Source organism: Microbulbifer mixtoriginis (SeqCode) (assembly GCF_052467705.1).
This window is the reverse complement of sequence record NZ_CP174322.1, coordinates 3,277,683-3,393,025: the sequence shown is the minus strand read 5'-3', so window position 1 is coordinate 3,393,025 and position 115,343 is coordinate 3,277,683. Positions and strand designations below refer to the sequence as shown.

The following is a 115,343-nucleotide window of genomic DNA, read 5'->3' as shown; positions in this document are numbered from 1 at the left end:
GGTGGCAGCCCTGGAACAACCTATTAGCATCTTGGTGGCCGGCATCGGCGGCAGCGGTGTACTCACTGTGGCGGCACTTTTGGGTATGGCCGCGCATCTGGAAGACAAGGGCAGTACCACGCTGTATTTCACCGGCCTATCACAGAAAAATGGTGCGGTGGTCGCCCACGTAAAAGTGGGTGCACGCCCGGAAGCCATCACTACTGCGCGTATCCGCGATGGCGCCGCTGAGCTGCTGCTCGGTTGCGATATGGTCACCGCTGCGGGCCAGCGCCCGAAATTTGCCACGGGCAAAATGCGTGCGCTGGTGAATACGGCTGAGGTGCCGGTGGCGGCCTTCGTACGAGACAACGAATTAGCTTTCCCGGCGGATGCCACCCAACAGAGCATTGAGTCCCTCTGTGCCGAGTATTTCGCCTTCGATGCGAATAAGTACGCACAGGCTTTGTTTGGCGATACGGTTGCCAGCAACCTGATGATTATGGGCTTCGCCTGTCAGATGGGACTGCTGCCAATTGGTGAGGCGGCACTGGAGCGGGCCATCGAACTGAATGGTGTGGCAGTGGAAAATAACCTGCGCGCATTCCGTGCGGGGCGCTTGTTGGCGACGGACCCGAGGGCGATAGAAAAGCTGGCGGTACCGGCGCAGCCCGTAAAAATGATCGAGCCGCAGGAATCTGTGGAGCAACTGATCGCGCGTTTGAGCCGCGAGCTGGTTGAATATCAAAATGCCGCTTACGCTCACCAGTTCACACAGGGTATCGAGCATTTATACCGAGCGGAGCTGGCTCTTGCCGGCACGACGGGGGAATTGACCCGCACTGCAGCCAACAGCTTGTTCAAAGCCATGGCCTATAAGGATGAGTACGAGGTAGCGCGCCTGTACAGCGGCGAGGATTTCCAGCGTCAGTTGCGCGAGACTTTTAGCGGTAATTATTCCCTCAAATTCCATATGGCCCCGCCATTGCTGGCACGCCCCGATGCCAGTGGCCGGGTGCGTAAGATGCAGTTTGGCCCTTGGATGGGCCGCTTAATGCCATTGTTGGCGCGTGGTAAAGCGTTGCGTGGTTCCGTGCTGGATGTGTTTGGCTACACCGAAGAGCGCCGCGCCGAACGGGACTGGGCGCGCCAGGTGGCACAGGCGGTGAAGTCGGTGGCGGCTCAGCTAAGCGCTGACAATCTTGCCGAAGCCCAGGAATTGCTGGCAATTCCTATGCAAGTGCGCGGTTACGGGCATGTGCGTGAGCAGAAATTTGCCCAGGTACAGGAGCGCTGGCAGCAGTTATTCACCCAGTTTACCGCGGGGAACAAGGAGCAGGCGCCGGTGGCGGTTTCCTGAGCCCCTGGGTAAGCAACGGAAAGAGTGCATCGGAAATAAGTAAGGAATGGATGTATGGCAGGGACGCCAGCGATATTTCTTACCGTGTGCCTGGAGGCAAAATCTATCGGGTCTAACCCGGCCGAAAGGGGATCAGCGGATTGAGAAACAGACCGCGGACTCCAGTGAGTGAAACCGGAGCTTCTACTGCGGAAAAGCACAGGCAGTCCATGTCCTGAGTGGCGATGGGCCTGTGTACCTGCCCCGGTTCACGCAGAACAAAATCCCCCCGTCCATAGATACCGTTGTGATCGGAAAAGCTGCCGTGCAGTACCAGGGCAAATTCCCGCCCGCGGTGATCGTGTTTCGGTAGTCCGCTGCCGCTGCGCAGGCTGTGAAAAGCCACTTCATACTCTCTCTGTCCAGACTTGAGCCGGCATATTTGCAGGTTGCGAGTCAGGGTCTTCCAGCGCCTGTTTGGATTGCTGGCCAATAATTTATTTAACACTTTGGGTAAGTGGTCCATAGCCGGTTCCCTACTGACCGGGGCCGGGGTGGAGCTTTCTTCACTTTTTTGGAGGATTTTCTCCGGGATCTGGCTGATGCGTTCCATCAGGCGCTCGAAGGCGTTGGCTTGCAATGGCTGCGCCGGGCTCCCATTTAGGAGGGAGCCACCGAGATTGTTCAGGGTATGCAACTGGGATCGGCAATCAGCACACATCTGCACATGGGCTGCAACAACCAGGCTGGGGCCCCTGGCCAAGCTGCCTGAGGCGTATTCCAACAGAAGGTTTTCATCCGGGTGATGGCGAATCATTGGACGTTTACCTGACGAACCGAGCTTGCAATTTCTTCATGGCCAGGCGCACCCTGGATTTGACCGTGCCCAAGGGGAGGCGTAATTCTTCGGAGATCTCGCTGTGGGATTTTCCCTCCATATAAGCCTTTTCCAAAATGTGGCACTGCTCAGCGGGTAGGGCGCTGAGGCCATCGGCAATATCGCGCTCGTTGCGCTTGTGTTGTAAGAACAGCAGCGGCTGGCTTTCCAGGTTCTCATCCCAAATATCGGCCACATCAACATCGTTGTCGCGATTTTGATGGCGCTGGTTGCGGCGCAGCATGTCAATACGGCAATTGCGCATAATAGTGAATATCCAAGTGCTGGCCGAGGCCTTGCCCTGGTCAAAGCGGGGGGCTTTGTGCCATACCTTGAGCATAACTTCCTGCACCAGTTCATCGGCCGCTTCGGCGTTGAGGGCCTGGGTACTGCGGCTGTGGTGGAAGCCCTTAATGAGCGGGGCAAAATGTCGGAAAACACGCTCAAACGCCTGGCGGTCGCGCTGGGCGCCAACCTGCGTTAGCAGCCTGCTCCAGTCATCCTTGTAGTCCTGGGAAGCTTTCACCGCAATTCCATTGCCGTTTTGTCTTTGCCTATGCGCCATATTAGCGCTCTCTAATGTTGTGTCGATCCTTACTACGCATCTGCGCACTAAATGGATTGGGTTATTTTTATTTTGGCGCTGTGATCTGCCATTGGCAGGCTAACGTAAATCAGAGGGGTAGCGCCGCGGAATACAGTGGAAGGGAAAATGAGCAGCCGCACATTGGTAAAAGAAGTCCAGTCTTATTATCGGGATTTTTTGGTTAGAGACCCGGCGGAACTGTCAAATATGTACAGTGACAAAATTGTGTTTCGCGATCCTCTGCACCGAATCGAGGGGCTCTCCGCCCTCAAGGCCTATTTCTCTGATATGAGTCACGGCCTTACCCAGTGTCGCTTTCGCTTTGAGGAGGCTTCCATTACCCGTGATAGTGCCTGCCTGCCCTGGTATATGCACTATGCACACCAGTCTTTGAAGGGCGGCAGGCCGCTGCGTTTACGCGGTTGTAGTTTGGTGCGCTTTTCCGACAAAGTGTTTTATCACGAAGATTTCTATGACATGGGGGCAATGGTGTACGAGCAGGTGCCCCTGCTGGGCTCCCTGTTGCGCAGGATTAAGTTGCGTCTGGAGCGGGGCTGACTGGTGACGGAGATTCGCAACAGGACACTATGGGTTACCGGAGCCAGTTCCGGCATTGGCCGCGCCTTGGTCTTGCGCCTTGCCGAGCATAATAACTTTGTAATTGCCAGTGGGCGCCGGCGTGAAGCGCTAGAAGAGCTGCAACAGCTCGCTCCCACACATATTCGCATACTCGACTGCGATGTGGCCGATGACAGCGGTATGGCCTCTACCTTCGAGCGCCTCAAGGATTTAACCGATCATCTGGATACGGTGATTGCCTGTGCTGGCACTTGTGAGTACGACGATGATTTACAGCTTGATACCACAATGTACCGGCGGGTTTTTGATGCCAATTTCTTTGGTGTAGTGAATACATTGCATTGTGCTTTACCGCTGCTGGCTGTCAGTGCTTCTCCGGTTTTTGCCGCATTGGGCAGCTTATCTTCGCTAGTGCCATTTCCCAGGGCAGAGGCTTATGGCAGCTCCAAAGCCGCGCTGGATTATTTCCTGGCATCGGTACGTGGGGATGTCTGTCATACCAACCTCAAGGTCGTGTTGATCCGTCCTGGTTTTGTTGACACCCCGCTTACCGCGCAGAACGACTTTGACATGCCTTTTTTGATTAGCGCGGAGCAAGCAGCGGAGTATATTGAGGTGGGGTTGGCTCGCAGAAAATCCATAATCGATTTTCCTCTGCGCTTGAGCCTGCCACTGCGTTTTCTCGGATTTTTCCGTTCTCTTTGGTTTCGTTTTTGCACACCAAAAATAAGTAGGATTCGTACCTTAAGGAAGAGTTGATGCGTATTGCCATCGTCGGGAGTGGAATTGCCGGCATGACGGCGGCTTATCTTTTGAGTCGCAAGCACGAGATTACCTTGTTTGAATCACAGGACCGCCTGGGGGGGCATACGGCGACTATTGATGTAGAGGAAGAAGGCAAGCGAACCCTGGCTATTGATACCGGCTTTATCGTGTATAACGACTGGACCTACCCGAACTTTATTCGTTTACTCAATGAGCTGGGTGTCGAATCCCAGCCAACCTCTATGGGTTTCAGTGTGCGCTGTGATCGGGAGGGCTATGAGTATGCCGGCAACAATCTCAATACATTATTTTCCCAGCGCTCCAATCTTCTCAGTGCCGGCCACTGGCGCATGTTATGGGATATAGTGCGGTTTAATCGCACTGCTATGCGAGATTGGCGCGAAGGGCGTCTTCATGAGGGCCTGACCCTGGGTGAGTATTTACCGGCAAATGGCTATTCTGCCGAATTTGCCAACCGTTATCTGGTGCCCATGGGTTCGGCAATTTGGTCGGCCAGTGTGTCGCAGATGCTGGAATTCTCGGTAAGTTTTTTTGTGCGCTTCTTTTTCAATCACGGGCTGCTCAATCTGCTGTGGCGGCCACAGTGGCGCGTGATTAAAGGGGGCTCTCGCTCTTATATTCCTGCGCTGAGTGCGCCCTATGCCGACAGGATTCGGCTCTCCACTAAAGTGAAATCCCTCTGGCGCAATGAGCAAAGCGTAGAGCTAGTGACCAGTAAGGGCGAGCAGCTGACGTTTGATCAGGTAATCCTTGCCTGCCACTCGGATCAAGCGCTGGAATGCCTTAAAGATGCCTCTAATTTGGAGCGACAACTGCTCAGTGCCATCCCCTACGCGTGCAATAGTGTGGCTCTACATACCGATTCCACTTTATTACCACAGCACAGGCGCAGTTGGTCCAGCTGGAATTACCGCTTGCGTGCCGAAAGCGATGAGCTGCCGGTACTCACTTACAACATGAATATCCTGCAGGGATTGGCAACGGATAAAACCTATTGTGTCACCCTGAATGCTGAGGAGCGTATCAACCCCAAAAAAATTCTCGCTCGCTTTGAATACGCGCATCCCCAGTTTTCTGTGGCGGGTAATCGTGCCCAACAGCAGTGGGAGAGGATAAACGGAGTGAATCGTACCTGGTTTTGTGGCGCTTATTGGGCCAACGGCTTTCATGAAGATGGGGTATGTAGCGCGCTGCGGGTTGCCAAAGGGCTTGGGGTTGATTGGTGAAGGAAAAGCCAAAGGCTATCGTTGCGGGCGCGGCCATGAAGAGCGCTATTTATACTGGCTGGGTTCAGCATCGTCGTTTTGCACCCCGCCAAAATCAGTTCCGCTACAAAGTGTTTATGGTTTATTTAGACTTGGCGGAGCTGGATGACTTTTGCTCGTTATCGCGCTGGTGGTCCAAAAAGCCCTGGGCACCGGCTCGATTTCGTCGCGAGGATTTTTTTGGCGATCCGGAACTCAGTGTCGAAGAGGCTGTATGTCTCAGGGTTGAGGGGGTTGCGGGAGAGCGCCCGCAAGGGCCCATACGCGTGCTCGCTAATTGGCGCTACTTTGGCTATAACATGAATCCCATCAGTATTTATTACTGTTTTGATGCCGAGGGCAGGGAAGTGCATTGGCTATTACTGGATGTTCATAATACTCCCTGGAAGGAGCGTCATAGCTATGTACTCGATTGCCGCTCTGGGGCTCGTGTACAGAAAGTAGCTTTTGCAAAGACTTTTCACGTCTCCCCATTTATGCCGATTTCCCAGGGTTATCGCTGGAGAAGTATTACTCCCGGCGATCGCCTAACTGCTTATTTGCAGAATTTTGATTTAAGCGATGAGGAGCAGGAAGAGCGCCCCTTATTTGATGCCATTCTCAGCCTGCGCCGCAGTGAGCTGAGTGGTGACCTGCTCAATCGTATCCTGATCCAGTATCCATTTATGACCGTAAAAGTGATTGCCACAATTTATTGGCAGGCGCTGAAATTATGGTTCAAGCGCACACCTGTCTATGCCCATCCCGGTGGCAGGGGTGAAGTCCAGGGAGGGGAGAAGCGTTTATGAATGCAAAAGAATCTTCACAGGTTATTGTTGAAGGAGAGAGCCAGTCCTGGTTGATCAGGCTCGCCCGCAAGCTGGTTTTGGGCAAGATGCAAGTGATAGAGCGCGGCCATCTATTGATTGAAGAAGGGGATAGCCATTACCGTTTTGGTCAACCAATTGAACAGGCAAAAGTTCGGGCGCATATTCGTGTGCGGGATCCCATTGCCTATGTACAGGTATTGTTAAACGGCACTATTGGTTCCGGTGAAGCCTATATGGAAAAGGTTTGGAACTCCCCGTGCTTATTGGATGTCATTCGCCTGATGGTTGACAATATGTCCCTGATTGAAAGTATGGATAGCCGCTGGAGTAAATTGCCCCGTGTGCTGCTGCGTGTCCTGCATCGTCTCAACAGTAACAACCGCAGTGGCTCACGCAAAAACATTGCTGCACATTACGATCAGGGAAATGATTTTTTTCAGTTATTCCTCGATAAAACCATGCTCTACTCCTCGGCGATATTTCCCTCAGAGCAGACAACCTTGTACCAGGCTTCCATCCATAAAATAGAGCATATTTGCCAAAAACTGCAATTAAAGCCCGGAGACCACTTGCTAGAAATAGGCACTGGTTGGGGGGGCATGGCCATTTATGCGGCAAAACACTACGGCTGCCAGGTAACCACTGCGACTATTTCTGAAAAACAATATCAATACGCTCGCCAATGGGTGGAGCGTGAAGGACTGCAAGATAAAGTACACGTGCTGCTACAGGACTACCGGGATTTAGAGGGACGCTTTGATAAACTGGTCTCTATTGAAATGGTTGAGGCAGTAGGGCACGAATACCACCACAAATTTTTCTCAATTTGTGGGCGCCTGCTTAAAGAGGATGGCCTGATGTTGATGCAGGCCATTACCATTTCGGATCAACGCTACCATCAATATCGCAAAGACATTGATTTTATCCAGCACTATATTTTTCCCGGCGGCTGTCTGCCATCCAATCAAGTGATTGCTCAGCAGATTGCCACGGCTACCGATATGCAGATTGTGGGGTTAGAGGATATTACTGCAGACTATGCGCGTACCTTGCAACATTGGCGCAAAGCATTTTTGAATCAGCTGCCGCAAGTGCGCAATTTGGGCTTTGACGATCGCTTTATCCGCATGTGGGAATTCTATTTGTGTTACTGCGAGGGTGGCTTTATGCAGCGGGTGATCAGTACTGCTCAGTTCGTCTTCGCCAAGCCACGCGCTCTTATCGGCTGATATGTGGCGGTTGATAGTCAACGCTTTATTATTTGATATTGCCTGGCCTCTCTGTGTGATTGTCGCACGCCCCTGGATTGTTGTGCCCTTCACCTTGACCAATTTGCTCATCCACTTAACTTTTGTGGTAAATCTGCGTAGGGAGCCTTTGTGGTTGGGGGGTGTTTTTTTATTTGGTGTGGGGGTGGATTCCGTTCTCTTCCATTTAGGTATCTTGCAAAATCTCAGCGGTATTTCTTGGCCACCCATTTGGCTGGTGTGTTTATGGTTAAACTTTGCGATGACGTTGCGTTACAGCTTGGTGTTTTTGCAGCGTAATTTGTGGTTGGCAGTGTTACTGGGTGGTTTTTTTGGTCCTTTTAGCTATTACACCGGCGCTTTTCTGAATGGCACCGTAGAGCTGGGTCAGCCCCTGTGGCAATCACTGATGATCCTGTCTCTAATTTGGGCATTGATATTGCCGGGATTTAGTTACCTGGCTCGCGCTATTAATCCCGCTTACCGGTAAAGAGTTTTAGCTCTGTTCATGGGTGAATTTTTATGTGAGAGCTTGTTTTTAGGCTTTTGCTTGGCAGGTAGGCCCCTTTCCTTGAAGGCTCCTTGAAGACCTCTTAACTTTTTCCTCCAGGCAATCACAATGGCTTTAGCAAGTTCGCAAGCCATATCAAATTCCGATTGTTAGGCTATCTGGTCACTCTTTTCTTCGCTTTTCCTCACTGTCGACTGGCGCCATCTTCAACCAGCAGCTAAACCTAAAGATGAAAAGCGTGACATATACGCAATCTCTAGGCTCAGGCTGTAAGAGGTGTCCGATGAAAACTGGTATTAGCGCAACTGCAGGATTTTGCATAGCTCTATTAGCTGGCTGTGCTGCTCAACCGGAACAGGTACCTGGTGCCGGTGGCATTGTGATTGATACCTGGGGCGTCAATATGAACCAGTATCAAATCGACCTCTCTGAGTGTAAGGGGATTGCTTATTCCACCTACAGCGACCAGGGGCGCCGGGGGTTAACCGGTGCTGCGGGCGGAGCTGTAGTGGGCGGCGCGCTGGGCGCTATTGTTGGTGATAGCAGTCGCGCAGCGGCGGCAGGTGCTGGAGCGGGCGCTCTGGTGGGTGGCCTCTCTGGTGCTGGCAGTGCCGGTGCAGAAGCCCAGCAGATTATCAAGAACTGTCTGCGCGGGCGCGGATATCGCGTGCTCAATTAATTCCCCTCACAGGAGTTAGCCAGGTTTTCTCGTGGGTCCTCTGATATTCGGCAACCTCACAGGACTTGGCTTGGGCCGGGAAACCCCCGGCTCTTTTTTTTCACTCTTCTTAGCCGCGGCTTTTTAGGCCGAATGCACAGGGTTGATCTTCAGTGAATACCACGGGAGTAGGTTATGACCAGTGGGACTACCATCAATGCCTATGGGGTTATGCAAGCCGGCGGGCCCTTTAAACCGTATCAGGTAGAAGTGGGGGATCTGGGAGCAACAGAGGTGGAGTTGGAGGTGCTCTACTGTGGTATTTGCCACAGTGATCTCAGCATGATTGAGGATGAGTGGGGGGTGTCCAAGTTCCCCATAGTTGCGGGTCATGAAGTGATTGGACGGGTGTTGGCTGCGGGAGAGCAGGCCGGGCACTTTAAGCCCGGTACGGTTGTCGGCCTGGGTTGGAATTCCGGCTATTGTGAGACCTGCCACTACTGCCGGCGGGGCGATCAAAATTTGTGTGCCGAAGCTCGCTTTACCACTCTTACCGGCGGGGGCTTTGCCGATAAAGTTCGTGCAGATATGGGTAGCCTGGTGGTTATTCCAGAGGGAGTAGACCTAGTTTCGGCTGGGCCTCTCCTGTGTGGCGGCATTACGGTATTTAACCCTCTGATACAGTTTGATATTCAACCGACGGCTAAAGTGGGGGTGATTGGTATAGGAGGCCTGGGGCATTTGGCCTTGATGTTTTTGAATGCCTGGGGTTGTGAGGTAACGGCATTTACTTCCAGTGAGCATAAGCGCACCGAAGCTTTGTCTCTCGGTGCTCACAAGACATTGAATTCACGTGATCCGGAGGAAATTAAATCAGCCTCCATGAGTTTCGATTTCATAATCTCCACGGTCAATGTCAATCTGGATTGGGATTTATATATTCAGGCTTTAAAACCAAAAGGGCGCCTGCATTTTGTCGGTGCTGTTGTGGATCCAATCCAGTTTACCCTCTTCCCCATGATATTTGGCCAGCGTGATATCTCCGCTTCTCCAGTGGGTAGCCCTGCAGCCATTGAAACGATGCTCGACTTTGTCGCACACCATCAGATCAGGCCGCAGGTGGAAATTTATCCTATGAGCCAGATAGAAGAAGCTTTTAAGCATTTGAAATCGGGCAATCCGAAGTATCGTATCGTGCTGTCCAGGGAGTAATAGGAGGGATTGGGGTGCTATTAGGGTCAACAGCAGGGTATTGCGGTCAATGGCGACCTTCTCAAACCTTTCGATACGCGGGATCTGATTTTATTTTCTTTATTTGTTCTTAGTGAGCTGTAAATAAACCGCTTAATCTTGATGGCACTTAAGGTGCCTTTTTCTGGTTGTTATTCCTCTCTGTGAACATTTTCGAAATGCAGGTAGGCATGCATGTACCATTTATTTGAATGCTCAATGAGAGTGAATCATTTTCTAGTGAATTTTTAACTGTGGGTGCAGTCGTATAAATTTCTTTGGCAATAAAAAATAAATATAAGGTGATTATAGTAAGGTTGAGCTGCAGGGTTGCGAGGGAAGGGGTTTAGGTGCTTGTTTATGAAATTTTTCCCTGAAAGATAACTAAACAATTTACTTGCTAGAGCTTTTGTCTACGTAGCGTTTGTTTATTGGTTTAGAGTTCTTTGAGGTACTTATTTAAAAGATGAAGCTTTGGTGTAAGCTAAAAGTTTCTCTAAATAGAGAATTTAGTATCAGTTTGAGTGTTACACTTTTTGTAAGGTTTAAATAAATATTTGTACTTGCGTGTTTGGTTTTAAATTTAGGGGAGCTCTAAAAAGTAAGAAACTTGACCAAGTTTGAAAGACATTAATTTGCATTGAAAGTTAATTTCCAGATCTTTAATAAAGATAAAAGGTAAGATTCTGTGAGTAGTCCAGTTAAAAACTCCAAAATAAGATCCCAGTTCAATATTTCAATCTGTCACTTGATTGCACAGCAAATGAAAGCAGCTCCTCATCGCATAGCGATTATTGATGGAGAGGTCAGAGTGAGCTACGAGTGCCTGCTGCAGCGGGCCGGCGCGATTGCGGCGGAGCTTGAGCGCCGGGATATTCAACCCGGCGCCTTGGTGGGGGTATGCATGAAGCGCTCCTGGGAGCTTGTGGCAGCTTTAATTGGCGTAATGCGAGCAGGGTGTGCCTATGTACCTTTGGACCCAGCTTACCCTCAAGATCGTGTGGGTTACATGCTGGAACATTCAGGTGCTGTGGCAGCTATCGTGGATAGTGATAGCTCTGCGGACCTATGTCGCGAAGTGGGTGAGTTAATCTGGCTCAACAGAGTGAGTGATCAAGGCAAAGAATTTTCAGCTGATTCAGCGGGGCCATCAGCCAGTGACTTGGCCTATGTGATCTATACCTCTGGCTCTACCGGCAAGCCAAAAGGTGTTGCGGTTGAGCATCGGTGTATTGTGGCCATGTGCCACTCTATGGATGAATTGTTCAGTGAGGAAGAACTCCGGGGGGTCTTTGCAGGGGCCTCAATCTGTTTCGATACTTCTGTAATGGAAATCTTCGGGACCTTGTCACTTGGGGGCACAGTAATACTGGGTAAGAATATACTGGAATTACCAAACCATCTGGCAGCAGATCAAGTCAGAACCTGCGTATCTGTCGCCTCCGCAATGCAGACATTATTAGCTTCCGAGAAGTTGCCAGCTGGACTTCAGTGTCTTGTATTTGGTGGAGAGGCATTAAAGCGGTCTCTGGTTGATCAAGTTTATACCTTGAGGCCAGGGCTACGGTTGTTTAACGCCTATGGTCCTACCGAAGATACCGTGTACTCGACCATTGCCGAAATTAAGCCTGGCACTAAGTCGATCACAATTGGAAAATCAGTACCAGGCTCCCGTGCCTATATTTTAAATGAGTCCATGCAACCCGTTTCTTCAGGAGAAGCCGGTGAGTTGTATCTTGCAGGAGGTAAGCTGGCAAGAGGTTATTTATATGACGAAGCCCTCACTAAAGAGCGTTTCATCGAAATAGAATCTAGTGACCTTATCCAAGATAGCCGCTTATATAAAACTGGGGACCTGTGTCAGTGGGCGGAAAATGGAGAGATCGAATTTCTTGGCCGAATAGACCAGCAGGTTAAGGTCAGGGGGTTCCGCATTGAGCTTGGGGAGATAGAGTCGACGCTTGAGACTATGCCGGGTATTGATGCTGCTGCAGCGGCCGCTGTAGATGGTGGTATTGGCCAGAAAATGCTCGCGGTCTATATTGTTAACCAGGATAAAACGGTAACAGATACAGCCGTTAAAGAGTTCCTGGCGCAGCGACTTCCAAAATATATGGTTCCGCAAATTGTGAGGCACCTTGAAGTATTACCTATGCTCCCCAACGATAAGCTCGATCGCAAAAAGCTTATGGAGCTAGAGGAGGGCTATGCTGGTTTGGAATTAAGTGTTGATACAGAGAATAATTCCAGTGACTTGATGCAACGCCTGATTGGTTCCAGCTCAGAGCAGCAAAGCATCTTATTATCGATTATTCAAAGAGAGGTGGCCGTTCTCCTGAATTTTCCTGATCCGAAAGAAGTATCTCCAGAACAGTCCTTCTCTGGTCTCGGCCTCGATTCCCTCACAACTCTGGAATTGGCCAGACGTTTGAGCAACAACTTGGGTCGCTCGGTTGCTTCCCAGGCGATTATTAATTACGCCACTCCTAATGCCCTAGCGAACTACATCCTCGGTACTTTGAGTGATGGCGAAGCCAAGGGTTCGGATGAAAAAGTGAACCGCACTGCATCGGATTCACTTGCCAGCTTCCAATCGCATATCCAGTCCAGTCATCCTACATTCCAGGCTGCAAAAGCGCCGTCCTGGTCTGCACTGGATAAGAGTAAGCTGGTGCAGGAAGTCATGTATATGGTGAACGACCAGCGCAGAAATCCCTACAGCAAAGTCCTGCGCACAGGTAGCGCCACTTATGGCACGGTGAGTGATGTTTACAACGATGAAGAACAGGAAGCAATAATCTGGACCACCAATCTATATCTTGGCCTGAACCGAGATAAGAAAGTTATGCAGGAGGCCGCTTCCGCAGTAGCGAAATTTGGTACTGGTATGGGGACCTCTGCGGCAGCATCAGGCCTTACAGATCTTCACCTGGAGTTCGAGACTGAGTTTGCACAGCTGGTCGGAAAGCCGAGCGCTTGCCTGTTCCCAACAGGTTATACCGCTAATGTTGGAGTGGTTGCAGGGCTTCTTGGTAAAGACGATGTAGTGGTTATCGATCAGCTTTGTCATGCATCTATTGTGGATGGTGCTCGTCTTTGTGGTGCCACGATAAGGACCTTCAAACATAATGATGTGGCCGACCTGGAGTCTGTGCTTGAGTCGGAAGTATCCCCATACCGAACGGTCCTGGTTGTTCTGGAGGGCGTATACAGCATGGGAGAGGGCGCCGCACCGGTAGCCAAAATTGTCCGCGCGGCCAAGAAATATGACGCGCTTGTCTTGGTAGATGAGGCACATTCTTTCGGTTTTTATGGTGAAGGTGGCGCGGGCATTTGTGCCGCTCAGGGAGTTACCGATCAAGTAGACTTTATTATGACAACGCTCAGTAAGGCACTTGGTAGCCTCGGTGGCGTTATTGCGGCGAAGGAAGAATATGTAGATCTTTTGAGATCATCATCCAGAGCTTACATTTTCCAGGCTTCGATCAGTCCTGCAGATATTGCCGCGGCATTGACTGCTTTGCGCAGGCTCAGTACTGATGATGGTTTACGGGAGCGGCTCTGGGATACGACACGCTATATGCGGCAGCGCTTCGAACAAGCTGGCTACGATTTGGGAACAGGGGATGGGCCTATTGTCACGCCGCACTTTAGTAGCAAAGACAAGCTGTTTGCGATAGTACAGGAATTATATAAACGTGGTGTTCAGACATCAGCGGTTACCTATCCCATAGTGGAGAGTGGGCGTGGCCGACTCCGACTGATTTGCTCGGCAGCCCACACGAAAGAGGATGTCGATAAAACTGTTGAAGCTTTGATTGAGGCGGAGCGGGAAGTTGATAGCTCATTGGTGGCTAGTAAAGAGCAATCGATGGATTCAAACTCTGCACAGTCTGAAGTAGAAGCTTGGGCTCATAGTTTTTCCAGCTATCTTAAACGATCACTGGCCAAGCGCTCTGGTCCAACGCCAAACTTGTCTTTATCCATTCGTGTTTCTGACCAGTCAGAGCCAGTAAGGATTTTGTATTACGATGGCAATATCACTTTGAGCGATCATGAAATTTCCGGTCTGCCCACGTGTTCAATGCTTCTTAAAAGCAGCGGGGCTGTTTCCGCCTTGCACTCCTCCGATGTACAAAGTCTGCTTAAGAGTATCTGCGAAGGAGGCTGTGTGTTAAATGGCCAAGTGGAAGCGTTTATTTGGTTTATCGCGCGCATGGTTGATCTGCGGCGAGGCTCTAAAGAGTCGGTGGGCAGTGAGTTGCGCCGCGAGCAAGCCGTTTGCTAGTTGAGGTGAAGAAATAACTTAGCGCCAAATAGGCTCTAGATGTTTGGCCCCTAGGCAAATGTTGCGGGGCCTCTATCCAAATTAAGATAGCAGCTGGGAAGCTCAGATAAGGGTATCTACAGAAGCAGAGGAGTTACAGCATTTCTACAGTTGTGCTTCTCCTCTGTAGAGCCGCGCTCCTTGCAGACTTTACTATTTTGCTTATCTATCAGCAGAGTTCCCGAAGGTTTTGACTGATTTCGACTGTCCAGCTTTCAGAAACCCCAGCGCGTTCAGCAAAGCCCTGCCACTGCTTCACGGCTGCTGCTACCTCTTCAATAATATCCATGGGCCGTTTAATACTGATTGCTCTTCCCACGGCAAGCAAATCCTCAAGTTGGAAGTGGTCGCGTTTGCCGTTGATACTCATCTGATGCTGGCTGGTCCAGGCGCCGCCCGGATTGTGGGCATAGGTTACATCGAATGCTGGCGATAGAGACCATTCGCCTTCGGGGTTCATCAGGAACGCAATATTCTTTGTATGATCATCCTGGTTTCTGGCTAATACATTGAATACCATTCGGCGATATTGCTGAATCGCCTCATTCTTGGGCAGGTAAAGTTCACGCATAACGCTAAAGGCTTGTTCGTATGAATGGGCACCAGCCATGTTGAAATCCAGGTGCGCGATGCCGCAGAGAGACTGCATATGTAGTTTCTTGCCATTCACCCGATCGAAGCGCCGCGTCATAAAGTGCGCTCTGCCATTTTCTTGCAAGAGCTGGCAGTCTGCCATGTTAATACCGGCTTCGATGGCCATCAGATGATAAGCATATTCAATGCGTCCATACCCATCGGTTGTACCGAGCTCAAGGTCTCCGGCACCATCGAATTTAAGTAGCCAATAATCGTAATCACGGGATGTAGGAACTTGGCCTGAACGTATATCTCCTTTGTTATTGATGGCAATAACTGCTTTTGCTCTGGCGCCCCCAGCGCTAGTGCCCACTCTTAATATGTCCAGCAGGGCACCGGATTTCTCCGCATCGCTGTTGCCAAGTTGGGCGTTAAGGTCCGTCTGCTTATGAGTGATTGTTGCTGCTAGTTTTACCAGTTCTTCAATATTGAGATCGACGGAATCCCTAAAACTACCATCTACTGCAGGCTGAAATTCCAGTGCGCCCATTCCACGGGTACCGGTATAGCAAAGTCGTTCAATAGGGTTAAAGCTTTCCGGAGTTCTCCCCTGCCGGGCGAGCCAGGCATCAATAACGGCATTACCGAATTTGTCCGGCAGGCAGTCTGCAAGGAGCCCCGGTAAGCCCTTAAAGGTGTCCCGACTGAGAGTGCGGAACGTATAGGGCTCCTTTGAAGCTTCGATAGGCATAGTAATTGGAGCAATATCCAATCCACTCTGCAGAAATTCCGGTGCGTACTCAAAGGCTCCATACCCAGTACTATCCCAGTGGACGGCCCCAACTATCTCTCCCCATAATTGCACCACTGCAGTATTTGTTTGGCTTACCATTCTGGTTTACCTCTCTTTTTAATTTTGCTTGCGCGTGTCTTGGAGGGGCTTTCTGCAGAGGTCTCTTTAAGCGCTTTCTCAGCGTTAGAGGCTCTGGCTCTTTTTCGCTGTTTGCCGTGAAGAGCAAGTTGCATAGGGCTGACTGTTGGGGCCGGGAGAAAAGCTTCCAGTGCGTCCAATCGGCGTAGGACTCTCAGTGCGGCGACCAGGCTGTCTAGCCTGCCGCGACCAGCCTCTAAACCTTTGATGGTGGAGGTGGATAAGCCGGCACGTTCAGCCATATCATCCTGGGTGAGATTCATGCGCAAGCGATACTCTCTAAGCCGGTCGCCCAGTGTCGCAAGTATCTGCTTATCGGATTGTCCATGGAAGTTCATAATAGCTGTTTTTCAATCTCTTATGAGTGGATACCTACTTTAATAGGTGATTTTTTGTCTATTATAGCAAGATTATATAATATGTCATTAATAGGTACATTTATACCTTTTAAGCTTATTATTGCCTTTTATTGGGTAGAAAAGCACCTTTTAGAATAGTGTAGGGAGTCGCTAATTAAACTGTGAAGCGGATATCCCTCCCTCGCGGCAGGGATGAAATGGGTAGGTAGGGATATCCAGTTGGCCGGGAAGAGAGTTGCCGACAATGGTAAAGAGAGGCGAAATCTAATAGCTCACATTGCATTTCTTTGCGTAGAGTTTTCAGTATTGTTTCTAGGTTTTGATAAGTTCTGGATTTCCTTCACTTTTGATCCACCAAGATCCAATGTTCCACTTGAGGGTATGACTGGCAGTGAAGATAGTGGAAGTCCGCTTCTTATCAAAGAACAGTAGGAAGGGCAGTTCTCTGGTTTTGTTACTTGGAATTCCAGTGACAGAGATCTGCGCACCTGTCATCGTGAGCATTATGACAATGAGGAAATTATGTCTACATTTCTCATTATTTAGATTGAATCGAAACTCCTCTATCTGCAGAACATTAGAAGCTGAACTTAGGATTAGTAGGAGGCTAATGGTGAGTTGCTGAGGTGAACTATTGTGCGGCATATTTACACTACGCCGATACTATTACAAAAATGCCATGCTTAGTAAGCCGCTGGCGAACTTGGTAAGCGGTGCATGAACCACATTACTCAACTTGCTTTGGCAGGCTGCCAAGATGCCCACTTCATCAACTTCGGAGGAAGCCCCATTAATCTGCGGCTATGGCAAAATCACCTCAGGGCCTGTAAGAAAAGCTCTCATTCCAAACGCGGATTTACCCGTAACCACAGCCTAATCTACAACTAGTTCCTTTATTGATTCCGCAAACTATCTGAACAAACCCCTGTTCTGATATCCCTGTTTTTGTTCAAGTGGATATTAAGTCTTTCATAGCCACTACGGGAAATCTGGGCGTATTATATTTTCCAATGGCATAAACTTGGTGATGTATAGTCCGGTGTTGTTAGTGAAAACCGATGCTCTTATGTGTCTGCAAATACGATGTGGCTTCGTTTAACATCACAGCCTGGGTTTAACATTAGCCGATCGATTTTCGAGAGCAGGCTGATGGCTGATACATTACACAAAGGTGCGACATCCGTTCATCTTTTTATTATTCGTAATAAAAAGGTCGATAAAGTTCGCATGCTTTACTGGGAAGATGATGGATTCTGGTTCCTTTATAACTGAAATGAGAATTCGAGGCTTGTCTTTCCTGGTATTTAAAATTACGTAATATAGTTGTCGACTCCGCAGTTACAGTGGCTGTTTCCGGATTGGATTTTACTCAGTACTAAGAACCAAAAATAGTATATTTTTCATGATTTTGTTGATGCCTGTTGAGCCTGGGGAGTGGTTTTCCTTGGTATAACCCACGCATAAATTAACATAGGGAAACACAATGGCTGCCGGTGATACGTTACAGTTCCCGATTGAATAGTTTACATGTGAAGTAAAACTCTCGTATTCAACTATGCAAGCAATTTGAAAAGGCTTACCGTCAGCTATTGTTTCAATTCAAATAGCTGCAGCATTCTCTCTTTGGCCGGTGCTCTGAGTGCACGAAGACCCTGAGGATCTACTGGGGTTGCTATTCTAAAGTGCAGAATTTTTGGGTGAAGGTTCCGTAGAGGAAAATGATGCTGATCCAGTTTTCGCGTTGTTGTTTGAGCAGGAGGACGGACAGCCAAAGACAACCATCTCTTATCGAAAAAAGGCATAAATTATGGCAGCAATAATCCAAACTCATAATGGCCACCTTCACATTCTGTCTCGATTAGAGCCACCCGCAAGTGCCACCAAAATCTTCACTGGGTAAGGGAATAAAGTACTGTCTGAAATATTGGTATGAGTTTTGTGTAATCATCCAATGATGGTCGCTTAGAGATTGGCAGCAATTTGACCGAGCAGGAAATCAAATCCTTTGTTATGGTTCAGAAGAACGTCTTGTTTGCATCTTCGCTCAATGACGCTGAAGCGCTGTGCTCACACTACATTTTGATTTGCACAGCCAAGTTCCACTTTCAGGTATTACGCGGAGGTACTTGAAGTAATTCCTCTCTGCTAATCTGTTGTACTGCTATCTTTTAATATCCAGCTTGGGTGTCTCAAATAGAATCCTTACTCATGACCAGGCAAGATCGCTTACAAAGCTAGACTTCCACAAACGAATAGTATCTTTGAGCGCTTCCATAAAACCATTTCACAAGAATTTTTTCAGCTTTCATTGGATTGTAAGATCTATGAATCCATAGAAGAGCTACAAAAGGAACTGGTCCAATGACTGACATATTATAATAATAGCCGCACTAATCAGGCTAAAAAGTGTTGTGGCAGTATACCGATGACACCCCTTAGAAAGGATAAAAAGACCAGAAAGGAAAATATTCGTAAGCTAAACTTGACCTGATAGAGTACCTTCTGAAAAACTGGTAATTGTCAGGTCAAGTCTGAACTACTACGGCTTAGCCTAGTGCCATGTCTGATCAGACATCATTTATTAATTGAAAATCAGCGAAGGTCTGCTTCTCTTGTTATTGTCTCAACTATCACAATTTTTCGAGGAAACATTTTAAAGTGAAAAAAAATTGTATCACATTCAGATTCGCTAAAATTTTCTTGTGTCAATTGCTGGCATCTGCTTTTTTGTTTTGTCAAGTATCTCACGGCAGAGATTACACTGAGATAAATGTAAAAAATGGTACAGGAGTTCTGTTTCCAGTCTTTGATACTTATATACGCGGCGGAAACTATGCTAGCGACACCTACTACTCGGAACCTGTTCTGATGGCAAAGTGGGCATCATCTGATGAATTTCAAAGAGAAATATATTTAAAATTTAAATTTTCAGAGACTAATTATCCAGTAGAAAAAGCCGAACTGAAGATATATGTTTCTAGTGCAGGAGTCGGGACTGAAAAGTATATTGAACTCTACAAAAGTAACTTCGACAAGCTTGATGGAAATTCAAGCTGGGATAATCTAGGCAGAGAAGCCTCCTATTTTCGTAATAGATTACATGTAGATAAAGCAAAGAAGTGGTACTCCTTTGATGTGACCGAAGAAATAAATTGGCAAATTGAAAATACCAAAACAAACGAGGTCGTTCTTAGGCTTAAGCTAAATGAAATTAGTGGATCTACTGCGAACCATTGGGTGCATATAGCTTCACTGGAAGCTGGAACGAGTGAATTTAAACCTAAACTTAATATCAAGCTAGGTGATAATAATGTAATTCATGAATTAGTTACCCGCGATCAATCCAGTCTGAAGTTTAAAGAGGATTTAATTATACAGGACTTTTCATATGCCGGATATAAGCGGGGTTTAAATATTCCCACAAGAGTCGTGAAAGATCTAGACTCCGATGTTCTTAATGTAAATGATTATCGTGGCATTGGCGATGAGCAGGACGATACAATAGCCATTCAAAAAGCGATTGATCATGCAATTATTCTAGCACGTGCTACGGGTCAACAGCATTATGTCTATCTTCCCGCCAAGAGTAACAGTGAACCATATCAAGTGAGTCTTAAAGAGGCTCAAAAGTATTTTAAAAATGCGAGACATTTTTGGAATGAAAATGTAGTGACTAAAGACCCAGCCTGGATAAGTCACTATGAAAACTCCGGAGTAATATCTTTAAATCAAGTGATTTGGATATGGGGTGATGACATTGTATTAAAAGGAGATGGGGTAAATAAAACTAAGATTTTGGGCACTCAATCAGCTATTGGTAACCTAGAAGAAGACTACTCCATGAGAAGGAGAAGTATAATTGGTGTAAAGCCAAAAAATGGAAATCAATACTGGGCAAGCCTTAATCAACAGTTAGGTGAAGAAAGGATAATAGTCGATACTAGACCGATTCCACTAGCAAAAAGTGTTTTTGGAGTTAAAAACACAATCGAACTAGAAGGAACTTACAATCCAGATGATGGTTCCCTGAATTATAATGGAAACTCCTTGAAAAGGGGTGACTTTATCGTTGTTAGATCTTTTGCAACACGGGATTTCATAAACTCACATGCAGCTGCCTCTTGGTGGAGATTTTGGGGGGCAGATGAAAATGGAGACTACACACAATATCGGGCAAAAATAGAGTTGACACCACAAAGGTCATACGAATATCACTATTGGGTTCAAGGTGTCGGCTTTTTAAGGCGTATAGAAAATATACAGGGAAACTCCGTAACACTAGACAGTCCTATCCGCTATTCATTAGCTGTAAGTTCTGGTGCGATTGCATATAAAGCTAAGGCCCATGTTAAAAATATTGGAATTGAGGACCTATCAATTAGTAATATGCCATTACAAGACGATCAGGGGGTCAGTTATGTTTATCAAAAAAGTGAAGGATTTAAAAATGATGATTACAATACTAAGGGTAATCCAGCTTATTATGTTCACAATTCAAGCTTGATTAATTTAAATTATTTAATTGATGGATGGGTAAAATCAGTCAGTACATTTGACCCCGTGCTCGACGGAGAATCATTTAATTATCTTTCTAATGGGATAGTTATTAATAGTTCTAAAAACATAACTATTAAAGATGTGAAAATAAATAATTCTCAATATCTAGGAGAGGGTGGAAATGGCTATGCTTTCACTTTAATGAATGCTAATGATTGCTTGCTGAGTAATGTAGAGGCTAAAAATTATCGACATGGTTTTAGCATCTCAAAAAGTTTTAGTTCAGGCAATGTTATATATAACAGTAAATTCGGAGCAGTTGCTAGCGGAAGTTATTATAGGGATGGCTCTGAGATGCATGATTTCCAGTTGGGCAATGATTTTCATATGTGGTTTAGCCAGTCCAATTTGGTGGACTCTGTAAGTTTAACAAATGATTTTCTAATTTCGATAGCACGTTCTGCATCTGGAGGACCTGGCCGCGAAGCTGGAAGAACTTCTGTGCAATCAATCTTTTGGAATATTGAAGGCAAACAGTATAGGCAGGATACTTTTTGGTTTAATAAGGCGAGTAAAGATCCTTATCAAATGCGTTGGCAAAATTCACCTTGGATCGTGCTTTCAGATTCTTTAAATGGTTTGGGCGCGATTGTAGGAACAAGGGGAGAAGGAAACGTTGGCCGGTATAATAGTGAGAAATATTTCGGGAGTCACGAAGTTAAAGACCTTATTCTCATGGAGAATAGGGCAGATGAATTAGCGATAGATTCTTTATACCAATTTCAGCTTGAACGAAGACGTCACAATAATTAAAAAGCCTAGATTCAACTTGCAACTTCAATAAATCCAAGGAGCCTCTGGTAACTTTGCCTTTGGCTCTGAAGAATTTTCCATACAGTAAGAAAAGACTATATTTCAATTAAACGTTAAGGTTTTACTTGCTTTTGATCGGGCTGAGTATCGCCCGGTCTGTGGTGGAATTTTTAGTAATCATTGAAACAATTCCCTATGTATTGTGTTTTGGTCTTCGGGCTTGGAGGACTACCATTCTCTAAGTTCACGAATTTATATTAATTTATTTGTTTTCAATCTTGGCCGATAAGCTAGAATAAATATCGGCTGGGATTGTCTCTAATGAGAAAACTCTAGTTAGGATCCATCAATGGCCATTTGTACCGAACTTGACACACAACACTGATGAAAATCCGATTTCGAAATTTTAATCGTGGAGAGGAGCAGTATCCCTGGATTAAAAATATATCCGGTGAGCTGATACGGAAGCCGAGATATTTAGTAGCTTGGGAGTTTTTGCAGTTCTTACTTGCCGTACTAGGGAGCGCTATGGTGTATTTTTATGCGGCCTCGTGGGAGCATTGGGTGCTCATTGGCATACCTGCTAGTTATTTAGCGGCCGCTTTATTACTGGCTTTTGATAATCCTTTGTATAGAGCTGTATCACTTCTCTCTGTGCTGGTTAGTATAGTGTTTTTACTATATCTGGGGTCTCAGGAAGGGAATACCACCCTCTTATTAATTCCGGGGGGCTTTCTGGCTTGTTGGTGTAGTAGTATGTATTTGGGACGCAATGCGAAATCCTATTATGCTTGGTGTAAAGCGAAACGTTTATAATTTTGGTCTGGGGGAGAGGCTGGTTATCAATTAGCCAAGTTCCTAGGCAGAAATGTATCACCCAGAGAGTAATCGAAGGTTGGATTTGGAGTTCTGAAATGTATGAGATGCTAGTAGGTTTGGATGTCAGTAATGATGATGTCTACCAAGTATATCGTGACGCTATGAGGCCTATATTGGAGTCTTATGGTGGTTCGTTTGGCTATGATTTTAGGGTGTCAGAGGTGTTGAAATCTGAGAGTAATTTTAAAATAAATCGTGTGTTTACAATCAGGTTTCCATCTGAGCAGATAATGGATGACTTTTTCTCCAGCCCTAAATATACGGCTGTAAAGAAAAAGTATTTTGAGTTGTCGGTTCTTAGTACAACGATTATAGCTGGCTATGAAAAGCATACTTAGTGGAGTGCGAAGTATGGAATGCCTTATTGATTCCTGCCAGGATTCAGATTTTTGGCTCCCCAGCCTTTCTGGGCTTCTTTTACATTTTCAGTTTATATTTCCTGCATGTCAGCCGATAAATTTTGGAGGGTTGGCTTGGCCCATTTGATGATCCAGTATCAATAGTGATGCGGAGCTATATTTGTTAGCAATTTTCCACTTGGTAATCTTGTACTATTTGTGTTGCATAGACAAATGGTACTTGAGGATTTTGGTTTGTGCTTCTGAGATTTACCTGATCATAAATTTTATCAAAATCCACATGGCAGGCTTTAGGGAGAGAAGGGGTTCAATAGAAAAAAGTGTGAGCCTCTTCTAGTTGCCTAATAAAAATCATTAAGGATGTTGACATTCAAAGGTAAGCAAGTAATCTCGAGAAAGTCACATTTGTCAATTCTAGCATGTTGTGGCTATACCTGGCTCTTCACAAAAGTTACTGGCGTGGTGATTGGTCAGGGTAATGTTATTTGGTACTTGTGTTCAGGTTCTTGTGGCAGAACCCATATGAAAGGAATGGGCTCTTGCGGGGCGGGAAACTATTGGCCTTGGCATGTAATACATAAGGTGGTCGCACTGTCTGGAATTTTTCCCTTATAGATTTAAAGGAATATATATGTATATCGAAAGTGATTTCAAAAAAGAGATCGAGGGGCTTTTGGATCCGGCGGATCGTACCGCGCAACATATTGAAGCTTGCTGGCAGGTATACAATAATGCTGCCACCACTAAGGATGGAAAGATCGTCGCTGGTAGTATTGAAGATTTGCATGAGGCGTTAAAGGTTTTTGGGCCAACCAATTCAAGAGATAACGGCTCGGTGTTGAGAACAAAAACCTGGTCAATTATTTTGAACGACTCATGGATATTGGGAGCCGTGCACGCCAAAGCTGAGGTGGAGCTGGTTTCCCGGCCGACTTCCTCGACTATTGCTAATAAAGACTTTAAGAGTGGTGACCCTCTGGATCGTATTTTTAGGGTGACCGGTAGAGAGCTAATCGGACTGAAAAGTTTCGGTTATTCTGTGGTTCAGGGTCCCCTGATCTACAAGAGCCACACTGCTAAGGTTATTAATATAATGAGCTGTATAGATCATCGCTTGGCTGAAAGTGCCACCTTCAGCAAGTACAAAGAGACGATTATACGTCAGGCGGGGGTTATGGCTTATAAAGGTATTACAGCCATTAATAGCTTTCTGGATGCTTAGAGCGTTTTTAGGGAGGCTGATGTTTAATTATTAGCTTCCCGGCTTTATATTTTCTACCGTTCCGCTGTTAAAAATAGAGTTTTATTCTTTCTCTTATATCTGCACTAATAGCGCTGTAAAAATTGCTTTCCTTGCGGCCAGTTTGTTGGGTTGGGCAGGTAGTCTTGATTGCCGATTATATTTTTTATTGCTTCTTGATGAGGTTTAGCTTGTGAGTTTTGTTTTTCGTGAGGGGGCCAGTGGCAAAGAAAAAGTTTATACCCTGGTATCCATGACGATAGTGCTTTTATTGATGGGTTCTGCCAGCGTTGGTAGATACCAGTTCTATGAGAATCCAGGCTATGGTGGTGTAATTGTTGGGCTTTTGGCTGCGATTTGGGTTCTACCTGCTCTCCTGGATAAGCACCCCTCAAACAAGATAATCCGCTCGAATATTGTTATTCGGGGTATTTACTGGGTTCTGTGGTATTTAATTTCTTATGGGCTGACTTGGGGAACGGTGTATTATGCTATCCCCGCATACTATACAAATACGTTTGGCGAAGAGGCTAGCTTTGAGCAGGTTGTTACCCGTAAAGGGGTGAGGACAGGTCGCTTGGGGCATACTTGCTATAGTATTGATTATGGTCAGCCTTACTCTACATGTGTAAATCAACGTTTTTTTGACTCGGTTGAGGCGGGAGATACTATAAGGCTTAATGTGTTAGAAAGTCACTCTGGTTACTTTGTGCGCTCTGTCCAAAAGTTGAACTCTAAAAATGCTTCAGGAGAACTGATTGGAATATTGCAATTTTAAAGTGGTTTATTGCCTGGGTGTGCAGGGGCAGTGTAAGGCATCAGGGGTTTGAGAATGTTGGTTCTTTAATTTCTCTATTTAATCCCTCTTATCTCTATATCTTGAGATCTGCCCCAGAATCAATCATTAATACCAGCGGTTGCGCCTATGGAGTCGCTTTAGGTAGTCCCGCTCGCGATAATAGAGATCATCGTCATAGCAAATAAAATCACAGAATCTCTTGTCGCTAACACAGTCGGCTGGAATCTCCCGGTTATTTTTAAGGCACCGATAGTAAACATGCTTGCAGGTTCGCAGGCATCTTTTGCGGGCCTCCTGCTCATTGAGACTCCTCGCCAAGGAGAGTGAGGAGGCTCCTAAAAACACTAGGAGCATGCATATTACCAGCGTCAATTTTCCAGTTGCCATACTGATTGTCGCATCTGTGAATGTCTCACCGGGAAACAGTAATGTTGACCGTGATGAAAAGCAAACTATACCTGTGTGGAAGGTGTTTTAGAGTAATAATTACCCATTCTGCTTGAGGTTACTGATTACCTGATCAATCTCTACTTGGTTTTCACTGATCAGTCTATCGGCGAGAATTTTTAGTTTATCGATTGATTTGTAGTCAAATGGATCGACATATGGGTCGATAATTTCCACGTTTAAATAGTTATAACTGATTCTTCCTTTAGGACTTAGAGAGCTTGCAATCTCCAGAGTATATAGTTGTTGGTCATCCATGGACCTTTGCACACCGGATATAAGATCTTGAAGCCAGTTAATTTTCCCCCAACTTTTTAGGTTCCTGTAATTGGTCTCCATTGTGGCCAATGGTGATGTGCCGGATCCGAGAATCAACACATAGTAGTTTTTCCCCGGAAATTCTTTAATGATATCGCGTAATATAATACTGGTGGGGTTGTTTGCGTATATAGCGGCATCAGCGTAATAGCGGTGACGAATATCCCGCCCAGTAGTTATAAAATCGACAGGAGGGTATAGGGTCTCTGCGCTAGCTGCGGCGGTGACCAGTTGATACAGTGTGTCCGTTGGCAGTTTGTTAACCGTTTCGCCACGGTTTTTGAACAGATGTAACTGGCCTGTATGTATATTGAAAGAAGGTATAATGATGTAATTTTTTAGATCAGTGAAATTTATTTCATCGGTATAGTGTTTCTCGATGGTGTTGCGTAGGCGCTCTCCGCTAAAGCGAGGCGAGAAAAAACCATTCCCGCTCATTAATTTGTGATACCAGGGTGATGAAAATAGGTATCTGCTTTCATTTTTATAAATATCGATTACTTTCTCAGTTTTAGTTCTTGAGTCTATTTTTTCTGGGATACCTTCTTGATTTGGTATCTGGGTGACATTGAGCCCTGTGGCAATGATGGCGCCAGTTGATACTCCGCTAAAAACATCAAAGAGTTCATCAATAGGCTTGCCAGTCTGTTGTTCTATAAATTGGATAACATAGAGTGGTATTAACCCACGTATACCCCCTCCGTCTATAATCAGAATTTTAATAGTATCTTTGTCTTTGAGAGAGTCATTGCTATTAATAAACTCGTCTGTAACCGGGTAAGCGTTAAATTTAATGCTCTGGGTCAGACGATAATTGTAGATATACAATAGCCCCACAAAAGCAATGATAACAACGACCAGAATGGTCGATATGTGGCTGATTTTCATGGGGCGACCTGTGCTCTTTAATCCATATCATAGAGAGTGCAGTTGGTAGGATTAGTTTTATTATTTTGAGTGATTTATGGGGCGCTTCTTAGCTGCATATTTATTGTATTTTCTCAACCCTTACTGTTAGATATTTTCTTCTATGGGAAGAAATATATCTGTAATGATTTTACTCTCAGGTACTTCGGGAAAAAAATTTATCCGCTCAAAAAAGATCGGGAAATCACGAATTCCAAAATCTGAATGATCCAACCAATGAAAGTATAGGTACTGAACAGCCGCTCCAATGGTATCGTCACTGCCTAAGTGCCTTATGACTGCGCATTTCCCTGCCGGAATTACTTTGTTGACTATATTCCTTTCACTGGCACCAATGGGGTATTGCACGGTACAGCAGACATCAAATCTGTATTGGTCAGGGGGCGTGGTTACTGGGTCATCATAAACCAGGTTGAAAGTTCTGCTATTACGTGGTGAAAGCCCTTGAGCCTTCCGCCATTGGATAAACTGTTTGATAGTAGCGCCCAGGTGGTGGGCTGGGCCTCTATGTTCCATGGCGGCGAGTTGAGTCTCGGGGAATTCAACAATGGTTACTTCGTATTTCGCTGTATTTCTCATAAAGTGACTCCTAAGTGCTGTAACTGGTTCATAGTGCTTATGCCAAACTTCCCAGTCTGGAGCGCGGCGAAATTCTGAGGGGCTCTTGCCAAAGAGTTTCTTAAAGGCTCGTGCAAAGGCCTCGTGGCTGTCGTAGCCACTCTCCAGGGCGATATCCACCACCTTTTTGTCTCTATAGGTGAGTTGATAGGCTGCCCTTTTTAATCTCAATCGCCTGATTAGGGCTATTACCGGCATTCCAAAAAAGGCGGAGCATTGCCGGTGAAAATGATATTTAGACAAGTTGGTGTATTGGCAGAGTTTGTCGATATCGAGTTCGGAGTCGAGGTTTTCCTCAATATAGTGCAGTACCTGCACAAACCTATCCCTATACTCTGCCATAGCTGTCACCTCTTCTTATGAAAGTATTCTAGGACTTGTGTGTGTCTGGAACTTGACCAAAATTGCTGGATATCGTCTCAGGAGGGACTGTTGGGTTTGAGTGCGGGGAGTGGACGCGATGGAGGGGGCATAGGCCCCCAAATTTGCTACTAGGGGCTAACAGGGTGTAGAAGACCCTTTGAAGGTGTTCACCATGACTTTTGCCTCTTTGAGGCGTAATAGGTAGTCTTTTAGAGATTTAACTCCCGCCTTAACGCCAAGGGAAATCAGTTTCATCATGAGGGAAAATGCAAGTTCTGATTTCAGGTGGGGAGTAAATGCCAGGAAGGCTTTGAAAATGGAGCAGTGGATTCTTTTGAGCAGGTCTTGAATATCTTTGTTGCCGGTGGATATCTTCTCGGCTTTTTTCTCAAAGGCTTTGAGTTCATCCAGGTACTCGATAAACAGGCGGTAGTTAAAGACAACGGTTCTGTGTTCTTTGTAGCCGGCTATGATGCTGCTCAGCGCATCATTGATCTTCCTGAGGGCAATATAATCTGTTCTGGAGAGATTCTCATAGGAATTAGAGAGATACGAGATCGTATCTCTCCGCAGCTGACAAAACTCGAACAGGTGTTGGTCGTGCTTTCTTATCTCATGAAGCCGGTATAACTGAATTGCAATGAAGAGAAGAGCGATCGCGAGCAATATGGAGAGCACTACTCAAACTCCTTTTCATTAACTGGCTTTTTTGGGGCCACTTTTCTGGTGGGCGGAGAATAGGAAAAGGCATTATCCATCAGCTTGAGGAACCTATCCCGATACTCCTTATTATCTGCCGCTAGTCGATCAATTTCAACTTGACGATCTTTCAATCGCCCACTGTACATCCAGAACAATAAATAGTGTGCAAAGATGAAAAAAATGACAAACAAGCCATTTTTCAGGCCCATTTCCTGTACGAAGTGGAGTATATCTTTGAGGGTATCGGTCATGCAGTCCCTTAAAGCCAATTTCATTGAATCTTGCGCATTTTTAACTATTGAGACGGTTGAAGCAAATTACTTCGCTGGAGATGGGAAGTGGTAAGAACTTTTTTGTGCCTTTTGTAGAGATTTTGTGGGCCTGTTTTTTGTTATTTAGGTGTAGCCAGCCAGATGGCATGGTTTTCTGTATGGGAGAGAAGGGCGCGTTGGTACAAAAGTTCCAGAGAGGACTTGTCGCTTTCAGGTTTCCCGCCCTGAATTGAGGGCGGGAAGGTAGAGAGTTATTGCGCTTCAGTCTGGCCGGCTTCCGGCAGCTTTGCAGGTGCTTCAGTCGGCTGCTTGCTGGGGTTTTTGATTACGCCTTTTTGCAGAATTAAAGTGTTTGGGTAAGTAATTAATTCTTCGCCGCGCCTGATGAGAACATGGAATAGTGTGATCTCCTCAATAGTGCCGGAGATATCATCGTCTTTATCTATCACCCGAATCTGGTCGCCAACCCGGTAGGGAAAGCCAAAGAAAATAATCAGGCTGGCGGTAATATTACTCAGTATCGACCACTGAGCAAAAAGTGCTACGCCAATTACTGCGAACACGGAGGAGAGAAAAATGGAAACCTGGGTGTATTCAAACCCCAGGGCACTGATCAGCAGCACCAGATGGAATACCAAGACGGCAATACTGATAGTCTTGGAGATATATTTGAGGCGATAGGGCTTCACCGCCCTGGCCTGCCCGAACCGGTTGATAGCGGAGGAGCTAAGCCTCATGCAGATAAAATAGGAGGCCACGATCAGTGCCGCTATAGCCAAATTCATTTTTTGTCTCGTCTCCGTACTGTGTTCACTCGGGTGGGGGCTGTTGCCTTTTTAGGGCAGGCCTTGTCATCGATCATTACCCGCCTGTTGCGCGGATCATAATCCCAGGCAGCTATGCTGCCAAGCGGCCACTTGGAGGGAGATTGTGGTCCATTGCCTGGTTTTACCCAAGAGTGCACTGGGTTCACAACATATTCGAATAGCTCGTAGAAGGTATTTACACCTTGCGGGTCCCTGCTACAGGGTACCCGTTTTAGTGTGTGCTGTGCTTTTGTAGCCTTGCTATGGGCCTGTAACGAGCACGGCTGGCGGCTCGCTGGTCAGCCATCGTTCTTGCCGGAATTGGCGAACTCCCCCTAAACTGTATGTATATACAGTATCGAGTGAAATCCTATGAAACTAGCGACTCTCTACAGTCACGGTGTGGCCGCGGGCTTTCCATCCCCGGCGGATGACCACAAAGAGAAAAGCCTCAGCCTCGATCAGCATTTGATCACTCATCCGGCGGCCACGTTTATGGCTCGTGCCAATGGCGATTCCATGCAGGGCTTGGGGATCTTTGACCGCGACCTTTTGGTTGTTGACCGCTCACTAACGCCAGTACACGGCGATGTGGTGGTTGTGGCTTTGGATGGTCAACTTACCTGCAAAGTACTGGATCGCCACCATGGGCGGTTGTTGTCGGCCAACGATCGTTACCCGCCGATACCGGTTTGGGAAGGACAGGAACTGATTGTTGAAGGGGTGGTTAAAGCCTCTATTCGTTATCACCGTCCTCTCTGAATGCTGGCACTGGTGGATTGCAACAGCTGCTATGCCAGCTGTGAACAGATATTCCGGCCCGACTTAAGGGGGAGGCCGGTGGTGGTGCTCTCTAATAATGATGGTTTTGTGGTGGCGCGCTCAAAAGAGGCTAAGGCGCTGGGGATTGGCGATTTGCAGCCCTTCTTTAAGATTGAACATCTGTTGCGGCGGCACAATGTGGCCATCTTCTCCAGCAACTATCCACTGTACGGCGATATTTCCCACCGGGTTATGGAGACCCTGAAGGGCTTTAGCCCAGAGGTGGAGGTGTACAGTATCGATGAGATGTTTCTGAATCTGTACGGTTTACAGGAGGAGTGGTTGGATTACGGCCAGCGGATTCGCACAACCCTATGGCGCGATGTGCGTATGCCGGTGAGTGTGGGGATTGCTCCGAGTAAGACCCTGGCCAAGCTCGCCAATCGGGCAGCGAAAAAAATTGCCAAGTGCAACGGGGTTTGTGCCCTGGATACTCCACAGAAATGGCAATGGCTGCAGAAACGCATGGCGGTCGATAAAGTCTGGGGAGTCGGCAGGCGTCTTGCCAAGCGATTGGGGCGCTTGGGTATAGAGACCGCCTATGACCTGGCCCAGGCCAATCCTAAAATCTTGCGCCGACACACCAATATCAATATTGAACGAACCATTGAGGAATTAAATGGGGTGTCATGCCTGAATCTGGAGGAGCAGCCGCCGGCAAAAAAACAGATTTATTGCACGCGCTCTTTTGGCGAGAAATTGAGCGAACTACAGCCCATTCTGCAGGCAGTTAGTCTCTATGCCAGCCGGGCGGCAGAAAAGCTGCGCGGCCAGGAGTGCCTGGTGGCTTCGATACATGTCTTTCTGCACACCTCGCCCCACGAGCCTCACTATTACAGTCGCAGTACGCTGGTACAGTGCCCCTATGCCACCGATGACACCCGCTTGATTGCGAGCCTGGCCAAGGGGGCCATAACCGAGCTTTACCGCCCTGGTCATCGTTTTATGAAAGCCGGTGTGGGCCTGGTGGAGCTGGTGCCCAGCTCCCTGGGGCAGGGGGATATGTTTACCGCCGGCCAGCCGGCCCGTGCCGCGGAGATGATGCAGGCCCTCGATAGAGTCAACCAACGCTTTGGCCGTGGCACTCTTTTTCTAGGGGCTGAGGGGGTGCATAAGCACTGGAAGATGCGCCAAGCCTATCGCTCACCCGCCTACACCACACGCTGGGAGGCACTGCCATTAGTACATGTTTAAGAAGGTGTATTTTTAATAAGGGGCTCGCTGGCCCTGCTTCGGAATATCGAGATTTAGCGCTCCGCAGCTGCCGCAGTTTTTGAAGAGAATTGGAATATTGTCCAGCTGAGCATTGCAAAAGAAACAGTGGCCGCTCTTTAAGGTCTTGTGGCCTGCGAATTGCTTCACCGCCATCATGGGTAGGCCAATGGTAGGTTTTAAAGTTTTGATTAGCTTTGCGCTTATTCTGCTATCGGGAAAAGCGCGGAGGATTTCCTGTATTGAAATAAGCGCTGAATCCTCGATATTCCAGAGTTGGCCGCAATGATCACAATACAGTTGCATCGGGTGGTTAGGATTAGTTACCGATCGATAAAAACCAGTCTAGCTACAAGCAGAGAGTAAGGGGAGGGAGCGAGGGAGGGTAACGAGATAAGTAAATGTGGAGAGAGCAGGCCCCTCGGTGGGCCTTAACCCGCTGCCCTTTAGTATTTCAAATCCAGATCCAGCAAGGATACCGGCTTACCATCTTTACTCACCAAATCTATCTGAACAGGCTCTCCGGTTCTTTTATCAATCACACGGGACCAGCGCACATTGGCTTTCTCAGACCAGTGTGCGCTCCAGTCAATCAGAGAGACCAAAACGGGAACGAGCGCGAGACATTTTGGGGTAGGGCTGTACAGCATACGCCGTGCTCCGGGCTTAATGGGCGCCTTAACCAGAATGCCGGCTTCTTCCAGGTTGGAGAGTCTTTGTGTGAGGATATTTCGGGATATCTGCAAGCTGTCCTGAAGTGAGTCGAACCGATTAACGCCTCTCAGTACATCGCGGACAACAAGCAGGCTCCAGCGGTCGCCGATTACAGAAAGTGCCTCTTCGATCCCACATTGAACAGCGGGTTTACTCTCGCTCATAGCAGTCCCAGGGTTGCTCAAGGCGCCATGGTCTCACAAGCCAGTTCCAAAACAAAACTTCCTGGAAGCCGCTTCGGGCCGTCATATTGCCATAGGTTATTGAGAGATCGGCCGATAGTCTGTCAATTTTAGTTGTATTTTGGAACTTAATGGCATTAAATTAGTTCCAAAATAAAACTTATTTGGAGATGAAATGCATTTTAAACCTATCGTGTTATGCGCTCTGGTCGAGGGCTCGCAAGCAAGTTTCAACAAGGCTGCGTTGGAACAGGTGATACGGCGGGCTTACCGGGGTCACCTGGACCAGCCCGTCACTCCCAGAGTGGTGTGGATGGAGGTTCCGCCAGATCAGGCCTTTATGAAGGGAGAGAAATCTTCGGTGGCTACTCTGATGGCTCCCGTGCCTGATGGGACATCAAACAAACTGCGGCACCTGTTTTTATACGAACTGCTGGAGCAGTGGTGTGTCACCACTGGGATCAATAAAAACGAGGTCGTTATTACTGCACCTGACCTGTCTCTCAGCAGGAAATTTCTAAGTGCAAATCGCAAGCGTATGCCGCCGCTGCGGCAAATTGCCTACATAGCCAAAACACTGGTGCGTTTAGTGAGATCCAAAAGCACCACGGGGCACTTCAACACTCATATCAATTTATAAGAGGCCGCAAATGCCGCTTTACACGATTTCCACCCAGCGCCCACTATCCGGCTCCGAGCAGCAAGCTCTTGTCTCCGGGGTCACTGAAGCTCACTGCACAATAACTGGCGCGCCCGCGCAATTTGTACAGGTTGTATTTAGTCGAGGCATTCATTTGCGTTCAAAGAGTAGTCTTCATATTCTGGGTTCCATTCGCTCAGGCCGTAGCGATAAAATCAAGTCAGCTCTAGCTAATAGCTTTATAAAAATGGCCTCTCAGCTTTTGGGTTGTTCATCAGCTCGTTGTGAGGTGGATCTTATTGATGTTCCCGCCAGTTGGGTGATTGAGGGCGGGGCAGTTATGCCGGAGCCCGGAGACGAGCAGGAGTGGCTCGCACAGCAATCCAGCTAGGTTCGCTTTGCTTTCTATATATCAAAATAAAAAATAATTTAATACAGCCACATTCTGATTGGCTATCAGGGAGTAATATTATGTCCACTTCAACTTTGAAAGATATTGAGGCTTTGGAAAATTACTTGCTAACGGGCAAGCAACCAGAGGGGGAAGATTTCTCCAACCTTAAAGCGCTTACTGAAAAATTCAGCGGCAACACTTTTGAAGCAATAATGGCTGCGTGCAAGTGTTACTCCCAGCAAACAGCGATTTCTTTTTTTCTCTCAGGCAAAGATTATAGAAAGCCAGTAAAGATCAGCTATCAAACACTGGCTGAACGTATTATTCAAACTGCTAATTTATTGAATAGTGTTGGCATTCAAGAACATGACACGGTTGCATTTGTACTGCCAAATTTACCAGAAACGCACTATGTACTCTGGGGGGCAGAGGCGGCCGCTAAAGTATTGGCCATTAATCCACTACTGGAGGCCAGGCAGATAGAAGAGCTGATTCGGCATAGCCAAGCAAAGGCTATCGTTACCTTGAGCCCTTTCCCTGGTACCGATATCTGTGAAAAAATTGAAAGTATCTTGCCAAATTTGCCTGAGGTTAAAAATATCTTCCATGTGGACCCAGCTTATCATGCAGGGGGGTTTAAAGGTATTGCGGCTAGTGCGATACAGTATCAATACCGCAAACGGCTGCCCCCCTTGCAAGGTAAAAAGCGGATAGCCTACCAGTCGGCACTTAATCAGCAACCGTCTAGCCATTTGAATTTCAAACGCAGTATCCACAGTGATGATACCGCCTCTCTATTTTGTACCGGGGGCACAACAGGTCTACCAAAAATTGCTACCCATACACACGGGAATGAACTGGCTAATGCAAAAAGTATAGGTCTGGTAGCTGGCGACATTATGGGGCCAGGAAAAGTTATCTTGTGTGGCCTGCCACTTTTTCATGTGAATGCGGCAATTGTGACGGGGCTAGCAGCCTTTATTAATGGTTGCGAAGTGGTATTAATGACCCCTCAAGGTTACCGAGGTGAGGGTGTTTTCAGTAATTTCTGGAAAATTATTGAGTTCTACCGCGTGAACAGCTTCAGCGCTGTGCCCACAGTGTATTCCACTTTGCTGCAGCAGCCAGTAAATCAGTGCGATATCTCCTCCCTACAAATGGCTTTGTGCGGCGCGGCGCCTATGCCGGTTGAGGTTTTTAATGCTTTTGAGCGTATAACCGGTGTGCAAATCGTAGAGGGATATGGTTTAACGGAAGGTACTTGCGCTAGTAGTCTCACGCCACCACATGGCGTGAAGAAGGTGGGCTCTATCGGACTGCGTTTACCGCTGCAAGAGATGAGAAGTGCCCAACTGGATGAGCAAGGCAATTTCATTCGGTATAGCCAGACCAATGAAATCGGTAATCTGCTGATTCATGGGAATAATGTATTTAATGGTTACCTTAACCCTGAGCATAACCAGGGGATATGGGTAGAAGATGCTCAAGGACGGCGCTGGTTTAACACCGGGGATTTGGGCAGGCAGGATGAAGATGGCTATTTTTGGCTCACAGGCCGAAAAAAAGAGTTGATAGTACGTGGAGGGCATAATATTGAGCCCAAATTGATAGAAGAGGTGCTTTGCCAGCATCCTTCCGTTGCCATGGCCGCAGCGATAGGTACACCAGATGCCCACGCGGGAGAGGTTCCTGTCGCCTACGTCAAGTTATCAGAGGAAGCGATTAGTCCCCTGATAATCAAAGGGCATGAGGTTGTAATGGATGATTTTGCCAAAGCCCTGCTTGAAGCAATTACTACCTATGCCAAAGAAAATATTACTGAGCGAGCAGCCATTCCCAGAAGAATTGTGCTCCGTGCCGAACTCCCTACTACAGCGGTTGGCAAAATTTTCAAGCCCGCTTTGGAAATGGAAGAGATCCGTTTGTGTGTTCAGGGGATTATTGATCAGTTGGTGAGGAGAACAGACATGGCCACTGCCAGCAACCAGGTAAAGGTGGAGCAGGATAAGGTACTTGGCACTATTGCCAGGGTTACCACAGGAGGGAACCCTAGCTTGGAGGGCGCCCTTGCGGAACAGCTTGCGCCCTACACCTTTAAATATGAAATTGTTTAATCTTTCTCTGAGGGTGCTCTCTTTGAGAGCATCGAGATCAAGTCTACTCAATCTTTGGGAGCCTGAACGGTTTGCCCAGGGGCTTTTCCGGCCCTAATAATCTACCATATAAGGAGTTGCATATAAGCCCAGCCATAATCAGCGCAAAGCCTATAATTTCTATGGTCTGTAACTTTTCGTCCAGGCTAATACTAGAAGTGATAATACCTACTACTGGAATCAATAGAGCAAAAGGGGTAACCGCTACAGCGGGATGTGATCTAAGGAGCCTGCCCCAAATTGCGAAAGCAATTAGGGTGGAGATGTAACTGACAAAGGCAAGGGATAGCCAGGTTTTCTGATTGGCACTAATAATTAGAGTTAACGGCTCTTGGCTCTCCAGGAAATAGGAGAGAACAAAAAGTGGTATGGGAGGTACCAGGCATACCCAGATCATAAAGTGCAGCAGATTGACGCCCTGGATACGTTTCATATCTAGTAGGAATTGCCTGGGAAACTGCTCCTGCATGGTAAAGTGAAATTAAATAGTCAATCAAATAGTATTGATCTTGTGGAGCCGGGAGAGTTGGATTTGTCGGGGTGCCTTGTCTAAAAACTTAACAATACAACCTAGGATTATCTTTATCTGCCCGATAAGTCTAACAGTGAGACATTTCAAGGGGCAATGGCGTTGATGGTCGAGGAGGTCAACAAAAGGACAGGTAATATCATCATCGAGATAATCGTATTCTGTACAGTTTTTCTGAGTAACTAGGTGATCTTCAGGGCATAAAAACTGCAGGTGAACTATCGAAAGTTAAGGGCAGGGGAAAATATTTAGTAATCAGCGAAAATATAGATGCTCAAGTATTCGAACTTATAATGAGCTTCTATTGAGAAGATGTTCCATCTGGCTGGCTGAGCCGCTCGATAATTCTTTGTATGTCCTGTTGATTTTCTTCAATCAAGCGGTCGGCATAAATTTTTAAATGGTGTAGGGAATCGTAGTCAAAGATATCGACGAATGGATCAGCAATTTCGATATTGAGATAATCGTATTCTAGGCGGTCGCTATCGGAGAAATGTTGGGCGAGATCAAGAGCGTATAATTGTTGAAGGTCCATATATCTCTGGATATTAGAAAAAGCATCTCGTATCCAGCGAATGCGCCCCCAGTTTTTTAGCTCACTATAATCTACCTCGCTACTGGCCAATGGTGGTGAACCTGCCCCCAATATTAGAACGTAGTAGTTTTTATTTGGGAACTCTTTAAGGATATCAAGTAGCACCAGACTGGTGGGGTTATTCATGGCTAGACCTGCATCGGCAAAGTAACGGTGCACTCTGGTTTGCTCTGGTGTTTTGAAGACTACAGGGGGAAAGGCGGTCTCGGCACTGACTGCTGCCGTGATAAGTTGGTATAAGCTGTCGGTAGGTAATTGTTTGATTGCATCCCCACGATTTTTGAAAAGGTGTATTTCACCACTGTGAATGTCCAGTGCAGGAATAAGAACAAAGTTATTTAAGTCTGTAAAAGAAAGCGACTTTGTATAGTGGTTTTCCAGTACACGGTGGAGTCGTTCCCCCATGAAGGAGGGGGAAAAAAGCCCCCAGCCTGTCAATAGATCATGATACCAGGGTGAGGAAAACAAATGGTCACTTTCTTCTTTATAGAGTTGTATTAAGTACTCTGTGGCAGAATCATGCCCGGTGTAGTTTTTGGGAATAAATTTTTCAGGGATGTTGATGCCGCTGGCTACAATAGCACCGCTGGATACACCACTATAAACATCAAAAACTTCGCTAATAGGTTTGTTTAGTTTGTTCTCGATATAGTTGAGCACATATAAGGGGATGAGCCCCCGGACACCGCCGCCATCTACAATCAAGATTTTGATGGTGTCTTTTTCTTTGAGGTAATCCAGGCTTTCAGATCGTTCGGGCTCGGAGGGGGAGCTTTTGAAGGTGGCAGACTGAGTAAAGTGCTTGTTGTAGACGTAAGCGGCAACAATATAAATTACAAGGATACAGAGCAGGGCTAAAATCGCACGCTTAAGCATAAGACTGCAGGCCACTCTTACTTAAAGAGTTAGTGAATGCTGCCGGGCCGAAGCCGAGATGACCTTAGGCTAATGAGAAGTGTATGGTCGTATGCCTGCAATCACTACTTGTGAATCTATCTACTGAAGAAATAAAAAAAGGGCTTGCATCCGGAGATGCAAGCCCTTTTGAAATGGCGCGCTCGGGAGGATTCGAACCTCCGACCGCCTGGTTCGTAGCCAGGTACTCTATCCAGCTGAGCTACGAGCGCGTCGTTGAGGGTGCGCACAATATAGACTTCTCCATGGAGCGTCAAGTACTTTTATGAAAAAGAGTACTTGAGGTTAAATATTGACCATCATGCAAAGGAGAGTAGTGGTCAGCTCCTACTCCGGTTGACCAAGAAGCGGGGTGGTTTAGCTATGGCATTACTTGGCATCAATACATTAGTAGCCTTGAGCTGTTTGAGGGGTCGTTAGCCGCTTAGTGGCGTGTCCGTTGTTGTTGGATAGGATCATGCTGGTAGTTTTATTCTTGCCATGGGTGTTTAGTGTTTAATCTCGGAGAGAAGCTTGGGGTTCTGGATCAGATTCCTTACACCGTGAGCATGATCTTCATTAAAGATATTGTCCTTGCACCAGTTGCCCACAGAAGTAATGTTGACCTTGGCAACGTTGGGGCGGACACTCCAGGTGACTTGATAAGGGGAGCCTTGTTCATTGTAATCTGGACCGGTGGTGGAACCTGAATACTGAATTGGCTTTCCAGTATTGCTGGGAATGCCCAAGGCTTGTTGAAAACCACTTTTTTCATCATGGGCAGTTAGCTTTACAAAGTCTAAAGCAGTGGAATCATTCACCAAGACATAAACTTGCGTTTCTACACGCAATTGTGGATTCTTAATCTCTTCATTAAAGCAGGAACCCAAGGTTGGGCCCGGCTTGATTTTGGCGGATGAGTGGACGTAATGGACTTCAATGGTATCTCCCGGATAAAGACTCCCATGATCGCTTGGGCACACTTCTTGATTAAGTGGGGCTAACTCGGCCGCGGTAAGAGTGCCGGAATATTTATAGCCTGACAGAAAGCCACGTCCATCACCATTGCCCGCATACTGGGTAAATTCTCCACCTTTATGCTCAGCATTTTTATGAAAATGGATGTTGCACAAATTCATAACTGTATGAGCTGGTGCGGCAGCGAAGAAAATCGTATGGTTTCCGGAAATTGATTCAATATCTCGTGGAGATTGTGGGCCAAAGCTTTTCCCAGTGGTGCTTTTCTCTAAATTCGCTCGTTGATTTGCGATGGTCTCATCGGATACCGCGTCATTACTTTCTTGCGCAGAAGCGTTGACGGCTATAGTTGTCGTTGCAGCTAGAACAAAAAGAGATTTTATTTTCACGGTGATAACCTTCTGCGGTTTGTTGTGGTTGAGAGGTTGGTTGTATTTATGTGGGTATGTTGCTCTGGTAATTAATTTCGGTACGCTGCAGGAGTAACTTTAGATTATATCCAATAGGGCATCTGTTACTCTATCCGGCTTATATACACAGCTGCTAAATTGCTGTTGCCATCCGCAATAATAAAGTCACTTTTACCGTCTTTGTTTAAATCTAAAAGTGCGACCCCCCATGGGTTGGGAGTGTTCAAATTCTTAAATTTGATTGACTTGATCGTCGGGCCTCCAATCAAAATAAGAACTTCACCTGACCAACTACTGACTAAAGCATCGTCAATATCATCGCCATTGAGATCTCCCGTTGCAATCTGTTTGGCGCCATTAGATGCCTGGATTTCGATTTGTTTCTTTTTTAGAAAACTACCGCTACCGTCTCCTGGGATTATAGTAATGATATTGCGATTTTTCGCTACAAGTAAATCCATGTTTCCGTCTCCGTTCATGTCTGCTGCCTCAACGCTAAATGGCATTTCGGATTGCGCAAGACGACTTAAGCTGAAAGAACCCTTGCCCGATTTATTATTTATTAATATGCCTATGTCATTCTGATTTGGAGTTACCAAATCGGAGTGTCCGTCTTTATTTAAGTCTTTGATGGCAAACCCCCGGTAGGGGTCTCCTCCCACTTTGATAGTCTTTCCTGGCAGTTTAAAATCACCATTCCCGTGTCCTTTGAGAACGAGTAAACCTTCGTGATTACGGTTGTCTACAATCAGATCAACTTTGTTATCGCCATCAAGGTCATTTAATCGGACGGCATGTGGGTGAGGTGTTACGTGCACGTTTAATGGTGAATTCGGTGCGGGGTTAAAACCTCCTTTGCCATTTCCTAATAGCATGGTGACGTATGAGGTTTCGTGGTTGGCTATAACAACATCAACGTTCCCATCGCCATTGATGTCAGAGGTCGATAGGCCTGAAGGGCTGTCACCGGCGGGGAAATCTCCCGCTAGTGTCAAAGTCCCATTGCCATTGGAAAGATAGGTTACTATGTTGTTGTCCGAATTGTTTGCAATAATTACATCTTGATTTCCGTCTGAATTAAGGTCAGTTACTGCAATTGCAGGTTGGCCGGCACCAACTTTAAGTATGGAAGCAGAGTAAGATATATTTTCTACTTTAATTGTGTCTGCGGAACATAAAGCGCTAGACATAAAGCAGAGTGTTAGATGAATATATTTAACTAAGTTCATTTTCTTATGATTCTCTAAGGTTTATGTGATTGCATAACAAGTTTTAAGGGGATGCTCTGGTCTAGAGTTGACTAAGTTTAATTATCTCCGGCTTAGAACTTTATCTGGCTCTAGGCAATTAATCGAGACTGATTTGTTAACCTCTGGTTGATTTGGCAGCATCTGAATTTTGTGTGGGGCTAAATGGATGTTGTCATAACTTAATAACTTATCAATATTATGTGCAGTGCAAAATACCCGTGATCGACCTTAAGCGTTATTCTGCCTTTTCAGGGAAAATTCTTTTTTTGATGTCAGAGCTCTAAGCTGGAGGGTTCTTCAAGCTGTTCTTGATTGTGCTTGTGCAGTTAAAATAAAGCCTTGGGTTTTCCTGTATTATGGCTGCTTAAAAGAATCAGGCTGCTCTTTGTTGGCGCTTGAAAATATCTTTTGGTCCCTAGTAGTCACTATTAACCATGCATTGTCAAAATCTATTTAAATGCAGACTCAGTGTGTCAGGGTAGCTGCTGGTAAAGACTCCATACAGGTTGCGCGGCTCTTTTGTAAAAGAGATTTAAAGTTATATTGTATTCATGTCTCCATTATGCCCACAATTTTATGCCTGGATTGTTATAACAAATACTACCCTTGGCAATAGTAAAGGGGCCCATTGGTTGCAGGCTAGTTATTTTCAACACGGGTAAGCTGGGAATCTTACGGGAGCTGATGCCAACCAGTCGCCCTGAAAGAACGACATTAGATGGAAGTACTCAATGGGCAGAACGAAAACACTAATTGTCTACTGAGGTACTTCCTCTTGAAAGAATTGTAAGCCGGCAAGATGCCTAAAAGTCGGGGGCGTTTATGTGTTTTTTCTGGTAGGAGATCATCCCCTTACCTATAGATTGGCATGACCTAGGTTGCTAAAGCGGGCGGAAGCGGAGAGACGCAAAGCCCTAGAGCCTGCTATGGTAATACCCACTATATATGTTTAACCGGCATTAACCCGTTTTCCGTGTAAGTCACTCCGGCCTATTCAACAAATCAAACACCAGCCGGGAAAACTGCTTGATTTTTTCTGGATCAGATAGAAGCTGCATCATCTGATTCTGGTGGGCATCATTGCTTTCCAGGATGGCGTCGTCCACGGCTTTGCTAAAGCCCCCTAGCAGGGCCTGCTCGGCAGTGTTATTCGCCAGCTGCTCCATCACCTGCTGGTTCTCACTGACTTTGTCTCTCACGGTATAGGCATAATTCACCAGATCACCATCGGTGAGCTGATCGGTGATAAATAATTCATTGAGCCTTTCGATCAGCTGGGAGAGAAACTCTTCCTTGGGATCTTTGGGTTTGGCGGTGCCCAATCCATCGCCGGGTACCAGCTTGTATTCGGGGCTATCCTGTTTTAGCTCCAGGTGTTGTTGGCGGATTTTGGAGAGTCGATAGTGGCTGAGAGCAATATTGCTGAGGTCAATGTCATCTTCTTCGATAACCGCTTCGCGCAACATGGGGCGCAGATTGCGGGCGTAGAGACTGAGCTTTTCCAGGTCTTTATCATCGTAATCGACAATCTGTGACATAAACTCGTAGAAGCGTACGAAGCTGCCCAGGTCCTTCTTAAAAATCTCCAGTGCATCCTTTTCCTGCTTGCACGCCTTAAAGCTGTTTTCCATATTGGCGATGAGTACCGCATCACCCGCACGTTTGCTGCGCTCAAACATTTCCTTGGCCTGTTTATAGGCGGCTAAGGCGGACTTGTAGCGGCTCTGCCAGCGCTCAACCGCCGGCTTGCAGATATTGGCAATCGCTGCGTTGCTCTTACTCTTGATAAAAAAGGCCGTGCAGAACTGTTCTACTTCCGGCCAGGTAAAGATGCCCGCAGCCCGCAGCTTGTCGAACAGATCAAAAATCAGGTCTGGGTCGGTGACATTAGCCAGTTCGGCGGTCTGGTAGTAGGGCTGGAAAGCGGTGAGAATATCTTCGGGATCGTTGTAGAAATCCAGCACATAGGTGCCGCTCTCCACCTTGCCGGGGAAGGTACGGTTGAGCCGAGACAGGGTCTGCACGCACTCCACCCCGCCCAACTTCTTGTCCACATACATGGCGCAGAGCTTGGGCTGGTCAAAACCAGTCTGGAATTTATTCGCCACTATCATCAGCTGATAGTCATCGCTATCGAAAGCCTTGCGCATATCGCGGCCTTTGAGGCCCGGATTCATGGTGTGCTCGGTGAATTTCTCCCCGATAATGCCGGCCGAACCGGGATCGGTTTCGCTAAACTCCACCTCGCCGGAAAAGGCTACCATAGCGCGGATTTTCTGGTAGCCCCTATCGGCAATATACTTGTCAAAGGCCAGCTTATAGCGCACCGCCTCCTTGCGCGAGCCGGTTACTACCATGGCTTTGGCCTGGCCGCCCAGCAGCCCCATAATATTGTCTTTAAAATGCTCAACGATAACCTGCACTTTCTGGCTGATATTGTAATCGTGCAGCCGCACCCACTGGTTGAGCTTCACCTTGGCTTTCTTACTTTCGACCTCCTGATCACCGCCTTCAATTTTCATGGCCAGGTTATAGGCCACCTTGTAGTTGGTGTAGTTTTTCAGTACGTCGAGGATAAAGCCCTCCTCAATAGCCTGGCGCATGCTGTAGACATGGTAGGCCTCGGGCTTATTGGTTTTGGACGGCGCCTCATTGGGGCGGGGCAGGCGGCCAAATATCTCCAGGGTTTTGGTCTTGGGGGTTGCGGTAAAGGCCAGATAGCTCAGATTTTTCGACGCGCGGCGGGAGGCTACGGCGGCGTCGAGGAGGTCATCGCTGCTCAGCGCCTCTTCCCCGTCCTCCTTGGCATCGATCATCAGTACTTCTTTTAACTGGCGCGCGGTGGCGCCGGTTTGGGAGCTGTGGGCTTCATCGGCGATAATGGCATAGTTGCGCGTTTTCAGGCTGACACTGTTTTCGATTGCCTTTAGCACATAGGGGAAGGTCTGGATGGTCACGATAATAATCGGCTGGGAACCCTCCAGGGCAGCTGCCAGTTTTTCCGACTTACTGCCGTCGCCCTCCTTGTTATTGATCCGCCCCACCACGCCATCGGTGTGTTCAAACTGGTAGATAGTGTCCTGTAGCTGGGCATCCAGCACGGTGCGATCGGTAACCACAATTACTGAATCGAACTGCTTGTGGCCCTGATCGTCGTGCAGCGATGACAACTGGTGGGCGCACCAGGCAATAGAGTTGGATTTGCCGGAGCCGGCGCTGTGTTGGATCAGGTACTTGTGGCCGGGGCCCTCCTCGCGGGCCGCAGCCACCAGTTTGCTCACCACATCCCATTGGTGGTAGCGGGGGAAGATCATGGTTTCTTTCTTGTACTTGCGCCCCTCCCAGTCTTCCTTCTCCTCAATTTGCAGGTGAACAAAGCGCGCGAGAATATTCAGTAAATTATCCGGCTGCAGTACCTGGTTCCACAGGTAATCGGTGGCGTAGCGGTTGATATCTGCGGGTACATCGTTGCCGGCGCCGCCGGCTTTGGTGCCCTTATTGAAAGGCAGGAAGATGGTGTTCTGCCCCTCCAGCCGTGTGGCCATATAGACCTCGTACTGGCTCACGGCAAAGTGCACCAGGGCACCGCGCTTAAAGCTCAGCAGGGGTTCCGGCTTTTTGGTATCGGGATCTATGGCCAGGCGGGTGGTCTTGTACTGTTTTATGGCATTTTGCACCGCCTGCTTAAACTCGGATTTAAGTTCCAGGGTGGCGATGGGCAGGCCGTTGACGAACAGTACCAGGTCGATACGCCAGCGCTTAGCGCGAGCGCCGCTGTCGTTTTCATATTCATTGCTCGCCCAAGGGCTGTACACCAGCTCGGGCACCAGGCGCAGGCGATTTTTCTGGTAGCGGGCCAGGGTATCCGGATTTAGGTTGTGATCGGGCTTGAACTGGCACAGGCTAAAGCGAGTGCCGCGATCGCGCAGTTCGTGGCGCAGTACGCCCAGGGTGCCGAAGGTGCGCAGTTCTTTATTGGCGGCATTGGGGTCGGCTTTGTTGAGCTGCGAGGCGACGCGGGCCAGGAACTTTTCCTCCGTATCATTCGGGTACAAGTCGCAGTACTTCTGCCACTGCTGTGGCTGGGTCTCCTGCACAAACGCCAGCAGATCCTGCGGATAGAGGGCCAGCTCGCGGTTGTAGTGCTCCGAATGGCCCAGCAACCAGCCGTTGGCCAGCAGTTGTTGAATGATGTCGTTTTGAAAGGTGTGTTCGTTGGCTTTTTCCACAGCGGTATTTCTCTACTGTCCATTGTGCGACTGAATCCGGTCAATCGCGATCCATTGTGAATATTGTTTTTTTTAGAGGAGGGCGGAAAGAATACACGGCCCAAGCGTAATTAGTTGCGCGCATAGCTGAGCGCGATCAGCTCCTTGGCCTTATCCAGTTCGCTGGGTTGACGCACATTCAGCTCCAGATCCCCCGTGCCCCAGTGGCCGATATTGCTGACATCGCGGCAGAGTTCCGCCCCCTCCGCCATGCTGCCCGGCAGTTTTAAGTAAATCTGCAATTTGGGATCTTTTTTACCGGGCATAATCACGATAGAGGCGAAGTTTTTAATGCGCTTAAAGGCGGTGTAGAGTTTTAACTCCTTGCGCTGCACCTCGTCCCCCAGCTGATCGGCAAAGTGGCACAGCTCCTCAAACAGGGCGGTGAGTTCCGCAGAGGCATCGGCCAAGCGCTCCTGCTGGGATTTATCGCCAGAGCTTTTTCTATCTTTAGCGGCTGCGCTTGCCGGCACTGGGTTGTGTTGCTCTTGAAGGCTCTGTGCAACGGCTCGATCAGTCTTAAACTGGCTGTTGGCGCTTTGGGCATTGACCAGTTCCAGCAACAGTAGCTCTTCACCGAAATAGCGATAACGCATCAGTTCAATATTGCGGTTGATCTGCTGTACCGCGTGCTCATCGTACTTATTAAAATCGGCGGCGATACAGATTAGGCGGGTGCCGCCCCACTCAATATTCTCTGCCGTTTCGACCCCCAGTACCTTCATTACCAGCAGTTGAAATTCTGCCTGGTGATCCAGCAGCCAATCCAGATAGAACAGGCCCTGGTTAATCACATTTTCATTCTGGGCGCGCTTGTACTCGATAATCACCGGGCAGCCGTTTTCATCCAGGCCGAGGGAATCGATACGCCCCTTGTGGGTTTTGCCGGTACTGTATTCACTGGCCAGAAAGCGCACACCGAGAAAAGTGGGCATATGGGCTTCGATCTGCTGTTGCAGTTTGCGCTCCAGCACCGCTATAGCGCCGCTCAGTTCATCAACCCGGTTATCCCTAAAAGAAAATAGTTTGATATCACTCATGCGGCGGCTTCCCGATCGGCGGCTTTAGGGGCCTGCCAGTTTCTGACATCGATTTTTCCGGTAACGGCGGCGGAGATTAGGGCGGTGCGGCGTTCTTTTTGAAGGTTAATTAATTTATTAGCTTGTTTCTCCAGCTCATCATAATAAGAAAGGCTTTTAATAAGATGTGCTGAAATTTGATCTTGCTCAGCAACTGGTGGAAACGTACCAAAAACTTTTAGCAGATTTTGGATTGACAAGCGTCGTAATGCAGCACCTTTAATAAAGCTTTCTACTTGCTCTATAACTACTCTGCTTTGCAGTAGGAAATTCAAATATTGAGGTCTTACCTTACCCTTCTCTGGTCGGATAATTATTAGTGATGAAGCTACTACAAAGTCAATTCCTTTGGGAACTATAGCCGTCTGCCCGATAGTTCCGTCCTTGCTGAAAAGGATATCTCCAGGGAAAGGCATGCAGCCAGTATTAACCAAATATTGGTAGTTTGCAGGTGATGTCAATAGAGAGTTATCAAAATCAATCACGCCTTTCTTTATATCTGTGATTGAAATGAAGTGGTGTTCTCCACCCTCAGTTTCTGGTGAAATATGCGCTCCATCAGTGATTTCAAAGCATTTGTATTTAATTAAGCAAACTTCCCAATGCTCCGGCACCTCACCCAGCCATTCGACACCGGAGTCGCGCATGGGGGCATCGGGGTTGAGGCCCTTGGTAACAGCATGACTGATCACCGCCTGGCGCTTCTCTTTTAGCAGCCGGATCAGCTGTTGCTGCTTTTCGATTAGGGTGTCGATTTTTGCGGTTTCGTGGTCGAGGAAGTTGGCGATTTTTTCTTGTTCTTCATATGGAGGAAAACATACCGCTAAGTTTTCCAGTGTATTCATTCCAATATTTTGTTGCGTTCCAAAGCTCCAGCTCAACTGTACTGATTTTTGAAATGAGTCAGAGCGGAGGTAGTTTAATAAGAAGTATGGATTGTATGTTTTTTTGCATCGCATTACGGCAAGTGGCGACCAGATATTAAAGCGCTGATCTGTTTCTACGATAGCTGTGATTCCTGTAGTAGCTCCAGATTTAATCATGTAAACATCACCTCTACGAGGTTGATATTTCTTGGAGAAAATCTCATCGTCCGCTTCAGAAATGTACCCTCTAATTTTATTGAAGTCTATGCGCCCTCCAGATACTGCTTCCGCAGAAATAAAGGGCACGCCTTCGTCTAAAAAATCTGGAGTTGAGTGCGGACCATCGGTTATAGGAATTGACAAAATATGCTTTAGTGAAATGACCTCCCAGTTTGTGGGTAGTTCATCGATCCACTTGCAACCCGGTTTTTTATATTTTGGGTAAGGTTGGTATTTCCCGTCCATCACGAATGCACCTCTTGCAAAAGCTGCATAATTTCCGCCGATACTGCATCCAAATCTGCATCAATCGCTTCCAGTGCTCGCGGCGGTTGGTACTGGTAGAAGTGGCGGTTAAAGGGGATTTCATAGCCCACGATACCCACTTCGCCGTCCTGGGGATCGCGCTTGCTGCCATCGATCCAGGCATCGGGCACATGGGGTTTGACCTCGCGCTGGAAATACGCCTCGTTGATCGTATTCACCGAGCGGCTGGGGTCGAGATCCACATTCTCAAGGTCGCGCAGGTCGCCATCGGTTTTATATTCCATCGCCTTATTGGCGTCGTCTTCGATTGCGAACAGGCCGTAGTCGGGGTTGGGGGGGGTATTTTTGTGAACTTTTTTAATCACCTTCTCGGCGGCGGGGTTTTTCCAGCTGACCGCCGCTTCCAGCGCCTTCTTGGCCTTGGTGTCCAGACTGATACCCAGGGTTTTACAGGCCGCCTTTAACCGGGGCTCGTAGGTGTTTTTATCGTCGCACTGCTCGGTGCCAAATACCGTTTGCAGCTGGCGGGCCTGCTTTAGCAGTTGCTTCTGTGCCAGCCAGGTGTTGGGGTTGAGCAGGTCTTTAATGTGCTTTTCTTTAAGCTCGGCAAAATGGCTCTTAATATGCTTGCGAATCGCCGGCTCGTAGGGGGCCAGGTTGCCGTAGTTTTCGCAGCCCTCGTCGTCACACCAGGGGCTTTCGCTGGAACTGCCAAAATGTGCGTAAGCCCATTGCATCGCGGCCTTGAGGGGCTTATTGGCAAAGCGCAGTTCATCGATGCGCTCATCGCTGAATTGGTAGGACTCCCGCAGGGGGCGCTCGATGGTAATGCGGCGGTAGCCAAACTGGTGGGTGGCAAAAATTTTGCTGGCGAAAGTCTTGGGCGCTTCGGCCTTGGGGTTGGCGGCCTGGCGCCCACGGCTGCTCTTGGCCTCGGTGGGCTTGTTGAGCTCTACGGCCTCCACCGCAGCAAAATTGCCGAAGCAGCGGGTAATCGTGGCGATATCCTCAGCGCTCATTATATTGCGCTTGCTACCCAGGGATTTGCGCATCTTGCCAAACAGGTTTACCCCGTTGATCAGCTGCACCTTGCCCCGGCGTTTGGGTTGGCCCTGGCGCTCGGCCTCCTCGTCGGAGAGCTTGTGGTTCGACAGTATCCAGATATAAGTGGCAATACCGGTGTTGTAAAACATATCCGTGGGCAGGGCGACAATGGCTTCGAGCAGGTCGGCCTCCAGGATATAGCGGCGGATCTCCGATTCACCGGAGCCGGCACCGCCGGTAAACAGCGGTGAGCCATTCAGAATAATGCCGATACGGCCACCGCCGTCGCTACTATCTCTCAGCTTGCTGAGCAGGTGCAGCAAAAACAGCAGCGAGCCATCGGAAACCCGCGGCAGGCCGGGGCCAAAACGGCCATCGAAACCTTTCAGGGTGTGTTCGCCTTTGATGGTCTCTTCGATTTTTTTCCAGTCCACGCCAAAGGGCGGGTTGGACAGCATATAGTCAAATTTATCAGCATAGAGCTGGTCGTTGGAAAGGGTGTTACCTAGCTTGATATTGCTGACATCCTGGCCTTTGATCAGCATATCCGCCTTACAGATGGCGTAGCTCTCTGGATTCAGCTCCTGGCCAAAGGCGCGCAATACCGCTGCGGGATTTAGCTCGTGCACATACTCCATCCCCGAAGACAGAAAGCCGCCGGTACCGGCGGTGGGGTCGTAGATGGTGCGGATAATGCCGGGTTTGGTGAGGGCGTCGTTGTCCTCCATAAACGCCAGGGAGGTGGTCAGTTCGACGATATCGCGGGGCGTAAAGTGTTCACCGGCGGTCTCGTTGCTGCCCTCGGCAAAGCGGCGGATCAGCTCTTCAAACACCAGGCCCATATCGTGGTTGCTGATGGCTTTGGGGCTTAGGTCCGTCTTGCGGACCTTCTTGATCACCTTAAACAGCAGGTTGGCATCGTTGAGCTGGGCGATAAACTCGGCAAACTTGAAGTGCTCAAAGATCTCGCGGGCATCTCTGCTGAAGCCTTGGATATAGCTTTCCAGGTTGGCTTTGATATTAGTCTCGCCCAACTTAAAGAGATCCATCTTGCTGGTATTAAAAAAGCTCAGACCGCCGGTTGCCCGCAGTAGCAGTTTTTCCTGGGCCTCCTCAGGCAGGTTCATCGCCTGAATTTCTTCGTACTTTGCCAGCACCGCCGGCTTGGTCTCCTCCAATACCGCTTCCAGGCGGCGCAGCAGGGTAAAAGGCAAGATAATACGGCCGTACTGGGACTGCTTAAAATCACCGCGCAAAAGGTCGGCAATGGACCAGCAATAGGCGGCGAGATTGTTGGGTGTTTTTTGCTCGGGAAGTTGGGGCTCAGCTCGGCTCATGCAGAGGGTTCCGTGTAGAAATCTATCGCTAATAATGACGCTATACTACACGATCCAGTAGGGTTTTTATGCTTGCGGTCTGCTCCGAAACTTGTGGCTTTAAGTTCTGGTTTCTATCAGTGTGATTTTCAAATTAATTATTTTAAGGCTCGGTTATTTAAGGTCTTCTTTTGGCGTAAGTGGTGATTTTTCTTGGCTGGGGAAAACTACTATTTGGAGCAAATACTTTTTGCATTCCCAAGAGGAGGACTTGTTACCGTGAGGAGGGAGCTTCTCGGGTATTGGCTGATTGCGTAGGGGCGTTTGCGGGTAGAAGGGGCCGCTGTTTGGCTTGGTAGGGGAAGGGGGTCTATGAAGAGCAATCTCCAGAAACGACAAAGGGGCTGTAGTTTCCTACAGCCCCTTTGCTTTGTATGGCGCGCTCGGGAGGATTCGAACCTCCGACCGCCTGGTTCGTAGCCAGGTACTCTATCCAGCTGAGCTACGAGCGCGTTACGGGTGCGGATATTATAGAGACGCTTTACCCAAGTCAACTGTTTTCTTAAAAAAATCGTTACAAATCATTGTCTTACCCCGTACATGCAACATTTGCCAAGTCAACAGATGAGGGGTCCTTTCTTTGAGGGCGCTGTAGGTCCTCAGGGCTACAAAAAGAGCTACACCAAATAGCGGGCTAGGGTGTCCCAGTCGAAGCGCCGTGTTTTACCATCGCTGAATTGCACTTCCACACGCTGATCCTCCCATTTTAAAACCCGCCCCTGGCCGAGCTTGTTGTGGCGTAAGGCTTCGCCTTGGGTGGGCTTGCGTATGGGGGCGGCGGGTGCGCTGAGTGTTGGGTTGTAGTCGCAGGCCTCTAGGTAGCGCAGGGCTTGGCGGGAGACCGGGATATCGGTATGGATATGCTCGGGGCGCTCGCGTAGGCATTGCGCCATCAGCTGGCTGAGGGGCAATTGCATTTCGTTGATAAACAGCGAGGGCTGTGCGGCCTCGGGGTCTTTGCGTTTGGCCTCCTCGGTGGGGGCCAGCAGAAACAGCTTGGACTTTGCCCGTGTCATGGCCACGTACATTAGGCGGCGCTCACTTTCCTGGGAGGCGGGAGTACTGAAATCCCGCTGGGACTGGTAAGGCATATTGTGCTGGGTGAGGGTGGGAATAATGACCTGATCCCACTCCAGCCCTTTGGCCTGGTGCATGGTGGTAATTTGGATAGCCTCCGCCGCAGTCTGCTCGCCCTCGCGGTGCTGTCGTTGTAGTTCCTGTAGGTGCGCTAAGGCTTGTGCTGGAGGTTGCTTGAGGGTATCCAGATATTGGCAGAAAGCCAGAATGGTCTGCTGCCTCTCCTCACCCTGCTGGCGGGTGAAGGCGTCTTCGGCAATACCGCTGAGAAGTTCCAGCTCGCCGATATGCCGGCGCAGTAGCTCGCCGGCGTGGCCACGCCAGCTCTCTATTTGTATCAAAAGCTCCGCTCTTTGGCGCAGGCGTTTGGCCTGCGGTTTGCTCAGGGTCTCTGGCAGTTGCGCAAGCAGCTGTTTGCCCCAGCCTTTCTCTTGTGTGGCGAGGGTGGCACAGAGGGGTTCAAGCACTTTGCGTGGGATGCGCACATGCGGAGCGGTGAGCCATTCGTACAACCCCTGCTGGCGCCGCTTGGGTGGCAGCTCACTAAAACGGCCCGAGGCGATATTCAGGCTCCAGAACAGTGGCCGCAGTTCGCGGCGCGACAGCACCGTGTTGCGGCTGGCGGAATGGTAGGGGATGCTGTTGGCCAGCAGCGCCAGTTCCAGCGGTGCGGCAATGGACCAGAGGCGCACCAATATAGCGATACCCGCTAAAGATTGGCCCTGCTGTTGGCAGCGGTGCAGGTGTTCTACCAGCCAGTGACCTTCCTTGTCGGTGTTTACCTGTTCAATTGGAGTTTGCCGCTCGCCATCGGCGGAAACACAAAAAATCTCGGCGCGGTCGCGGTTGTTCTCAATAAAGTGGTTGGCGGCCAGGGACAGCTGATGCCCGTAGCGAAAAGTACGGCTCAGGTGGTAAATGTGAGACGGTGGAAAATCCTGGTCGAATAATTTGAGCAGGAATTCCGGCTTGGAGCCGCGCCACTCATAGATGGTCTGGTCGGGATCGCCAATGGCGATCACATTGCCATTGCCGCCGTGCAGCACTCGCAACAGAAAGTGCTGTATCTCATTGATGTCCTGGTACTCGTCCACCAGGATGTCTTCAAAATTTCCGCCGTATTGTTGTGCCAGCTCCGGTTTTTTTTGGAGCAATTTTGCCGGGTCGTAAATTAAGTCGGCGTAGGTCACGGCCGCTTGGCCGCGGCGCCAATCTTCAAAGGTGCGAAATACCTGTAAAAAATAACCGTATTCGTCGCCGAGTTTTAGTTCCTTGAGCGCGCTGTGTTCGCCGCAGAGAAGGGTTTTGCTGTAGTCGATAAAAAATTCTGCGGCCTCGATTTCCGACTGCTTTCGTTCGCGAATTTCTTCCAGCTCATGGGTGGGAGCACACTCCTCGATGGCCTTCCAAATTTGTAGCTGTACACTGGATTGTGACAGGGGGCTGAGATTCGCTGTGGCGATATGGCCGCTGGCAATCATGCGCTGGTAGAGGCGGTAGCCGATGCTGTGAAAGGTGTGCACTGCCGGGGTATGGTTGCAGGCCAGCTGGCCCATACGGCGTTCGAAATCTTCCCGCGCGCTGCGGTTGTACATCAATACCAGCAGCTGGGCGGCAGGCGTGCCGGCATCCAGGCGATTTTTTACGTAGTGCAGCAGGGCGGTGGTTTTTCCGGAGCCGGCTACGGCAATAATTTTGGCATGGCCACCGGAGTGATCCGCAATGGCCTGCTGTTCCTGTGTCAGTGTATCGCCAGCCATGGTGTCCTTCGCCCAAATACTGGATATTTTGCCAGTGATTAGTGGTGGCAGACAAGTTTACCAAATGATGGATCAAGTGGGGTCGGCGGGGGAGGACGGTGTGTTGGCTTGGCCGTCGTCATGGATATTGTGATGGCGCAGGGCCAGCTCGGCGATATAGGCGGAGAGAAAAACCCGGCCGGTTAATTCCTGTAGCAGCTTGGAGCGCCCCAACCGGTCCAGAACAGGGCCCTTCACCTCTGCCAGGTGCAGGCGGATATTGCGCTCGAGCAAATCTTGGTTGACCTGTTGCAAGCGCTCAATGGCGGTGCTGTCGATACGGTTGACCGAAGAAAGGATCAATACCAGGTCGTGCAGGCTTTTCTGCCGCTGAACTTCCGCAAACAGGCGGTCTTCAATCGCGCTGATATTGCTGAAAAACAAGTTTTCATCGATGCGCAGGAAGAGGATATCTGGTTGGGTTTTTACCGTGTAACGCAGCACATTGCGAAAGTGCTCGGTGCCGGGAACGCGCCCCACCACGGCGATATGGGGGCGGCTGGCTCGCCAGATTAGGGTGGCGAAAGAGAGCCCCACGCCCAAGCCGATACCGGCCTCAACACCAAATAATATAACGCCCAGCAGGGTGCCACCCATGGCCAGGCCATCGGTGCGGTCGTAGTGCCAGTGGTGCGCCAGCGCACGCAAATCGATCAGATTGGCTGCCGCGACAATAATCGTTGCAGCCAAAACGCACACCGGCAGTTCGGTGAATACCTTGGTGGCGTAAAGCAGTACCAGGGCAATAAATATTGCGGCGATAACGCCACTCAGTGGTGATCTCGCCCCAGCCTCATCGTTCACTGCGGTGCGCGCAAAGCTGCCAGTTACCGCAAATCCACCGGAAAAAGCGCTGAGGAGATTGGCGGTGCCGAGGCCACGTAACTCTGCATTGGCGTCGAGCTTCTCCCCCCGCCGCAGGGCGATGGTATGGGCTACCGAGAGGCTTTCGACAAAGCCGATCAGGGCGATAATCAGGGCTGGCAGCAGCAGCTGATAAATCATGGTGGGGTTAAAAACCGGCAGCGTGAAGTCCGGTAGCCCCGCGGGAATTTCGCCTACCACGGGTAAATCCTGCTCCCAGTGAAAGATGGCGGTAAGGGCGATGGAGAGCAGTACAACCAGCATGGGCGCCAGGCGCGATAGCAGCTTTGCCCGTGTGCGCTCAACGCCCAGTGTACGCAGTAACAGGGGGAGCCCGAGGCGGGCGATAACCAGGCTGAACAGAGCGATCAACCCCATTAATGCCGCATCCGGGTCGCTCATGGGGCTGTTGTCTATGGTGCTCAATAGTATCTCCAGGGCCGTGTGGCCCTCACTCTTGGTGCCGAGCAGGGGAGCTATTTGCCCTGCAATGATCAGCACCGCGGCGCCGGAGACGAAGCCGTTGACTACAGGCAGGCTCAGCAGGTTGGAGAGGCTGCCGAGGCCGAGAAAGCCCATCAGTAGCAGCATGATCCCGCTGAGCAGGGCCAGCAGTATGGCCCCGTTGATATATTCGGCACTGCCGGGTGTGGCGATGGGAGTGAGGGCGGATGCGGTCATCAGGGCCAGTATTGCTACGGGCCCTACAGAGAGTACCGAGCTGGAGCCAAACAGGGCATAGCCCACCAGAGGCAACAGGCCCGCATAGAGGCCCAGGTAGGGGGGCAGGCCGGCCAGGGCAGCATAGGCCAGTGCCTGGGGAACCAGCATCATGCTGGCGAGGATTGCGGCAACGGCATCCCCTATCAGCCACTTGGGCCGGTAGTTTTTCAGCCAGGAGGGGATCAGCTGGTGCGCACGCATACCTTTATCTTTTGGGTATCGGCACCCGCTGTGCGAGCGCCCTGAAACAACAAGATAGACCGCTGCGGCGGCGTGGGTTATTCGTAGCAGTCGCCGCCCACAGTCTTTGGCCTTAACCTTGCGCCGGGACCATCTTGCGGGCACTGAGCCTGAAAATCCCCATACCGGCCAGCATGGCCAGGGTGAATATCAGAGCCTTTTCCTGCCCGGCACCACTCGCCACAATGGCCGGGCCGGGGCAGAAGCCCGCCAGCCCCCAGCCGGCACCAAACATCAGGCCGCCAATCAGCAGGCGGCGATCAATATGATTATTTGTCGGCAGCTGTAAGGTTTGCTTCAACAGGGATTGGCTGCGGCCTTTAAATAATTGGAAGGCGGGCAGGCTCACGGCGATAGCACCAGCCATCACCAAAGCCAGGGAGGGGTCCCAAGCGCCGGCAATATCCAAAAATCCGAGGACTTTTGCCGGATTGGCCATGCCGGATAACAGTAGCCCCAAGCCAAAGACCAAACCCGCCAGCAATGCCGTCACAGTGGTTTTCATGATTCGATCCTCGCTTAAGCGGCCAGCAGGTGGCGTACAACGTAAACAGTGACAAAGCCCGCCGCCATAAATACCAATGTGGCGACTAGGGAGCGGGGGGAGAGACGGGAAAGACCACAAACTCCGTGGCCGCTGGTGCAGCCGGACCCCAAGCGGGTGCCAAAGCCCACCAGTAGACCGGCGGCGATCAGGGTGGGGTAGCCGGCTTCAATTTCTATGGGCGGCAGGGTGGAAAATACTTGCCAGGCCAGTGGCGCAGCCAACAATCCGATAACAAAAGCCAGGCGCCAGCCGATACCGGGGTTGCCCTCCAGCAGGCCGCCCAAAACGCCAGAGATACCGGCGATGCGGCCGTTAAAAATCAGTAACAGGACACTGGCGAGCCCTATAAGAATACCGCCGGCGAGTGCCGAGGCAGGGGTGAAAGCGGTCCAGTCGATGCTCATGGCATTACTCCGCGCAGTAGAGTTGATAGAGGGTTTGTAAAAGGGCCAGTACCCGTGGGTCGGCTACCCGGTAATAGACGTGTTTGCCCTCCCGGCGGGTATCCACTAGCCCTTCGCGGCGCAGAACGCCTAGCTGCTGGGAAAGGCTGGGCTGACGAAGCCCAAGACGTTCCTCAAGTTCGCCTACATTTAGTTCTTCCTGGCTGAGCTGGCATAGCAGCAGCAAACGGTCTTGGTTGGCCAGGGAGCGCAGCATGGCCGCAGCCTGGCCAGCGGAGTCGCGCATCTTGTCTATATCGAGGTTTGTGGTATCGGGCATAAACTTGGCCTGGAGACAATTTACAAGTTAATAATATATTGTTTTATATATTATCAAAATGTATATTGATTCGGTAGTGAAATTTGGAGGGCACAAAATGCCGCAGGTAGAGCAAGGTACTCAGGTGCAGCCGTTCCTAGACAGGGAAACCGAAACCTGGAGCTATGTGGTGTACGACAGGGACGGCGGCTCGGCTGCAGTGGTGGATGCCGTGCTGAATTTTAATGTGGCATCTGGGCGCACCAGCAATAAGGGTGCTCAGGCGATAGTGTCGTTTATCCGTGAAAAGAACCTCACCCTGGAGTGGATACTGGAAACCCACGCCCATGCCGACCACCTCTCTGCGGCGCCTTTTCTGCGAGAGCAATTGGGCGGGCGCATCGCCATTGGTGAGCAGATTTGCCAGGTACAGAAGATTTTTCGTGAGGTCTTTAATCTGGAGCGGGAGTTCCTTGCCGATGGCAGTCAGTTCGATCACCTATTCAAAGATGGTGAAACTTTTCAGGTGGGGACACTAGAGGCGCAGGTAATTTATAGCCCCGGCCATACGCCGGCGGATATGGCCTGGCTGATCGGCGATGCCCTGTTTGTGGGGGATACCCTGTTTATGCCCGACGTGGGCAGTGCCCGTTGCGATTTTCCCGGTGGCGATGCCGCGCAGTTGTATTTGTCGGTGAAAAAAATATTATCCCTGCCGGACGAAACCCGCATGTTCATGTGTCACGATTATCCGCCGCAAGACGAGCGAGACTATCAGTGTGAAACCACGGTGGGTGCCCAGCGCCGCGAGAATATCCACCTGCGCGACGGCATTAGCGAAAGCGAATTTGTGGCAATCCGTAAAAAGCGCGATGCCAGTCTGCCTATGCCGCGGCTGATTATTCCCTCGGTGCAGGTCAACATCCGTGCAGGGCAACTTCCCCCGGCGGAATCCAATGGCACTGTTTATTTAAAGGTTCCGCTGAATCAGCTGTAAAAAACCAGTTAATCCCAGCGCTGTAGTTCTATTTTAATGAGGACTGCTGTCATTTCGAGACGACTATGAATATTAAAAAGTTAGATGAACAGGTGAGTGTTTCTGAACATATTACCTGTGAGGCAATGGCACCGTTGGCACAGAGTGGTGTACAGGTGGTGGTTTGCAATTGCCCGGAGGGGGAGAGTGAAGTACATCCTAGTTACAAAGCTATGGAGCGGGCCGCCCAGGACGCCGGCTTGCGTTTTATTGCGATCCCTTTTACCCGTGGGCGAATGACGCGGGAACACTGTGAGGCCTTTCGTGATGTATTGCAGGGCGGTGAAAAAATCCATGCATTTTGTCTTACCGGCAATCGTTCCAGCCAGGTGTGGGCTGGCGCCAAAGTTTTAATGGGCGCAGATAAAAAACATTTGTTCGGCCAAGCGCAGATGGCCGGTTTCGATGTCAGTGCCGCGCTGGTTGCTATTGAGCCCTAATAAAGACATAAAGACATTTCAATGGCCAGTTAGGTCATACCCAGAATTGCGGCACAGTTGTGAAAGTGTGCCGCAGTTAAATACCCGTGATGTGCCGTGATAAAGCGGGAGGTACCCGCGTGGTTAAACAATAGAGTGAAAGGTGAGCCAAGGTTATGCAGCAACTCTCCCGATGGTTTCCCATCCTCACTACTTTTCAATCCTATAACCGCCGCACCTTAAACCGCGATCTGCTCGCCGCCGCAATTGTTACAGTGCTACTGATTCCTCAATCTCTTGCCTATGCCCTGCTGGCGGGACTGCCGGCGGAAGTTGGCCTCTATGCGAGCATGGTACCGCTGGTGGTTTACGGTATTTTTGGTTCCAGTAGTACGTTGTCTGTGGGGCCGGTCGCGGTGATCTCACTGATGAGCGCCGCCGCGCTGGGAGAGGTCACCGCCACGGGCGAGATGGACTACCTGAGCGCTGCCGCCGCGCTGGCACTGCTTTCCGGGGGAATACTTTTTCTGCTGGGTACATTACGCCTTGGTATGCTGGCGAACTTTCTCTCTCACCCGGTGATCTCTGGTTTTATTACTGCTTCGGCATTACTGATAGCCCTCAGCCAGTTGCGGCATTTATTGGGGGTGGCCGCCCAGGGTGATACCGCACCGGAGCTGCTGCTATCACTATGGCAGAACCTGAACAGTATCAATAGCCTTGCTTTGATCACCGGAGTAGGGGTGCTGATTTTTCTCTACTGGAGTAGGGCCCTTGCTGCAAAATGGCTGGAGAAAATGGGCTTGTCTAGCAGCAATGCCGAACTGTTTGCCAAGGCGGCCCCGGTAGTGGGTGTACTGGTAACCATTGCCTTATCCGTCGCCATAAATTTTGAAGCGCAACAAGTGGCTTTGGTAGGCGCTATTCCTGCCGGTTTGCCGCCCCTATCACTGCCGCACCTCTCACTGCCGCTGCTGCAATCTTTATTTGTGCCCGCACTAATGATTGCCATTATTGGCTATGTAGAATCCATATCGGTGGCCAAAACCTTGGCCGCCAAGCGCAGGCAAAGAATTGATAGCAACCAGGAATTGGTTGCCCTAGGGATGGCCAATATAAGCTCAGGCATTTCTGGCGGTTTCCCGGTGAGCGGTGGTTTCTCCCGCTCGGTGGTGAATGATTCAGCGGGGGCGCAGACACAATTTGCCAGCCTGTTTACCGCATTGGGTATCGCTCTGGCTGCACTCTTTTTAACTCCTTTTCTATATTACTTACCGAAAACCACACTAGCCGCCACCATTATTGTTGCGGTTCTCTCCTTGGTGGATTTCTCCATCCTGCGTAAAACCTGGCACTTTGCTAAAGCAGACTTTATTGCCGTTACCCTGACCATCGCCGTTACCCTGCTAATGGGCGTCGAACCCGGTGTGGCCTGTGGTGTTGGCGCATCCTTATTATTATTTATTTATCGTGCTTCCAAGCCCCATATCGCCGAAGTGGGCCTGGTGGAGGGTACCGAGCACTTCCGTAATATTCACCGGCACCAGGTAAAAACCGTTCCCGAGATTCTCACCTTCCGCGTAGATGGTCGCTTAATCTTCTCCAATATCGGCGTATTGGAAGAGCGCATTTATACCGGCCTTGCCAATAACTCACAGGTAAAACATGTCATTCTGATGTGCAGCGCAGTGAATGAAATAGATTGGAGTGCCTTGGAGGTACTTGAGTCTATTAATGGCAATCTATTGGATAGAGAAATTCAACTGCATCTATCGGAAGTTAAGGGGCCGGTGATGGATTGCCTGGAGAGAAGTAGTTTTCTGCAGAAGTTATCTGGAGGTATATTCTTAAGTCAGTACCAAGCGTTTTCTTCTGTTACGGAGTATTAACTACTCGGAATCCACTTAGATTGTTGTTCATTAAAAATGGAGAGCAAGGCTCTCCATTTTTAAGTTATTAGTGATTTCTCTATAGATGAATTAGTTAACACTGTTTGAATGGTAAATCATCGCTTGCCAAACATTTTGCTTGCCGCCACCGTAATTATCATAGGTGGGGTTCTTGATGTATGACCAAGCTACTTTACCGTTGCCAAGGAAAATGGGTTCATCCAAGCCACCCCAACCAAACTTGGTTAGTTTTACTGGCCCTTCTAATACATTGAGGTCTGCGTCAATCTCCATAACATAATAGGCCTTGGGGACCAGCATACGCATTGCGCCATTCTTCGCTGAACTTCGGTTGTACGACAGGTTATCGGAGATGCACTGAAATTGTGCGTAGCCAAATAGGTAGCGACCATTTTTCAAATCAATAAGTTGAGGATCACTGATTTGACAGTCGGGCTCTTCTACCAGCCATTTAAAGCCTTGCCCCTCGATACTGCCGTTACCATCGACTTTGCCGATACCAATACGGGTTAAAGAAGAGGCGTCCAAGGCATCGCCTCCGCGTAGGCCCTGCCTGGAAATGGTTGGGTTGCTGCTGCTTGACATATAGGAGAAGAAGCAATTCGTACTATCTGAACACTGCTCATCAAAGGGGCCGCCACTACTTGTATCAATGCCGTATTCGCTTTGTAGGAAGCGATTCATTTCCTCGTCATCAATATACTTGGGGGAGACGATAAGCGATAGATTTGTGTCTTTATCAACCGGCACTACCGTGTGCCCACCGCCATTGGAGAAGAATGCATTGTCGGAGGGAACAAGGTAATTGTAACTTCCTTCAAATCTACTGGTAGAGGAAGTATCCTCCATCTTGATCGCAATAGTGTTTAACCCGCGAGACTGATTATATTTTCCGCCATCGCTGGTACAAATTGCTCCATACTTTTCATTACCTGGATTATAGAAGGCGCGAATATTTAATACGTGGCCATAGCCACAAAGCCAATACCAACCTCTATTATTACTTCCACTCATGTTTAGGGACCAGTTATCTCGATCAATAACCGTCATTCCTGCAGAGTAGTGGGAGCCACCATAGCTGCCGTCAAATACTCGCGCTGTTACGGAGAAGGCATAGCTGGTGCGGCCTTGGCTATCATTGTCCACATAGATAAGCTCTTGGGCTCCGGCATGGCCACCACCGTGCATCTTGTTCACAACATAGGCCGCAGGCTTTTCACTGAGTGGTTGATCGTCCCACTCCATGAGCCAGATCTGTTCGTTATATTTATAACCTCTCTCACGAATGTACTCGACCATCGCGTTATAGTCGGCTTCAGAGAGCTGATCGACAATATAAGCCATCTCCTCTTGCATCTCTTTCCCTTTAATGGTCTTAAAGGATGGAGAATCACCAAAATCGGTCTCTGGGAATTTAGCTTTAAGCCCAGGGAGGAAGTCCTCAAATTTCAGGGTGGCATGATCAGTAAAGTAGCCGATGTACTGACTATGATTGGTTGATATCATCAGGCCGATGTCCCTTTCAATACGGGCATCAATAGGGCTGATGTTATCTTCCATTTTCATCCAATCGCTACCGTATTGCTCTACCAAGTCACCCTGCACCTCATAGCGCTTGTTGGCTTGGTATTCAGTGTTGCATAAGACCGCAACCCGGGAGCAATCTGAGCTGGCCGCAATACCGTGCGACTCGTAGCATTGTTTTAGTATCGTTGTGTTACCGGTTTGATCGAAGCTTGAAGTCTCTGGGTTATATTGCAGCTCATAAACAGTGCCATAAGTGACTTCATCATCTCCACTACCCTCGCTTAGGGTCTTAGAAACAAACATTCGAGGTTTGTCGGTGTCAGTTGCGCAGGCAGCTGTGTAACTTCGCATGGGGACCGACTTTAGGGTGTCGTCCTGGGTGCTGTCTGTTCTGGCAATATAGTGTGGGAGCCCGTGAACCTCTTGGGCATTGGGTTGGCCATTCGGTAAGGTGATATCCCGAGAAGTGATTCGGGCAAATCCCAAGTCTGCAGTTTCAATATCGCCAACAGTCACTGTACCGGGTTCATTGTCTGGAAGTGGTGTAGTGCTACCTGATCCGCTGCCGCCCGTACCACTTCCAGATCCCTGGCCACTACCATCTCCCCCTGTGGATGGGGCTGGGTCGGAATCCGAAGAGGAGCCTCCACCGCCGCTGCATGAGGCCAATACAATAGTAAGTGCCAATGCCAAAATTTTCTTGCTAAATAGCTTATCCATAGTCTGCTCGAAGATTCATTATTTAAATCGAATGCAATGTGGGAACTTGTGGACCACTTCACAGTGTTGAAAAGGTAAATTTGGGGGATCATTCTAGTTTCCTTCATTTACTTTTCTGTGCAGTACTTAAAATATTTTCCACTGAACCTTTTTTGAGCGAGGATCTTGAAAAATTTAGAGAACACGCAACTCTTGGGGTCTAAAAAAGTATTATGATATGAATCCTCTCTGTTTGGATGGTCTCCAACTAGAGATGACGTGTACAGAGCTTTGAGCAATCTCGGATATGTTCAATTCCAAGTGGGAAAATCAATAGGTAGTACTGACAGGGGGCGATCTAGTTGGGAGAGAAATCACCAGTAACTGTGGAATTCGAATCTCAAAGTGTCTTGGCTGGGTGCCTGACATATTCAGTACTATCTCGTTGTCGATATAGAGTGCGATGTGGTGGTGATTGCCCATTACTGCATAGGCAGCGATATCTAGCGCAAATTTTCCAGCTGGTTTATGCATTTGAAAATCAATCCACAAGCGGAAATATTTGTAGTCTCAATATTCTAAAGACCTAATTTATGAAAGTTGTAGTGGTAGTTATGATATTGATAGTCGGTGTTGTCTATTTTTCCAGACCGGAAAAAGCAAGTGAGTTACTTGCTGAATACTGCAGAGATTCCTATCCGGATAGGTCATTAGAGCATTGTAGACAGCAAATAACGACCCCTAAAATCAGGTGTGATATTCTGAAAGGTACCCTGGAGGAAGGTGATGTGTGTAAGGTGGGGGCCTCCAAAAGGTTCTCGGCGGCCTCTTGATAACGATATCAATTTATAAACTAAAGATTTGAGAGGTTTCACTGATTGTAGCCACACATAATAAAGCATCGATACTTGATGCGCTAATTAAGATAGTTAAAACTAAACTCACTTGAAACTAGTATTCAATACGAGCAACTTCCACGATCTTTTCCCTCAACCATTTATTTGCCGGATCATCCTTATTTTTTAAGTTCCAATAGGCTTTCATAGAGTATTGGGGGAGGGTGACAGGTGGAGTAAAATGCACAATATTGAATTTGCCGGCAATAGACTGGATAAATTTTCTTGGTGCGGTGAGGATTCCGTCACTGCATTCTACAATGTAGGGCGCACTGGAAAAATTCGCTACTTTAAATTGAACATTTCTGGATAAGCCAATTTCTTCTAGTGCCTTGTCAACTGTTCCGCGGTTATCTCTCCCCGTGCCTGCCATAATATGCGGATATTGACAAAAACTATGAACATTTTTCTTGTCTTTCAAAAATGGATGATTATTTCTTACCGCTGAGACAAAAGAATCTTTATACAAGGTTTTTACTATCAGGCTTGGATGACTTGATTCCATAACACTGATAGAAAGATCCGCCTCACCACTCTCAATTTGGTTGGCGATCCTGTGCTTATCTAACTTTATAAAAATAACCTGAACTCTCGGAGCGTCTTTTTGCAGTAATGCTATTAGGGGGGGAGCGATACTTTGCTCCACCAGGTCGCTCGTTGCGATATAAAAAGTGCGTTGCGTACTTTCAGGATTGAATTCTTCTTGATTTAAAATATTCCGCTCAAAATCACTTAGCCAGCGACTTAACGGTGTTTGTAGGGACTCAGCCCTTGGAGTCAGTACCAGTTGATTGCCTTGCCTGATGACTAGTGAGTCATCAAAACTGTGGCGGAGTTTCTTCAGCGTATGGCTTACCGCAGACTGCGTTAGCCCTGCACGCTCACCAGCCCGGGTCAGGTTTCGGGTCTCAAATATAATCTGCAGGAGCCTTAGTTGGTTCAGCTCAATGTCCGAAATATTGCCCATTCTAACCAGTCTCAGCCATTAGTTATGCTCATGCCTATATTAGGTTAATTAATTTCAGTAATGAAGCCTGGGGTCCTATTCTGTCGCCACTTCAATTGATTCAACCCTAATTTCGAGGAAGTGATTATGAACTTGAAGAAACTGCTTGCGATGGCAGCATTGCTAGTCAGCCCACTGGCGGTGGCAGATAACGTTCTGGTTGTGATGTCAGACGTGTCAGAAATGAAGCTGAAGGGTGGTAGTGACTACAAAACGGGCTTCTATTTGAATGAGCTTATGGAGCCGGTCAAGTTGATGATGGAAGCTGGCCACACAATAACATTCGCTACCCCGATGGGGCTGGCACCGACACTGGACCCGGTTTCAGACACGCCTGACCATTTCTTGGATACTAGTCAAGAAAACTACAATGCCCATAAAGCGTTACTCAACCAGCTAATGCTGACTGACAAAGATCACAGCCCAGTAGTTAGCTTTGCTCGCATTGAGCAAATCGGTATAGAGAATTTTGATGCGCTGTTTGTACCTGGGGGTCATGCACCTTTAGGTGACTTGGTATCCAATGATCAATTGGGTAGTTTCTTACGTCATTTTAACGCTGAGTCCAAGCCTACCGGTTTAGTGTGTCATGGCCCAGTTGCGCTGTTGTCCGCTTTGCCTAACAGCTCTGAATTTGAAACCCAAATGAAAGCCGGTAAGAAAGCTAAAGCTGCCAAGGGCTGGGTATATGACGGTTACAAAATGACCTCTTTTAGTAACTCAGAAGAAGCTGTAGCTACTCAATACTACTTAGGTGGTGATGAGCTGTTCTACTGGCCTCAAAATGCACTCACCAATGCCGGTGGTAATTACTCCCGTAGCAAAGAAGATTGGCAGCCGCATGTTGTTGTTGATCGTGAACTGGTAACAGGCCAGAACAACAAATCCTCCATTGCTGTTGCTCAAGAGCTTCTAAAATTGATGAAATAGTCGTCTATCTTAGTAGCAGGCTTCTTCAGGCAAAACTCCATTGAGAGTCCCAAGGCTGTAAAGAATGATTTCGGTAAAAAGCCTATGCCTGAAGGAGCAGTATTAATACCGTATTCCACAAACTCTAATTTATGTCTTTGACGATAATCCAGGAATCCCAATGAGCACATCTACTATCTTTCAGTCGAATAATGTTGCAGTTATTACTGGTGGTGCCAGCGGAATAGGTTTTGCGGCAGCAAAGGCCCTATCAAAAAGAGGGATGAAGATTTGTTTAGCAGATGTTAACAAAGAAAAACTGGAAGAAGCTAAGCGCGCTCTACCAAATGATACTTTAATAGTAGAAACCGATGTGAGTGATTTTAGCTCGGTACTAGCGCTCAAAGATCAAGTTAAACAAGAATTCGGTCGTATCGACTTTCTTTTTAATAACGCAGGAACTGCTGTTAAAAATGGAAGTTGGGAGAATTTAGATGGTTGGAATAAGATTATCAACACAAACCTTTGGGGTGTGATTCATTGTATTCATGCATTTGCCCCCGAAATGATCAGTCAAAACAGCCCATCTGTTATCGTTACGACCGGATCTAAGCAGGGAATTACCACTCCACCGGGAAATCCGGCTTACAACGTCAGTAAGGCTGCGGTAAAAGCTACTGCGGAGGCGTTACAGCACTCTATTCGAAATACACCTGAAAGCCAGGTCTCATCTCACTTGTTAATTCCTGGTTTCACTTACACGGGTATGATTGGTAGCCCTAGTAAACCAGATGGCGCATGGACTGCGGATCAAGTGGTCGATTTTATGCTGGAGAGCGTCGAGCGTGGTGATTTTTACATTCTTTGCCCGGATAATGACGTAGATCGTGAAACTGATGTTAAACGCATGAGCTGGGCGATAGGGGATATTATTAACAATCGTCCGCCACTCTCTCGTTGGCATCCCGACTACCGTGAGGCATTTGAGGCGGAGATGGGTAAACAATGAGAATACATTTTTCCTTGTGGAAAAAATAACTAGAGTTATCTAAATGGTGTGCAGGTAGGGCTTAACTCAATTTTGTAATTGTTTAAGTTCTATACCTGTATGGTGCTAGATGACAGTTTTTAAGGTCTTAATTCCTTAGACTGCTTATTCAAAATATCTTATGGCTTTTTATTCTGTACGTTGTGTCTAGCTATTTTTCCACTAAAAACTAGATGCAAAATCTGATAGATAACCAGTGCGGATCTTAGTGCTGAAGGCCTTTGCTCTTAATTTTTTTAAAACCCCCTGATTGAATATCTGATCAATAGGGGTGGCTTATGAAGCCTTTTGCGTACTGGTTTTGTGGCTATTATTTTTATTCATTGCTATATGCATTAAATCAATTTCATTAATGCACGTGCAAGTCTTAATCTTTACACCAGTTGATGTGATGCAAAATTTAAGGAGACAATCATGACTCAAACAGCGCTTATTACTGGTTCAAATAGTGGTTTTGGTTATCTAATTGCCAATACACTTGCAAATAATGGCTACAAAGTCATCGGCACCATGCGAGACCCAAGTGGCCGCAATGCTTCTGTAGCTAATGAGCTTATTGCTAAAGGTATCGTTGTCGTCGATATTGATGTAACCGATGATGAGAGCGTCGCCAAGGGTATTGCTCAAGCGACTAAAGAAGTCGGCCCAATTGATATCTTAATTAATAACGCGGGAGTCGGTACGCTCGGGTGGCAGGAAAGCTTTACCATCGAGGACTTTAAAAAGGTTTTTGATATCAATGTTTTTGGCGTTCAACGTTTAATACGTGCAGTGTTGCCGCAGATGAAACAGCGCAGCAGTGGAACTCTTATTCAGATATCAAGCATTTTAGGTAAGTTCGTATTACCTTTCCTTGGTTCTTATAATGCCACCAAACATGCGGTAGAAGGAATGGCAGAGAATTATCGCGTAGAGCTGGCGCAATTTGGTATTCAATCTTTGATTGTTCAACCAGGCGGATTTGGAACCGATTTTGGCTCAAACCTGTTAAGAGCAAGTGACAAAGAAGTGGCTGCGAGTTATGGTGAGTATGCAGATGCCCCGGAGCAAATGTGGGCCGGTACAGAGAAGGGTCATGAATCAGAGAATGCCCCCAGCCCACAATTGGTTGCAGATGCGGTTCTGAACTTACTGAAGACAGAGCCTTCAAGTCGACCGTTTCGAACAACTGTTGATGGTACAGGATTGAACCCCACGATAGAAAAGATCAATCAAGTTACCGAAGAGGCAATGCAGGAAATTTACTCAGCATACGAAATGGGCAATTTATTCCAGCTTAAAAAGTACTAAACGGCTTATGATATTAGTGGGCACTCTGCATACTTTCACAGGTATAAAGGTGCCTTTTTATAAATGTACCTATCAAAACTTCTTGAGTACGTTTTTTTGATTGGCCCGAAAGTAGCATTTTCACATTATAAGTTAATTATAGTTAGTATATGGAGCATGAGAGAGAAGGATAATATAGAAACTTATATTACGAAGTTGTCGGAACCATACCCATATAGAGAATTTTAGGCCCATAGTGGGCCCTTTCTATTGGAGGCGTAGGCTCTCAGCCACTTCGGTTTATCAATTTTCTTTCCTCTTGAATGCGTATATAAATTTCTTCACGGTGCACAGGTAGGAATTTGGGGGCATGTATTCCTATCTTTACTTGATTACCCTTAACCTCCAATACTGTGATAGAGACATTTGTTCCAATTCTTAGATTTTCGCCAGTCCGGCGTTTTAAGATCAACATTTTCTTTTCCTACTGATATGCAAGTTATGGCTAGGCATTCCGTAATGGGAAGGCGGCTTGAAGGGCGGTGTTTGCAGGAAATTTTAGGTGGGGCACGGGAACGGTAGGCACGGAAGAAGAAAAGGCGGGCGCAACGCTCCCAGAGCCTGGGGAATCGTTCCAAGCTGCTGAATGTACTCCACTTTATTGAAGACGAGCGGGTTTCTAGCGTACTATGCATATAGCCATCTTGATAGTTACTGTATCAATTTGGTTAGCTGGCCCCTGGTGTTCCCGCACCATGGGTCAGCGCCTTTTACTTACTCTTATATCACGCTACTGTTCTCCTATAAGTAAATGGATTATTTGGAAAGCTTTTGGCATTTTTTAACTTGAGCTATGTGCCAATTGAAACTCGCACAGTGACAGCCAAAAATACCGATAAATATCTACCAATTCTACGCAGCTTTGACACTAAAACAAACTTAATAAAATCCAATAAGATTATTTTGGTGCCTATATTTTGTTCTTTTTCCTCTAGATATATCTGATTTTTCTCTCAAGAAACGCAAGCTAAATTCGCATTCTTTATAGATTCTTGTGTTTTACCTAGCTCCCGATATTTTGTCCATTACGAGTTCCTGGATGACTTAGAATTTGTCTGTATGAATGGGCACACTAAAGAAAGACTAGTTATTCATTTAAAAGCTAATGTGAGGAATCTGCTTGCTCCTTTTACCTCTGTATAGCGGTCTAAGGTAGTTAAGCGCTCAGTGTTCGTACAAACCCCTTATATTGAACAACAGTCATTATGGAAGGTGGTGCTATACCCTGTTAGCCTCCATTGCATTACAAATAGGGGATGGTAAGGAATATGCAGGAGTCAAATGTTGCCAATCGGTTGATAGAAGCGGCACGAGAGTGCTTTTTGAACGATGAGTATCACCGGGTTACCACTCGCCAAATTGCTGCCAAGGCGGGGGTGGCGGTATCAATGATTCGGTATTACTTCGGCAGTAAGGATGGCTTATACGAAGATATGATTCGTCAAACCTTACTCCCCCTGATTAATGCTGTTGAGCAGCTGAGCCTAGATGGCGACTGGGATTTTGGTGACTTCTTCGACCTCTACTATGCCACAATGCAGGAGAATCCCAAGTTTCCAGCCCTAATCTTGAAAGTTATGGCGCTTAACGAGGGGCCAGGAAAGAATGTTATTCGCCAACTCTTAGAGCGGGGGCGCCAACGGGGGACCAGGAGATTGGCGGAAATTCAGGGCGCTGAACCTTCGGACGCTGGCACTGAATATGATTTGCTCAGGATTGCGTTTGTCAGTCTTGCAATGTTGCCCATGCTGGCCAAGCCAGTTCTTGAGGAGCAAATGGGCCAGGAAATGGGGCCTGAGTTTTTAAAGCAGCTTGCCGATTTTAATGGCCGAATCCTAAAGGCCGGTTTACAAAATATGTAACCTTTCAAGTCTCTGTTTGTAATAACAGAGATGTTTATTTTGTTGGATATTTTTGTCAGACATTTTTTTCTGAGGAGTTCTTATGCCCGGGTCTATGCAAAAGAATAGGGTCTCTAATTGGGTCTTTCAGAGGGTTTCCATTGCGGTTTACAGTTTATGCAATATTCCAAATCGCCTGATCCCGGCTCCCTTTCGTTTGATGCAAATAGGATCTTTATTTTGGCAATCTCGCTGTTTATATGCTGTTGCCTGTCTTAATGTTGCTGATCATATTGAAGATAAAGCCATTTCGATAGATAAGTTGGCGGATGCTTGTAAAGCCGATAAACAGTACCTCTATCGATTGATGAGAATGTTATGCGCAATGGGGATTTTTAAAGAAGAGGAACCAAAATGTTTTTCGCATAATAGGAATTCAAGAGCGCTTCGTACTAACGCCGACAACAGCGTAAAAAATATGATCCTGATGCATAACTCACCTGAATTTAGTAGGCCATGGTTTTCAAACTTTGAGGGGCATATCAAGGAGGGCAATGTGCCTTTTGAAGGTGTGTATGAAAAGGAGATGTTTGATTATATGAATGATCACCCGAAGGTTAGTGACCTATTTTCGGATGCAATGGATACTGTTGATCATCTTACCGGTTTACAATACCTGCAAGACTTTAACTGGAAGAATTTTGATCGAATTATTGATTTGGGCGGTGCAAAAGGCAGTAAAAGTGCCAGTATCCTTTCTTCGTACAAACACCTGACTGCAGTTGTTGTTGATAGGAGCAATGTAGAATCGACTGCGCGAGAGTATTGGGATAGTCACCTCGGTGATGATGTTAAGAAACGATTAGATTTTTATCCTACTGATATCCTAAATGACCCACTTCCAGATGCAGTAAGTGATAAGGACATCTATTTGTGTGTGGCTATTTTTCACTTGCTGAATGATTCCAGGGCTAGAGAGCTTTTAATGAATATTCATCGGGCGATGGGTGAACGTAATACTACTTTAGCGATTGTTGATGCTGTACTTCCAGAGAAAGGGGCAGATCTCAATTTAGCGGCAATGGATATGCAGATGCTAATGGGAACAAAAGGGCGTGAACGAACGGTCAGTGAATGGAATAAGTTATTTGCTCAGAGCCCTTTCTACTTGGTTGAGACTGTCAGCGTTCGGTCTTTCGCTAAAGTGATGGTTTTAAAGAAGAACCAGGTGCTAAAATGATTTACCCCTAATGGAGCTCTCAATTCTTAAAGTAATCAGGCTATGAAATAATTTTTGTCTTAGCGAAGGTAGATATATTTAGCGATTAACGCAACAGCAGTGAGAAAGGTGCCTGTCGAGTGTAAGTTAAACTCATATGACTTACTGTTAAATGCAGTATGCTGAATGGTGACGGCATACTGCACATTGCTAACAGTCTTTAAAATATTTTTTATTAGCAGTCAATCCATTTTCCGCCAAATTTTACTCGACAGTTAAAGTTGACACTTGAACTTGTAGAAGATTGATTGAACTTGAAGTCAGATGCCTTACACTCCGCACTGTTTGATGTCCATCGAGGTGGCTCAGAGCGAGTTAATAACTCCACTGGTATGTTATTTTCTCTGTCTTTTATTGTAACGATACAGCTATCAGTATTCTTGAGAGCTTGATTTTTTTCAGCTTTTGTTATGATTTCGTAAGATTTTCCTTTTGTTGGAGTGAAGGTAAAAATATTACGACAACTGACAACGTAATTTGAAGATGCCTCAGTGGCTCTTATAGCGAAGGTTGCCGGTTGGCCTGCCTTTATAGAAAAAATATCTTTTGATAGGTGGGGCACTGTAAAATTCTGATGTCCACCTTTACAGTTTTCATAATTGTCATAAATCAAGGCGCTAAATATAGGATATGTGGCTCTGGATTTCCCGGAGTAGTCAAATCGGATAGTTGCACTATCCGTCTTGTTATACTGGATGAAATCTTTAGATTTAGCAGTTTCTGCTGTTGAAAGGTCGGCAGACTCTTTGTATCTGGATCTCAGTAGTTGCTTTTCAATTTCAGGGTATTGAACCTCCCTAAAGGAGTTAGTAGATACGAGCTTTCCTGAAGGCATTTGAGTATGTTTCTGATGAAATTCAAAGTAATAGGTTTTTCCGGGCTCGATAGTGGCTTCTACAAATCTACCATTGGCTTTTATTTTGTGCGTTCCGGGTGGTAAGTGGATCCAAGAATAGCCAAAATCATATAGTTTTACTGCAATTTTATCATTGACCGTAAATTCAGTAGGATATCCACCATTCAGATAAACATCTCCCCGCATTAAATATACTAGTGCTTTATCTCCTTCTGGAGTCGGCGCTGGGACATACGCCGGCCCTAGGGCGCAGGCAGTAAGCAATAAAATAGGGAGGATAAAAAAAATTTTCATAGAATACTCTTAATACTTATCTAGGTAGAATTTTATCTTGTGAATTTTCTTTTCAATTCACTTTTAACTTCATTGTCAATTAGTTCTATGTAATAGATTGGGAGTCCATTTTTATCATAAATCGAGAAGTATGTGACTTCTTTGTTATTTGGTAAGGTGTATTTGTATTGCCAAATGCCATCTTTAAAGTCGACCTCTACATTGTGTTCTTTAATCAGGTTTTGTGAACTGGGCGATAAGCTAAAGCGCTCCCTGCATAAGCCAAGTTTAAAAAGACATTTCTCTTTGGAGTACTGTTTTGTAGTCCTGCGGCTGGTGTACCTTTTAATATCTTGAAGGATGGCTCCAGATGAAGATCGAACTTGTTTGCCAACTCCAGGCATATTTCTTTTAAATATGTCAAAGGTATAAATATCTTCATCAACTGATTTTAATACGTAGACTTCACTATCTGCATGTCTGTCAATGGAGGACTCTAGATGATAAGAGTAGCCATTTTTTAGAGATTGCAGATCAATCTTTGATACATCTTCAGGGTGAAGAATAATATTTTTATATTTGGACGCAAGTTGATTGAGAGTATTTCTGTAGCTTTTCTTAACTTTTTCTTTCTTATTTTTTTTTGATTTGTAAATGTTTTCAGCAATTTTAGATCCGTACTTGTGGGCGTCAAGTAAAGACATATCATAAAAGGATTTTCTTTTGCTGATATTATTGCAGTCAATCACCGTGTTTTTAAAGTAACAGTTGTTTTTATCCTGTGCATGATTGAATCCACCTTTTGGTGATGCTTTAAATGTTTTAGGATCTGCTTCAGGTATTATTTTATCTTGCCAGAAAACATTTTTAGTGTCTGAAGCATAATAAGGATTTATAATTTTAAGGTTCTTTGTGAGAAGGTTCGGTACTTTTTTTCCTTGATGGTAGACGCACATGGAGTCCATGGACCAAAACTGATAATACTTCCTGGGGAGTTTGAAAGAGCTTTTGTTGCATGTATCTATACGCTCTCCATTCAAGTAAATGTTTTTGTTATCCTCAGCAAAATTTGACATTATACCAGCTTTAATTACTTTGAATGTTTTTGCGTCAGCGCCTTCTATTTCTATGCCATAAAAAAATACTGAATCTGAGTCTTTAGCATATATATCGTTTAATAGTCTGAAGCTTACGGGATCAGCTTTGGGTATTGGAATACCCTTGTAGTATACGTTATCAAAATCCTTACCATAGAATCTTAAATCTATGCTTTTTATTGTGTTGATATCTGCACTAAATATATGCCTCCTTCTAAGATGTACTGGAGATTCCGATGAATTAACCCAATAGGCCTTATTGTTTTCAACGATATAAGGTTTGAAGATTTCTATATCTTGTGTAAGCTGAGCACACGAAGATATCAGGAATCCAAAAAAAATAGTAGCTAAGAATGATACTTGGGTTGGTGATTTGTATTTTTTAATACAGGGGCGGTACTTCTTAATAAGGAACATCAATACTTCTTATTGGTAAGGTTGTGATTTTGATAGACAGATATCGTTAGCATCTATTATATTATATTTCCAGGGTAAGCTCCAGGCCCGATACTGGTTTCTCTACAGTAAGTGTCAAATATCAAAGAGAGACTGAAATACTTTCAATTTAATAAGAAATCTATGGTTGATTTTCATTCAGAATCGCAAGAAGCCTATATGCTTAAACACAGCCTGAAAGGCGTTGTAAGACATGTGGGATAACTGTCGAGAACAATTTGTTTTCGTCTGTTATTTTATATTTCTGTTTATTGTTTGTCATTCCTTATCCTGAATTGAAGCTAACAGATTTCTTCGGGGTCCTGCTATCTCACTTTTATTTTAGTTTAATAATTAATACAAGTTGTCGTTTTTTATTAAACATATAACTCATCTAATCGATGAAGTTATTTTCCATTAGGCGTCAGTGTGGGCTCAAGTATAGTTTAGAAAAATTTTTTAATGAGCAGTTCATTTAAGGATATTCATATCTTGAGAGTAAATCAAATACAGATTGATAAATAAGATTTTACGTGGCCACGCGCATAAATAAGTGGGGATTTGATATCTGTATCAAATATTTAATTACTTTATTTGTGTCGGTAGTTAGAATCAAAATTAGTAGGTAGTTTTGAGTGCCTTGAACATAATAATGGGAAATTAATCGTTAACAGTTATGAAAATCATGCATCCAACAGTTACATAGCAGAGTTTAGGATTATCATATTGTCTCTTCAGCCCATAACGAATTTTTCAAGCTGCTTTCAAAGTTTTGGAAAGATAGGGCCAGTACTTTAACAGTTCTCTTTTTAATAGTATGCTTGTGTGACTTATAATTCACTTCAGGCTATTCGTCACCAGTGTTGGTATCTGAAGCTCAATTTCCTTTGCTATGGCGAGAAGTGTTGAGTCGGCGCCGGGCACTCCATCCAGTTCCAGACCTACCGGTAAGCCATTATTGCCTCGCCCAATAGGAATGCTTATTCCGGGAGCACCGGTGACTGCTGCTGTGGCATTGTTGTGTATGAGTGTGTCCAGAGTTGGAAGTATTTTTCCGTTTAGTTCAAGTTGGTCTGATGAAGTACTAATAGATTGAGCTTCGATCGGTGCTGTAGGGAATACAATCGCATCTAGTTGGTGCTGCTGGATGATTTTTAGGTAGTTGTCGCGTACTCCAGGCATCTTCTTTAAAGCGGTTTGATAGTCGGCATTTGATGGTGCCTTGGGGCCGAGTACTGACTCCTGATAGACAGCCTTTACATCATTACTTTTGATCATTGCAACCAACTCAGCCAGTTGGGTATTAGGCTGGTAGCTCGCCAGAAATTGGGTCATAGCGGTTTTCATTTGATGAAATCCGATAGGAAACCCAACATCAAGGACTGCGCTCACTAACGAGGATAAATCGATTTCTATTAGGGTGGTTCCCGCGGAGCTAAGGGAATGTAACGCAGCTTTAAAAGCTTGGTATACACCTGGTGAGAGATTATCAAATAACGGGTGGGCAAGCCCAAGGCGCAGCTGATTAAGTGGCTTTGCCTGGGGTAGGGCAGACCCGGTTAATATCTCATACAGATAAGCGGTATCCTCTACATTGGCGGCCATGGGGCCAGGGGTATCAAACGCTGGTACAGAGGGCACTATTCCCTCGGTACTCAGGCAGCCAGTGGATGGTCGAAAGCCCACAATTCCCGTGAGGGCTGCTGGCAGCCTGATTGAACCGGCGGTATCTGTGCCCAGGCCTGCAGATACGATCCCGGCGGCAATGGCTACTGCTGTTCCCCCGGATGAACCACCTGGAAAGCAGGATTTATCCCAAGGATTCCTGACGGCACCATAGGCGGCGTTATTCGAGGTTACGCCGAAGGCGAGTTCGTGCAAATTGGTTTTGCCAATGACGATAGCTCCGGCCTTCTCTAGACTCTCAATTATTGGGGCAGAAGTCTTGGCCTGGAAGTTCATACCAGGTGTGCCCGCAGTCGTTTGAAAACCTCTCACATTGATATTGTCTTTGACAACGATAGGGATGCCAGCAAGTGGCCAGTTATTGCTGCTTTCTTTCAGCTCGTTATCAATGCGCTGTGCTTTCTGTAATGCGCCTTGCCTATCCAGGCAGATAAAAGCATCCAGATCTGAGTGGGCCACCGCATTATCGCAGGCATCTTCAATTAAGGATGTCGCTGTGATCTTCCTTTTGCGGGCCATTTCAGAGAACTGGCGTAGAGACGTTGTCATGATTTGGTTTTTATGAAAATTTGAATCAATCTTAGTACATGTCAGTCATAATCCTGCACACTTAAGGTTATGAATTATGATAGACAGCGTGTTTGGTTGCCATACATGATTAATCGTTAGGAAAAAACATCAGATCATTATAAGTATAGAATACATCAATCACGCTACTTCAGTAGTGTTTGATATAAGGTGTTAATCGTAATTAATATTAATCAGGATTAGTAAAACTAATTATGACTGTGCCATTGGAATATGAGAAAGCATCTGAAAATTTTTTTGAATATTTAGTTGATGCTCGAGATATAGCTGGGCTTTGGAGTACACATGTTACCTATACAATGACACAGGGCGTTTTTCATGTGTTCCGCCGTCGAATTTCTACAGCCGATGCTATTGCGTTTTCCAATGTCTTACCCGTTTGCCTGAGATCTTTGTTTGTGGCCGACTGGGATGTTAACGAAGAAAAGAAAGACTTTGATAGTGTTGAGGAAATGACCAGGGAGGTGCGGTTATTACGAGGAGAGCTTAATTTTTCAACAGTTACAGCAATTAAAGATGTTGCTAAAGCTTTACGGAAACATGTGGATGAAGAGGTATTTGATGAGTTGCTTTTAAAGCTTCCGGATGGGGCCTTTGAGTTTTGGCGACCCTAAGCGGGTAGATGCCCATAAGGAGGGTGGGAAAGTCTATACACATTGAGTCCGCTTTACGGTTTGGTGAGTTCTATGGATTTTTATTGCATTCAGAGGATATGACTACTGTATGACTATTGGATAAGGCGATGCAATTGCCTGAAGGACACAAAATAGCAGAGTAAATTTTACGAGGAAGAAATCGCTGAAGTAGAGGCTGGCCACAAAGTAAAAAGTATAGAAATCCTGATACAGGGAGAATGGTGGATTGGAAACAGTTGAGGAGCCTATGGAGGTTGATCCGTATTGTTATTGCTTCTTGAGCTTACCACTGCCCATAACTGAAAGCCTGCCTAAGAGGGTGGTATTTGTATATATTTTATACATGCAGTGAGCTGATTGCCGCCATCAGAATAAGAATCAGGCAAAATTCACAAGGACGTCAGGCGCTATATAGCCAAGTTGATTACAGTGATTGCCAGTTACCCCTTGATCAAATAAGGATAAGTCATGAGGCATCGTTCTACGTCAGTCATTTTACTTTCCCTGCTAACTCTAAGTGGTACCAGCTATAGCAAGGATACCCCAGTAGTGCTTGAAGGCCCTTACCTTGGACAGAAGCCACCTGGGCTGACTCCACAACTGTTCGCCCCTAAGCCTTCGAAAGAGTATCGTGACTGGGGCGGTTACTTCACGCCCGATATGAAAGAGTACTACGTTACAAGAAGATATCACCAAAGTGGCAAGTCCTCGAAAGTTGTATTCAAGCTTGAGAATAATCGATGGCATGAGTCTGAAGTGGCCTGGGGCGGCTCCATCTCACCGGATGGTCAAACGATGTATGCTAGAAATCAATATAGAGAGCGTACCGCTAATGGTTGGTCAGAGCTTAAAAGTCTTGGTTCACAATTTGAAGACATTCGTATTATGCGCCTTACTGCTTCTGCGAAAGGAACCTTTGTATTTGATGAGGTAGGTCAAAACGGCGATGGTATTCTTCGCTATTCACGACTGTTAGATGGTAAGCGTGAAACGCCAAAGCCTTTTGGCCAACAGATAAACATGGGCAAGTGGACTGCTCACCCCTTTATTGCCCCTGATGAGTCTTACATCATCTGGGATAGTGAAAGAGAGGGCGGATATGGTGATAGCGACATGTATATTAGCTTTCGCCAGCAGGATGGCTCATGGGGTGAAGCTATTAACTTTGGTGATAAAATCAATACAGAGGGGGAAGATGGTGGGGGATATGTAACACCAGACGGAAAATATCTTTTCTACTGTCGTCGTTGTACCCCCCCGAATTTTGAAATAATGTGGGTAGATGCACAGTATATAGAGACTCTTAGGCCCAAATAAATTCTATAGTATTAAATCTGGAGTGACGCTCAAAGATAATAAATCTTCTGCGAGAGCTATCTATTTCTAGAGGTAAAGTATCCGGCCATTTAACTACGCAAGTCGAATGAAGATTGATTTTAATTTGGCTGCAAACTTAATTGACTTTCTTAGTGCGGACAAGGCTAAATAATTACCATTCGACAATGGTCTTGAATTCTCTGATTATGAAAGGATTACAGAAGATTTAGAGGTCAATATATATTTTGCCCACCTATATTCATCATGGTGGGGATTAACGAAAACACTAACGGCTTTATTCGACAGTATTTCCCAAAGGATGCCGACTTAAATAAAATAACAGACGAGTAGGTTCAATTTGTAATGGATCGTCTGAATAGTAAACCTAGAGAGAGCCGGGGTGACAGGTCACCGAATGAGTTATTTAAGGAACAGCAAGATGATCTACTACAGCATAAGGAATTGCAGTTATTAATTGAAATCAAGAAGTATTACTACAGGTAAAACCAAAGCTTTGTTCCAGGATTGGCTGCAGTTGCTCATCAGGAATATAACCCCTGAGCCGGCGCAGTGGCTTGCCATTGGGTGCTATTAGAAAACTGAAGGGGGTGCCGGGAGTTTCACCCAGCACCTGTTGGAGTTTTCGATTCGCCTGGAACATGGGAAATTCCGGGCGCAATTTTCGATACTCAGCCAATAGTGCTTTGCGCGATCCGTTAATACCCAGGGCAAGTGGCTGGAACTGTTGTGAACACTTGTGTGTAAGCCGGTTGAGTGCTCGAACCTGACGAAAGCACCAGGGGCAGTCGGGTTCTACCAGTACCATCAGGCTTGGCTTGTCTTTGAAGTGCTGCAAGTTGATACGCTCAGGCCCGGCAAGGCTGCGCAATTTAAAATCGAATAGGGAAGTGGGAACTTCAGTCGCGCCAGTCGGCGCGAACAGAATTGTGAAGAGTAGGAGCCAGACTCGCATTACAGGTTCCAGTCGAAGCCCAGGTAGAATTCACGGCCGCGTAGGGGACCATAGATATAGGCTACGTCATAGGCACCACTGGCATCCCAGAACAGAGGGGTTTCCCCTTCCTCGACTTGGGTGTAATCCGTGAGATTGTTGCCGCCCAGGTACAGACTGAGGTTTTCACTCATATCAAAGGTCAATTTCATATCCAGTGTCCAATAGGCGTCTGCGTTTGTACTCTTTAACGAGACGTCGCCCAATTGGTTAAAGCCCTCATAGCCAAATTCATTCAAGTCGCGGGCGCCTACCCAGATGGCGCTAGCGTATAGCATCCAGTAATCGGCTTTGTAATCCAGATTGAATAGCGCACGTTGCTCCACTGGGGCAATGGCAAAGGATTCCCGGAAAACATCGTCGTAATCGTAGGTCTCCAGAGTGCCGCCAATAGATAGATTGTCGTTCAGCGCATAACTGAGAGTAATGTCGGCAGCGCCTACAGAGGCACTTTCCTGCATTTGGCTAAGCAGTGGTACCCCGTCCTCGGTTTCACTTAATGCCGCGAGGTTATCTACTTCGGTAAATGCCAATGACAGGGTACTGTTAAGGCGCTCTCCTTCGAAGCTCAGCGCATAAGTTGCAGATAGAGACTTCTCCAGACTTTCAATGTCGATGGCAAAGCCATCTCCGGCATCCAGGATGCCGTGATCCGTTTCGAAAAAGGATAGGGGGGCTCGGTAGCCTCGCCCCATCGCTACGCGAGAGGTCCATTGATTGTCGTGCAGGTAGCGCAGGTCTATACGCGGGGCCACCACAGTTTCATCGATCTCAGAACCGGGTTTTTGCTTGGCGACGAAATCGGCTTTGGCATTATCCAGGCGTATGGCGAGTGCCAACTCAAGATCTGGTGACACTGTCCAGGTATCCTGCAGGTAAAGGCCGGTAGTTTGGTAGTCGAAACTATCTTCGATGTAGTTGTCGCTTTCCGCCCCTGCAGCAGAGTCGGAGCGCATGGATTCATCGCGAAGGTCGACACCAAACGTCAGCATATGCTGGTCATTCAGGATCAGGTTGTTGCGCAGGTCGAAGTAATTGAGCGTGTCGGTAGCGCTATAGTCGAACCCCTCATAAAAGGAGTCCTGTCTATGCTCAGACCAGGCAATTGTCAGCAAAGTGTTATAGGACTCGTTAAATTCGTGTAGCCAGCTGCCGGAAATTTCACTGCGGGTGGTGGTTATCCATTCGGTAGTTTCCCAAGGTTTACCGATATATTGCTGTCGCACATCGTCGTCGACAAATAAGTGGTCAGACTCCACACCATCGTATCCATGCAAGACTGAACCAATACTGTCTCCCTGGGGGCCGCCAAAAATATTGGAGTCGGTGTAGGCCGTGCGCAGGATCAGGTTGTCCCGTTCACCCAGGTCTTGCGAGAGACGCACCACGTAACTGGTATTTTCTTGTAAGGGCGCTTCGCTGACGCCGTTATCATCGTTGTCCATCTGGTGATGTTTGTCATCCTGGATGACCAGCGATGTGCGGGTACGTTCATCATCGCTCAGATAGCCTGCCATCAAGCCAAGAAAATAACTGTCGTTGTCCTCCATGGAGGCATTTATATTGACGCCAGTTTCTTCTATCTCCTTGGAAATCACATTGATGGTTCCGCCGATTGCTTCGGGTGCCAGCAGTGATGCGCCAGCACCGCGGGCCACTTCGATACGTGAGATGCCGGTGGTGGCCAGTGCATCTACCGCGTAGTAGCCAGCCATCATCGTGTGTAAGAGAACGCCGTCGGTGAGGATGGTGGAATGCTCCCCACGCATACCATTCAGCATTACCCGCTTGACCCCGCACATAGAACACTCATTGGAAACCCGTACACCGGGGGATTTCTCAATGGCATCCGTTAGGTTTACCGCTTGTTGGGACTTGATCAGGCTCTCGTCTACGACTTCAGTCTTCTGTATGGCGTCCAAAAGAGCGCCGCGCTCATACAATCGCTGGCGGACACCTATCACTAGGGTCTCCTCCATTACAGCGTTTTGTCCGGAAGACGCGTCATTGGCAAAAGAGGCAGGGATTGCTGAGGAGAGGGCGATGGCAATCAAGCTTTTGCGAAGCATGGGTGATTCCCCAGAAGTGAATTCATCTCATATGGTAATGATTCGCATTTGCAGTGCAAGTGAGCAAAGGTAGTAGTTTTTTGCGTCTTGAGGGTTGGAGGGGGAGGGGCTATGACTAGTGCCGTTCAGGTAGCTCGTTGTTCAATAATTGAAAAATGGTCGAAATATCAGATAAAACCATCAGTATGAATTTCGATCTGCTGATTGGGTTGGCTGGTCAATTATTGAAAGTAAGAAGTAGATAGCTATAGACTGTCTATATTTAACTTTGCTTCAGTAAATAACTTAATAAGTCTGAATAATTAATCGATAAATAACGGTAGATATTGATATTGCTATGTAAATCAAGAATTTTATTTTAATAAATACTCCCCACCTTATTAAGGGGGGAGTGAATACAATTGCTCTAATTATTCATCACAAGGAATAATTTGGATATTTAAAAGCAACTGTGCTCCAACATCGGCAGAGCGTAAAGAAAATAGGCTATCGGCGCCGATTACTGTTGCAACGGTATCTGCTCTCGCAATAAGGGCCTCCCCATCGCACCCGGAATAGTAGGCAAATGGTGGGCGATCATTTAGGATAAAGTTCTCAAAGCCAGAGCTATTCCAGTTATTGTCATGGCTCGGTCCTTGACTGCCAGAAAAAAAGTATTCTCTATGGAAATTGATAAGTGATCCATCGGCAGAAAATACTGTACCACGCCAATCAATATCTAGTATCCCTACTGAAAATCCAGGTTCTACACTTAAAGGTATTGCCAAGTTACAATCAGAGCTAGCAATTGGATTTGAAGAATTTGTAACGGCGCTATATTTACTGAAAAGTATAGCGATATTTTTATTATCATCTGTTGCCGTAGCCGTTACTGACCCTACAGGGCAGCCTGTACCATTAACGGCGACTTCTCCAATCTCGATTTGTTGACCATCAATTAGTAAAGTTTTTGCCAAAGTGGGGATAGAAAAGATTGAAAAAAGTGTGAGTGCTAGAATTCTATTAAGCATTGATACTCTCCATTCCTTGAAAAGTGTGAGTGGTTAATCTTTGTAAGTTCTATGTGTTAATTCCCAATTAATCGTTCTGTTGCTGGCGTCTCCCAATGAATTAGTTTGCTCATACTGCAAAATTCATATTTGCAATGTCAATTGGTTGCAGACGTAATCATTGGTGGTGGTTTAGCTTTGAATATGTTTGTGAGCCGGGTCACGATTGAGTTCAATGATAATTTATTAATGCGATAGGGTTAGTGATGTTATTGTCTGAGGTTGTGTGTGGTTAATTATAGGGGGCGAAAAAGATGTGTCAGCGAGCGCGCTGGAATATCTATATAGATGGTGTTTCTATGGGGGCATTAATGTTTTTTAATTGATGGTTTAATGGCTTGTTGTGGGTTGTAGGGTTTGTTGTAAGAGAGTTAGTTTATAGTGTGGGCCTTTTGATAATGATATTTTTTAGGGTTTTAATCGTGGTGAGATGAAACGCTCGATACTAAATAGTTTGTAGGTGGTAATTAAATTCCTTTTGATCGATGGGATAATGCCGATTAAATTAAAATAACTAAATGCAGTGCTGAATCTTGTAGCTTCGATCTGAAGTATCATTCAGATGCCGCTTTCGTAATGAAATTTTAGTAGTAAGTTGCTGATCTTATGGATGTAAGATCCCCCTTTGTTTAAAGGGGAAATTAAGTAACCAAATTATTTTAGAATTAAATATAGTAGTTCTAAGAAAGAACTCTGCAAAGACTGCTACTCCTCCGAATCTGGTGATTCAGGGTTTTCTTTCTTTGAAGCTTCAGCCAGAATTTTTCTTCCTCTATTCGCGATCTTCTCGGCTTCTTTGCTTGGATCACGGTTCCATCGCTTAGGGATCTTATCCCAGTCACTATATATGGTAAAAGGAAGCAAAGACTAAAACAGGTGTTTTCATTGGGAGTCTCAAGATGAATCAACTCAAGGTGGCTGTTATTGAGTGGTTGTAATTATTTTGAAATCTTTGCCGTCTAAGTTTGAACTTAAATTTAGACGGCGATGGCTGCTGTGCAAGTTATTTGGCTGAACTTGAAAGCTAAATCCATTCAAGTGAAAGCCAATTGGTAAACCTCCAGATTTTGTTAGCGGGACTTGAGGTGCTTTATTTTATTGGGGTTTATAATAGCTATTTCAATACTCCAATCTGTTTCAAGAAATCATATTTGTCCCAGGTCACCCAGGTTTCTAGTATTTTTCCATCCTTGATTTTAACAAACTCTACGGCATCCCAGGTGATGGTTTTATTTGTTGGAGTTTCTCCCATAAATGATCCTGTGTGATTGGCGCTAACTTTTACATGGGTTGCGACAAGATCTCCCTCGGCGACCTGCATTGAATCAATCAGTTTTACATTTTTGAAGGCCGTATGAAATTTGGCGACTTCGGCTTTGAATTCCTTTAAATTACGTTTTTGTGAGCCGATACTCAAATTTGTGGCCGAGTCTAGATTGTTGATATAGTTAGGTGCCAAAATTGAATCAGGATTGACCTTTGACCCACTGTGCCATAGGTCGGCTGCCTGCATGGCAGTTTTTTTATTTTCTTCAAGGTTATTTGATTGGGCAATCGCACTGCAGGCAATACCTAACAGCAAGAAAGTTACAGTTAGTGCCAAAGAGTAAGGGTGCTTGGACATCTAAATTCTCCCAATGTAAAGTTTTTTACCTGATAGGCTGGTTAGCTGTGAAAATGATAGGTCCTAAATAGCTTTAGAGTATGGAGGCAAACTTGGGGATTTGTAGCGTGAGCAGGTAATTTGGCAACTTTCACTTCATTGTAAGGTAGTTAGGTTATAAAAATTTCACGAATACAGACAAGAAAAATTGTGCGAGTGCCAAAAGGAGGATGGGATAATCTGAATAGATATTGATTCGACTAAAACAAGATGATTGAACTTTTTTAGTTATGAAAAATAACTTTGAAATACAGAGGTATTGATGGCCAATGACTCGATGAAATATTTGCCCTTTTAATGGTCGGCACCGAATTTTCTTTAGAAAGGGTTTACTCCCATACTAAATTACTTCAGCAGCCTCTCGATACTTTCAATAACTTTCTCAGCTGTAAACTCAAAGTACTGCATGACTTCCTGGCCGGGTGCAGATTTGCCAAAGTTATCCATTCCGATGATTTCACCGTCAAAGCCTACGAACTTGTGCCAATAGTCTTTATGACTAGCCTCTTCCACCACCCGGACGCGGAGAGTACTAGGGAGAACTGATTCACGGTACGGTTCTTCCTGTTCCAAAAAGGTTTCTATGCAAGGCATGGACACAACCCGAATTCTCTTGCTAGTGAGCTTCCTTTTAGCAGCTATGGCCTGCTCGACTTCAGAGCCGGTCGCAATAATGATTGCCTCAGGAGCGCCTTCGCAGTCGGACAGTACATAACCACCTTTTTCAATTTGCGCTATCTGCGTGGTATTTCGTTCCTGCGGAGCTAAATCCTGACGACTGAATACTAGTGCAGTGGGTCCCTCTTTGCGTGTAATAGCCATCTTCCAGCTTACCGCTGATTCCGTAGTATCACAGGGGCGCCAAGTGTGTAGATTCGGTGTAGAACGCAAGGCGCTGAGTTGCTCCACCGGCTGATGAGTTGGGCCGTTTTCACCTATTCCGATGGAGTCATGGGTATAGACGAATATAACTTGTTGCTTCATTAATGCCGCCATACGCACGGCATTTCGAGCATACTCCATAAAAACCAAAAAGGTAGCACCATAAGGTATAAAACCTCCGTGCAGGGCAATGCCATTCATTATGGCGCTCATACCAAATTCACGAACTCCGTAGTGTATATAGTTGCCTGAAGCATCTTTCTTATTCAATCTTTTAGAACCGGACCATAGGCTAAAACAAGGGCTGGCTAAATCGGCTGAACCACCCAGAAGTTCGGGTAACAGAGGCCCGTAAACATTCAGTGTATTCTGGCTCGCTTTACGAGATGGGATTCTTAGTGCATCTTTTTGACATTGCTTAATGTAGCTATCGGCTTTTACCAGGAAATCTGGTGGAAGTTTTCCACTCTGACGACGCACAAACTCGAATGCCATCTCAGGATACTCCTCACGGTATTTAGCGAAGAGACTCTTCCACTCCTTCTCTAATGCTTTACCTTTAGACCTTTGATCCCAATATGCATAGATATCTTCAGGGATCTTAAAAGGAGGGTGGTCCCAACCAATCGTTTTGCGAACGAGAGCTATTTCCTCCTCCCCGAGTGGTTGACCATGGCATTCCTTTCGGCCTTGCTTATTCGGGGAGCCGAAGCCGATCACGGTTTTACAGCAAATAATGGTGGGCTTATCAGAACATGAATGGGCTTTTTCAATTGCTGCTTTAATCGCAATTGCGTCATGGCCGTCAACATTAGGGATGACGTGCCAATGGTAGGACTCGAAACGCTTGGGTGTATCGTCAGTAAACCAACCTTCAATCTGCCCATCGTCAGAAATGCCGTTGTCGTCATAGAATGCGATCAACTTGCCCAAGCCTAAAGTACCAGCCAGAGAGCATACTTCATGGGATATGCCTTCCATCAGGCATCCATCCCCCATAAATACATAGGTGTGGTGATTGATCAACTTATAGCCAGGGCGGTTAAATTGAGCCGCCAGTACTTTTTCCGCCAGGGCCATACCTACGGCATTAGCAACCCCCTGGCCTAGGGGGCCTGTGGTAGCCTCAACACCAGGTGTGCAACCATATTCCGGGTGGCCCGGGGTCTTGGAGTGCAATTGGCAGAAATTCATCAGTTCTTCGATTGATAAGTCGTAGCCGCAAAGGTGCAACAGGGCATACAACAGTATGGAACCGTGCCCATTAGAGAGGACAAAGCGATCACGGTTAGGCCAATTCGGGTTAGCTGGGTTGTGCTTTAGGTAATCGTTCCATAAGACCTCCGCAACGTCTGCCATACCCATAGGTGTACCAGGGTGCCCGCTATTAGCTTTTTGGACTGCATCCATGGATAAAGCACGAATCGCATTGGCCATGCTTCTTCTATAAGGAGAGGAGACCATGTAAATGTACTCTGGTGCTTTGAAAGCTGAAGCATCACCTTTGCAAAAGGAGATCCCCAACTTAATAAGTGACAAACTAGTAATATAATAATTTTACAGTTTAATTTCCTATAACATAAACAATGAGCAATTTGTTGGTCTTTGCAAAAGATATTGACCTGCATTTGGCGGCATTAGTGATGATAAGGAGTTATTTGCGTCTTTACAAAAATAGCCTGTTTTTCAAGAAATTTACAATCTAAAGAATTGTAATAATCATGATAAAAAGAAATAAAGGTTGTATTTTAAAGATCTGTTGTGGATTACATATCTTGAAATATCTCTACCACCGGGATCATTACTAAATTTCTTGGGGGAAAGTTAGTGTATATGTCAACGAGTAAGAAAAGTCTAATTGCATACTATGTTTTATTCAGCGATCTGTTGATGCTCCTGGAATAAATAAGGCTAACTAAAGATCAATAGTTGTTGATTTACATGTCTCCATCATAAAGGTTAGAGGCAATGTTATGAATACAAGGTATTTTCAATGAGTCCAGAACCATTTTCGAGAGAGCTTGGGCCCCAAGAAGCATTATTTATTGAAATGAATAGGTTATCTCGTGGTGGCCTGCAATTTGTTTCTTTTATAAAAGTCTGTGAGCCCTTGCAAATGGAGTCCTTGCGTGAGGGGTTGGCTTACTTGCATAAGCGTCATCCATTTTTGAGGGCGCGTGTAAAAAGGGGTGAGCGATTAAGGTGGGTTTGTGATGTTGATTTTGTTGATGTGCCAATAGAAGTAACTCTAATTGTTGATCAGCTTGATTTGGAGAAAGAGTTTAGGGACCTTGCTGAGATCTTCATTAAAACTGAGGAGCATGTATATAGATTAAGGGTATATACAAATAAACAAGGCTTTGTTGATTGGATTTGTTTTATAAATATACATGCCATACTTGATGGCAGATCCCTCATGACGCTATTCTCTGATCTTGACAAGTTCCTATGCCTTCATGAAAAGCCAAGGCATGAAGTTAAATCACTCCCTTTGCTAAATAGTATTGCTAGTCAACTAGAGGCTTCTGGATATTGTGGTGAGAAGAAGTTTGAGCATCAAATAGAAGGGGGAAGCCGTTGGGCGGTTGAGAAGAAAGCGTCAGTCGCTGATAGAAGAGCCTGTGCTAAATCATATTTAGTATCACCAAAAAAAATTGAAAGACTAGCTAGTTTAGCTAAAAAAAATCAGATTAAGCTAACGGCGCTTTATTGTGCTGTTGCATCAGTTGCTGCTCGGGTTATGCCGGCGTGTGGAAATTTGCCAGAAGTTATTTTCACGATGGATGCTCGACTATTGTGCAACCCTATTATCCCGAGTGATCATGTTGGTTCATTTTCAGAAACTGCCAGCCTAAAATTACCACCAAACGCAACAAGCTCCGATATTTTTGAGGTAGCCAAGCTTTTGAACAATGAGATTAATTTAGTGCTTCTCAAACAAAAACCAATGACAAAAAGCCTAAGATCTGACTATAGCATGGAGGAGGTCACCCGTATGGCTGCTGAGGTCACTGCGCCGAAAGAATGCTTTCCTGCAGGTATTCTTGTTTCAAATGTAGGGAATATGCGCCTTCTTGCTAATGAAATGCGATATTTTGAAATTCGAAAAGGGATGATTAGTTTAAAAACTGCAATTAACCCCTTAATGATTATAAATTATACGACTTATCGCAACTCGGCTTTTGTATTTGGTTATTGTGAGCCTTTGATTAGCGAAGATAGTATCTCTGCGTATATTGATGAATATATGGGTATCATTAACAGATTGATCTCTAATGTTAAATGTTAGTTTAATATAGCGTCTAGCAAACTGTTGGTCAGTTGATTAACTGAAATATTTTCCGAAGTATAAGTATCAGTCAAATTGCAATGCCATCTATTGAACACGATAATTTGATGATTTAGCCCTACAGGTCTGATTGATTAAATGGTTAATAGTATGATTCGTTGATAGGGTATATATCAGAAAATCTGAGATGTAGCTAAGTCGCAGAGTTCGAGCATATAATTTTAATATGAGTGAATCTATCGTAGTTAAGACTTGGCTTGACCGTACACTTTATTTAAATGGGAAATGATCCTACCAAGTCTGAACTAATCTAACTGATACTTTACTCCACTGCTATTTTTTAGGCCTGAATCTTAGAGGCTTAACATTTCACGTAGCCGAGTGGCTGGCCGTCTGGCAACTTCTATTTCTTTCCCATCGGTCATGGTTATTATTAATCCACTATTAACCCACGATTCTATATTCTCAATAAAGTTTAGATTGATAATTTGTTGTCGATTTGCACGGAAGAATACTTCTGGATTTAATCGTTGTTCAATTTTAGTTAGAGATTTATAGATGAAAGGCTTGCTGTCATCGAAAAATACTTGAGCATGGTTGCCGCAGTTTTCAAAGTATCGAATTTTTCCAATTTCGATTAACCAGCAACGCTCCCCATCCTTGATAAATATTTTATTGTTGGAGTCTAAATAGCTTGTTGAGCTATTTGTGTGCTCGGTGGGTGTTTCACTTGACGTCTTATCGAGAGCTTTCTTTAGTTTTTCAGGATTTATGGGTTTAAGTAGATAATCCAGTGCATTTACTTCAAAAGCTTGTATGGCGTATTCGTCATAAGCTGTTGTAAAAATAACCTGAGGTGTGAAATCCAGTTTTTCAAGTATGTCAAAGCCATTGCCATCAGGAAGATTGATATCCAAGAATACTAAATCAGGCTTTTCCTCTGATATAAGGAGAATAGCTTCTTCACAGTTTTTTGCTTCTGCTATTAAGTTTATATTCTTATAAGGTTTGAGTAACTCTCTTAATTCATTGCGTGCGAGTCGAGAATCTTCAACGATAATGGCTTTCACTTCTTATACCACTAATTGTAAGGGAGAGGAGGGAATATGGCACCGGGCAACTACCTGGGAGCCCTGCTGTTCAATTCCAAAATATGTCTTGTCTCCATATTGTATGGTTAACCTTTTTTGTATATTGATTAACCCCAGGCCGGTATTACCACTCTCTTTGGTTGACTCTCTGATGAGAGTACCTGGATTTATCACAGTGATTACCATATGATTGTCTTCTTTGGTGATTTTAACCACTAGTTCACCGCCTTGTTTACATTTTTCTATTCCATGGCGAACGGCATTCTCGGCAAGCAGCTGGATTAGGAGTGGAGGTATCCGCTCTCCCATTAAATCTTCGTTAACTTCCAATGTGAAAGACAATCGATCTTCATATTGTATTTTCAGAAGTTCGATATACTGACAAACGATTTCCAATTCATCTCTTAATGTTACAGTTTTATGCTTATGGGCCATTAACGTATAACGTAAAAGGTCAGACAAGTTCGTCAACATATCCCTGGATTTAGCTGTGTCTTCAAGGATTAGCCCTCGAATATTATTGAGCCCATTGAATAGAAAGTGAGGATTTAACTGCCCCATTAGAGCGCTCAACTTTACTTCGTTCAGCTGTAATTTAAGTTGTGTTGCATCATGTTCAGTTTTGCGCAGTCGCTCTTGATTCACTACGGTGACGTATATAAAAGTCCAGCTGAGCATTAGTAAAATAAAGAAAAGCCAATTGTCTAGAACAGCTCCCCAAAATGAGGGTGGAACTTCATGCCCAACAAATAAGTAGTAATAAAATACAAAGCTAGTAGCAATATAGGTGCCAATAGCTCCAATGAATATGCCCACTAAAAGAAAATATGCCCATTGTTGATACCAACTTTTCTCAAAAAGTTCATATCGATATAAGACTTCCCGAATGAACAAAGTGGAAAGCCCAGCTGTAAATGCTAGAGCTGTAATGTGTATCACAATTTTATCAATGTGGTTCTGAAATAGAAGCCCTAAAGAGAAAACATTAACTAAAGAGAATATCAACCAGCCACCAAAATTGTAGGCCAAAAATTTTGCCGATGGCGTAGGGGATTTCAAAAGATTCATAGTTTAAACATCTAAGTAAGATGGCTCCTAAATCAGGAGCCATGTCTTGGCATTCTTATCAAGTATCAGAAGCGTTCATTCAGCCATGAGGACATTACTTCGAGTGCAATAGGTGAAAAGCTCTCCTCTAGTTCGGCATACTCTGAAAATGAGCCTTTATTGGCTATTTGAAAAAGATGGTTCATTTTGTTCAGCTCGATAGTTTTAAAGTCTTTATGTCCAGCACTGCTCAATATTGATTGTATATTACCTAGATTCATTTTTGCATCAACCTGGTAGTCAAGTGAGCCAGTAAGAGCCAGAAGTGGTGACTTTGTTTGTTTCAAATAAGGTTCAGGATTGAACTTAACAAAATAACGGAACCAAGGAGTAGTATACTGCTTCTTTAGTTGTTCAACCTGAGCATCCAACTCCTCTTCCTGAGCGCCTTCGAGCTTCACGCTTTCATAAAGCAGCTCATGAATCTCATCATTAAGACTTTCATTCATTCCGAGTTGAGCAATTCTTTCAAAAATCTCCTTATCCAACTGGCTAAGTCTTTTCATATTTTGTTCAGGTAAGTTATTGAACTTACGATTTCGGTTCCACTGATCAACCAGTAGTTCAGGTATTTTAACCCCTGGTCCAGCGAGTAAGATGGTAAATCCAATATCACTTCGACTACTGGCAACCATGGGAGCTATCATACCGCCTTCGCTGTGTCCAATTAATCCAACTTTACCCTTTGGGAGATCTTTACGGCTGTTTAAATAATCTACAGCTGCGTTAGCATCGCGGGCGAAATCCTTGCTGGTTGCTGCTTGAAAATCACCACTTGAGCCGCCAATACCGCGGTCGTCATAGCGAAATACTGCATATCCTTGCCGTGTCAAATGATCGGCGATTACCGCAAATGGCTTATGGCCAAACAGCGTTTCATCTCGGTCTTGAGGCCCAGAACCACTGATAAGAACAGCAGTTGCTTTGACATTTGACTTTGGTTTAGTCAGTGTTCCCGAAATGATATTGTCTGTTGCAGCATTCTTAAAGCTTACTTCCTCTATAGTATACGGAAATGGGCCCTTTGGTGTTTGGGGTCGCTTACTAGTCCTGTTCTTTGTGTCTTCAGATGCCCGGCTAAAGTTCAGAGGCGATGTCACTTCCTGGCTGATAGATCCAAACACAAGATCAACTGCTGCACTGTAAGTGCCTTTGTAGTTAATCTGTAAGTCTTCTACTTCGAAAGTGATATTGCTGTCCCGAATTTCCAGCATAGATATTTCTACTCCCTTAGCCCCAAGGGAGGGGCTATCTAAGGAGCCTTTCCACATACCGTTATCTTCTTCCAGGTGAATGATTACAGGTATATTCTTTTCACCATTAACCTGGGCTACGGACCTCCAAGCACCCTCTAAACCTGAAGCCATTACATTGGTTGATATTAAGCCAGCTGCGAGAATTACTGTTTTCAAGTGCCACTTGGCTTCTGCAAAGAGTGTTTTGATAGGCTGCATTTGTGCTCTTCCTGTACCTACTTGTTGAATGGTTGATATTCTACCTGTCGATTAGCCTGGTGTTATGAATTTAGTAGGAGCGGCTTCCTGAGGGGATGAATGGTAGGGAGGGGCGTTGAACGGATTAGGGTTACTCTAGATAGGAAATTCAAACAGATATCTTGCTCATAAAATGGTAGACCATAGATTTGAGACTAGGGTGCAAAGTATTCTAGTTTTGCTATGATCGATTTCTCTATAAGGAGATTAGACAGCCGAAGGATCTTTGGGGGGGGCTAATTATCAGCTCCAGTATGGGTCGTTTATTATCAATATGTATCAGGTGTTAGCAATAAATTTCATTCTTTAGGTTAATCTAACTATACCCGCTCGATTTGATTTTTAATTAAATAGCATTTCGTTTGAGTGTAATAAAATGGCTCCTAAATTGGAGCCATTAATTCTAGTCAAATCTAGATTTTGAATCGTTCGTTTAACCAGTCAGAAATTACACTTAATGCTTTTGGCGAAAAGCTTTCTTTTATTTCAGCATACTCAGTACTTGAACCTTTGTTAGCTATTTGAAAAAGATGATTCATTCTGTCAAGTTCAATGACCGTAAAATCTTTATGTCCGGTTCTATTTAACACTGATTGTATATTACCTAAATTCATTTTTGCATCAACTTGAAAGTCTAAAGAACCATTAAGAGCCAATAGCGGAGCTTTTATTTGTTCTAAATAGAATTCTGGATTGAACTTTAAGTAATCACGAAATATCAAAAGAGAGTACTCTTTCTTTACCTCTTCAAATTGGGTATTTATGTCCTCTTTGGGCACCCCCTCAAGCCTGATGCTGGAATAAATAAGATCCTCAATGGCATCATTAAGCGGTTCATTTAATTCAAGATTACCAATTTTCTCTAGGATTTCCTTATCTAACTCTTTGAGTTTGTTTAATATTTCTTCGGATAAACCATTAAATTTACGACCACGGTACAACTGATCAACAAGCACAGTTGGTATTTTAACTGCAGGTCCAGCAAGTAAAATGGCAAATGCAATATCATCACGCCTACTGGCAACCATAGGAGCTATCATACCGCCTTCACTGTGGCCAATTAAGCCAGTTTTACCCTGGGGTAGGTCGCTACGGCTGTTTAAATAGTCAACAGCTGCGCTGGTGTCACTTGCGAAGTCTTTAGTAGTTGCTGTTTGATGGCTACCACTAGATCCACCAACCCCTCGGTCATCGTAGCGTAATACTGCATATCCTTGCCGGGTTAAGTGATCGGCTATTACGGCAAAAGGTTTATGTCCATAAAGAGATTCATCTCTATCTTGGGGTCCAGTACCACTGATAAGAACAGCTGTAGCTTTAATTCTGGATGTTGGCTTGGTTAAAGTTCCCGAAATTATATTGCTTGTCTCTTTATTTTTAAAATTGACATCTTCAATAATATATGGAATAGATTTTTTTTGTGTTTGTGAATGGTTGCTAGAACCACCAATATAGTCATTTATTCTGCTAAAAAGTGTAAGATGTGGTGCGCCTTTTTTAATGTTTGCGCCAGCGATTAGGTCTACCTGATTAATGTAACTTCCCTCATATTTGATATCTAGGGCTTCTACCTCGAAAGCAATTCTATTATCTGCAACTTCCAGCCCCGTAATATCTATTTTCATCTCCTCTAAAGATGGGCTATTTAATACGCCAGTCCATTCACCGCTATTCTCCTCTAGTTGAATCACTATTGGTATGATCTTCTCATCATTTGTTTTAAGCATCGATCTCCAGTCGCCTTCAATGTCAGTGGCCATAGCATTGGAAGTTAATAAAGCGGCTAGGATTAATGACTTTAATCGCCACTTGGTAACTCTAAATTTCGTTTTGATCGTTTGCATCAGTAATTATTCCATAGGGTTAGTTGAATGGCTGGCATTCTAGATGTTGATTAACTTTGTGCAGTTAATTTAGTAGGGGAGGTTTTATATAATGGATGAGCGGTAAAGAAAGATGATGAATGGCTAGGTCCTGCGCAAAAGTAAACAGGTTCTATCGTGCTCATTTACATTGAGCAATGTCCTTTCAGCTTGTTTTTGTTCGTTAGGCGAAAGATGGTTCTGTGTAGACGGTCAGTTTTAGCAGTTGAGCATACAGCATAAGTAGCTCAAAAGGACCACTCTTACTGTCAATCTCTCTAAAAGTCAGGGGAATCTCGGAGTTATTCTGAGGCTTCGTCAATGTTATAGTTTGGTGAGTGTCCTTTCTTATACACTAATACTGTTCTCATAAAGCGCATAAATAGTTCGCCATCTTGCTTGAAGCCACGAGTCTCAACCGTCACTATTCCCTGAGTGGGGCGGGAATGTGATTCTCGTTTAGATAGGATCTCACTCTCTGCGTAGATGGTGTCCCCCTCAAAAACAGGTTTCAGTAGCTGTACCTTATCCCACTCTAAATTGGCTACTACCTTCTTGCTGATAGTGTTTACTGTCATACCAGTTATAATCGCCAGGGTTAAAGTACTATCCACTAGCGGTAACTGCCACTCGGTTTTTTGTGCATAGTGGGCGTCAAAGTGTAACTGTGCCGTATTCATTGTTAATAGTGTCATCCAGGTATTGTCTGTTCGAGTTAATGTCCTACCTGGACGATGTTCAATGATCATACCTTCTGTGAAGTCTTCGAAGTAAAATCCAAAGTCTTCCCGGTAGCGATTATCGTTAATTTTTTTATATGGCTGGAATTGCATGACCACCACTTCCCTTTAAGTTTTAGCTAAGTTTATTGAATATAGAGATAACTTGCTTTGCTTTGGAGTAAACCGGTACATCAATCATCTCCCCTTGGTATTGACAGGCTTTACCCTTTGAATTGTTATAGATTTCTACTATTTTCTCTGCTTTTTCGTATTGTTCTTGAGTAGGCTTAAAAGAGGACTTGATAGCAGAAATTTGTTTGGGGTGAATGGCGGCCTTGCCATTGAATCCCATCCCCTTAACGATATTTAGTTCTTTATTTAGCCCATCTTCATTATTGAAATCAAAATAGGGGGAGTCAAAGCAGGCCAGATTGTTTGCCGCTGAAGCTTCCACGATTTTACTACGTGCAGAGCTTAGGGCGTTTATTGAGTTGTCACAATTGAGGTCGCTGGCATAGTCTGCGGCACCAAACATTAAGGCCTGCAGTTTTTTGGGGCTGTCCTTAACAATATTGTGGATATTCATTGTTCCACAGGCAGTTTCGATTAAAGCAATAATGGCTATGTCTGTATAAGTTTGAGCGAGGAGTTTACCAAGTTGTTGGATATCATTAGGAGACTCTGTCTTTGGGTAAAGTACAGCGTCGATTTGTAACTTGGTTGTAGTAATGGCAAGTATGTCTTTTAATCCTTCATTGCTCGTTAGGTGGTTGATTCGAATAATGTTGGCAGTATTGTCGCTTTGGATCTTGGAACAGTAGTGAATAGCATTGTCTCTGGCTAATTGCTTATCACTAGCAGGTACACTGTCTTCGAGATCAATAATAATTGCGCTGGCTTCTACCTCTGTTGCTTTCTGAAAAAGATTAGGCTTATTACCTGGCGTAAAAAGCAGTGCAGGATGAATGTATAGGTTGATCATAAGGTTGTTTAGATAAAGTTGTGTTCTTTAGCCTGCTTTATCAGGTTGTCTCTAAAGTCTGGGTGTGCAATGTTAATTAGGGCATGTGTGCGTTCTGTGGTTGACTTACCCATAAGCTGGCAGTAACCGTACTCAGTAACGACATAGTCAACATCCAGTCTAGAGTCTGTTGTGATTGTATTTAGGCGCGGTACAACCCGGGAAATTTTCCCTCCCTGTGCCGTAGAACTACTCGCCAATATGGTTTTACCATTTCTTGAGTAATATACGCCTCTGATAAAATCCAATTGTCCACCCACCCCAGAGAATTGATGATCGATAAATTCTGCATTTACTTGCCCATTGAAATCGATCTCAATAAAGGAATTGACTGAGATCATGTTGTCAATTTGAGCAATAGTTTGTGGTTCATTCACGTAGGAGACTGGAAGGCAGGCCATTGAAGGGTTGTTATCAATAAAGTCATAGAGTGTCCTATCCCCTATGGCAAAGGTGAACACATTGAGGTGGGTGTTTAGTTTTTTGCATGAATTATTAACCGCACCAGATTTGATTAAGTCTATCATTCCGGAGGTGATGACCTCTGTATGTATCCCTAGATCCTTCTTGTTTCTCAGCTGCTCGCACACGGCATTGGGAACACCTCCAATCCCCATTTGAATTGTGGCTCCATCGGGTATTAGCGGTGCAATATAATCGCTAATTTTCTTATCCAGTTCAGAGGTTTCTCTTTGCGGTTCTTCAATTAATGGAGTGTCGTTTTCTATAATTGCATCTACCTCACTAATGTGAAGTAAAGTGCCCCCAGAAGTTCTCGGCATGTTTTTGTTGACTTCAACGATGAGTTGGTCTGCATGTCTGGATAACTCAATCGCATAATCTCCACTAGTACCAAAATTGAAATATCCATATTTATCCATTGGGGATACAGTTACGAGGAAAGCATCTAGATTCACTTGCCTTTTTATAATTTCCGGGTATCGACTAAAAGAAATGGGAACATAATTGATATACTTCTTTCCTTTGGCGAAGCCTTTCTTTGCAAGCTTGACCTCGTCTTTGGTAAGCATGGATGAGAAGGGTCTGACGCGATCTAGCAAGTCCTCCTGAAAGATTGTTTTCATCGCGACACCGCCACAACGCATGTAATAAACCATGAGTTTTTTTATGTCGCCTGTCCGAACCCGGTTTTCTAAAGCTTTAAGTAAAGCTGGCGGGGTTGCTACGCGCATACCCATGGAGATGATACTCTCGCTGGGGATAGAGGCTACGGCATTATCGGCTGTGGTTAGCTTTCTGTGGTATTGATCTTCGTGATTCATAGTGGCTAAATTTTCGGTGCCTTAGGTGGGTTCTTGCCGTGTTTTTGGTGGATTTATTGTCTTCCGTGAGCCTTGACTTTTATATGTAGGGTTTGAAATATTTTTAATAAAGTAGATTTCGTAAGGTTTAAATTATACTTTTGACCTGTTGGGGAAGATGAATATTCTGCAGGTTTACCTTGCCTTGCTACGCATCTATGCCATTGTTCCAGGGCATTATAGGTGACATTTAGAGGGCTAAGATCGATCAAGTGATATATTGGGGTTGTTTCGCGACTATTTTTCTAGAAACTGTTTCAAAGCTTCTTTAGATTAAATGATTTGCAGGCAATATAGAAAAATGCTCTTTAAGTAGATACATAGCAATTCTACCTGCCGACCAAGCGACGGCAGTTTCTTTGTCATGTTAAAGTTCGCCCAACCTTACTGCGTCGCACATACCTTCTAAAGCTTCTGCCATGTTGTTTCAAAGCTATCCTCCTATTCCTGCGGTGAGGGCAAAACATGCCAATTTTATGGCGGGCAGGCTGTATCGTAACGGATTCCCAATCCGGAGCTTTGTTGTACGAACAGGCGTCATTTCTTTGTTTTCTATCTTGCCCCTGAGTGCAAAATCCACAAGAGATCTTCAAAATAAACAGAGTTATCAACGAGGTTGGGACTACCTTTGTCACGTTTTAGTTGGGGGAAGATATGGCTCAAGAAATTCCACTGTGTGTCTGTTAATTCCGACTTAATTCTACTCACACCTACTGTTCTTATCATTCTATTCGATCATAAGAATAACTGATTTCAATTTATGAAAAAGTTTCTAATATTATTTGATTTCTCGCTAGAGATTTGACTCTCTCCGTGAAATAAATATTGGCAATGTCAATTAAATTCACGGGTAATGAATTTTGATGTTTTATTTTGATTGTGTTTGTGCGTGGGATCGTGAATAGATTCAACAACCATGTATTTGCGTGATGTGGAATAGAAGTTTGATCAGGTTTGTGTGAGCGGTGGAATATAATCTAGAAAATTGTTGGTTTATTTTGGTGATTATGGTTTTGCTGATGGTTAGAAATTCAGCTTATAAATTGTAGCGATGTAAGGCGACCGTGAAATATCATAAACCAGATTTGAGAGGGCTTTCAGGTGGGCTGTATAAAAAATTTTGTCAGTGCCTTCGTAGGTTTAATCGAGTTTTTAAATTCTTGGTATGTAAAAAACGGGGGCTTATTGCCATAAACCCCCGAAGCCTGTGAGATAAATTATTGATTGGTTACTTAGCGCCAAACACCCCATTGCCCGGTTGTGCCTGGTTCTTCACCCCTGGTCCACCATCCGGCAGTCCATGTTTTACCATTATGGCTTACCGTGTCCCCAGCAGTGTAGATTTGGTTACTGTCCCAGGTTTGAATAGTGGGATCTGTAGGATCTGTAGGATCTGTAGGATCTGTAGGATCTGTGGGTGTCGAGGGTTCAACGACAAAGGAGTAGACCTCGTCATCATTGGCAGAACTACTACTTACGGTTAACTTAAAACTCAACTCGTGTCGGGCATTGGTTAAACTTGAAGTGTCAATAACCAATGCACCACTCGGCCCGGCTGCTGTTTCCACTGGGCTGCCACTCACTTGTGACCATTGGGTATCTGTGATGTTTCCTGTGCTTTCTCCTGTAGAGAGCACCAGTAATTCACCGTGCTCGACCTTGGCTATGTCGAGAGGCTTTAACACCTTGGGCGTAATAGACGCAATCAATTCACTGCCATTACTTGTGATGCTGAACTGGCCTGAAGCGCGTGCATCTTTAGAGTTAAAATAGTTGCCATGCAAGTCGCCTTGGAAATACATGTAATGGTTCATTTCCTCATGCCAGCGACCGATAAAGACATTTCCATTGTGATTGGATTGATACCAGCCAGTAACTTGAGATGCTAGCAGTCTATCCCAATCATTTTTATTGTCCTCAGTAATTGCTAATGAAAACGATGAGTGTTCCTCACCATTTTTATTTAAGACCGTATAATTGACAGTATCCCCTACAGCTACTGAATCGATATTAATATCCTGCGGGATAAAGGTGTTGCCTTGAATAAGGTATGGCTCTGTTGCACCCGGATCAGGTTCGGTAGGCGGTTGAACATCACCATTTACAATGGTGATATCACTACAGTTGTAGAAACCTTCCCCAGCTGCATCTACTCGTTGCCAGCGTACAAATAAAATCGCATTGCCTACCCTGTCTTGAGGGATCGTAACATTCATTCGATACTGGCTATTCACAACTGGCACATCGCCCACTTCCTGAATAAGCTCCAAGTCATCCCAGGCGAGAGGCTTTGAAAGGTCAGCGTTGGGTTTGGTTAGATAAAACTGCCAAAAAGAGGGGTTGTGCGGTGCGGTTGCATTGAATACGTATTCAAAGGTTCCAGCGTTAACTTCAACTCGGCTCCAAGTGTCTGTAGCTGCACCCATGCCCTTTTTTTGTGGGTCATTGGCATAGCAGAGTGTTCCATCTGGAATGGCTGCTTTTACGGCCGAAAAATTATTGTAGTCAGGAATGTTGATGGAAAATTCATTGTGTTGCTGAAATGGATAAGATCCAGAGATGGTTTTTGCTAATGCACAGCCAGGATTTGGGGGAGTTCCTGACCAGACATTCCCTTGGTCATAGCATATTTTTTGCCTCGCCTTTGGGTATTCAGACCAGCCGTGAGCTTGAACCTGCAAGCTGAAAGGAATCAGTAGTAATGTGGCAATGGCACATTTTGTTCTTAGTAACATGGATTTACTCCTGGTATCTCTATTTTTGTGAGTCCGTTAACTTCGTGAATAAGAGTGCTTCACGGTGGTTGAATTCTTGTAATAAAAATCTGTTTGTAGAGTGTTCCTTTAGATGATGTCGAAAAATCTAGGTGACACTCTAAATTTAAAATCCAGTGTGAACTGTGACGAAGGTTGAGTTTTTTATTACGTAAAAAATGTGAAAAAATTTCGAATTAATATTTGTGTTTATTCAGTTGCACCACTCAAACAGACATTCGCTTTGGATGTGGGTTCCCGTTGGTAGGGTAAAATCTAACTTCTTGGTTTCTCTTTCTGGCTAAATTGCCGATGACCAGCTCTGCTGTTTTGGTCTAGATATGTCCTTTTTGATCCCGATATCTCAGCAAAATAAAGTCAAAATACGATGCTAAGGGTAAAACTTCTGGTTTTTTTCTCTTTAGCGGATTTATATGTGGCTTCGTGAACGTCTGGTTTTAGTGGCCGGGATGGATAACAAAACTGGAGAGTCTGTATGGTCATTTTTTTATTGCAAACATCGTGGCTCAATGACCACAGGGCCACACTGTGACGATTTTGGCATAACACGCTTTCAGTTTGCTTGAGGGGCTTCAGGTAAATTACTTGGAGTTAAAGGCACTGTGGGAATTTTATTTAGGGCATTTATTTGGTGGTTTATTTGAAGTTGTGTTCTCTGCCCACTTGAACAGGCCCTCTCTAAAGCTTAGGTGAGCAATGTTGTCAGTGCGTGTGTGTGGTCAGTCGTGGGTTTTCCCATTGATTGACAGTAGCCATATTCTGTAACAATGTAGTCAACATCAAGTCTCGAGTCTGTTGAGAGTGTATTTAATCGAGGCTCAATTTTTGAAACGCTTCCTTTTTAAATGGTAGAGCCACTTGCTAATATAGTTTTATAAAATCCAGCTGACCATCAACACCTGGAATTGATGATCAATAAATTTGACGTTAACCAGCCCATTGAAATCGATCCCAATAAAGGGGCCAACCGAGATCAAGTTGTCAATTTTTCATTCTGGAATAGTAAAGCAGTCTGTTTGTTGGAATGCCTCAAATTGCTTGTATGTATACCGATTTGTACGTATCCATGAGGAAGTTGCTGATGTCACTATGAGCTTGTGAACTATTCAATAGGCAGTAGGCATTTGTTTTACGAAAAGGTAAGCAAAAGAGATTTTTATGGAACTTGGCAGGAAAGCCCTTATAGCGGCGTGGCGTGGAGAAATAGAAGATGAAGATTGAGTGAGTGGCCGGTCAATGACCGGCCGTTTGATATTCTAGTCTTTATTCCACAGAAGACCGAATTAAGTAGTCAAACGCTCCCAGTGCCGCTGTGGCCCCTGCGCCCATTGAGATCACAATTTGCTTGTAGGGGGCAGTAGTGGCATCGCCGGCAGCGTAGACGCCTGGAATGGAAGTTGCGCCGCGCTCATCGATTTGAATTTCACCCATACGATTCATTACGACATCACTCTCTTTGAGGAATTCTGTATTTGGCACTAGTCCGATTTGCACAAAGACTCCTGCAAGGTCGAGCTTTTTGCTCTCTCCCGATTTGCGATCGGTATAGGCAAGGCCATTGACTTTGTTACCATCCCCCAATACTTCGGTAGTTTGTGCATTGAGGACAATATCGATGTTGTCCATTTGTTGTGCCTTGCGCACCAGTACTTCATCGGCACGCAGTGAGTCAGCGAACTCCAGTACGGTGACATGTTCGACAATTCCAGCAAGATCAATAGCCGCTTCAATACCAGAGTTACCGCCGCCAATAACCGCTACGTGCTTACCTTTAAAGAAGGGCCCATCACAATGGGGGCAGTAGGCAACGCCCTTGGTACGGTATTCCGCTTCGCCAGGTACACCAAGTTCTCTCCATCTTGCACCAGTGGCCAGCACCACAGAGCGACTGGATAGGGTGGCACCGCTCTTTAGTTCTATATCTACCAGTTCATTGCGCTGTAAATTTGCTGCACGTTGGTCAGTAATAATATCTACACCGTATTCTTTAACGTGCTGTTCCAGGCTGGCTGCTAGCTTCGGGCCTTCTGTATAAGGTACGGAGATAAAGTTCTCGATACCTACAGTATCCATCACCTGGCCGCCGAAACGTTCGGCTACTAACCCGGTGCGAATACCTTTACGCGCAGCGTAGATGGCAGCTGCTGCGCCGGCAGGTCCACCACCAATGACTAGTAGGTCGTAAGGAGCCTTGTCATTCAGTTTCTCAGCTTTGCGTTTTGCGGCACCTGTATCCAGTTTGCCAATAATCTCCTCAAGGGACATTCTGCCTTGGCCAAAGTGTTCGCCGTTTAAGTAGACCGCAGGTACCGCCATTACATTGCGTTGCTCTACTTCCTGCTGAAACAGCCCTCCATCGATCATCTCGTGGGTAATGTTCGGGTTGAGGGTGGCCATCAGGTTCAGTGCCTGTACGACATCCGGGCAATTTTGGCAGGAGAGAGAAATATAGGTTTCAAAGTGAAATTTACCTTCCAGATTACGTACTTGCTCCAGCAGCTGCGGGTCTGCCTTGGATGGGTGGCCACCCGCTTGCAGGAGTGCCAGAACCAATGAGGTGAATTCGTGGCCCAGGGGAATACCGGCAAAGCTTACACGGGGTTCCTCTCCAGCAGGGGCGATAGCCATGCTTGGTGTGCGCTTGGCCTGACCCGGCTGTGCAGTAATTTTGTTGGAGAGCCCGGAGATTTGATCTACCAGGGTTTCCAGCTCTTTCGATTTATCGCTGTTATCTGTGGACACACGAATCTCGATCGGATTGACGATATTCTGCAGGTAAGTGTCCAGTTGTTTTTTCAGGTTTGCGTCCAACATCGGTGTGTCCTTTCTCTAACAAATTTAGGCTTGGTTGTGGCCCACCATCTAGATGGGCCGGGTCAGAGGTATTGGGTTTATATCTTGCCTACCAGATCGAGGGAGGGCGCTAAGGTTTCTTCACCTTCCTTCCACTTAGCAGGGCAGACTTCTCCGGGGTGGGCGGCGATGTACTGGGCCGCTTTGATCTTGCGTAACAGCTCACTGGCATCGCGGCCTATTCCGCCGGCTGTGATCTCCACAATCTGGATACGACCTTCCGGGTCGATGACAAAGGTGCCGCGATCGGCAATGCCTTCTTCTTCGATCATCACTCCGAAGTTACGAGTGATGGTGCCGGTAGGGTCGCCAATCATGGGGTATTGAATTTTACCGATGGTGTCGGAAGAGTCGTGCCAGGCCTTGTGGGTGAAGTGGGTATCGGTAGATACGGAGTAGATCTCCACACCCAACTTTTTGAACTCTTCGTAGTTGTCCGCCAGATCACCCAGCTCGGTGGGGCACACAAAGGTGAAGTCTGCGGGATAGAAGAAGAACACCGCCCACTTGCCCTTTACGTCGGCGTCGCTGATATCGAAGAAGTCGCCATTCTGATAGGCCTTGGCGTTAAAGGGCTTTAGTTGGGATTCGATGTAACGTGACATGTATAACTCCTTATTCATCACTTTCTAATCAGTCTTTGTCTTTGGAACGGTATTGATACTATCGATTGTTATTATTTGATAGAAATTATCAATATAAATACTTCTAATAAATTTCTTCAATCGATCATTGGTTTTAGGTGAGGGGAATGCGCCAGTTAGCTGATGTAGCCTTGTCGTTACAGGCTCAAGAACAGAAAAGACTTGGAGTCTAAATGGGAGGGCGTTAGCAATGAGTTAAACAAGGAACTCGGATTCATGTGAGCCTGGATGGCTTAGATTTGATATGAGATCGCCCCTATGAACCAAAATGAGGTGCATGTCATCGTGATTGGTGTTGGCTTGCCAGGGGAGTCAATCGGATGGCTGCATCTTTCTCAGTTGATGAGTATGCCTAATGTCGTAGTAGATGCCATCGTTGAGCAGCACTGGCTGTCTGCTGCTGTTTCGTCTTCCAAAAAGGGATGGCATTTCATGAGGAGATGGCAAGGCTCAAAGATCAATTTGGTGACTTCAAACTCTATTCCTCTTTAGAACAATTACCTAAGGCAAATCTTTCCTACAAAAGTTTGGTGTTGATCTCGGTTAGAACTCAATCAACTAAAAGGATTTTTGATTATGTTGTATCCAAGGGGTACAGAAATATCTACTTGGAAAAACCTGGCGCCGATTCACTGGAAAAATTGCGTGACATGGAGAGGCGTGCTGGTGAGGAGCACGTGAACGTTGTTATAGGCTATCAGAAGCATATCGCTAGCTACGTAAGCGAAGCTGAGAGCATTAATGAAAAAATGATTGGTGCACGTGATCTATATAATAAAATAAAATCCCCAGAAGGTGTATGAAATTGAATTCGGTGTATAGATATTTCTCGAATTAATAGACTTTTTCCATAATGTAGATTCTTTCTTCTACAGATATGCTCTAGATGAATTTCCTGTGGTTCTTCACAGTTATCTATTTAATGGGTATTGCATGATAATTTTAAGGATATCTAGCAACATATTCAGGTTGGTTAGCCAGGCTAAATAAAAGCTGGTTGCATCTATATTGTACGGATTGATTAATGAGTTTGAGTTATCAAAATTTGGGGACTATTGCTGCATGGTCTAAAAATTGAATCTCTTTGTGATTTTATGGACATGACACTTTAATTCTTACATGTTGTTTTAAGAATATTTTCTCATTTCAATTGTATGAGATAAATACTTGGTGACCGGAAGAAGCGCATGATATCTATCAAATTTGGTATTGCTCCTTGTTGTTGGGGAGTAGAGTTTGCTGATGACTCAAGGAATCCACATTGGACTCATGTGCTTGATCAGTGTGAATCTGCAGGATATACCGGTATTGAGCTTGGACCAGTAGGTTATATGCCGAGTGATGTACTTATACTGGGTGATGCGCTTGCCTCACGTAATCTAGAAATTGTAGGAGGAGTAATATTTCAGCCATTTCATGACCCGGACGCCTGGAGTCATGTGTTAGATGTCTCGAAGCGTACCTGTAAAATTTTAGAATCGCATGGCGCTGAGAATTTAGTGCTTATTGATTCTATTTCTTCAAGACGGGTTGCTACGGTGGGGCGTGAGAATGAGGCTGAGACCATGAGCTCACGAGAATGGAAGGACTTTAAGGAGAGAATTTTAACTGTTGCACGTTTAGGGACAGAAGAACACGGTTTAAAAGTGGGTATTCATGCTCATGTTGGAGGATATATAGAGTTTGAGTCCGAGCTTGAACGCTTACTAGCTGAAACTGATCCGTATTTATTGAAAATCTGCCTTGATACGGGGCACTCAGTTTATGCAGGATTTAATCCTGTAGATTTTATCAGACGTCATATGTCTCGGATTTCTTATTTACACTTTAAAGATGTATCTCCAGTCATTAAGGCATATGCACTTGCTAGTAGAATGAATTTTTATGATGCCTGTGCGCAGGGAGTCTTCTGTCACTTGGGAGATGGTGAGGTCGATTTTCTTGGAATTTACGAGCAGTTAATTTCCGATGGTTATAGTGGTTGGTGTACCGTGGAGCAGGATTGTGACCCCCAAGGGAATACCTCACCAATTGAGGACGCTATATACAATAGAAGGTTTCTTAATTCTATTGGTTTTAATCAGGAGGTTTTAGATGGTTAGGCTGGCCTGGGGGTTGATTGGGGGCGGGGAGGGAAGTCAGATAGGGCTGGCACACCGAATAGCAGCGAATGTAGACGGACTATTTCAGCTCTCTGCAGGAGCTTTGGACCTAGATGCGAAGAAGGGACGCACTTTCGCTCAATCTCTTGGTATTCACCCTAGTCGCGCATATGGTGACTGGAAGGAAATGTTGGACTATGAATGTAAACGAAAAGACAAACTCACTCTTGTTACAGTTGCGACTATAAATTCCACCCACTTCGAAATAACGAAGGCATTTCTTGAGGCGGGTTTTAATATTCTTTGTGAGAAACCAATGACAATAACTGTCGAAGAAGCTGAAGAAATCGTGAGCATCTGTCGTTCAAAAGGTAAGATTTGTGCAGTTGATTTTTGTTACTCTGGCTTTTCATTGGTTCGCCAGATGCGCGAGATGATTTTATCTGGGGAGCTAGGTAAAATTCGTGTAATTAATACAGAGTTTGCGCATGGTTATCATGCAAGTATTCTGGATCAAGAAAACCCGAGCGTTCGGTGGCGTTATTCCCCTGCTACTGCCGGAGTTTCTTCCGTTTTAGCAGATGCCGGTGCTCACGCATTGCATTTGGCCTGTTTCGTTACTGGTCAAGAAGTTAAAAGTATTTCTGCTGATTTTGCTTCAATAATTCCTGGTCGGGAGCTGGAAGATGATGCGATGGTGAACTTTCGAATGGATGATGGAACTGTAGGTCGTCTTTGGGCATCATCTGTAGCAATTGGGCGTATGCACGGTTTGACCCTCAGGGTATTTGGTGAAAAAGGAGGTCTTTTTTGGCAACAAGAACACCCAAATCAACTTTATTACACCCCTATGAATGGCCGAACTCAAATCATAGAGCGTGGTTCAAGTGATCTCTCTCCTGCTGCGAATCGTGCTTCTCGCTTGGGCTATGGTCATTCGGAGGGCTTTCCAATGGCATTGGCAAATATCTATCGTGATCTTTTCGAAGTCATTCAGGTGGAAAAGTCAAATCAAATGCCTATGTGTGAAATAGATCTTTATCCGAAGGCTGAAGATGGCCTGCGCTCAATGGCAAGTGTATATGCGGCTGTAGAGTCAGCAAAAAATAATGGCAAGTGGATAGATGCTTATCCGCCAATGTTAAAGGTTAAATAATGAATAAAGTGGTGACTCAAGACTGATTTTTTAATTTCTGAATTTTGATGATGTCCTTTCCATGTTGATGTGTGAGTTCTTTGCGGACCCATGAAAAGCCCTGAACATTATTAGATGTTGTTGATGGGTGCTCCTCAACTGTCTGTGGTTACAGGCAATGAGATCAATCAAATATTGATAATTAGTTTATTGTTCTTTTAGGCATGCTGGCATGGCTGTTTCTGTGTCTCCGATACTATTGTTGGCCCAATTGTTAACTTTATTGGTGCAAAGCATGTTTTGGGAATGATCTACTATATCGAAGGTTTTGTTGTATATAATGACGTTGTCTTTTATGGTATTATCTTTTGCGTTCATCATAATAATTCCACGTGATTCGTTATGTGTAATGGTGTTCACAGAAAGAGTATTTAGGTCTGTATGGACTTGAACTCTGTCATATTTATTAAAAGATATTTGGTTGTGAATAACTGCGCTGTTGTTTGCTGCAGGGGCCATAACAATTCCATGTCCCTGATTGTTTACTATTTCATTCTTTGTGATTGTTGTATGATTTCCCTGAGAGTGTAGGGCTGCTCCTGAAGTGGCACTAATATAATTGCTGTTAATCGTGTTATTATCGCTCCCGGTTTCTATCATTATTCCGTATCCGCGAGGCCTAATAATTCCAGTGATTTCATTGTTAGATGTTTTATTGTGGCTGCTTCGAATTATGATTCCATTATATTCCGAATTTAAAATTTTTATGCCTGTGATAGTGTGCGACCCTAGGCCTTGAACGTTTATACCAGTTGGGCAGCCTTCGATTTCTCCCCCAGTTATATTTGCAGAACTTCCCTCTATTAAAACTCCAGCTCTTACTCTGAATAGATTCATTTTCTCTTCTACTGTATAGGTGGTCCTTTCCTGAATTTCGGGTACCTCTTCCTGTGTCCAGTTTCCAAATGTCACCTCACCATCTTCAGTTATCTCTGCCCAACCTCCAGCAGACATACTGCCAACCCCTACTTTGGGTTTCCCGCTTTCACTGGTGCTGGTAGTGCAGCTAACTTTGCCGCCTTCCAGCATTGTTAGACTACCGGATGGCCCTATGATGGTTAGTGCCTGAGGGGTATCAACTGATAATGGGCAGTTTATCTCCTTTGATAGTAGCGTGGGAGAAGTTATGGTGTCGTAACATTCAACTGCAAAGCCATAAGGCGATATCAGTAAACCGCTTGTTATGATCTGAAAAATTAGAAAGGTGGCGGCAAATCTTAGACGCCTAGTCATCATTCAAAACTCCATTTCGGTTGTTTGTCGCTTGTAATATTGAAGCTAACAGTCACAAGTGCACTGAGAATCCATTGTTGTCAATATTAGAAAATTTTTTTGGAGTTGAATTAAGATAAATAAAGTGAGAGGAGCTAATTAAAAAGCTTATGTATAAAATTTAAAGGAAGGCTATGCCAGCCAGGAAGTGGGCAAAGCCAATTGCAATCCCGTAAGGACTTGGGGAACTTAAATCTTACCTACTAGGTCGAGAGATGGGCTCAGGGTTTACTTGCCTTCCTTCCGCTTGGCAGGGCAGACTTCACCGAGGTACCCGGTATCGTACTGGGCGGCCTTTATTTTACGTAGCGGCTCCTTGACGTTATAGCCTATTCATTTCGGTCTTTGCCATTTCCAATGGCATCAACACTATCAAAATCATAATCTTGATAAAAAGTTATCAGCGAGTAGGTTTTTTATAAATTTATTTAATCGGTCATTGGTTTTTAGAGCAGGGGAAGATGCCAGCTGGCTGATCTGGCCTTGTCTTTACAGGTTCAAGAGCAGAAAAAGACTTGGGGTCTATATAGGAGGACATTAGCAATGAGATATGAAGTAACTTGGATTCATATGAGATTGGATAGCTTTAATTGGATTAGAGATTGCCCCTATGAACCAAAATGTGGTGCATGTCATAGTGATTGGTGTTGGCTTGCCAGGGGAGTCAATTGGATGGCTGCATCTTTCTCAATTAATGAGTATGCCTAATGTCGTGGTAGATGCCATTGTTGAGCAGCACTGGCTGTCTGCTGATGTTTCGTCTTCCAAAAAAGGGATGGCATTTCATGAGGAGATGGCAAGGCTCAAAGATCAATTTGGTGACTTCAAACTCTATTCCTCTTTAGAACAATTACCTAAGGCAAATCTTTCCTACAAAAGTTTGGTGTTGATCTCGGTTAGAACTCAATCAACTAAAAGGATTTTTGGTTATGTTGTATCCAAGGGGTACAGAAATATCTACTTGGAAAAACCTGGCGCCGATTCACTGGAAAAATTGCGTGACATGGAGAGGCGTGCTGGTGAGGAGCACGTGAACGTTGTTATAGGCTATCAGAAGCATATCGCTAGCTACGTCAGCGAAGCTGAGAGAATTAATGAACAATGGCAGTTAAAGTCTAGAAGTGTGGGATTTATACATCATAATCCACACCCAGAGGCTAATTTGGAAAGCATCTTCAGGCAAAATGCCGAAGGTATGTTACTTAACCAATGCTGCCATGAGCTTGAACTTTGTGTCGCAAAGTGGAATCTAGCCCCCCACAACATTGTGGATGTAGTGGTCAATCAGGATGAGACGGCACAGAAGCAATTTGGCGATATTGAGGATTTCAAAAAGCTATCTTTTACCTTAAAAACCAATTTGGGAATCAGTTTTTCCTTTCTGGCTACCCGTTGTGAAGGTGTAGAAAACTGTATTGTGATGCGGAAAGGGCTCAGGGGTAGGCCGATTTTCATTCGACAAGCTATGCCGGATAGGCTTGATCGCGCGCTTGAACTTACAAGAAAGGAAAAGGGGGCTATATGGTATTGCTATTTATTTGAACAAGATTATCGTGATTTGAAGAGGCTTTTCATTGAATCTATCTTGGATGATGATATTGAAAAATACCAGCGGCTACCGCGATTAAATCATGCATGCAGTGTACTTGAGTTAGCCGCATTGATTGAGCCTAGTATCAAGGCCCAAGTGCGAGCAGACGAAAACCATCACTCTATTGTCCAAGTTTCAGACACTATTTGTCAGGCCCCAACAAATCAGAGAATCTGGTATCACCACGGGCTGTTTGACCTCGGTAATAGGTTTCTTATTGAGCTGTTAAGGCCCCCAAAGAACAGAATTATTTGTTGTGTTGATGACAAGGTTTGGGGTTTGTATGAAAAATCTATCATTGCGTGGGAAAAGTCTGTTGGGGTTAAATTTATTCCAATTGTTATGAAGGGCGGTGAGCAATCAAAAAATATTGACAGTCTTTTAAAAATGATTGATGAAATATGGAAGGTCAACCCTCTTCGTTATAGGGAGCCAATTGTAGCTATCGGGGGGGGAGCGGTAACGGATACAATAGGGTTTGTCAGTGCGGTATGGCGACGTAATACGCCCTGGATACGTATCCCAACCACTCTAATGGGTATGATTGACTCGTCTATCGGTATTAAGGTTAGTGTAAACCACAACATCAAAAATGGGATAGGTGCTTTTCATAGCCCTTTGCACACAATAATTGATCCAACCTTCTTAAAAACTAACCCACAGCGAGTGCTGAAAAGTGCGATTGGTGAAATGATCAAGGTTGGCGTGGTATTTAATAGAAGTGTACTCGATACATTGTCAGCACAGGGTGCATCATTATTAGAAAATAAATTTCTGGAACCTGATGGGCTCCCGGGAGAAGCATCCTATCAATTACTGATAAATTGTATCGATGCAATGCTTGACAGTATCGCGGGAGATTTAAAAGAGGAAAATTTATCTAGGCCAATGGACTTTGGACATACGCTATCTCGATGGTTGGAGCGTGATGAGGCTTTTAGGTTGATGCATGGTGAAGCTGTGGGTATTGATTGCCTATTTACTTCACTGGTTGCTGAACAGATGGGATTGATATCCAAGGAAGAGGTTGAATTACTGTTTGACATTTACGTAAATCTGGGACTTTCCGCTAGTGTGAAGGGGCTGAGTCTGGATGTATACAAAACGGCAATTAAGCAGATTTCAATCCACCGCTCAGGAGCGTTGCGCGCGCCTCTACCTGCACCTCTCGGAAGGTGCATATGGGTGAACAAAATAAAGGGTAAACATCTTGAGGGTGCCTGGAATAGCCTGCAAGAGAGGCTTTACTGCCATCCCGAACTCGTTTTAGATCCTGATACTATAGAAGATGAAGAGGGGCTGATTGAGAACGTAGAAATAGCGAGTGCTTACACCCCAGAGAAGGTCTCTCCCAAAAAGCTACGTTGGGGGTTTATTGGTTGTGGAAGGATTGCGAATGACTTTGCCATAGTGATCAATTATCTGGAATCTGCAGAAATTCATGCTGTGGCTTCTAGGGACTTTGGGCGGGCTAAAGATTTTGCAGGTAAGCATGGAGTCTGTCGGGCATATGGAGATTACCAGGAATTAGTTTCTGATCCAGACGTCGATATTGTCTATATTGCGACTTTTCCCGAGTTACATCGACAGCATGCTGAATTGGCTTTAAGGGCAGGGAAGCCGGTACTGATTGAAAAACCTATAGCGCTGACCGTCGAAGATGCCCAAAAGATTAAGGATCTTGCCAATAAAAAGCGGCTTTTTTGCATGGAAGGTATGTGGATGAGATTCTTTCCAGCTATACAACACTGCAGAAGCATTATAACTTCCGGTGGCATTGGGGATGTTTGTCAGCTACGGGCTGATTTGAGTTTTGATTTACGCATGGACGAAGGGCTTCAATCTCCTAAATGGAAAGTTGGGGCAGGTTTGGATGCCGGGGTATATCCAATACATGCAGCGTTGATGATGCTGGGTCGGGATACATCAGACCTGGAGTTCTCTGGGGTGCTTGATGATCATGGATTTAAGGAAGATGGAGCCGGACTAATTTATGCCCACTTTAATTCTGGACCTACTGCAGTTGTTTCTTGGAGTCACCTGGTGGAGGGGGCAGAGGAATTGGAGATCTATGGAACTGAAGGCAGGATAAAAGTCTTTGCGCCAGCGCATTGTCCAACAAAGATTTCAACAACTAGAATTTCAGGCGATAGAAGATCGAATAATGTTTCTAAGATGTATGAATTCCCGCTGCCGAGAATTAGGGGTAAATTTAATTATCCCAACTCTGAGGGGCTATACTACGAGGCCCGGATTGTGCAGCAATGTTTGGAGAAAGGTTTAATTGAGTGCCCGGAGCTTCCTCTAGCAGACTCCGTGCGAGCGATTCAGATGGTTGTAGAGTGTGATCACTATATTAAAAGAAGAGCTGCGTGAAGCGAAAGATCTATTGGTTTGGATTGTTATCCTGTTATGGAGCGCTATTTCTTCTAGGTTTTATAGAGGTTTATAAGGCGCCAATTTATCCTCAAATCTTGAATTACTTTTCTGTAACCCCTTCTAAGGGTTCTACCTTTTTCTTTTTGTCTACTTTTTCTGCCTTATTAATGACTCTATCAGGATCTTTATGGGTAAAGAGAGTTAGAGTGATATCGGGTTTGGGGTTGTTTGTCGCTTTTATGGGGGTTGGCTCAATACTATCGGGAGTTTCTGGTTATTATCATTCCTTTCCCACTCTTATTTTAGGAAGTTTTATTTTTGGAATGGGAGCAGGGGGCTGTATGGTACTGATTAATGTAGCAATCCCTCTTTTTGTTCCTCAAGATCTCGCGCGCCAAGGGTATTGTGGGTTGCATAGCACCTATGGAGTTGCATCAATACTATCTCCCTTAATACCTGCATTATCCTATAAATATCATTTTGGTTGGGAAGGGGGGTTCTATTTATTTGGCGGTCTTGCTGCCGTCATTTTTCTATATATTTGTGTCGGCTTATTCAGGAGAAATGGAAGGCATCAAACGGAAGATGGGGGTGTCGATCCCAGCGCCTATCGAGAAAACAGTAAGCGAGATAAAGAGCCAAAAGAATGGTGGATTGCAATTGGGGGTGGATTGATTGTTTCTGCATATAATGGATCTGAACACATCCTTGCTAGTCGACTGGTGTTATTTCTTGATGCAAGGGGTGGTCCATGGGCTGTTGAGGCTGATATTTTACTTTCAATTTTTTTTGGCCTGCTGTGTATTGGAAGGATATTTTTTACCTTTATCCTTCTAAGGGGCAGTGCATTTATTTGGTTGATAATTTCTTTTGCATCAACAGCTGTTGTATTTCTTCTTGGTTATTGGGTTAATCCTTTGTGGTTGCCTGTATGTGGGCTAACACTATCTTACCTTTTTCCCTATACGATGGAGTGGTTAACATGTACCTCAAGAAATCCACCGTTTACTGTTTCATTTTCTCTTGGAATGGGTGGCGTGTTTTTGATATTTGCCCATGCCTTAGTAGGCTGGCTGGATGAGAATTATGGTATACAAACTGCTATCTATATAGTTCCAGTATTTCTTCTGGCGGGAATTGTATTTTGCTCATTGATAGCTTTTATTGAGAGGTTGGTAAAATCTCGGTAAGCTCCTGACAATCCATATTACCTTTATGGCTCAGAAAGAAAGTTAATCCGTTGAAATTCTTAATGTGCAGGGTTATTTAATCCTAACCATTCACTTACAGCTGAATCAGTCTGACTATAAGAGAGTGGTTTGAACGAAAATACTGGCGGGTTGTTAAGGTACCCCCTTCCTACAAGTTGAGACTTAGAAAGCTACTAGATGGTCGGATTGGTGGCGCAGTGTTCAGTATCAAGTCTCGATGGAGAAGCATGTTAGGTTACTCTAACCGCTAGGATAGTAGGTATCATCTAAGTTGATTGGTTTGCAAATAGTGCTTGAAATATATTGACATATTAATTACGCTAAGCGCCTGTAATAGATGCCCAAGCCTTGGGAAATACTAATCTAATATCTTGTCCGGAGTCATTTACGCCGATGAATTAAGCCCTGCGCATAACTGGAACTAAGTTCGCACTCTATCGCTGCGGACCTAATCAATCCTTTGCAGGTGGTGTATCTTCCTCAAGCACCTATCTTCGCTGATAGCAGAAATACGCCGCACGGTCCTATGATCGGAGGGCATATGACAGCTATTTGTACTCTTGAAAACATCTCCCTGATATTTGGGGGCACCCCGATTTTCCATAAAGTAAGCTTGGAATTACCTATTGGAATCACTGGATTAGTTGCACCTAATGGCAGTGGGAAATCCACGCTACTAAGTATTCTTCACGGTCAAACTTCCTTTACTGGTGGTAAGGTATCCTGGAGAAGACGCCATCATCTGGTGAAACAGCTTAATCCCCAACTTGATTTGCGGATCGTCGATTGTCTCGCAGATGGCCATTTGTATGAAGTTTTTTTACGGGTTGAGCAAGGGCATGCATCAGAGGATGATCTGATATCTGTTGCAGACTATTGGCACCTGCCTCTTACTTGGCAACGCCAGCTAGAGGAAGCAAAAATCAATGCGCCATTGGATACGCCTATAGAAAGATTGAGTGGTGGTCAGAGAGCCAAGTTAAGCCTTGCCTGTGCATTTTCTCTCTCAAGTGACTACTTACTGCTAGATGAGCCTAGCAATCATCTTGATCAGAGTGGACGGGAGTGGCTGCAAGAGAAAATCTTAAATCATGCAGGAGGGGCACTGGTCGCTAGCCATGATGTAGAGTTGCTAGAAAATACTGAACAAATAATAGAGATATATCAGCACGGACTGAAAACCTATGGTGGCGCATACAGTGCGTATATGCAACAAAAAGAAACAGAGCAAGCAGCCCTGCTCCAAAGGGCAGAGGGTAATCGAAAAGAGTTCAACCAACTAAATAATGTCAGGCAGAAAAGTCTGCATAGTTTCGCTACTAGACAACGGCAGGGAAAAGGCAAGCGGAACTCTCAAAGTAAGAGTCTTATGGACTCACAAAAAGATCGTGCAGGGAAAGGTCTTGGAAAATTAAAGCGAAAGTTAGAGCAGCGCCAGTTACAGTTAGAGAAAAAAAGAGAGGAAATAAGTAAAATAACAGTAATTGAGTCACAGAGGCTAAGGCCGCAAAAGCTTTCCCTCTCTAAGTGTGATTCTCGCAAATCAATACAATTACATCTTGAAAATTTGCAGCTCCCATATGGTTCTCATAATAAGCCTATATCTTTAACACTCCGCAAGGGGGAACGTTGGAGGATAGCGGGTGGCAATGGTAGTGGAAAATCCACTCTGCTAAAGGTCATAGCTAGCCAGCTAAAAGCTCTAAGTGGCGTCTGTCAAACTCGTGGAAGTTTGTGTTATTTAGATCAGGACTTCAGTTTTCTCAATAAAGAGTTATCCGCCTTAGAGAATCTTTTCTATCTTCACCCCGGTAGAAAAGAATCTGAATGGCGTACCATGCTAGGTAGTTTGCGGCTAAGGGGGGATATGCCGCTGCTGCCTCTCAGGCTCCTAAGTGGAGGGGAGCAACTAAAAGTGGCACTACTTGCCGTTACGCGAGGCACCATTGCCACAGACCTCATACTACTAGACGAGCCAGATAATCATCTGGATCTGGATTCCCGCCAGCTATTAGTAGATGCCATTATGGATTTTTCTGGTGCTGTCTTATTGGTCTCACATGATCTGAGTTTTATTAATGCTATAGGTGTAGATAGTCAGCTTAATTTGGATTGAAGAATCTTTATCGTTTGGTAGGTAAGGGGGTGTTTGTAGGTTGTGTGTTACCGGTGGCAAGCTCTATAGTTGATGATGATACTAGCCTAGTACTTTGTATTTTTATCAATAATCTCTGGACATTTGCTATTGTCGAGAGGCTTTGGAGTGAGCTTTCAACATAATTCCAAATCTTGGATTGGCTAATCTTCCGGGGTGGGGAATAAAGAATGCTGACCAAGTTGTTAATCATAAGTTTGCTAGTCGATCGCCCTTTCAGTAGATGAAATTGTTAAAATTAAAATTTTGGCTAGAGATAAAGATCTTTTTTGTAGTGAAGCTATGTGGATGCGCTTCTTTCCTGCAGTTGAATACTGTCGGGAAATCATTAAAAACGGTGAAATTGGAGAGATTCAACAAGTTAGGGCAGATTTTAGTTTTGATATGATGAGTGATGAAGGCTTGGAGTCACCAACCTGGAGAACAGGGGGTATCTTTGATGCTGGTGTGTATCCTGTTCATCAATCTTTAATGATTTGTGGAGAAAATATTAAAGAGACTGCGTGCGCTGGGATAATTGATGGTTATGGTTTTGGGCAAGTTGCCGCAGGTATGCTCTATGCTCGTTTTGAAGGATCTTTATCCGCAATCTCAGAATGGAGTATTTTATATGAAGGTGCGGAGGAAACCGATATTTATGGGTCGGAGGGTAGAATTAGGTTGCATTCTCCAGCGCATACTCCAACGTGTGTTTCGGTAATTAAGTATGGCGGGAGTCGCCGAAATCCAGATAATACTTTTGAAACACAGGTCTTTCGCCTGCCTAGTATTCCCGGAAAATTTATCTTTCCATGCTCTGAAGGGCTGATTTATGAGGCTGCCGCTGTACAACGGTGTCTTGCTGCAGGACGCACTGAATGCCCTCAAGCTCCTATGGATGAATCATTATTGGCTATTCAGTTATTATCCGAGTGCGATCGTATCATCAAAAGTAGGGAGAACTAGATTCTTACTGCACTCAAATTTGTGATGATCAGGTGAGCTTTTTCTGAAAAGAAATCAGTGGTAATGCTTACTCTATTGAATTTGTTCAGATCAGTTTGTCAAAATTTATAAATGACAATGCCCACCAAAGAGTGGGCAAAGCCAGTTCCAATCCTGTGAGGGCTTGGGAAAACTTAAATCTTACCTACCAGGTCGAGAGACGGGGCTAAGGTTTCCTCGCCTTCCTTCCACTTGGCCGGGCATACCTCACCGGGGTGTTCGGCAACGTACTGGGCGGCCTTGATTTTACGTAGCAGTTCGTTGGCGTCGCGGCCAATACCACCTGCAGTGATCTCAACGATCTGAATACGGCCTTCCGGGTCGATCACAAAGGTGCCGCGGTCTGCGATACCTTCTTCCTCAATCATTACGCTGAAGTTGCGGGTGATAGTGCCGGTGGGATCACCAATCATCGGGTACTGGATCTTACCGATGGTTTCAGAGGAATCGTGCCACGCTTTATGGGTAAAGTGGGTATCGGTGGATACGGAGTAAATCTCCACTCCCAACTTCTTGAACTCTTCATAGTTGTCGGCCAGATCGCCCAGCTCGGTGGGGCAAACAAAGGTGAAGTCGGCGGGGTAAAAGAAGAATACCGCCCACTTGCCTTTGACATCGGCATCGCTGACCTCGTGAAACTCGCCATTTTGGTAGGCTTTGGCGTTGAAGGGTTTAAGCTCGGATTCGATGTAACGGGACATGGGTAACTCCTTAAGTGAATACCGCGTTGTGTCAGTAATTTCTATGGGCTTAATACTATTGATGATTTCATTTTGATAAAAATTAACAATTTAAATGTGTCAGATAGCTTGTCGCTATTTTGCTGTCCTGGGGCTTGACCGGCTTGGTTGTTAGATTGTGGATGGAGACGACATCAGAGATACTCCAAAGACTTACAGCGGGCGCTGAACAGCGCCGCAATGGATATTTGGCCGCAGGACAGTGGTATGCGATTGATACGCTTATTGAAATATGACTTGGCGCGTGAAGCCGAGGATTGGGTCGATGACGGGGTGATTAGCGAGGCACAGGCAGAGCTAATCTGCGCTCGCTACCAGGTGGATTATCGCAGTGCCCGGCAGCGCTCACTGGGTTACAGCGTGTTAGTGGGGCTCGCTTATTTATTTATCGCGCTTGCACTGATCACCCTGATTGGCGCCAATTGGGAAGAAATCCCCCGCGCGTTGCGTATGGGCGGTTTGATTGCGGTCACGCTGGTCACTCAGTGTGTTGCCTTGCGAGCTTATTGCACAGGGGACCGCCGTGCCGGCGAAGGGCTCTTTCTGCTGGGGAACTTCTTTTTTGGTGCCGCGATAATCCTGATCGCACAAATCTACCATCTGGGTGAGCATATGCCCGATGGAATCTTCTGGTGGGCACTGGGCTGTCTGCCATTTGCCTTGATTACCCGCAGCCCTTGGCTGGCCATTCAGGTGAATGTGCTGGCACTGCTGTGGTTCTTTTTACAGGTGAGCATGGGCTATTACCCGGCGCTCTTCCCGCTCTTTATAGCGCTATCTCTCTATGTACTTTTACGCGGGAGAGCGAGCACCATTCTTATGCTGCTGCTTGTGGTGAGCATCGGCTTCTGGATCGAATTCTCGCTATCGGAATTTTGGCGTGACGAGGAGCTGGGCGCGGGGTTGAAATTTCATTCAGAGAATCTGGCGGTGGCGGTCTCCCTGTTTATTCTGCTGTATACCTTTAGTCATTGGCTGGCCCTGAGGGCTTCGCCGGTGGCCAAGGACTACGCTGCGGTGATCTCGGTGTGGTGTCTGCGTTTTGCCCTGGTCAGCTTGTTGGTATTCAGCTTCGCACAGCCTTGGGAGGCGTTGCTTGAGGCCGATTGGCAACACCGGTTGTCTATGTGGC

The 115,343-nt window shown here is 45.7% G+C and carries 88 protein-coding genes, 2 tRNA genes and 1 pseudogene (2 of these 91 cut by a window edge); 41 read left to right on the top strand and 50 right to left on the bottom strand.

The features are described 5' to 3' along the window. Nucleotides 1-1,339, top strand: partial view of an indolepyruvate ferredoxin oxidoreductase family protein gene (locus tag ACJJIB_RS14780; protein WP_444886654.1) — the final stretch only. 2,174 nt of this gene lie to the left of the window's left edge; only the last 1,339 of its 3,513 coding nucleotides appear in the window; its start codon lies beyond the left edge, outside the window; it ends in the stop codon at nucleotides 1,337-1,339. A 112-nt stretch (nucleotides 1,340-1,451) separates the two neighbouring features. Here ACJJIB_RS14780 and ACJJIB_RS14775 read toward each other — a convergent pair whose 3' ends face one another. Both ACJJIB_RS14775 and ACJJIB_RS14770 read right to left on the bottom strand, forming a co-directional pair. After that, nucleotides 1,452-2,135 carry a ChrR family anti-sigma-E factor gene (locus ACJJIB_RS14775; protein ID WP_444886653.1) on the bottom strand — a complete coding sequence of 228 codons (684 nt, stop codon included), beginning with the start codon at nucleotides 2,133-2,135 and terminating at the stop codon, nucleotides 1,452-1,454. 7 nt (nucleotides 2,136-2,142) lie between these two features. Further along, complete coding sequence (locus ACJJIB_RS14770) at nucleotides 2,143-2,760, bottom strand: sigma-70 family RNA polymerase sigma factor (RefSeq protein WP_252082293.1); 618 nt, start codon at nucleotides 2,758-2,760, stop codon at nucleotides 2,143-2,145. A gap of 147 nt (nucleotides 2,761-2,907) precedes the next feature. Here ACJJIB_RS14770 and ACJJIB_RS14765 point away from each other — a divergent pair, with 147 nt between their 5' ends. The 9 genes from ACJJIB_RS14765 to ACJJIB_RS14725 all read left to right on the top strand — a co-directional run bounded on the left by ACJJIB_RS14765 (nucleotide 2,908) and on the right by ACJJIB_RS14725 (nucleotide 14,154). Then, complete coding sequence (locus ACJJIB_RS14765) at nucleotides 2,908-3,339, top strand: nuclear transport factor 2 family protein (protein ID WP_444886652.1); 432 nt, start codon at nucleotides 2,908-2,910, stop codon at nucleotides 3,337-3,339. Nucleotides 3,340-3,342: 3 nt separating this feature from the next. Continuing rightward, the gene (locus ACJJIB_RS14760) at nucleotides 3,343-4,119 is read left to right on the top strand and encodes an SDR family NAD(P)-dependent oxidoreductase (RefSeq protein WP_444886651.1); all 777 of its coding nucleotides are present in this window, start codon (nucleotides 3,343-3,345) and stop codon (nucleotides 4,117-4,119) included. Next, nucleotides 4,119-5,372 (top strand): NAD(P)/FAD-dependent oxidoreductase, encoded by a 1,254-nt coding sequence (locus tag ACJJIB_RS14755; protein WP_444886650.1) that lies wholly within the window; start codon nucleotides 4,119-4,121, stop codon nucleotides 5,370-5,372. Before ACJJIB_RS14760 ends, ACJJIB_RS14755 begins: the two co-directional genes overlap by 1 nt. Further along, nucleotides 5,369-6,199, top strand: a complete 831-nt coding sequence (locus ACJJIB_RS14750) for a DUF1365 domain-containing protein (protein WP_444886649.1) — start codon at nucleotides 5,369-5,371, stop codon at nucleotides 6,197-6,199. Before ACJJIB_RS14755 ends, ACJJIB_RS14750 begins: the two co-directional genes overlap by 4 nt. Then, entirely contained in the window at nucleotides 6,196-7,449 is a 1,254-nt protein-coding gene (locus tag ACJJIB_RS14745; protein WP_444886648.1) for a class I SAM-dependent methyltransferase, read from the top strand. Before ACJJIB_RS14750 ends, ACJJIB_RS14745 begins: the two co-directional genes overlap by 4 nt. Nucleotide 7,450: 1 nt before the next feature. Beyond that, nucleotides 7,451-7,957, top strand: coding sequence for a DUF2878 domain-containing protein (locus ACJJIB_RS14740; RefSeq protein ID WP_444886647.1), 507 nt, complete (start codon nucleotides 7,451-7,453; stop codon nucleotides 7,955-7,957). Between the two features lie 304 nt (nucleotides 7,958-8,261). Further along, nucleotides 8,262-8,657, top strand: a complete 396-nt coding sequence (locus ACJJIB_RS14735; protein WP_252082282.1) for a YMGG-like glycine zipper-containing protein — start codon at nucleotides 8,262-8,264, stop codon at nucleotides 8,655-8,657. Between the two features lie 174 nt (nucleotides 8,658-8,831). Next, entirely contained in the window at nucleotides 8,832-9,848 is a 1,017-nt protein-coding gene (gene ahr / locus ACJJIB_RS14730; protein WP_444886646.1) for an NADPH-dependent aldehyde reductase Ahr, read from the top strand. Nucleotides 9,849-10,629: 781 nt separating this feature from the next. Continuing rightward, nucleotides 10,630-14,154 carry an amino acid adenylation domain-containing protein gene (locus ACJJIB_RS14725; protein WP_444886645.1) on the top strand — a complete coding sequence of 1,175 codons (3,525 nt, stop codon included), beginning with the start codon at nucleotides 10,630-10,632 and terminating at the stop codon, nucleotides 14,152-14,154. Nucleotides 14,155-14,362: 208 nt separating this feature from the next. Here ACJJIB_RS14725 and ACJJIB_RS14720 read toward each other — a convergent pair whose 3' ends face one another. After that, complete coding sequence (locus tag ACJJIB_RS14720; RefSeq protein WP_444886644.1) at nucleotides 14,363-15,661, bottom strand: type II toxin-antitoxin system HipA family toxin; 1,299 nt, start codon at nucleotides 15,659-15,661, stop codon at nucleotides 14,363-14,365. Further along, entirely contained in the window at nucleotides 15,655-16,038 is a 384-nt protein-coding gene (locus ACJJIB_RS14715; RefSeq protein ID WP_444886643.1) for a helix-turn-helix transcriptional regulator, read from the bottom strand. Before ACJJIB_RS14715 ends, ACJJIB_RS14720 begins: the two co-directional genes overlap by 7 nt. Before the next feature lie 1,104 nt (nucleotides 16,039-17,142). On the opposite strand from ACJJIB_RS14715, the gene tnpB reads away from it, so the two are divergent. From tnpB to ACJJIB_RS14685, 6 genes are all read left to right on the top strand, one after another. Next, a complete protein-coding gene (tnpB, locus tag ACJJIB_RS14710) occupies nucleotides 17,143-17,331 on the top strand; it encodes an IS66 family insertion sequence element accessory protein TnpB (RefSeq protein ID WP_444888935.1) in 189 nt (62 codons plus the stop codon). A 708-nt stretch (nucleotides 17,332-18,039) separates the two neighbouring features. Further along, on the top strand, nucleotides 18,040-18,189 hold the full coding sequence (locus ACJJIB_RS14705; RefSeq protein ID WP_444886642.1) for a hypothetical protein: 150 nt from the start codon (nucleotides 18,040-18,042) through the stop codon (nucleotides 18,187-18,189). 528 nt (nucleotides 18,190-18,717) lie between these two features. Next, nucleotides 18,718-21,369, top strand: coding sequence for a CBM96 family carbohydrate-binding protein (locus tag ACJJIB_RS14700; RefSeq protein WP_444886641.1), 2,652 nt, complete (start codon nucleotides 18,718-18,720; stop codon nucleotides 21,367-21,369). 914 nt (nucleotides 21,370-22,283) lie between these two features. Next, nucleotides 22,284-22,586 carry a DUF1330 domain-containing protein gene (locus ACJJIB_RS14695; RefSeq protein WP_444886640.1) on the top strand — a complete coding sequence of 101 codons (303 nt, stop codon included), beginning with the start codon at nucleotides 22,284-22,286 and terminating at the stop codon, nucleotides 22,584-22,586. 652 nt (nucleotides 22,587-23,238) lie between these two features. Continuing rightward, the gene (locus ACJJIB_RS14690; RefSeq protein WP_444886639.1) at nucleotides 23,239-23,829 is read left to right on the top strand and encodes a hypothetical protein; all 591 of its coding nucleotides are present in this window, start codon (nucleotides 23,239-23,241) and stop codon (nucleotides 23,827-23,829) included. Nucleotides 23,830-24,040: 211 nt separating this feature from the next. Beyond that, entirely contained in the window at nucleotides 24,041-24,625 is a 585-nt protein-coding gene (locus ACJJIB_RS14685) for a hypothetical protein (RefSeq protein WP_444886638.1), read from the top strand. A 507-nt stretch (nucleotides 24,626-25,132) separates the two neighbouring features. Here ACJJIB_RS14685 and ACJJIB_RS14680 read toward each other — a convergent pair. From ACJJIB_RS14680 to ACJJIB_RS14660, 5 genes are all read right to left on the bottom strand, one after another. Beyond that, a complete protein-coding gene (locus ACJJIB_RS14680; protein WP_444886637.1) occupies nucleotides 25,133-26,299 on the bottom strand; it encodes a patatin-like phospholipase family protein in 1,167 nt (388 codons plus the stop codon). Nucleotides 26,300-26,425: 126 nt separating this feature from the next. After that, nucleotides 26,426-27,298, bottom strand: coding sequence for an AraC family transcriptional regulator (locus ACJJIB_RS14675; protein WP_444886636.1), 873 nt, complete (start codon nucleotides 27,296-27,298; stop codon nucleotides 26,426-26,428). 156 nt (nucleotides 27,299-27,454) lie between these two features. Further along, complete coding sequence (locus ACJJIB_RS14670) at nucleotides 27,455-27,997, bottom strand: hypothetical protein (protein ID WP_252082265.1); 543 nt, start codon at nucleotides 27,995-27,997, stop codon at nucleotides 27,455-27,457. Further along, nucleotides 27,997-28,272 carry a hypothetical protein gene (locus ACJJIB_RS14665; RefSeq protein WP_252082264.1) on the bottom strand — a complete coding sequence of 92 codons (276 nt, stop codon included), beginning with the start codon at nucleotides 28,270-28,272 and terminating at the stop codon, nucleotides 27,997-27,999. Before ACJJIB_RS14665 ends, ACJJIB_RS14670 begins: the two co-directional genes overlap by 1 nt. A 272-nt stretch (nucleotides 28,273-28,544) precedes the next feature. Then, nucleotides 28,545-29,078, bottom strand: a complete 534-nt coding sequence (locus tag ACJJIB_RS14660; protein ID WP_444886635.1) for a mechanosensitive ion channel family protein — start codon at nucleotides 29,076-29,078, stop codon at nucleotides 28,545-28,547. Between the two features lie 393 nt (nucleotides 29,079-29,471). Between ACJJIB_RS14660 and ACJJIB_RS14655 the strand changes: the two genes are divergently transcribed. Further along, a complete protein-coding gene (locus tag ACJJIB_RS14655; RefSeq protein ID WP_252082261.1) occupies nucleotides 29,472-29,861 on the top strand; it encodes a LexA family protein in 390 nt (129 codons plus the stop codon). Beyond that, complete coding sequence (locus ACJJIB_RS14650; RefSeq protein WP_444886634.1) at nucleotides 29,862-31,115, top strand: Y-family DNA polymerase; 1,254 nt, start codon at nucleotides 29,862-29,864, stop codon at nucleotides 31,113-31,115. A 464-nt stretch (nucleotides 31,116-31,579) separates the two neighbouring features. Here the strand turns inward: ACJJIB_RS14650 and ACJJIB_RS14645 are convergent, their stop codons facing one another. Then, a complete protein-coding gene (locus ACJJIB_RS14645) occupies nucleotides 31,580-32,011 on the bottom strand; it encodes a winged helix-turn-helix transcriptional regulator (protein ID WP_444886633.1) in 432 nt (143 codons plus the stop codon). Nucleotides 32,012-32,204: 193 nt separating this feature from the next. Between ACJJIB_RS14645 and ACJJIB_RS14640 the strand changes: the two genes are divergently transcribed. From ACJJIB_RS14640 to ACJJIB_RS14630, 3 genes are all read left to right on the top strand, one after another. After that, nucleotides 32,205-32,669: a hypothetical protein gene (locus ACJJIB_RS14640; protein ID WP_444886632.1), complete on the top strand. Its 465-nt coding sequence runs from the start codon at nucleotides 32,205-32,207 to the stop codon at nucleotides 32,667-32,669. Between the two features lie 10 nt (nucleotides 32,670-32,679). After that, entirely contained in the window at nucleotides 32,680-33,060 is a 381-nt protein-coding gene (locus ACJJIB_RS14635; protein WP_444886631.1) for a tautomerase family protein, read from the top strand. A gap of 80 nt (nucleotides 33,061-33,140) precedes the next feature. Continuing rightward, nucleotides 33,141-35,177 carry an acyl-CoA synthetase gene (locus ACJJIB_RS14630; protein ID WP_444886630.1) on the top strand — a complete coding sequence of 679 codons (2,037 nt, stop codon included), beginning with the start codon at nucleotides 33,141-33,143 and terminating at the stop codon, nucleotides 35,175-35,177. A gap of 43 nt (nucleotides 35,178-35,220) precedes the next feature. On the opposite strand, the gene ACJJIB_RS14625 is transcribed toward ACJJIB_RS14630, so the two are convergent. The 15 genes from ACJJIB_RS14625 to ACJJIB_RS14555 all read right to left on the bottom strand — a co-directional run bounded on the left by ACJJIB_RS14625 (nucleotide 35,221) and on the right by ACJJIB_RS14555 (nucleotide 54,964). Next, nucleotides 35,221-35,613, bottom strand: coding sequence for an EamA family transporter (locus ACJJIB_RS14625; RefSeq protein WP_444888934.1), 393 nt, complete (start codon nucleotides 35,611-35,613; stop codon nucleotides 35,221-35,223). A 433-nt stretch (nucleotides 35,614-36,046) separates the two neighbouring features. Further along, nucleotides 36,047-37,045, bottom strand: a complete 999-nt coding sequence (locus ACJJIB_RS14620) for a patatin-like phospholipase family protein (RefSeq protein WP_444886629.1) — start codon at nucleotides 37,043-37,045, stop codon at nucleotides 36,047-36,049. Between the two features lie 345 nt (nucleotides 37,046-37,390). Then, nucleotides 37,391-37,467, bottom strand: a tRNA-Arg gene (locus ACJJIB_RS14615). Nucleotides 37,468-37,743: 276 nt separating this feature from the next. Beyond that, on the bottom strand, nucleotides 37,744-38,601 hold the full coding sequence (locus tag ACJJIB_RS14610) for a delta-class carbonic anhydrase (protein ID WP_444886628.1): 858 nt from the start codon (nucleotides 38,599-38,601) through the stop codon (nucleotides 37,744-37,746). A gap of 125 nt (nucleotides 38,602-38,726) precedes the next feature. Continuing rightward, on the bottom strand, nucleotides 38,727-39,851 hold the full coding sequence (locus tag ACJJIB_RS14605) for an FG-GAP repeat domain-containing protein (RefSeq protein ID WP_444886627.1): 1,125 nt from the start codon (nucleotides 39,849-39,851) through the stop codon (nucleotides 38,727-38,729). Between the two features lie 1,001 nt (nucleotides 39,852-40,852). After that, on the bottom strand, nucleotides 40,853-44,101 hold the full coding sequence (locus ACJJIB_RS14600; RefSeq protein WP_444886626.1) for a type I restriction endonuclease subunit R: 3,249 nt from the start codon (nucleotides 44,099-44,101) through the stop codon (nucleotides 40,853-40,855). A 110-nt stretch (nucleotides 44,102-44,211) separates the two neighbouring features. Then, nucleotides 44,212-45,180, bottom strand: a complete 969-nt coding sequence (locus ACJJIB_RS14595) for a DUF5655 domain-containing protein (RefSeq protein ID WP_444886625.1) — start codon at nucleotides 45,178-45,180, stop codon at nucleotides 44,212-44,214. Continuing rightward, complete coding sequence (locus ACJJIB_RS14590; RefSeq protein ID WP_444888933.1) at nucleotides 45,177-46,550, bottom strand: restriction endonuclease subunit S; 1,374 nt, start codon at nucleotides 46,548-46,550, stop codon at nucleotides 45,177-45,179. Before ACJJIB_RS14590 ends, ACJJIB_RS14595 begins: the two co-directional genes overlap by 4 nt. Then, the gene (locus ACJJIB_RS14585) at nucleotides 46,550-48,952 is read right to left on the bottom strand and encodes a type I restriction-modification system subunit M (RefSeq protein WP_444886624.1); all 2,403 of its coding nucleotides are present in this window, start codon (nucleotides 48,950-48,952) and stop codon (nucleotides 46,550-46,552) included. Before ACJJIB_RS14585 ends, ACJJIB_RS14590 begins: the two co-directional genes overlap by 1 nt. 414 nt (nucleotides 48,953-49,366) lie before the next feature. After that, a tRNA-Arg gene (locus tag ACJJIB_RS14580) sits at nucleotides 49,367-49,443 on the bottom strand. Between the two features lie 165 nt (nucleotides 49,444-49,608). Further along, nucleotides 49,609-51,828, bottom strand: a complete 2,220-nt coding sequence (locus ACJJIB_RS14575; RefSeq protein WP_444886623.1) for an ATP-dependent helicase — start codon at nucleotides 51,826-51,828, stop codon at nucleotides 49,609-49,611. Between the two features lie 72 nt (nucleotides 51,829-51,900). Beyond that, a complete protein-coding gene (locus tag ACJJIB_RS14570; protein ID WP_444886622.1) occupies nucleotides 51,901-53,655 on the bottom strand; it encodes a SulP family inorganic anion transporter in 1,755 nt (584 codons plus the stop codon). A 112-nt stretch (nucleotides 53,656-53,767) separates the two neighbouring features. Further along, a complete protein-coding gene (locus ACJJIB_RS14565) occupies nucleotides 53,768-54,199 on the bottom strand; it encodes a DUF6691 family protein (protein WP_444886621.1) in 432 nt (143 codons plus the stop codon). A gap of 14 nt (nucleotides 54,200-54,213) precedes the next feature. Continuing rightward, complete coding sequence (locus tag ACJJIB_RS14560; RefSeq protein ID WP_444886620.1) at nucleotides 54,214-54,645, bottom strand: YeeE/YedE family protein; 432 nt, start codon at nucleotides 54,643-54,645, stop codon at nucleotides 54,214-54,216. A gap of 4 nt (nucleotides 54,646-54,649) precedes the next feature. Continuing rightward, nucleotides 54,650-54,964 carry an ArsR/SmtB family transcription factor gene (locus tag ACJJIB_RS14555; protein ID WP_444886619.1) on the bottom strand — a complete coding sequence of 105 codons (315 nt, stop codon included), beginning with the start codon at nucleotides 54,962-54,964 and terminating at the stop codon, nucleotides 54,650-54,652. Nucleotides 54,965-55,061: 97 nt separating this feature from the next. On the opposite strand from ACJJIB_RS14555, the gene ACJJIB_RS14550 reads away from it, so the two are divergent. From ACJJIB_RS14550 to ACJJIB_RS14540, 3 genes are all read left to right on the top strand, one after another. Then, nucleotides 55,062-55,940: an MBL fold metallo-hydrolase gene (locus tag ACJJIB_RS14550; protein WP_444886618.1), complete on the top strand. Its 879-nt coding sequence runs from the start codon at nucleotides 55,062-55,064 to the stop codon at nucleotides 55,938-55,940. 65 nt (nucleotides 55,941-56,005) lie between these two features. Next, nucleotides 56,006-56,419 (top strand): protein tyrosine phosphatase family protein, encoded by a 414-nt coding sequence (locus ACJJIB_RS14545; RefSeq protein ID WP_444886617.1) that lies wholly within the window; start codon nucleotides 56,006-56,008, stop codon nucleotides 56,417-56,419. A 155-nt stretch (nucleotides 56,420-56,574) separates the two neighbouring features. Continuing rightward, nucleotides 56,575-58,287 (top strand): SulP family inorganic anion transporter, encoded by a 1,713-nt coding sequence (locus ACJJIB_RS14540; protein ID WP_444886616.1) that lies wholly within the window; start codon nucleotides 56,575-56,577, stop codon nucleotides 58,285-58,287. 90 nt (nucleotides 58,288-58,377) lie between these two features. Here the strand turns inward: ACJJIB_RS14540 and ACJJIB_RS14535 are convergent, their stop codons facing one another. From ACJJIB_RS14535 to ACJJIB_RS14525, 3 genes are all read right to left on the bottom strand, one after another. Continuing rightward, nucleotides 58,378-60,555 carry a hypothetical protein gene (locus ACJJIB_RS14535; protein ID WP_444886615.1) on the bottom strand — a complete coding sequence of 726 codons (2,178 nt, stop codon included), beginning with the start codon at nucleotides 60,553-60,555 and terminating at the stop codon, nucleotides 58,378-58,380. A 309-nt stretch (nucleotides 60,556-60,864) separates the two neighbouring features. Then, the gene (locus ACJJIB_RS14530) at nucleotides 60,865-61,068 is read right to left on the bottom strand and encodes a hypothetical protein (RefSeq protein WP_444886614.1); all 204 of its coding nucleotides are present in this window, start codon (nucleotides 61,066-61,068) and stop codon (nucleotides 60,865-60,867) included. A 417-nt stretch (nucleotides 61,069-61,485) separates the two neighbouring features. Continuing rightward, nucleotides 61,486-62,397: a LysR family transcriptional regulator gene (locus tag ACJJIB_RS14525; protein ID WP_252082208.1), complete on the bottom strand. Its 912-nt coding sequence runs from the start codon at nucleotides 62,395-62,397 to the stop codon at nucleotides 61,486-61,488. Nucleotides 62,398-62,523: 126 nt separating this feature from the next. Here ACJJIB_RS14525 and ACJJIB_RS14520 point away from each other — a divergent pair, with 126 nt between their 5' ends. The 3 genes from ACJJIB_RS14520 to ACJJIB_RS14510 all read left to right on the top strand — a co-directional run bounded on the left by ACJJIB_RS14520 (nucleotide 62,524) and on the right by ACJJIB_RS14510 (nucleotide 65,683). After that, a complete protein-coding gene (locus tag ACJJIB_RS14520) occupies nucleotides 62,524-63,366 on the top strand; it encodes a type 1 glutamine amidotransferase domain-containing protein (protein ID WP_444884378.1) in 843 nt (280 codons plus the stop codon). 160 nt (nucleotides 63,367-63,526) lie between these two features. Further along, on the top strand, nucleotides 63,527-64,354 hold the full coding sequence (locus tag ACJJIB_RS14515) for an SDR family NAD(P)-dependent oxidoreductase (protein WP_444886613.1): 828 nt from the start codon (nucleotides 63,527-63,529) through the stop codon (nucleotides 64,352-64,354). A 453-nt stretch (nucleotides 64,355-64,807) separates the two neighbouring features. After that, a complete protein-coding gene (locus ACJJIB_RS14510) occupies nucleotides 64,808-65,683 on the top strand; it encodes an SDR family oxidoreductase (RefSeq protein ID WP_444884380.1) in 876 nt (291 codons plus the stop codon). Between the two features lie 265 nt (nucleotides 65,684-65,948). On the opposite strand, the gene csrA is transcribed toward ACJJIB_RS14510, so the two are convergent. Continuing rightward, nucleotides 65,949-66,137: a carbon storage regulator CsrA gene (gene csrA / locus ACJJIB_RS14505; RefSeq protein ID WP_444886612.1), complete on the bottom strand. Its 189-nt coding sequence runs from the start codon at nucleotides 66,135-66,137 to the stop codon at nucleotides 65,949-65,951. 853 nt (nucleotides 66,138-66,990) lie between these two features. On the opposite strand from csrA, the gene ACJJIB_RS14500 reads away from it, so the two are divergent. Together ACJJIB_RS14500 and ACJJIB_RS14495 are read left to right on the top strand one after the other, a co-directional pair. Next, complete coding sequence (locus tag ACJJIB_RS14500; protein ID WP_444886611.1) at nucleotides 66,991-67,584, top strand: TetR/AcrR family transcriptional regulator; 594 nt, start codon at nucleotides 66,991-66,993, stop codon at nucleotides 67,582-67,584. 82 nt (nucleotides 67,585-67,666) lie between these two features. Continuing rightward, nucleotides 67,667-68,803: a methyltransferase gene (locus ACJJIB_RS14495; RefSeq protein WP_444886610.1), complete on the top strand. Its 1,137-nt coding sequence runs from the start codon at nucleotides 67,667-67,669 to the stop codon at nucleotides 68,801-68,803. Nucleotides 68,804-69,017: 214 nt separating this feature from the next. Here ACJJIB_RS14495 and ACJJIB_RS14490 read toward each other — a convergent pair whose 3' ends face one another. From ACJJIB_RS14490 to ACJJIB_RS14480, 3 genes are all read right to left on the bottom strand, one after another. Continuing rightward, nucleotides 69,018-69,992, bottom strand: a complete 975-nt coding sequence (locus ACJJIB_RS14490; protein ID WP_444886609.1) for a hypothetical protein — start codon at nucleotides 69,990-69,992, stop codon at nucleotides 69,018-69,020. A gap of 32 nt (nucleotides 69,993-70,024) precedes the next feature. Next, the gene (locus ACJJIB_RS14485) at nucleotides 70,025-71,485 is read right to left on the bottom strand and encodes a DKNYY domain-containing protein (protein ID WP_444886608.1); all 1,461 of its coding nucleotides are present in this window, start codon (nucleotides 71,483-71,485) and stop codon (nucleotides 70,025-70,027) included. Nucleotides 71,486-72,340: 855 nt separating this feature from the next. Further along, nucleotides 72,341-73,738, bottom strand: a complete 1,398-nt coding sequence (locus ACJJIB_RS14480) for an amidase family protein (RefSeq protein ID WP_444886607.1) — start codon at nucleotides 73,736-73,738, stop codon at nucleotides 72,341-72,343. Nucleotides 73,739-73,971: 233 nt separating this feature from the next. Between ACJJIB_RS14480 and ACJJIB_RS14475 the strand changes: the two genes are divergently transcribed. The 3 genes and pseudogenes from ACJJIB_RS14475 to ACJJIB_RS14465 all read left to right on the top strand — a co-directional run. Continuing rightward, nucleotides 73,972-74,391, top strand: coding sequence for a DUF2267 domain-containing protein (locus ACJJIB_RS14475; protein ID WP_444886606.1), 420 nt, complete (start codon nucleotides 73,972-73,974; stop codon nucleotides 74,389-74,391). Between the two features lie 489 nt (nucleotides 74,392-74,880). Further along, entirely contained in the window at nucleotides 74,881-75,729 is an 849-nt protein-coding gene (locus ACJJIB_RS14470) for a TolB-like translocation protein (protein WP_444886605.1), read from the top strand. Between the two features lie 172 nt (nucleotides 75,730-75,901). After that, nucleotides 75,902-76,233, top strand: a pseudogene (locus tag ACJJIB_RS14465) (IS30 family transposase); the annotation flags it as partial. Here the strand turns inward: ACJJIB_RS14465 and ACJJIB_RS14460 are convergent. The 5 genes from ACJJIB_RS14460 to tkt all read right to left on the bottom strand — a co-directional run bounded on the left by ACJJIB_RS14460 (nucleotide 76,211) and on the right by tkt (nucleotide 83,868). Then, nucleotides 76,211-76,702, bottom strand: coding sequence for a TlpA family protein disulfide reductase (locus ACJJIB_RS14460; RefSeq protein ID WP_444886604.1), 492 nt, complete (start codon nucleotides 76,700-76,702; stop codon nucleotides 76,211-76,213). The pseudogene ACJJIB_RS14465 and the gene ACJJIB_RS14460 overlap by 23 nt on opposite strands. Continuing rightward, nucleotides 76,702-78,810, bottom strand: coding sequence for a TonB-dependent receptor plug domain-containing protein (locus ACJJIB_RS14455; RefSeq protein ID WP_444886603.1), 2,109 nt, complete (start codon nucleotides 78,808-78,810; stop codon nucleotides 76,702-76,704). Before ACJJIB_RS14455 ends, ACJJIB_RS14460 begins: the two co-directional genes overlap by 1 nt. Nucleotides 78,811-79,220: 410 nt before the next feature. Continuing rightward, nucleotides 79,221-79,820, bottom strand: coding sequence for a DUF4360 domain-containing protein (locus ACJJIB_RS14450; protein ID WP_444886602.1), 600 nt, complete (start codon nucleotides 79,818-79,820; stop codon nucleotides 79,221-79,223). Between the two features lie 1,153 nt (nucleotides 79,821-80,973). After that, nucleotides 80,974-81,483 (bottom strand): ester cyclase, encoded by a 510-nt coding sequence (locus ACJJIB_RS14445; RefSeq protein WP_444886601.1) that lies wholly within the window; start codon nucleotides 81,481-81,483, stop codon nucleotides 80,974-80,976. 384 nt (nucleotides 81,484-81,867) lie between these two features. Further along, a complete protein-coding gene (gene tkt, locus ACJJIB_RS14440; protein ID WP_444886600.1) occupies nucleotides 81,868-83,868 on the bottom strand; it encodes a transketolase in 2,001 nt (666 codons plus the stop codon). 529 nt (nucleotides 83,869-84,397) lie between these two features. Here tkt and ACJJIB_RS14435 point away from each other — a divergent pair. After that, a complete protein-coding gene (locus ACJJIB_RS14435; RefSeq protein WP_444886599.1) occupies nucleotides 84,398-85,693 on the top strand; it encodes a hypothetical protein in 1,296 nt (431 codons plus the stop codon). Nucleotides 85,694-86,046: 353 nt separating this feature from the next. Here ACJJIB_RS14435 and ACJJIB_RS14430 read toward each other — a convergent pair whose 3' ends face one another. The 11 genes from ACJJIB_RS14430 to ahpC (ACJJIB_RS14380) all read right to left on the bottom strand — a co-directional run bounded on the left by ACJJIB_RS14430 (nucleotide 86,047) and on the right by ahpC (ACJJIB_RS14380) (nucleotide 100,543). Then, the gene (locus tag ACJJIB_RS14430; RefSeq protein WP_444886598.1) at nucleotides 86,047-86,763 is read right to left on the bottom strand and encodes a LytR/AlgR family response regulator transcription factor; all 717 of its coding nucleotides are present in this window, start codon (nucleotides 86,761-86,763) and stop codon (nucleotides 86,047-86,049) included. Nucleotides 86,764-86,766: 3 nt separating this feature from the next. Further along, the gene (locus tag ACJJIB_RS14425) at nucleotides 86,767-87,852 is read right to left on the bottom strand and encodes a sensor histidine kinase (RefSeq protein ID WP_444886597.1); all 1,086 of its coding nucleotides are present in this window, start codon (nucleotides 87,850-87,852) and stop codon (nucleotides 86,767-86,769) included. Nucleotides 87,853-87,917: 65 nt separating this feature from the next. Then, nucleotides 87,918-89,345, bottom strand: a complete 1,428-nt coding sequence (locus tag ACJJIB_RS14420; RefSeq protein WP_444886596.1) for an alpha/beta hydrolase family protein — start codon at nucleotides 89,343-89,345, stop codon at nucleotides 87,918-87,920. A gap of 452 nt (nucleotides 89,346-89,797) precedes the next feature. Then, nucleotides 89,798-91,228 (bottom strand): alpha/beta hydrolase family protein, encoded by a 1,431-nt coding sequence (locus ACJJIB_RS14415; RefSeq protein ID WP_444886595.1) that lies wholly within the window; start codon nucleotides 91,226-91,228, stop codon nucleotides 89,798-89,800. Nucleotides 91,229-91,548: 320 nt separating this feature from the next. Then, entirely contained in the window at nucleotides 91,549-92,079 is a 531-nt protein-coding gene (locus ACJJIB_RS14410) for a MaoC/PaaZ C-terminal domain-containing protein (protein WP_252082173.1), read from the bottom strand. Nucleotides 92,080-92,101: 22 nt separating this feature from the next. After that, nucleotides 92,102-92,950, bottom strand: a complete 849-nt coding sequence (locus tag ACJJIB_RS14405) for an HpcH/HpaI aldolase/citrate lyase family protein (RefSeq protein WP_444886594.1) — start codon at nucleotides 92,948-92,950, stop codon at nucleotides 92,102-92,104. Between the two features lie 8 nt (nucleotides 92,951-92,958). Further along, nucleotides 92,959-94,272, bottom strand: coding sequence for an acetyl-CoA hydrolase/transferase family protein (locus ACJJIB_RS14400; RefSeq protein WP_444886593.1), 1,314 nt, complete (start codon nucleotides 94,270-94,272; stop codon nucleotides 92,959-92,961). Between the two features lie 1,271 nt (nucleotides 94,273-95,543). Beyond that, complete coding sequence (locus tag ACJJIB_RS14395) at nucleotides 95,544-97,046, bottom strand: lytic polysaccharide monooxygenase (protein ID WP_444886592.1); 1,503 nt, start codon at nucleotides 97,044-97,046, stop codon at nucleotides 95,544-95,546. A 724-nt stretch (nucleotides 97,047-97,770) separates the two neighbouring features. Then, on the bottom strand, nucleotides 97,771-97,908 hold the full coding sequence (locus ACJJIB_RS14390) for a hypothetical protein (protein WP_444888932.1): 138 nt from the start codon (nucleotides 97,906-97,908) through the stop codon (nucleotides 97,771-97,773). A 440-nt stretch (nucleotides 97,909-98,348) separates the two neighbouring features. Beyond that, a complete protein-coding gene (gene ahpF / locus ACJJIB_RS14385) occupies nucleotides 98,349-99,899 on the bottom strand; it encodes an alkyl hydroperoxide reductase subunit F (protein WP_444886591.1) in 1,551 nt (516 codons plus the stop codon). Nucleotides 99,900-99,976: 77 nt separating this feature from the next. After that, nucleotides 99,977-100,543: an alkyl hydroperoxide reductase subunit C gene (ahpC, locus tag ACJJIB_RS14380; protein WP_444884410.1), complete on the bottom strand. Its 567-nt coding sequence runs from the start codon at nucleotides 100,541-100,543 to the stop codon at nucleotides 99,977-99,979. Between the two features lie 479 nt (nucleotides 100,544-101,022). On the opposite strand from ahpC (ACJJIB_RS14380), the gene ACJJIB_RS14375 reads away from it, so the two are divergent. The 3 genes from ACJJIB_RS14375 (at nucleotide 101,023) to ACJJIB_RS14365 (ending at nucleotide 103,840) form a co-directional block, all read left to right on the top strand. Beyond that, nucleotides 101,023-101,385, top strand: a complete 363-nt coding sequence (locus ACJJIB_RS14375) for a hypothetical protein (RefSeq protein ID WP_444886590.1) — start codon at nucleotides 101,023-101,025, stop codon at nucleotides 101,383-101,385. Between the two features lie 384 nt (nucleotides 101,386-101,769). Continuing rightward, nucleotides 101,770-102,684 carry a TIM barrel protein gene (locus tag ACJJIB_RS14370; protein WP_444886589.1) on the top strand — a complete coding sequence of 305 codons (915 nt, stop codon included), beginning with the start codon at nucleotides 101,770-101,772 and terminating at the stop codon, nucleotides 102,682-102,684. Next, complete coding sequence (locus ACJJIB_RS14365; protein ID WP_444886588.1) at nucleotides 102,677-103,840, top strand: Gfo/Idh/MocA family protein; 1,164 nt, start codon at nucleotides 102,677-102,679, stop codon at nucleotides 103,838-103,840. Before ACJJIB_RS14370 ends, ACJJIB_RS14365 begins: the two co-directional genes overlap by 8 nt. Nucleotides 103,841-104,026: 186 nt before the next feature. Here ACJJIB_RS14365 and ACJJIB_RS14360 read toward each other — a convergent pair whose 3' ends face one another. Next, nucleotides 104,027-105,115, bottom strand: coding sequence for a right-handed parallel beta-helix repeat-containing protein (locus tag ACJJIB_RS14360; RefSeq protein WP_444886587.1), 1,089 nt, complete (start codon nucleotides 105,113-105,115; stop codon nucleotides 104,027-104,029). 646 nt (nucleotides 105,116-105,761) lie between these two features. Between ACJJIB_RS14360 and ACJJIB_RS14355 the strand changes: the two genes are divergently transcribed. The 4 genes from ACJJIB_RS14355 to ACJJIB_RS14340 all read left to right on the top strand — a co-directional run bounded on the left by ACJJIB_RS14355 (nucleotide 105,762) and on the right by ACJJIB_RS14340 (nucleotide 113,432). Continuing rightward, nucleotides 105,762-109,118: a Gfo/Idh/MocA family oxidoreductase gene (locus ACJJIB_RS14355; RefSeq protein ID WP_444886586.1), complete on the top strand. Its 3,357-nt coding sequence runs from the start codon at nucleotides 105,762-105,764 to the stop codon at nucleotides 109,116-109,118. After that, entirely contained in the window at nucleotides 109,115-110,311 is a 1,197-nt protein-coding gene (locus ACJJIB_RS14350; RefSeq protein ID WP_444886585.1) for an MFS transporter, read from the top strand. The genes ACJJIB_RS14355 and ACJJIB_RS14350 overlap by 4 nt, the downstream gene beginning before the upstream one ends. A 562-nt stretch (nucleotides 110,312-110,873) precedes the next feature. Further along, nucleotides 110,874-112,448, top strand: a complete 1,575-nt coding sequence (locus tag ACJJIB_RS14345) for an ABC-F family ATP-binding cassette domain-containing protein (RefSeq protein WP_444886584.1) — start codon at nucleotides 110,874-110,876, stop codon at nucleotides 112,446-112,448. A 285-nt stretch (nucleotides 112,449-112,733) separates the two neighbouring features. Beyond that, nucleotides 112,734-113,432, top strand: a complete 699-nt coding sequence (locus ACJJIB_RS14340; RefSeq protein WP_444886583.1) for a Gfo/Idh/MocA family protein — start codon at nucleotides 112,734-112,736, stop codon at nucleotides 113,430-113,432. A gap of 173 nt (nucleotides 113,433-113,605) precedes the next feature. Here ACJJIB_RS14340 and ahpC (ACJJIB_RS14335) read toward each other — a convergent pair whose 3' ends face one another. Beyond that, nucleotides 113,606-114,172: an alkyl hydroperoxide reductase subunit C gene (gene ahpC, locus ACJJIB_RS14335; protein WP_444886582.1), complete on the bottom strand. Its 567-nt coding sequence runs from the start codon at nucleotides 114,170-114,172 to the stop codon at nucleotides 113,606-113,608. 246 nt (nucleotides 114,173-114,418) lie between these two features. On the opposite strand from ahpC (ACJJIB_RS14335), the gene ACJJIB_RS14330 reads away from it, so the two are divergent. Then, nucleotides 114,419-115,343, top strand: the 5' portion of a protein-coding gene (locus ACJJIB_RS14330; RefSeq protein WP_444886581.1) for a DUF2157 domain-containing protein. Its footprint extends 392 nt past the window's final position; 925 of the gene's 1,317 nt are visible here — the first part of the coding sequence; its start codon is at nucleotides 114,419-114,421; the stop codon falls past the right edge of the window.

Bases quoted from the DNA above. Each gene is read 5' to 3' on its own strand.
- ACJJIB_RS14775 (WP_444886653.1), bottom strand. From the start codon at position 2,135: ATGATTCGCCATCACCCGGATGAAAACCTTCTGTTGGAATACGCCTCA.
- ACJJIB_RS14770 (WP_252082293.1), bottom strand. From the start codon at position 2,760: ATGGCGCATAGGCAAAGACAAAACGGCAATGGAATTGCGGTGAAAGCT.
- ACJJIB_RS14765 (WP_444886652.1), top strand. From the start codon at position 2,908: ATGAGCAGCCGCACATTGGTAAAAGAAGTCCAGTCTTATTATCGGGAT.
- ACJJIB_RS14755 (WP_444886650.1), top strand. From the start codon at position 4,119: ATGCGTATTGCCATCGTCGGGAGTGGAATTGCCGGCATGACGGCGGCT.
- ACJJIB_RS14745 (WP_444886648.1), top strand. From the start codon at position 6,196: ATGAATGCAAAAGAATCTTCACAGGTTATTGTTGAAGGAGAGAGCCAG.
- ACJJIB_RS14740 (WP_444886647.1), top strand. From the start codon at position 7,451: ATGTGGCGGTTGATAGTCAACGCTTTATTATTTGATATTGCCTGGCCT.
- ACJJIB_RS14735 (WP_252082282.1), top strand. From the start codon at position 8,262: ATGAAAACTGGTATTAGCGCAACTGCAGGATTTTGCATAGCTCTATTA.
- ahr (WP_444886646.1), top strand. From the start codon at position 8,832: ATGACCAGTGGGACTACCATCAATGCCTATGGGGTTATGCAAGCCGGC.
- ACJJIB_RS14725 (WP_444886645.1), top strand. From the start codon at position 10,630: ATGAAAGCAGCTCCTCATCGCATAGCGATTATTGATGGAGAGGTCAGA.
- ACJJIB_RS14720 (WP_444886644.1), bottom strand. From the start codon at position 15,661: ATGGTAAGCCAAACAAATACTGCAGTGGTGCAATTATGGGGAGAGATA.
- ACJJIB_RS14715 (WP_444886643.1), bottom strand. From the start codon at position 16,038: ATGAACTTCCATGGACAATCCGATAAGCAGATACTTGCGACACTGGGC.
- tnpB (WP_444888935.1), top strand. From the start codon at position 17,143: ATGTGGCTTCGTTTAACATCACAGCCTGGGTTTAACATTAGCCGATCG.
- ACJJIB_RS14695 (WP_444886640.1), top strand. From the start codon at position 22,284: ATGTATGAGATGCTAGTAGGTTTGGATGTCAGTAATGATGATGTCTAC.
- ACJJIB_RS14690 (WP_444886639.1), top strand. From the start codon at position 23,239: ATGTATATCGAAAGTGATTTCAAAAAAGAGATCGAGGGGCTTTTGGAT.
- ACJJIB_RS14680 (WP_444886637.1), bottom strand. From the start codon at position 26,299: ATGAAAATCAGCCACATATCGACCATTCTGGTCGTTGTTATCATTGCT.
- ACJJIB_RS14675 (WP_444886636.1), bottom strand. From the start codon at position 27,298: ATGGCAGAGTATAGGGATAGGTTTGTGCAGGTACTGCACTATATTGAG.
- ACJJIB_RS14665 (WP_252082264.1), bottom strand. From the start codon at position 28,272: ATGACCGATACCCTCAAAGATATACTCCACTTCGTACAGGAAATGGGC.
- ACJJIB_RS14660 (WP_444886635.1), bottom strand. From the start codon at position 29,078: ATGAATTTGGCTATAGCGGCACTGATCGTGGCCTCCTATTTTATCTGC.
- ACJJIB_RS14655 (WP_252082261.1), top strand. From the start codon at position 29,472: ATGAAACTAGCGACTCTCTACAGTCACGGTGTGGCCGCGGGCTTTCCA.
- ACJJIB_RS14650 (WP_444886634.1), top strand. From the start codon at position 29,862: ATGCTGGCACTGGTGGATTGCAACAGCTGCTATGCCAGCTGTGAACAG.
- ACJJIB_RS14645 (WP_444886633.1), bottom strand. From the start codon at position 32,011: ATGAGCGAGAGTAAACCCGCTGTTCAATGTGGGATCGAAGAGGCACTT.
- ACJJIB_RS14640 (WP_444886632.1), top strand. From the start codon at position 32,205: ATGCATTTTAAACCTATCGTGTTATGCGCTCTGGTCGAGGGCTCGCAA.
- ACJJIB_RS14635 (WP_444886631.1), top strand. From the start codon at position 32,680: ATGCCGCTTTACACGATTTCCACCCAGCGCCCACTATCCGGCTCCGAG.
- ACJJIB_RS14630 (WP_444886630.1), top strand. From the start codon at position 33,141: ATGTCCACTTCAACTTTGAAAGATATTGAGGCTTTGGAAAATTACTTG.
- ACJJIB_RS14625 (WP_444888934.1), bottom strand. From the start codon at position 35,613: ATGATCTGGGTATGCCTGGTACCTCCCATACCACTTTTTGTTCTCTCC.
- ACJJIB_RS14605 (WP_444886627.1), bottom strand. From the start codon at position 39,851: ATGAACTTAGTTAAATATATTCATCTAACACTCTGCTTTATGTCTAGC.
- ACJJIB_RS14595 (WP_444886625.1), bottom strand. From the start codon at position 45,180: ATGAGTGATATCAAACTATTTTCTTTTAGGGATAACCGGGTTGATGAA.
- ACJJIB_RS14590 (WP_444888933.1), bottom strand. From the start codon at position 46,550: ATGGACGGGAAATACCAACCTTACCCAAAATATAAAAAACCGGGTTGC.
- ACJJIB_RS14585 (WP_444886624.1), bottom strand. From the start codon at position 48,952: ATGAGCCGAGCTGAGCCCCAACTTCCCGAGCAAAAAACACCCAACAAT.
- ACJJIB_RS14575 (WP_444886623.1), bottom strand. From the start codon at position 51,828: ATGGCTGGCGATACACTGACACAGGAACAGCAGGCCATTGCGGATCAC.
- ACJJIB_RS14570 (WP_444886622.1), bottom strand. From the start codon at position 53,655: ATGCGTGCGCACCAGCTGATCCCCTCCTGGCTGAAAAACTACCGGCCC.
- ACJJIB_RS14565 (WP_444886621.1), bottom strand. From the start codon at position 54,199: ATGAAAACCACTGTGACGGCATTGCTGGCGGGTTTGGTCTTTGGCTTG.
- ACJJIB_RS14560 (WP_444886620.1), bottom strand. From the start codon at position 54,645: ATGAGCATCGACTGGACCGCTTTCACCCCTGCCTCGGCACTCGCCGGC.
- ACJJIB_RS14555 (WP_444886619.1), bottom strand. From the start codon at position 54,964: ATGCCCGATACCACAAACCTCGATATAGACAAGATGCGCGACTCCGCT.
- ACJJIB_RS14550 (WP_444886618.1), top strand. From the start codon at position 55,062: ATGCCGCAGGTAGAGCAAGGTACTCAGGTGCAGCCGTTCCTAGACAGG.
- ACJJIB_RS14545 (WP_444886617.1), top strand. From the start codon at position 56,006: ATGAATATTAAAAAGTTAGATGAACAGGTGAGTGTTTCTGAACATATT.
- ACJJIB_RS14540 (WP_444886616.1), top strand. From the start codon at position 56,575: ATGCAGCAACTCTCCCGATGGTTTCCCATCCTCACTACTTTTCAATCC.
- ACJJIB_RS14535 (WP_444886615.1), bottom strand. From the start codon at position 60,555: ATGGATAAGCTATTTAGCAAGAAAATTTTGGCATTGGCACTTACTATT.
- ACJJIB_RS14530 (WP_444886614.1), bottom strand. From the start codon at position 61,068: ATGCATAAACCAGCTGGAAAATTTGCGCTAGATATCGCTGCCTATGCA.
- ACJJIB_RS14525 (WP_252082208.1), bottom strand. From the start codon at position 62,397: ATGGGCAATATTTCGGACATTGAGCTGAACCAACTAAGGCTCCTGCAG.
- ACJJIB_RS14520 (WP_444884378.1), top strand. From the start codon at position 62,524: ATGAACTTGAAGAAACTGCTTGCGATGGCAGCATTGCTAGTCAGCCCA.
- ACJJIB_RS14515 (WP_444886613.1), top strand. From the start codon at position 63,527: ATGAGCACATCTACTATCTTTCAGTCGAATAATGTTGCAGTTATTACT.
- ACJJIB_RS14510 (WP_444884380.1), top strand. From the start codon at position 64,808: ATGACTCAAACAGCGCTTATTACTGGTTCAAATAGTGGTTTTGGTTAT.
- csrA (WP_444886612.1), bottom strand. From the start codon at position 66,137: ATGTTGATCTTAAAACGCCGGACTGGCGAAAATCTAAGAATTGGAACA.
- ACJJIB_RS14500 (WP_444886611.1), top strand. From the start codon at position 66,991: ATGCAGGAGTCAAATGTTGCCAATCGGTTGATAGAAGCGGCACGAGAG.
- ACJJIB_RS14495 (WP_444886610.1), top strand. From the start codon at position 67,667: ATGCCCGGGTCTATGCAAAAGAATAGGGTCTCTAATTGGGTCTTTCAG.
- ACJJIB_RS14490 (WP_444886609.1), bottom strand. From the start codon at position 69,992: ATGAAAATTTTTTTTATCCTCCCTATTTTATTGCTTACTGCCTGCGCC.
- ACJJIB_RS14485 (WP_444886608.1), bottom strand. From the start codon at position 71,485: ATGTTCCTTATTAAGAAGTACCGCCCCTGTATTAAAAAATACAAATCA.
- ACJJIB_RS14480 (WP_444886607.1), bottom strand. From the start codon at position 73,738: ATGACAACGTCTCTACGCCAGTTCTCTGAAATGGCCCGCAAAAGGAAG.
- ACJJIB_RS14475 (WP_444886606.1), top strand. From the start codon at position 73,972: ATGACTGTGCCATTGGAATATGAGAAAGCATCTGAAAATTTTTTTGAA.
- ACJJIB_RS14470 (WP_444886605.1), top strand. From the start codon at position 74,881: ATGAGGCATCGTTCTACGTCAGTCATTTTACTTTCCCTGCTAACTCTA.
- ACJJIB_RS14460 (WP_444886604.1), bottom strand. From the start codon at position 76,702: ATGCGAGTCTGGCTCCTACTCTTCACAATTCTGTTCGCGCCGACTGGC.
- ACJJIB_RS14455 (WP_444886603.1), bottom strand. From the start codon at position 78,810: ATGCTTCGCAAAAGCTTGATTGCCATCGCCCTCTCCTCAGCAATCCCT.
- ACJJIB_RS14450 (WP_444886602.1), bottom strand. From the start codon at position 79,820: ATGCTTAATAGAATTCTAGCACTCACACTTTTTTCAATCTTTTCTATC.
- ACJJIB_RS14445 (WP_444886601.1), bottom strand. From the start codon at position 81,483: ATGTCCAAGCACCCTTACTCTTTGGCACTAACTGTAACTTTCTTGCTG.
- tkt (WP_444886600.1), bottom strand. From the start codon at position 83,868: ATGGTCTCCTCTCCTTATAGAAGAAGCATGGCCAATGCGATTCGTGCT.
- ACJJIB_RS14435 (WP_444886599.1), top strand. From the start codon at position 84,398: ATGAGTCCAGAACCATTTTCGAGAGAGCTTGGGCCCCAAGAAGCATTA.
- ACJJIB_RS14425 (WP_444886597.1), bottom strand. From the start codon at position 87,852: ATGAATCTTTTGAAATCCCCTACGCCATCGGCAAAATTTTTGGCCTAC.
- ACJJIB_RS14420 (WP_444886596.1), bottom strand. From the start codon at position 89,345: ATGCAGCCTATCAAAACACTCTTTGCAGAAGCCAAGTGGCACTTGAAA.
- ACJJIB_RS14415 (WP_444886595.1), bottom strand. From the start codon at position 91,228: ATGCAAACGATCAAAACGAAATTTAGAGTTACCAAGTGGCGATTAAAG.
- ACJJIB_RS14410 (WP_252082173.1), bottom strand. From the start codon at position 92,079: ATGCAATTCCAGCCATATAAAAAAATTAACGATAATCGCTACCGGGAA.
- ACJJIB_RS14405 (WP_444886594.1), bottom strand. From the start codon at position 92,950: ATGATCAACCTATACATTCATCCTGCACTGCTTTTTACGCCAGGTAAT.
- ACJJIB_RS14400 (WP_444886593.1), bottom strand. From the start codon at position 94,272: ATGAATCACGAAGATCAATACCACAGAAAGCTAACCACAGCCGATAAT.
- ACJJIB_RS14395 (WP_444886592.1), bottom strand. From the start codon at position 97,046: ATGTTACTAAGAACAAAATGTGCCATTGCCACATTACTACTGATTCCT.
- ahpF (WP_444886591.1), bottom strand. From the start codon at position 99,899: ATGTTGGACGCAAACCTGAAAAAACAACTGGACACTTACCTGCAGAAT.
- ahpC (WP_444884410.1), bottom strand. From the start codon at position 100,543: ATGTCACGTTACATCGAATCCCAACTAAAGCCCTTTAACGCCAAGGCC.
- ACJJIB_RS14375 (WP_444886590.1), top strand. From the start codon at position 101,023: ATGGCAAGGCTCAAAGATCAATTTGGTGACTTCAAACTCTATTCCTCT.
- ACJJIB_RS14370 (WP_444886589.1), top strand. From the start codon at position 101,770: ATGATATCTATCAAATTTGGTATTGCTCCTTGTTGTTGGGGAGTAGAG.
- ACJJIB_RS14365 (WP_444886588.1), top strand. From the start codon at position 102,677: ATGGTTAGGCTGGCCTGGGGGTTGATTGGGGGCGGGGAGGGAAGTCAG.
- ACJJIB_RS14360 (WP_444886587.1), bottom strand. From the start codon at position 105,115: ATGATGACTAGGCGTCTAAGATTTGCCGCCACCTTTCTAATTTTTCAG.
- ACJJIB_RS14355 (WP_444886586.1), top strand. From the start codon at position 105,762: ATGAACCAAAATGTGGTGCATGTCATAGTGATTGGTGTTGGCTTGCCA.
- ACJJIB_RS14345 (WP_444886584.1), top strand. From the start codon at position 110,874: ATGACAGCTATTTGTACTCTTGAAAACATCTCCCTGATATTTGGGGGC.
- ahpC (WP_444886582.1), bottom strand. From the start codon at position 114,172: ATGTCCCGTTACATCGAATCCGAGCTTAAACCCTTCAACGCCAAAGCC.